We start from the raw sequence: 115,343 nt of genomic DNA, 5'->3' as shown, positions 1-115,343 counted from the left end.
TTTATAATTTCTGCGGTTTTATATTTTTTTTATAATTTTACGGTTTTATTCCTTTTTCTTCCTATATATATGAGGATTAATCCGATCAGAACACTGCCACTAACAACCACCAGATAACGCACCAGATGATTTCCTGCATCCAGTCCCAGACTCTCCATAATCTTTTTATACCAGAAATATACCAGCATGTGTAAAAGAAAAATCTCAGTCGAGAGTTCACGCATAATCTTTGCCATTGCTCCCCGCTTATCGCTTACCGGACAAAAAGCGGCTGCCAGAAAAAGATTTGCCGTGACAAGAGGTGTCATTAGATACATATCATGGGATGATTCGCCAATTTTCTGAGTGACGATCCACTCTTCTAACATCATGAGTGCCAGAAAAACTATCGTATGCCATCCATAATCATTTTTTCTGATCCGGTCTGCCTTTACCCGGAACAAATATCCCATCGTCACAAACGGGAATCCAAAAAACAGGCCATTTCTTGCGGTGGCAAATACAGAAAGATACCATCTGATCTCATTTGCAGCCAGAGAAAGATCATCAAAAGCATGATGATAAGTGTTATGGCAGACTCCAGCCAGATATAATAGTACGGCAGCCACTACAATTCTTTTTACACTCCACTGAAAGTGCGTTGCAAGAAGATACAATAACAGTACCGCCACAACCGTTGCAAGAAGATACCATAGCTGTATATAAGAACCGATCAGAAAAAATCTTCTCGCCAGTTCTGACAAATTTCCGGCAGCACTTCTTTTTTTCTCCCAGAACCGGTCAATGATCGGAATCAGATATAACAGACTCCACCATACATACATCTTTATAATATGGAAAAGATATTTTTTTACCCTGCCTTTGTCCGCTATTTTTTCTCCCATAAAATATCCGGTACATACAAAAAAGAACGGCACTGCCATCCGGCAGATTACCTGCTGAAATTCGTGTGAAAATACCGGAGCAGCCTCTTCAAATGGTGGAATGTGAATGGCAACAACTAGAAATGCTGCTGCAAATTTCAGAAAATCAAGTGCCCTGTATTCATTTTTTTCCGATAGATATATCGTAGACATCTTAGATCCTTTCTTTCGTCCTGCCCTGTTCTTTTTTTCTCTTATCACCCGTTCTATATCTGAAAACAGCAATCCCGATCACCGACAGGATTCCAAGACCGCTCAAAACAGCACCCGTTTTTAAATACGGTGTACAGTAATAAAATTCGATCTGATGTATTCCCTCCGGCACATCAATTGCCATATACATCGTATCTGCCTTTAAAACATCTGCTTCCTTGCCATCAATATACGCCCGCCATCCACTGCTGTATGGGACCGTCAGACAAAACAATTCTTCCTGATCTGTCTCAAGAGTACCGGATATCCGGTTGGTATCCATGACGACCCCTTTTAAAACATTCTGTTTCAGTTTTTTTGCCAGACTATCAACCTGCTGCATCGGCTGACATACGATCTGCATCTCATCAAACCGGTAAGTCCCCTTTTCATGAAATGTCAGTGTAATTTCATCTGCTTTTTCATCACGATAGCCGGTATTGATCAGATAATCATCCACACCACTGTAAAAATTATTCTTTCTGGTAAGGAATGTAATCATCTTTGTAATCTTTCCACAGGTCACATCAATGTGCAGACGGCTCTTCGACTGTGTTAAGGTTTTTCCTTCCTCCGAAAACCCAAGTCCCTTTAATATAAAGTATGTTTCGCTCTCCGGCATCCCCTCAAAGGAAAGTGTGACCGACGCTTTCTTTTCTGTCGCTGTAAATCCCTGGTCTGTCAGTTCCACGTTATGCATATCCGTAATCTCATAAGAAATCTCTTTATCTGTAAATTCCATTCCGGTTTCCTTCTGAGCTAATGCAGCCGGAACCTTATCATCCTCCACAATGATTCCCTGTAAAAGTGCCTGCTGTTTTTTTGTTACATCCAGCTTTTCATAGATACTCCGTGGAATTACTGTACTGCCTGCGAATCCGACCGGCAGTACGGAATCATTCTCATAGGCATCGCATTTCACTTCATACTGTCCCCCCGCGCCAAGTGTTCCACGGTTGATACAGACGTTGTAACCATATGGACGCAGACCTTTGTTTCCGGATGGCACTACATAATAACGTACCCCGGACAGCACTTCTAACATTGTACGGGCATCAAAACCGGAATAACAGAAATCTCTTGTCTGGTTGATATACATTTCCCGCTGGAACTGGTTAATATCCGGGTTTGCGAGACTGAAATAATAAGATGTACCGTTAATACCAAGCTGCATTGCTGTATTTTTCCACTCCTCGGACTGCAGGGACTCGTAGCGGTATGTTGTATCTTTCGCATGATTTTTTACAAGACTGCCCGCCGCATCTTTTGTCAGCATGGAAAGTGCCTCCCCCTGTGTGGCAAATTCCTCCACATAACCGCCCGCCTGTGGCGCATATTCTGCCCATCCCTGATAGATCAGTTCCAGCATCACCACCACTAACAATGCCGCCTTAAAAACAAATTTTTCTTTCGTCTTTTTCCCGGTTCCGACAATGAGGACTAACAGCACGGAAAATAATAATAATGCCACTAATACATACTGTTTCTGATGCTTTCCAAGCACCTCCAAGCACAGGCAGATATAGGTGATCCCCGCCCAGAAAAGTGCTATTTTTTTCTTAAAATGCATCTCCATCATCTGTGGATACATTTTTACCGCAATAAAAGACACGAGCATAGAATATGCCCACATGTAACGGTTTACCACATAACTTCCACCATTCAACATTTTTCCCGCAAATGGGAACAACAGTAACAGCGTCATAAGTACAAATCCGGCACGCAGTCCCCTGTTTTTTCTTCGCCCAAGAAGAAGCAGCAGCACTGCCAAAAGGACGATTCCCGTATATCCCAGTTCACTCCAGTAGGTCGAACCTCCGATCAGGAATCCATAAAATAATTTCCGATAATAAGATAACGGATAAAGCAATGAAAACGTATGCTGTGCTCCTGCCCTTCCTGTAGATAATGTCATGGCAACAACCGGAAGCAGAATAATAGAAACAGATGACAGCGTTACAAACGAGTATGCCGCAAAACGCCATACCCAGTACCATACCGTCTTAAAAACCGGTTTTCCAAACAGCATCAGGTAACGAAGCAGTGCATAAATGACAACAAAGACACAGATCATGTATGTAAAATAAAAGCTGCTGACTGTTGCCACCGCAAGCATACCCATATATAACCATGGTTTCTGTTTTTTATAAATTTTATCCACACCAATCAGGATCAACGGCAGATAAATCATCGGATTTAAAAAATACGGATGCCGCACCGCAATGATAACCCAGAAGCAGAAATCATATACCATTGCCCCAAGCAGCGTAGAATAAGGTTTCTGTCCGTGATACCTGCAATATGCAGAAAATGCCAGTCCGGCAAAATAAATCCTTACCAGAACCATCGCATTGTAAAAAAGTTCCATATACTTTTCATCCGGCACAAACACCGATAAAAGATTGAGTGGATCACCGATCACATAATAATGAAGCGTCGTCAGCACATCTGAGCCAAGTCCGATATGCATGTCCCACAGCGGAACCGAAAGCCTGTGTTCTGTAATAAGCGTATCTATGATCGATAACAGCCAGGAACGGTAATAAAGCAGCGCATTGAAATGCTGCTGCAAACCGTCTGGAACCCATATAAAACTCTTTTTATTTATGATAAATACGGAGAATACCGCCCCCGCAATGATTGTAAAACATATGGTATATGCCAGAGCAAACCAGACTTTTTTACTGACGTTACCATTTTTATTCCGTAGGAATCCCATTTTTTAATTTCTCCCATAGAAAAAGACCAAAGCACATTGTCTCTGGTCTTTCTCCTGATCATATCTTTTCTTTTACCAGTTGAACTTCTCTGCGAAATAAGCATCCAGATCCTCGATCTTAATACGCTCCTGCTCCATGGTATCACGGTCACGAACCGTTACGGCACCGTCATTTTCAGACTCGAAATCGTAGGTTACACAGAACGGAGTACCGATCTCATCCAGTCTTCTGTAACGCTTTCCGATATTTCCTCTGTCATCAAATTCACAGTTATATTTGTGTGAAAGCTGCGCGAATACTTTCTCAGCACCTTCATTTAACTTCTTGGATAATGGAAGTACACCGATCTTAACAGGTGCTAAAGCCGGATGGAAATGAAGAACCGTTCTCATATCCGGTTTTTCCTCTGTTCCGATATTTTCCTCGTCATAAGCAGCACATAAAAATGCTAAAACAACACGGTCTGCTCCAAGTGAAGGCTCAATAACATATGGAAGATATCTCTCATTCTTCTCATCATCAAAGTAAGTAAGATCCTGACCGGAAGTCTCCTGATGACGTCCAAGATCATAATCGGTTCTGTCAGCAATACCCCAGAGTTCGCCCCATCCGAATGGGAATAAGAACTCGATATCCGTTGTTCCCTTGCTGTAGAATGCAAGCTCAGCCGGATCATGGTCACGCAGACGCATCTCATCCTCTTTGATTCCAAGGGAGATCAGCCAGTCACGGCAGAAACCTCTCCAGTACTGGAACCACTCTAAATCAGTACCCGGCTCACAGAAGAACTCAAGCTCCATCTGCTCAAACTCTCTGGTACGGAATGTAAAGTTACCCGGTGTAATCTCATTACGGAAAGATTTTCCGACCTGTCCGATACCAAACGGAATCTTTTTACGGGATGTTCTCTGTACATTCTTAAAGTTTACGAAAATACCCTGTGCTGTCTCAGGTCTTAAGTATACGGTATTCTTTGCATCCTCAGTAACACCCTGGAATGTCTTAAACATCAGGTTAAACTGACGGATATCTGTGAAGTTGTGTTTGCCGCAGGTTGGACATGGAACCTGATTTTCCTCGATGAAATCACGCATCTCTTCCTGTGTCCATCCGTCTACGGAGCTCTTTAACTCGATTTTTTTCTCCTCTGCAAAATCCTCGATGATCTTATCTGCACGGAAACGCTCATGACATTCTTTACAATCCATCAGAGGATCTGAAAATCCGCCAAGATGTCCGGATGCAACCCAGGTCTGCGGGTTCATTAAAATGGCACAGTCCACACCTACATTGTATGGATTCTCCTGAATAAATTTCTGCCACCATGCTCTTTTTACGTTGTTCTTTAATTCAACGCCAAGATTACCATAATCCCATGTATTTGCAAGACCACCGTAAATCTCAGATCCCGAATATACGAAACCCCTTGATTTTGCCAGTGCTACGATTTTGTCCATTGATTTTTCCATAAATAATTCCTCACCTTTCTATAAAATGGCAGTGGACTGCCTCTTTTGTATGTTTACTTATAAATAATGTATGTGTAGACATCTGTTTCAAATGCCCCATCATCTTTTACATAGGCTGTGTCATCATTGACATCCGTGTCAGATATCTCTGTTGAACCGCCAACATTCTCTGTTCCGCCAGAAGCATTTTCATCTGAAACATTATCACTGTTTAAACTGTAACCATCCCGTATGGAAACACTGTCTGCCCCGGTCAGCTTTACATTTTCTGTGGAAACATAACAGATCGTTCCATCTACTTTGACATCTCTGTTTGCCTTGATGATGACTGCTTTTAAATCATCCCCGGAATAAATTTCTTCCTTCGTCGCTGTTCCGGTCACCTTTCCATCTTCTACACTGACAAAATCTGTGTTGAAATCATATCCTGCTGCCAGTGCCTTAACAACCTTGCCCTCATAGAGTTCAATGCCATTAAATCCTGTATAATCTTCCGGTGTTTTATATTTCATCTTAAGCGTTGCCGTACTCTCTTTCACAGAAAGTCCTTCCAGTTTTACCGTATTCTTTCCATGTTCTTCCGTATAAGCAGAAACAGCATCTGTCACATAATCCTTTAGTTCTGTCTCATCATAATAATCTTTATCCAGTGTCTCAACATCTACTGTGAGTACGGTTCCGTTTTTCTGTACATATACCGTATCCGTATCTGCATTCAGAGATTTTCCACATCCAGCCAGCATCGAAATGCCAATCAGTACGCCAATACCTGCCATACATGCTTTTCTCATTTTTACAAGTCTCCATTCGTCTTACATATCCAATGTTTTACATTATACTATTTCCGATTCCCGATTTCAACCAGTAAATAGTCCCTCTAACATTTTAAGAGACTGAAATGTGTGATCCAGATAAACTGCACGATAACTTTTCATAATTGCAAGCAGCTGCCTTAACACACTGTCACTGACAGAAAAAGTATATAATTTTTCCACCCTTGCTGAAATGATATACTGCATCGTATAAAGAGTTGATTCATCCAGGAAAAACCTGCCGCTTTCCTCCGTGGACGCTTCTTTTTTTTCACAGGGATCACAGACACAGCCACCCCGTTTTGTTACAAACCAGTTCAGTTCTTCTTTTTTTCCACATTTCAGACAGGCAAATACATTCGGTGCTTCACCGTTTACCGACATTGCCTTTAACTCAAAAATAAAACGGACCAGTCTCTTATCATATGCACTGCTTGTCAATGCCCGAAGTGACTGATAAAGCAGCTTTAACATCTCGCGTTCATCATTGTTTTCCTGACAGTAATAATCGGCAAATTCCAGAAAATAACATCCATAATATGTAGCTTCAAGTTCTTCCTGAACTTCCCTGAAATAGTTCTGAATGGAAGCCCTCACCACCGTATAGGAGCTTCGCCCCTCAAACATTTCAAATTCACCAAAGGAAAAGGGGGTTGCCGCAGCAACAAGTGCACTGTTTGGTCTTCTTGCACCTTTTGCAAATGCGGTGATCTTGCCCCTTTCCTTCGTCAGCAGTGTGATTCTTCTGTCATAATCGCCAATCGGCATTACCTTTAAGACCATCCCGGTCACTACGATATTCTGTCCCATCCGGTCTATTTTCCCATCCTCTCCCTGTGGTATCAAAGCTGCCTTTATGCGACTCTTTGTATTTTAAATAATCGGTTACTCTTCCTGTTGTCATAAAATTGCTCCAGGCTTCATCCATAATCTCATCCTCCCATCATCCATCACTTGATAATGTTAGGATTTCCTCAGACAGCTTCCCTTATACCAGCAAAAAAATGGTAAGTCAGATCTCGTCCTTATTATAGCCAAAGTTCTTCATCATGGAATCGCTGTCACGCCAATCTTTTTTGACCTTTACCCAGAGTTTTAAATTGACCTGCTCCTCTAACAGACGTTCAATCTCATAGCGCGCGTTTGAACCGATCTTTTTTAACATGGCTCCGCCTTTTCCGATCACAATACCCTTATGGGAATCTCTCTCACAGACAATCGTTGCCTCAATGTCCATGATATTTTGTCCTTTCCGCTGTTTCATGCGGTCAATGCAGACTGCGATTCCATGCGGTATCTCATCATCTAATGCATGAAGTGCTTTTTCACGGATGATCTCCGCAACGATCGCACGCTCCGGCTGGTCTGTGATCGTATCTTCATCATAAAACTGCGGTCCATACGGCAGATATTTAAAGATCATATCCAATACGGTATCAAGATTCTGTGCACGCAGTGCGGATGCCGGAACGATCTCGGCAAAATCGTATACCTTGCGGTAAGTATCGATAAATTCCAATATCTTATCCCGGCTCACCGTATCTACCTTATTAATAACAAGGATCACCGGTGTTTTTGTCTTCTTTAACTGCTCGATGATATGCTGCTCGCCTGCTCCGATAAAGTTTGAAGGTTCCACTAACCAGAGGATCACATCTACTTCATTTAATGTGTGCTCCGCGGTGTTTACCATATATTCGCCCAGCTTATTTTTTGCCTTGTGGATTCCCGGTGTATCCAAAAATACGATCTGTCCACGCTCCATATCCGTATAGACTGTCTGGATACGGTTTCTGGTTGTCTGCGGTTTATTTGATGTGATTGCGATCTTCTGTCCGATCAGATGGTTCATCAACGTTGATTTTCCAACATTTGGTCTGCCGATAATTGTGACAAATCCTGATTTAAAATTTTCTTTCATTTGTACTCCATTCCAAAATCATTCATATAAATTTTTCAACTGCATAAACATATCACTCTGACTCTTTAAGTTTTCTTCATTTCCGATGACACAGATATTTTTCTCATCCAATACGGATGCGATCAGATCCTTTAAGGCACGGATATCATCTTCTGTTGCACCGATCACCTGATCACGCTCTTTCTGGATATCCGCAAAATCCAGTCCCTGTAAATATGCGGTCATGGAACGCGCTCCCTTCGCACTCGGATTCATCGGCGTATCCATATCGCTGATCGTACCGATAATGTATTTTGTCATCTCACGCTCGTCCGCCTTAAAATCAGCCAGATACTGTGGAATGCCATCATAGATCTCATCTGTTTTCTTTAAGTTCGGATCACGGTAAGATACAAAATAAGTATCTCCATTTCGCATATAGCTGTTCATGCATCCATAGGCACCGCCTTTGACACGGACGTTGATCCAGAGATAATCATATCCCATAATGACTTTCAAAATACGCAGTGCCCCGTGATACGAAAATCCGTGACGCGCATAATTGCCGGCTCTTGCCACATACTGTACCTGCGATGCATCCATAAATCCCTCATTTTTCTTTTCCAGATGAACCTTTGGCAGCATCCGCTCTTTTACAGTCTCTTTTGACACATACAGATTCTTTAACAGAAAGGCAATCTGTTCTTCCACCGCCTGATAATCAGCCTCTTCACAGACAACACTGACTAACATACGTTCCGGCACAAATATCATCTGTACCAGCCGCATAAGCCTTGCGATCAGTTCGTCCTTTTTCTCATCGAAATGTTCATCTAAATCGGAAACCAGCTCATAGAACGAAATACCTGCTGTTGCTTCCTGATAATATGCCGCTCTTGAAAAATAAGACAATGCACGCATGGATGCCACCGAGTGACCGGAACCGTCAAATGCTGCCTCGATCCTGGAACGCAGCTGGGCTATGATCTCACGCAGACGCTTTTCATCGGAAATCTTTGTTGTCATTAAGATCTCGCGTAAAAGATCCATTGCCTGAGGCAGTTCTGATGCCAGTGTTTTCACACGCAGTTCAAACATAAACTGCATGTCATCCTGCTTTTTCACATGCGGATATACACCGGTACTTGCGGATATCCCTCCGGTATGAATGTTGATCTCATTTGCCAGCTCTGAAAATCCATACCGCTCTGTGTCCATATATCCAAGAATGTATTTCAGTATTCCAACATATGGAAGATCCTTTATCTCCATATCACGGATATCAAAAAGGATGCGCAGATAATCGATGCCATTTGAAAACATCTCATGATGCACGATCGTCGTGTCACCACATTTCTTTATCTTATTATAAAGTGGTGCTGCTTCGCGCTTCATGTCTTCGCGTTTTAACATCGGGATCTTTTCTAAATCTTCTTTTGGTGATGATTCTTCCTGATACTGTTTTAAATGCTTTGTATCCTCGATGAGCTGTTTTATCTCATCTTTATTCAGGCTTTCCTTATATGCAGCAAGTTTCTCTGCCAGTGCCTCATCACGTTTTGCATTTAATCCTCGTTCCGGTTCGATCACAACGACCGATGCATGTGGATTATGAATCAGATACTTGTCGATCAGTGCCTCAAAATATCCTGTTTCAACCTGCTCCCGTAGAAAACGGTAGGTATCTAATGCTTCCACATGCATAAACGGCTGCCTGTCATCATAAAGCCAGCTGTCTAAACACTGGATACCGTATAAAAGTCCCTTCGGGAACTGCCCAAAATCAGCCTCGCGATAACGGAACTCCGATGCACTGATTCCTGCAAGCAGCGCTTTCCTATCCACTCCGTCTTTTACCTGATGTTTTAAAACGTTCTGTATCGTCTCAAGGAATTTTTCTTTATCTGTGCTGTTTGCATTTTTGGCAATAATGGAAAATACCGGCTGCATGGTACTGCTGTCATAACCACCAACGATATCTTTTCCGATCCCCGCATCGATCAGTGCCTGTTTTAACGGTGCCCCCGGTGCACCAAGCAATGCATAATCCAGAACATCAAATGCCAGATAAAGTTTCTTATCTAAAATATCTCCTACGACCAGATTATAGGAAAGATACGTGTTATCTTCCTCTGGTTCTGCAGAAGAAATCGGGTATTTCTTTGTGATCTCCACCGGTTTTTCGAATGTTTTCTGTGCCTTTACGGCCGAATCAAGTTCAATCTCTTCATAATGGCTTAAATATTCCTCATCCATCCAGCGAAGTTTTTCTGCCACATCCATATTTCCATACAGATAAATATATGAATTGCACGGATGATAATATCTTCTGTGAAAATCAAGGTAATCCTCATATGTCAGATCCGGGATGTGTTCCGGATCTCCACCGGACTCATTGCTGTATGTGGTATCCGGGAACAGGGAATTTAAAATTTCCCGCTGCAGCACATCATCTGCAGACGAAAAAGCTCCCTTCATCTCATTATATACAACACCATTGATGTTGACCGGTGCATCTTCGCTCTCAAGCTCATAATGCCAGCCTTCCTGTTTGAAAATCTCCTGATGTTTATAGATATTTGGATGAAATACGGCATCCATGTAAACACTCATCAGGTTCTGAAAATCTATGTCATTGCAGCTTGCCACAGGATAGATCGTTTTCTCAGGATACGTGATCGCATTTAAAAATGTATTCAAAGATCCCTTGACCAGCTCCACAAAAGGATCTTTGACCGGGTATTTATCAGACCCACACAATACTGTGTGTTCTATGATATGTGGTACACCTGTAGAATCCTCTGCCGGCGTACGGAACCCGATATAAAATACCTTGTTATCATCATCATTTGAAATTACCGCAACTCTTGCACCGCTTTTTTTATGGCGTAAAATAAACCCTTCGGATTTCAAATCACGCAAAGGGCACTGTTCTAAAATCTCGTATGCTTCCAAATCAGTCAGTTTCATCATCATCCTCCAAAATATGATCTTATGTCTATTAGTATACCATATTTTACACAACTTAAAAAGGGAATGTATTATTTACACTCCCTTTTTTGGTACTTATGGAATAATCCGCTATTATGCGATACGGCTTACATTGGCAGCCTGAGGTCCCTTTTCTCCCTCAGTAACCTCGAACTCTACACGCTCGCCGTCTTTTAACTCCTTAAATCCATCCATGTTCAGTGCGGAAAAATGTACGAATACATCATTCCCCTGCTCGTCCGAAATAAATCCGTAACCCTTTTTGGCATTAAACCACTTTACAGTTCCCTGCTGCATAACTCTTTCAAGACCTCCTAATACATGCAAAACTTTTGTTTCTTCCACATCGGAATATTCCGTGTGTACTGTGCTGTCCAAACGATGAAATTTATAACAACACCATGAGTCGAATTTAGCATATATTACTTATTTTGTCAATCTTATTTTATAATTATTGTGAAATATGCACATTTTGCAGTTACTGTTTTATCTGCACATCCATCTGCGGATATGGAATGGAAATATTATGATCATCAAGTGCATATTTGATATTCTCAGTCAGGCGCCACTTTGCAGTCCAGTAGTCCTCTGTTTTTACCCAGATACGCACACCCATATTTACTGACGAATCTCCAAGTTCATCCACAAATACAAGAATCTCTTCTTCCGGCAGTCTTGCCTCCTCCGCTTCTGCAACAGAATACAACACTTCTTTTGCAGTTCTGATATCCGCTTCATATGCAATACCTACTACCAGATCCACACGGCGTTTTTCCATGGTGGAAACATTTGTGATGCTGCTGTTAGAGAGTGTACCATTTGGTACCATGACCACTTTGTTATCAATGGTGAGCAGTTTTGTATAGAAAATGGAGATCTCTGTTACCGTACCCTCTTTCCCGCCGGAATGTTCTATAATGTAATCTCCGACACGGAAAGGTTTTAACAGTAAGATCAGCACACCACCCGCAAAATTTGAAAGGCTGCCCTGCAGTGCCAGACCGACTGCCACGCCAGCAGAACCAAGCACTGCCACTGCCGAGGTGGTTGCAATTCCAAACAGTCCCATGATAATAAAGATCAGTACCAGATATAGTGCGTATTTGATCAATGGCAGTACAAACTGTCTGACACCGGTATCGACATCTCTGCGTTCCATGGATTTGCGGAACATTTTTAAGATCAGACCAATGATCTTGCTTCCAACAATATAAATGATAATCGCAACTACGACCTGAAACGCAAAGTTCAAAAGATCCGGTATCAGTCCCTGCAGCCATGTGCCTACGATTCCCGGGTTCTTCGCAACCTCCTGTAAGTTTTCCTGCGCCTGGTTTAACATTTCGACGGTCTCGGTTGCATTAGCGATTCCTTCTACATTTTCTGCCAGCATATATGGCTCCCTTCGTTTTTATTCGAATTTGAATTTAAAAAAAACTCATCTTTAGGCTATGAATGTTGTGAACCTGGCACAGTTTCACAACTTCCTCAGTTCTTTATAAGTTTTCAAAATTCCATTTCTCATTTTGTCCTGCTCTAAGGAATTTCCTTATTCTAAGGAATGAATGAACAGACCGCTGCGGAGTTTTGGTTCAAACCAGGTAGATTTTGGCGGCATGAGTTTTCCGGCATCTGCGACGGAGAAGAGCTCTGTGATCGAGGTCGGATACATGGCAAATGCAACGGAACAGTCTTCCTCACAGCGTCTGACCAGTTCGTCCATGCCGCGGATTCCTCCTACAAAGTCGATTCTTCCATCTGTTTTCGGATCTCCGATGCCGAGTACCGGATGAAGCAGAAGGTCTTGTAACATTGATACATCCAAACTTTTTACCGGATCATCTGCCACTGCGGCAAGATCGTCCTCCCGGAACTTACAAAGGAACCAGTGTCCTTCCATATACATGGTAAAGCTGCCTTTTTCCTGTGGTCTTTTTTCTTCCTGATCTGTGATCTCTGTCACGTCAAAACGTTTTTTTATTTCCTTGTAAAAGCTCTGAAAAGAATATCCGTTTAAATCTTTCACTACACGGTTATAATCCATGATCATAAGCTGGTCATCCGGGAATAATACAGACAGGAAATAATTAAATTCTTCCGTTCCATCGTAACCCGGATGTTCTTCTCTTCGTTTTAAACCAACCTTTACAGCCGAGGCTGCACGGTGATGACCATCTGCGATATAGATATCTGCCATGTTTTCAAATGCCTGTGAGATTGCTGCAATTTTATCATCGTCACTGATCACAAACACACGGTGTCTGATTCCATCCTCCGATGTAAAGTCATACTCTGCCTCTCCTGCTTTGACTTTCTCCACGATCTCATTGATCACCGGATTCGAGCGGTATGCTAAAAAGATAGGTCCGGTCTGCGCATTACAGGCATCCACATGCTGAATACGGTCTGCTTCCTTTTCTGCTCTGGTGTTCTCATGCTTTTTGATGACGCCATTTAAATAATCATCGATCGATGCACACGCCGTAATCCCTGTCTGTGTGCGTCCATTCATCGTAAGTTCATAAATATAGTAACATTTTTTCTGATCGCGGATAAAAGAACCATCCTCTACCATCCCCCACAACAGATCATGTGCTCTCTGATACACCTTTTCATCATACATATCCACAGAAAGCGGATAGCCTGTCTCCGCACGATCAATCTTTAAAAAAGATTCCGGATTTTTCTCCACTTCCACAGTTGCTTCTTTTCTGTTATAAACATCATAAGGGAGGGCAGCGATCTTAGCTGCCTTCCCTTTTTCTGGTCTGATGCTCATAAACGGTCTGATATCTGCCATTTTTGCTGCACCTCATCTTATTCTTCTGAATTAAGTTACCATTTTCCTTAAAGTTCTTTCCTATGCCGATCTAGGAAACAATAGAATGTACCTTTCTTAAACACTCTATTGTCACAAATCACCGTCAGATTTCTAGCAGATCTTGCGAACTTTTAAGACACCCTCTGTATTCTTTAATTTTTCAAGTACATCCTCCGGAACAGAAGTGTCTAAATCCAAAAGTGCATATGCATAATCGCCTTTTGATTTGTTTGCCATTCCGTCAATATTGATTCCTGCATCACCAAGGATCGTTGTATATAAACTTAACATACCTTTGACATTGCGGTGTAAGATTCCGATACGTCCTGCAGTTGTGCATGCTCCCATGCTGCAGTCCGGGAAATTTACAGAATGGACAATATTACCATTTTCTAAGTAATCACGGATCTCACGCACTGCCATAATCGCACAGTTATCTTCTGACTCTGCTGTGGAAGCTCCAAGGTGAGGTGTTACGATACAGCCCTTTGCACCAACAGTCGTTGTGTTCGGGAAATCAGATACATATTTGTGTACTTTTCCTGCTGCAAGTGCATCCACCATTGCTTCTTCATCCACAAGCAGATCTCTTGCAAAATTTAATACGATCGCAGTTGGTTTCATCATAGCAATTGCGTCTGCACTGATCATTTTTTTCGTAGAATCCAGAAGCGGCACATGGATCGTGATGTAGTCACACTCACGGTAGATATCTTCTACGTTGCTGATGTGCTTAACACTTCTTGATAAGTTCCATGCTGCTGCAACAGAGATATACGGATCATATCCATATACTTCCATTCCCATATGGATTGCTGCATTGGCAACTAACACACCGATCGCACCAAGACCGATGACACCTAATTTCTTTCCGGAAATTTCGGTTCCTGCAAAGTTCTTTTTCTGCTTCTCAGCTGTCTTTGCGATATTTTCATCGTTCTGGTTCTCTAAACACCATTCGATACCGCCTACGATATCACGGGATGCGTAAAGCATACCTGCAAATACAAGCTCTTTTACACCATTGGCATTTGCACCAGGTGTATTGAATACGACGATACCCTTTTCTGCACATTTATCAAGTGGAATATTGTTAACTCCGGCTCCTGCTCTTGCAACTGCCTCTAAAGTATCCGGCAGTTCCAAATCATGCATTGCAGCACTTCTGACTAAAGCAGCCTGTGCATCTTTTAACTCATCTACTTTTTCATACTGATCCGAAAACAGATCCAGACCGACTGCTGCGATCGGATTTAAGCAGTTATACTTAAACATTATGCATTCTCCTCCTCAAACTTCTTCATGAACTCTACTAATTTTTCAACGCCCTCTTTTGGCATCGCATTGTAGATAGATGCTCTCATACCGCCAACAGTACGATGTCCTTTTAAATTTACAAATCCGGCTTCGGTTGCTTCTTTTACGAATTTGGCATCCAGATCGGCATCTCCGGTTACGAATGGAACGTTCATCAGGGAACGGTCCTCCGGTACAACAGTTCCTTTGAATAATTTGCTCTGATCTAAGAAATCGTAAAGGATCTTTGCTTTTTCTTCATTGCGCTCTTTCATGACAGAAAGTCCGCCCATCTTCTTTAACCATTTGAATACTTTTCCGCAGATATAAATGCCGTAGCATGGCGGTGTATTGTAAAGAGAATCTGCATCTGCATGTGTTTTGTATTTTAACATGGTAGGTGTTCCCGGTAAGGTATCCTCTGTGATCAGATCCTCACGGATAATTACGATAACAACACCGGCAGGTCCGACATTCTTCTGAACACCGCCATAGATCACACCATATTTGGTAACATCTACAGGCTCTGATAAGAAGCAGGAAGATACATCCGCTACTAATGTATGTCCTTTTGTATTCGGGAGTTTTTTGTATTTGGTTCCATAAATTGTGTTGTTCTCACAGATATATACATAATCAAGATCATCCGGAATATCAAGATCGGAGCAGTCCGGTATGTAAGAAAATGTCTTATCCTCGGAAGATGCAAGTTTGATTGCCTCACCGTAAATGGATGCTTCCTGATATGCTTTCTTTGCCCACTGACCTGTTACGATATAACCTGCTTTTTTATTTTTCATCAGGTTCATCGGGATCATGGCAAACTGCTGGGATGCTCCACCCTGTAAAAACAGGACTTTGTAATTATCCGGAATATTCATCAGGTCTCTTAAATCCTGCTCTGCCTCTTTGATGATATTGTCATATACTTTGGAACGGTGGCTCATCTCCATAACGGACATTCCGCTTCCTTTGTAATCCAACATTTCATCTGCTGCCTCTTTTAATACTTCCTCCGGTAATACAGCCGGTCCTGCAGAAAAATTATACACTCTGCTCATCTTAAACTTCCTCCTCTGATTTATGATTGTTGTTTTTTTGCTAAGTCTTCACCGGTAAATGAAGAACTGATTGCCTCTCCCGGTGCAACCATCGGCCACACCTTGTCATCACAGTTGATGATACAATCAATTAAAACCGGTACCTCTGATTCAAGTGCTTCCTTAAAAGCCTCTTTGAACTCTTCCTGGCTGGTCACGCGATATCCTTTCGCCCCCATTGCCTCTGCTAATTTTACAAAATCCACACCGTCGTCAAGAACAGTTGCGGAATAACGTTTTTCATAGAACAGATCCTGCCACTGGCGTACCATTCCAAGGACATGATTGTTGACGATTACTTCGATCAGCGGCAGTTTTTCGCGCGCCGCGGTTGCGATTTCATTCATGTTCATTCTGAAACAGCCGTCACCTGCAATGTTTATCACCTGTTTATCCGGATTGCCGATCTGTGCACCGATCGCAGCTCCAAGTCCATAACCCATCGTTCCGAGTCCGCCGGATGATAAAAAGGTACGCGGGTTTTTGTATTTGTAATACTGTGCTGCCCACATCTGATGCTGTCCGACTTCTGTCACGATAACTGCATCTCCCTTTGTCGCACGGTAGATCTCCTCCATCAGATATGGACCACTGAGTCCCTCTTTCGGATAAGTGAGCGGATATTTTTCTTTCAGATCCATGATCTCTCCGATCCATTCCGGATGACTCTGTGCATCTAATTTTTCATTGACACGGATCAGAATCTCTTTTAAATCCCCGATCACACTGGCATCCACCTGGATATTTTTATTGATTTCTGCCGCATCCACATCAAACTGTAAAATTTTTGCCTGTGATGCAAATTTCTTAGCATTTCCAAGAACACGGTCTGAGAAACGGACACCAACTGCGATCAGAAGATCACACTCACTGACACCAAGGTTGGATGTCTTTGTTCCATGCATGCCGAGCATTCCGGTATAAAGATCATCTGTTCCGTCAAATGCTCCTTTTCCCATCAATGTATCACAGACCGGAGCATTTACTTTCCCTGCAAACTCTTTTAATTCTTCCGATGCACCGGAGATCACTGCACCGCCGCCGACAAAGATATACGGTTTCTTTGCCGCCTTTATCATGGAAACCGCTGTATCAACATCTTTTTCGCAGATTGTATCTGTGACCCTTGCGATCGGTTTCGGCTCCACCGAAGTGTATTCCGTCTTTGCCGCTGTGATATCTTTTGGGATATCCACTAAAACCGGTCCCGGACGTCCTGTCTGTGCGATCTTAAATGCACGCCGGATCGTATCTGCAAGTTTTGTAACATCCTTTACAATAAAGTTATGCTTTGTAATCGGCATTGTGATTCCCGCAATGTCGATCTCCTGAAAACTGTCTTTTCCAAGAAGCGGTACGGTAACGTTGCAGGTAATTGCAACGACCGGAACCGAGTCCATATAAGCGGTTGCGATTCCAGTTACAAGGTTCGTTGCACCCGGGCCTGACGTTGCAAAGCACACACCGACTTTTCCAGTACTTCGCGCATATCCGTCCGCTGCATGGGATGCTCCCTGCTCATGTGATGTCAGCACATGCCGGATTTCTCCCTGATGTTTATATAATTCATCATATACATTTAAAATGGCACCGCCCGGATAACCAAAAACTGTATCAACACCCTGTTCTTTCAGGCATTCGATCACGATCTGGGCACCTGTTAACTGCATATTATTCCTCCATTCCACTGCCATTCTCATCTGTTTTTAATTTCTACATCATCAGATGCTTCTTTTACAACATATGACTTTTCGAATGACAACTTTTGTATTTCTTTTTTATTTCTGTTCTTCCGGCAATGCTAAAATAGCACCTCTGTTGCCGGAAGTTACTAACGATGCGTAGCGTTTCAGATAACCTGTCGTTACCTTTGGCTCTCTCGGCTGCCATTTTGCTTTTCTTGCTGCCATTTCTTCGTCTGAAACTGCAATCTCTAATTTCATCTCCGGAATATTGATACGGATGATATCGCCCTCTTCCACAAGTGCGATCGGTCCGCCGACTGCTGCCTCCGGTGACACATGTCCGATGGAAGCTCCACGGCTTGCGCCGGAAAAACGTCCGTCTGTGATCAATGCTACGGATGAGCCAAGTCCCATACCTGCGATCGCTGAAGTTGGATTTAACATTTCACGCATACCAGGTCCGCCTTTTGGTCCCTCGTAACGGATCACAACCACGTCACCGGCAACGATCTTACCGCCTTTGATCGCAGCAATCGCATCTTCCTCACAGTCAAATACTCTCGCCGGTCCCTCATGCACCATCATCTCATCACAGACTGCGGAACGTTTTACAACGCTTCCGTCCGGTGCAAGATTTCCTTTTAATACAGCAAGACCACCTGTTTTACTATATGGATTATCGACTGGTCTGATGACTTCCGGATTCTTATTTACCGCATTGGCAATATTTTCGCCCACTGTCTTTCCTGTCACAGTCATGCAGTCTGTATTCAGTAAACCAATGTCTGCAAGTTCTTTCATAACGGCATAGACACCGCCTGCCTCGTTTAAGTCTTCCATATAAGTAGGACCTGCCGGAGCAAGATGGCAGAGGTTCGGTGTTTTTTCACTGATCGGGTTTGCAAATGCGATATCAAAATCGAATCCGATCTCATGTGCGATCGCCGGAAGATGCAACATACTGTTCGTAGAACAGCCTAATGCCATATCTACCGTCAATGCATTTAAAATGGCATCTTTTGTCATGATATCCCTTGGACGGATATTCTTGCGGTACATATCCATAACTGCCATACCTGCATGTTTTGCAAGTTTGATTCTCTCAGAGTAGACAGCCGGGATCGTTCCGTTTCCACGAAGTCCCATGCCGAGTGCCTCTGTCAGACAGTTCATGGAATTTGCTGTGTACATACCGGAGCAGGAGCCACAGGTCGGACATACTTTTTCTTCGTATTCTCTTACATCATCCTCCGTCATGGTTCCTGCTGCATAGGAGCCTACTGCCTCGAACATAGAAGATAAACTTCTCTTTTTGCCCTGAACGTGTCCGGCAAGCATCGGTCCGCCGGATACAAATACGGTCGGAACATTGATACGCGCTGCCGCCATCAGAAGTCCCGGAACGTTTTTATCACAGTTTGGCACCATGACAAGTGCATCAAACTGATGTGCAAGTGCCATGCACTCGGTGGAATCCGCGATCAGATCTCTGGTTACAAGGGAATACTTCATTCCGATATGCCCCATCGCGATTCCGTCACAGACTGCGATCGCCGGAAATACAACCGGTACTCCGCCCGCTTCTGCAACGCCTAATTTTACTGCATTTACGATTTTATCAAGATTCATATGGCCCGGTACAATCTCATTGTAGGAGCTTACGATACCGACCATCGGTTTGTTCATTTCTTCTTCCGTGAAGCCTAATGCATTAAAAAGACTTCTGTGAGGTGCCTGCTGCATCCCTTTTTTTACATTATCGCTTTTCATGTAATCCTCCTTGTTTTGCGGAGCAAAATGCGAACCCTCTGGTGAGCAGAGGATTTTACTCCTTGTTTTGCTCCCTATATTAAATACGTTCGCAGATCAGATCACCCATCTGTGCGGTACCGACCTGTGTGACATTTTTCTTTTTATCTTCTTCCTGCGGCATGATATCAATCGTGCGATAACCGTCTTTTAATACCTGTTTTACGGCTGCCTCGATGGCCTCTGCCTCTTTATCAAGGTCAAAGGTATAGCGGAGCATCATTGCTGCACTTAAGATTGTTGCGATCGGGTTTGCGATACCTTTTCCTGCAATATCCGGTGCAGAACCGCCGCTCGGCTCATAGAGTCCGAACTTCGTGTCGTTTAAGCTGGCGCTTGACAACATTCCGATGGAACCTGTCACCATGCTCGCCTCGTCGGATAAGATATCTCCGAACATGTTTTCTGTTAAAATGACATCAAACTGTTTCGGATCTTTGACTAACTGCATCGCACAGTTGTCAACTAACATATGCTCATAGGTGACTTCCGGATAGTCCTTTGCTACTTCCTCGACCACTTTTCGCCAGAGTCTTGAGGAATCCAGCACATTTGCCTTGTCCACGCTCGTCACTTTTTTGCGGCGTTTCATGGCAATGTCAAATCCTCTCTTTGTGATCCTGCGGATCTCTGTCTCGCTGTAAGTCAGTGTATCTGTTGCAGTCAGCACACCGTCAACTTCCTCGGTCCCTCGTGCACCGAAATATAATCCTCCAGTCAGTTCACGCATGATCATCATATCAAATCCGTCCCCGATGATGTCGTCGCGGAGTGGACATGCCTCTTTTAATTCTTCATATAAGTAAGCCGGTCTTAAATTTGCAAATAAATTCAGAGACTTTCTTAATTTTAATAATCCTGCCTCCGGTCTCAATTCCGGTGCCAGTTTATACCACGGAGAGGTTGCTGTATTACCGCCGATGGAACCCATAAGCACTGCATCGGACGCTTTTGCTGCTGCGATCGCCTCATCGGTTAACGGCACGCCTGTTGCATCAATCGAACAGCCGCCCATCAAAATCGCTTCATATAGAAAACTGTGACCATACTTTGTTCCGATCTTGTCTAATACTTTTTTTGCCTCTGCCACGATCTCCGGTCCGATTCCGTCACCGGAAATCACGCCAATCTTACATTCCATGCTCTGATCCCTCTTTCTTTTCCTCTGTCAGATATGTGTAACTGATTTTTCGCCTGTCAGAAAGTATCCTGCCTTTCTGCACCATAGAATGCATACTCTGCGAACATCCTGCTTTATTATGAATAAAAAGAAAATCAGCGGCTGCTGTGCGCCCACACTTTATCACATTACTAACAGACAGTATGTATAATGTCTATAATAATGTAATTTGTGAAACATTGCAACCTCTGATTCTATTTTTCTTTTTTATAATATTTATAACCTGGTATTATGAAAGTGCTTTCTTTTCATTACCTGGTTGTATACCATGGTATAGCTTAAGCGCTCATTACGGATAACAGACTGCGGAAGATTCCATCTTTCTGGATCAGTTCATCATAATTGCCGCGTTCGATGATGGCGCCTTTGGAAAATACCAGAATTTCATCATATTGTTTTAAGCTGTCTGCTTTTAACTGGTGTACGATATTTAAGATGGTCGTGTCTGACTGCAGGACGGTCTGTTCGATTTTTGCTGCCATGAGGCTGTCAAGACTGGATGTCGCTTCGTCTAAGATCATGACAGGAGTATTGCGGAGGAATGCCCTGGCTATGGCAATGCGCTGTTTTTCTCCGCCGGAGAGATTGGAACCGGATTCCTGTATGGTAAAATCAAGTCCCTTTTCGTTCAGGTAGTCTCCCATACCGGCACGGATTAATGCCTGTTTGATGTTCTCATCCGAATAGCTTTCATAAAGGGAAACATTGTCCCGCAGTGTGCCATCTAACACGACGACATTCTGATGAATGAGTGCAATGCTGCGGTAGAGTTCTTTCTTCTGGATATCGCTGATGCTCTGGCTGCCAAAACGGATCTCTCCTTCAAAATGGTTATAATAATGCATCAGCACATACATAAAGGTACTCTTTCCACTTCCGCTGTTTCCGACGATCGCATATTTTTTGCCAGGTTCAAAAGTTACGCTTAAATTATGTAAGACCTCTTCGCCCTCCTCGTAGGAAAAACGTAGATTTTCCACTGAGATTGGCAGTGCTGTTTTTAACTTTTCCCCATGGTCTGCATCTTTCGGCAGGTTTAAGATATCCGTCACCCGCTTTAAAACCGGCTGGCTTGTCTTATAGTCTGCAAGCAGTTTTGAGATCCACTGGATCGGTGTCTGGATATAGTTCATAAGCTGTATGGTTGCGATCAGGATACCGACCGTAACGTAACCTTTTAAAACTAAAATCCCGGCAATTCCCATCATGCACACATCGATCAGGAAACCGATCCCGCCGGAGATGCTTCTTGACATGTTCTGCGTATTGCGAACGGAAAAATGCGTCCTTTCCACTTCCCAGTTACATTTTTCATAATCGGTAAGGATCTCCCGCTCCACATGATAGCTCTTGATGACCTCATAGCCGTTCCAGATGTTTTTCAGTTTTCCGTTGTACCAGTCAAGCACATGGATGTATGATTTCTGGCGCGCTGAAATCTGTTTTCCAAACAAAAACGGCACGATTAACGGCACCGCACAGAGCAGAATCGCCGAAAATGCCAGCCACGGTTCCATCTGGTACAACGTGACCGTCGCGATCAGAAATGTGAGGATCTGGATCACAATGTTTGGCAGACACAGAAAATATTTTTCATCGAGCATACCGATATCATTGTTTAAGATCGATGTATACTCCGCGCTCTTGTGCAGACGGTAACTGTCGAGATCCGTGCTCACAATACTTTTACAGATGTCTTGTCTCACATCCACTAAGACTTTCTGTGAAAACTTCATCTCAAAATAGGAGCCGACATAGCCGAATGCTGCATAACAGACAACGATCACCACCCCTGCAATGCTCGTATGTAACATTTTTTGTGCATCCATGGCGGACACTGCGTCGATCATTTTCTGCATATAGAGTGCAAATAAAACTGCGGCTATGGTTTTTAGGACAGCGAAAAATACCCACGCCATAAGGTGTACTTTGTGCTTTTTGAAATATTCATTCATTGTTATTCTCCTTGCAGTCCGTATTTACTTGCAAATATTTTTCGCACATCTCTATAACCTGATTTCCATTAATATTTTTTATTCTATCATAGACCATTTTTGCTATTTGGTATTCATTTTTTTCAATTAATATTGTAAATAATTGAAGAAGCTGCTCCTCATCCAATTTATTAATGTATTTTCTTGCTTGTACTAACTTATAGTTATATGAACATAAAATATTCTCAGACTCTATCGTTCCATTTAATGTGAACCGCGAATTTGAGCATCCACCCAAACACATATCCCCATACTTGCACTCACGACACAGCCCTTTCAAATCATCTCTTTTAAAATTTCTATTCCACAAAAATGAATCCTTAGAAAACCATATATCTCGCAATGATCCATCTCTGATATTTCCCTCTATCATTTTCTCATTTCTAATAGAAGTACATCCAACAATATCTCCATTTTGTAAAATACCAACTGATTTTTTTCCTGCCGAACATCCTGCCCAACAAGTATTCTGTTGCATACAAATTTGTTTTTTGTTGTAATAGCCTATTCCATCTGTCAGATGTATCTCTAATTGTCCTTCTTTCTTTTTATACGCAAAATCAATTATTTGTTCAATCATCCCTGGTTCAACAAATAATGTTTGTTGTTTAAGGAAATTACCCATTGGAAGTGTGATCTGTAGCTGCCAGAAATCAACCCCTATCTCCGAAAAGATATCATACATTTCGTCTAATTCTTCAATATTTTCATTGTTGATAGTAGTGGCTACCATTGTCTGTACACCATGATATTTTAATTTTTTTAACGCCAATAAATCTTTTTCAAAAGATCCCTCTTTTCTTATTTTATCATGAGTCTCTTTTACACCATCAATACTTATTGCACAAATTGCAATTCCAGCCTGTTTTATTTTTTCTACTAAATCATCCTCCACAAACCACCCATTAGAAATTATGTTTGTGTAAATTCCAGCTTTACTTAATTTTTCCGCAATCGCATACCAATCTTTTTTTGTAGTTGGTTCTCCTCCTGTAAGTGTAACAAATTTTACTCCCATATTGATCAACTCATCACAAACATGTAAACATTCCTTCGTCGTCATTTCATCCAAATACGGTTGCGCACATGAAGAACCACAATGTTGACATCTCATATTACAACCATGGGTCATTTCCCAAACAGCATATTCTAATTGATATTCTATTCTACTATTTTCCATTTCACATTCTCCTTATTTTTTTATATAAAAAATGTCTGAGCATAGAACCTTTTCTTCTACGCTCAGGCATTTTTACACACTATTTCTGTACAAATATTTACATATTTTTTTGTTGTTCATTCTGCGCAGATCTGCATACACCATAATCAACAGCATAACCTGACGCTGCTGCCTTGCTCTGCAATTGATTAAATTCTGATACAGAAACATATTCATCAAGTCCTAATCTTTCCATTACCTTTTCTAAATCTCTCATGGCATTCCTTCCTTTCATATTTTATATATCAACACTTAATAAGTGCTAATAACTTTTTTACTGTAAATCACCTGTTGCAAAAAGACCATGTCAAAACCGGAAAAAAATTTTTTCTGGTTTTGACATGGTCTTTTTATAATATCTATAACATAATATATTTAAAATCTCAGATATGAGGTACATACATATGAAAAAAATATTACATTCCTTTCTCTTAATATTATGTCTCTTCACAATAAATACCAATCATTCTTTTTCTTTGATTGTTAATTCCTACACGCTTATCGCTGACAAGAGCTACCCTATCATCGATACCTATAGCTTGGATTATTCTATCTTCTCCCCAAACATTGTTTCATAAAGATCAGAAAACACCTTTTTATCTAATTCACCACTTGCTGCGGCGCTTACAAAATATGCCTGCTTATACTTTTTACGGCAATATTCTGCCTTTTCTTCTCCCTCCATTCCACTTTCAATCATCTCATTCATATTCCATGCCATTTCCCCTAAAACAAATGTCATTATCGGTGCATTTGCATATTTTCTCACTTTTGGCAAAATATATTCACATAATTCCATGGAATACCGATAGTTTCCAACTGCCCCATAATACTTTGAAAGATTTGCAGCAATACTAAGTTCTTCGATCTCCCATTCTGCCATATATCCTTCCCGCAGGCTGCGCAGCAGCATTTCACAGATTTTTATACTTTTAGGATACTCATCTATTCTGCCATATGCCACAGCCAGCCGCTTTAAAAGTGTAATCTCCTGTTCCCGGAAAGGATATATCACATCACTGTCAAGAAATTTTTTATACTGTGGTACAACTTCTTCTGCAAGCTCTTCTAATGCTTCCACAAGCTGTTCTGCTGTAATGCGCTGCATATAATAATCCAAAAAAGTACTTTCCCGGCGGATATATCTTTGTGTAGATGCGTCTTTTCCAACAAGTTTTTTCATCTGCTCCATATAAAAGTCTGCTTTTTCAAAATCATGCTTTGCCATAGCATCCTCAAAATATTCTCTTTCCTGTATCAGTTCCATATCCCTGCTGACACACACTGCATAATTTTTTTCTGTGATCTGGTACATTTTCTCCATAAGTTGCCGATATGTATCACTTTTCACTTTATGTTTTCCGTTTTCAATTCTGGAAAGTGTTTCTACAGAACAGACACCCTCACTTAATTCTTCCTGTGTCATTTTCTTTGCAATTCTTGAAAGCCGTATCATATCACCAACATTATAATTTCCCATATGGCACCTCTTTCTACACTCTGTCACCCGTCGTTTTTATTTTTTGCACCAGTTCCACATTGTCCATGACAAGTGCCGTATAATAAGCCATCGTAAGTTCCACCTGACATTGTTTTTGATATTTCTGCTGCATGTCCTTGTTTCTCTGCATCAGCTCTTTTAACAGTCCTGCCTTCTTAAAATGCAATTCTGCCAGTCCACGCATCGTTCTGCTTTCTTTTACAAGTGTTAACGCCTGTTCAATGTATTCCAGTTCCTTTTGTGCATCTCCTTTTTCTTCCTGTATGCTGGCAAGTTCTTTCAGAATGGACATTTCAGCCTGTTCCTTGATTTTTTTCGAATCATACTTTCTTGTAAAAAGCAGCATTCTTTTCAATTCTGCCTCTTTCCATGAAATATCTTCCGAAAACTGAATCAGCCCCAAAAAAAGTTTTATCTCCATTTCACTGTATAAATCAGAAGTATTTTTCCTCTTTCCAAAAAAAGGTTTTGTCAAAAGTATCGCCTCATTTAATACAGCCTTGATTTCTTCTTTTGATGCACCACGTTTCTGTAACAGTTCTGCCTTTCCCCAGAGATAATATTGTTCATGAATCACCTGTTTTTTTGGCATTACACTTTGATATTTCTGTAACAGTTTATCTGCAGCATCCATATTTCTTTCTGCTATGCTACGGTCGATCTCTTTTCGCAGCCGGAACAGATTATAATCTTCCTCATTCAAAAGCAGCTCAAATTCTAACACCTGCTTTCCAATTCTTGACAGCAATGTCCCGCTGACTAACGAGTCAACCTCACGAAATCCCTCTTCTATCCGAAACATCGTTGCAGGCGAACAGATTCCCTCACAGACCTGTGCCATGGACAATCCATACTTTTCACGATAATACGACAACACAATTCCTATCGTATTTAATTTCATCTTCTGTCCCCTCCAGAACCTTTTCTGTCAAACAATAAAATGCACGCTCCACAAACATTCTATTATCACGAAAAAAGCCTGTTATGTCTGACAAATCCATAACAGGCTTTCTGGTACCACACTTATTTCTCCATTGCTTCTTCCGGTTTCTCCACTGCGGAAATCGCAGCTTTCTGCATCGGGATACGGCAGTTCTTGTTATTACCGAATTCAACGATCACGGTATCATCTGCGATATCGATCACAGTACCGTAAAATCCGCTTGTTGTCAGTACAGTATCACCGACTGCAAGCTCTGACAGCATTGCATTTTTCTTCTTTGCTTCTTTCTGCTGCGGACGGATCATGAAAAAGTACATGAAACCAAATAAAACTACTAACCAGATAATCATACCGCCCCAGCCTGCTGCTGTGGATGCGGATGAAGTGGATGCTAAAATTGACATCTTCTCAATTCCTCCTAATTTTAATAGACATTACAATACATAATACACAAAATAGGCTTTTTAGACAAGCACTTTGCCAAATTTTATGATTAATTTATTTTTAGCCATTCTGTTTTTCTTTTTCGCGGTTGATCTGTCCCATTCCGTACAGTTTTTCTTCCTTATAAGAATGAAATCTGCCCTCGTCGATGGCATCACGGATTTCTTCCATCATCGTATTGTAAAAATACAGGTTGTGAAGCACGCAGAGTCTCATGCCAAGCATCTCTTTTGCCTTTAACAGATGCCGCACATATGCCCTGCTGTAACGGCGGCAGGTCGGACAGCCGCAGCCCTCCTCGATCGGGCGCATATCTTTTTCATATTTCTGGTTAAAAAGATTGATCTTGCCCTGATTGGTGTACACATGACCGTGACGTCCGTTTCTGGTCGGATATACACAGTCAAAGAAATCAACGCCGCGCTCTACGCCTTCTAAGATATTTGCCGGAGTACCGACGCCCATCAGATAGGTTGGTTTGTGAAGCGGCAGATAAGGCACCGTCTCATCCAAAATATGATACATCTCCTCATGTGTTTCACCGACTGCAAGTCCGCCGACTGCATATCCGTCTAAATCCAGCTCAGCGATACGTTTTGCATGATCGATACGGATATCCGGAAAAATAGCTCCCTGATTGATTCCAAATAACATCTGGTGGCGGTTGACCGTATTCTCCTCGGAGTTTAGCTGCTGCATTTTTGTTTTACAGCGCTCTAACCATCTGGTTGTACGCGCCACGGAAGCCTCCACATAACTTCTGTCTGCAAGTGCGGGAGCACATTCATCAAACGCCATTGCGATCGTAGAACCAAGGTTCGATTGGATCTGCATGCTCTCTTCTGGTCCCATGAAAATTTTTGCACCGTCAATGTGGGAATGGAAATAAACTCCCTCCTCCTTGATCTTGCGCAGCCCGGCAAGGGAAAATACCTGAAATCCGCCGGAGTCCGTAAGAATCGGACGGTTCCAGGACATGAATTTGTGAAGTCCGCCAACTTCGCGGATCAGCTTGTCTCCGGTGCGGACGTGCAGGTGGTAGGTGTTTGACAGTTCTACCTGACATTTGATCTGCTCTAAGTCCTCGGTGGATACAGCTCCTTTGATGGCAGCAACAGTGCCGACATTCATGAATACCGGGGTTTGTATATCACCGTGGACGGTGTGAAGGATGCCGCGTTTGGCACGGTCTTCCTGTTTTAGTAGTTCGTACATTGTTTATAATCTCCTTTTTCCTTGTTGTTTTTATGTATAAAATGGGGGCGAATTTACTTTTTTGTGGAGTTTCGCTTTGGTTATTTTTACTTGTATGAAAATATCGTCTTGCAGCAGATATTTTCCATATTCTTTGAGCATTATCTGTTTTTACCAGATAACATATCCAGCAGCTCAAAATAATTCTCAAATGTTTTGCGGCAGCAGGATGGGTTATCTATCACGATTCCATCCACCTTTAAACCTAAGAGGGCAAATGACATTGCAACACGGTGATCTTCATAAGTGGATATGATTCCCGGTGCCGGAGTACCTGGCTTAATCGTTATGGCATCCGGTTCTTCGGTACATATGATCCCGCGCTTTGTCAGTTCCTCTGACATGGCATGAAGGCGGTCACATTCCTGTCCGCGGATATGTCCGATGTGAGTTATATGTACATCGGAGTTACAAAACGGTGCGATCGCAGCAAGGGTAAGTGCCTGATCTGAAAAGTCATTCATATCTATGTCGATTCCTTTTAATTGTCCTTCCTCTGGTCCGGTCACTTCGATTCCATCCGTTTTTTCTGTGACAGTACAGCCCATCTGTGTGAGCACATCTAAAAACTTCATATCTCCCTGGCTGTTATCCGGATGCACATGTTTTACAAGTGCCCTGCCGCCTGTGATCGCGGCTGCTGCATAAAAATAACATGCGGCTGAGACATCCGGTTCGATCTGGTAATGCTTTTTCTGATATATGGCTTTCGGTTCTACACAATAATTTTTTCCGTCATATTTTACTTCCACACCCGCGTCCGCTAACATTTTTCTTGTGATGCGGATATAGGAACCATCTGTTTTCTCACTTGTGATGTGGATGTCTAATCCCTGCTGTACCATCGGAGAGATCAGTAGAAGCGCACTTAAAAACTGGGTACTCTTGCTGATATCAAGATCTAAGCGTAACGGTTTTTGTTCTGCCTGTAACTGATCATTATAAGCATCCTGCTTTGTATCTGCCTGTGACTGGTCTGTATCATGATTCTGCAATACAATATCCTCATTCTCTGCAGTCACATGATCTCTGTCTGCTTTTTGATTTCTCCTGCCACAGATCTGTACCGGCAGATGACCTTCTTTTTCCAGATAAGTGATCTTTGCTCCAACTCCCATAAGCAGAGAAAACAACTCCTCCATCGGTCTCTTTTTCATCTGCTCCGATGCCTCGATCGTATATTCCCCATCTGAAAACCCAAGCATTGCCGTCAGGAAACGTGCGGCTGTCCCGGCACTTCCGACATTGATCACTGCCTGTTTCTTTGAAATATCCCCGCCACAGCCCAAAACAGTAACCTTTTTTTTCTGCTCATTGATATCTACCGTAAATCCCAGTGACACCAGACTCTCCAGAAAGTGTCTCGAATCATCGGAAAATAAAACACCGTCTAACTTCACTTCACCATCCGATAAAGCCGCCATCAAAAGTGCACGGTTCGTCATACTCTTCGATCCCGGCACCTCCACCATCCAGTCGACCGGTTTATCCAGTTTTTTTACCCTGTATTGTTTATCCATATATTTCATCCCTGTAATCTGATTTCCTGTCAATAAACGCTTTTCCCATTTTAACATATTCCTGTTGTCACGAAAAGAGAAATCTTTTATAATGATAAATACCAATAAACATTTTCAGGAGGAATATTTCATGGCTGGTTCATCATTTGGCACGATTTTTAGGATTACAACATGGGGCGAATCCCACGGGAAGGGACTCGGCGTTGTGGTAGATGGATGTCCGGCTGGTCTGCCTCTTGATGAAAATGACATCCAGAAGTTTTTAAACCGCAGGAAACCTGGACAGTCAAAATTCACTACCCCCCGGAAGGAAGATGACGCTGTCGAGATCTTATCCGGTGTATTTGAAGGAAAAACGACCGGAACACCGATTTCCCTTGTCGTATATAATCAGAATCAGAAATCAAAAGATTACAGTGAGATCGCCTCCTATTACCGTCCGGGGCATGCAGATTATACATTTGACCAGAAATACGGTTTTCGTGATTACCGGGGCGGTGGACGTTCCTCCGGCCGTGAAACGATCGGACGCGTTGCAGCCGGTGCGATCGCCGTTAAAATATTAAACCAGCTTGGCATCACATTTTTGACCTACACACGTTCCATCGGACCAATCTGTATCGCAGCGCAGAATTTTGATGCCACACAGATCAATGAAAATCCGCTTTATATGCCAGATGCCGATGCCGCAGAAAATGCAGAAAATTATTTAAATGCCTGCATTGCGGAGCAGAATTCTTCCGGCGGTGTTGTGGAATGTATCATTCAGGGTGTTCCTGCCGGAATCGGTGATCCTGTGTTTGAAAAGTTAAATGCAAATCTTGCAAAAGCGATCATGTCGATCGGTGCGGTAAAGGGATTTGAAATCGGTGACGGTTTTGATGTTGCAAAGGCAACCGGAAAAAATAACAACGATGCTTTCCGCATCGGTGCGGATGGGAAAACAGTCAAAACGACCAACCATGCCGGAGGTATTTTAGGTGGAATGAGTGACGGAAGTGATATTATACTACGCGCTGCGATCAAACCTACCCCTTCTATCGCTGCTACCCAGCAGACTGTCAATAAAAACGGTGAAGAAATTGATGTGAGCATTAAAGGACGCCACGATCCGATCATCGTCCCGCGCGCCGTAGTCGTTGTGGAGTCCATGGCTGCCATAACATTAGTGGATGCTCTTTTTACAAATATGAGTGCAAAAATGAATAACCTTGAACAGTTTTATAAAAATCTGTAGAAGAATTTTAGCGGCACAGACTGTTACATACAATCTTAGGGCTATCAGGAATTATATTTTAAATTATTCTGACCATCCAAAAAACTGCCGGTTCACACCTATATGTTTCAGAAATTTCAGACACATATCAGTGTGAACCGGCAGTTTTTGCAGCTGTAATAAAGTACAGCCAATTATTTTTATGTAAGTAAACTAAGTATCATCTGGGCAGTCTCTGTCAGTCCCGTCCCGTTATCCATACTTCTCTTTTGCATATATCGGTGAGCTTCTTCTTCTGTCAGGTTATTGCGCTCCATCAAAAGTGCTTTTGCTTCATTGATCAGATTTATTTCCTCCTCCGACCGTTCCTTTGGCTTCTGCCTTGCTTTCTTCCGCCTGCGTGTGACCTTGTATTCCATCATTTCAACGGTCTGGAGCAACTCATTGATTTTAAGCGGCGTCGACAAGCAGACTAGATTTTCCACATCACGCTCACCACAGTTTCCCGGTGAAGCCACGAGCAGCATTTCAAACTGAGCGGGGAGATAATCATGTAATTCCGTATACATCATGTCCACAAAACGATAACCGCACACCATGATCCCGCCTTCTAACTCATTTGCATTCTGCAAAGCCTGGGCACCTGTTGTACAGATGGCATCCACGTGATGTCCGTTCTGCATCAGGATCTTTTTGATATTACGCGCGGTATCCTGTTTTGGGAATGCAACGATAATATTTGTCAAATCTTTTCCCCTTCATTCCTATCTCAGATTTTATACAGATAATTATTGATTTCCCAATCGGATACCTGTGCACGGTAATCTGCCCATTCCGATTTTTTGGCTTCAATATATTTTTCCGTCGCGTGTCTGCCCAACACATTCTGTAAATATTCGTCCTTTTCAAATTCTGCAAGTGCCTCTCCAAGGTCAGCCGGAAGTTCTTCGATTCCCAGTTTATTTTTCTGGGATAAACGCATCTCAAAAACGTTTTCCGTCACTGCTGCCGGTGGCTCAATCTGATTCCGGATACCATCAAGTCCTGCCTGTAAGCACACCGCAAGTGTCAAATACGGATTGGCTGCGGAATCCGGGCATCTGAGCTCCACCCTCGTGCCTTCTCCTCTGGTAACCGGAATACGGATCAGCGGGCTGCGGTTTGTCACAGACCATGCAATATAGATTGGTGCCTCATATCCCGGAACCAGACGCTTATAGGAATTGACAAGCGGATTGGTAATCGCCGCCATTCCTTTCATGTGCTTCATCAGTCCACCGATAAACCAATATGCTTCTTTGCTTAATCCCAATTCACCGTCCGGGTCATCAAAAATATTTTTTCCATTCTTGGAAAGAGACATATTCACATGCATGCCGGAACCGTTAATGCCAAATTTCGGCTTTGGCATAAAACTTGCAAACATGCCATGACGTTTTGCAATCGTTTTGACTGCCAGTTTAAATGTCATAATATTATCTGCGGTCTTAACCACCTCATCATAACGGAAATCAATCTCATGCTGCGCCGGTGCCACCTCATGATGGGAAGCCTCGATCTCATATCCCATATCCTCTAATGTCAATACCATATCACGTCTTGCATTCTCACCAAGATCGATCGGTCCAAGATCAAAATATCCTGCACGCTCTGTGCTTATCGTTGTCGGCTGTCCATCCTCATCCTGATTGAAAAGGAAAAACTCACATTCCGGTCCAACATCAAAACGATATCCCATCTGCGTTGCATCTTCCACTGCTTTCTTTAATATATAACGCGGATCTCCCTCAAAAGGTTTTCTATCCGATGTATAAACATCACAGATGATCCTTGCAACCTTTCCCTGCTGCGGACGCCATGGGAATATTACAAAAGTGTCAAGATCCGGATACAGATACATATCTGACTCCTCGATCCGGACAAATCCCTCAATGGATGAACCGTCAAACATGCATTCATTATTCAATGCTTTCTCTAACTGGCTGGATGTGATCGCAACATTTTTTAAAGTTCCAAACATATCCGTAAACTGCAGACGGATAAATTCCACATCCTCTTCCTCTACCATATTAAATATATCCTGTTTCGTATATCTGCTCATCTAAAAAATCACTCCTATTCTAATTGACATTTTTTCTGATTATAATACCTTTTACAGATCAGACTTTTCTAAAAACTTCTCTGACAAAACCAGCAGTTTTCATGCTCTTATATAATGCAGCACTTTCTCATAAGCCATCGGTCCGCCGAATAAATCAAGTGCACTGCCGATAGTCACATTCAATCTGTCTTTCCCTAATTCTTTTAATTCCCAAAGATCTTCAAAACTGCCGACACCGCCTGCATAAGTAACCGGAATTTTCCCCCACTCGCCAAGCAGACGAACCAGTTCTTTTTCAATCCCTTTTGCCTTTCCTTCCACATCCACAGCATGAATCAGAAATTCATCACAATAAGAAGAAAGTTCATCCAGTAATGTGATACTTACTTTTTCATCGGTAAACTTCTGCCAGCGGTCTGTCACTATATAATAGAAATCATCTTTTTTTCTGCAGCTTAGATCAAGTACAAGATGTTCCCTGCCCACTGCATCTTTTAACCGCGCTAAATTTTCATAATTGATCTTTCCATCCCGGAACACATAAGAAGTGACGATCACATGACTTGCCCCGGCATCTAAAAATTCTTTTGCATTCTCTGCCGTTATGCCACCGCCAATCTGAAGTCCACCCGGATAAGCACCAAGTGCAAGTTCTGCCTGCGCTCTTGTTTCCTTATAATAGGTACTGCTTGCCGGATTCAATAAGATGATATGTCCGCCTTTTATTCCTTCTTTCTGATACAGTTTTGCAAAATACACTGCATCCTGCTCTGCCACATAGTTTTCTGTTGCCTGATCTCCGGCATCCTTTAAACTTCCACCAATGATCTGTTTTACTTTCCCATTGTGAATGTCGATACAGGGACGAAACTCCATAATTTTCCCCCTTTTCTCCCAACCTCTGTTTTTATGACAACTGACCGCACCCTTTATGATCCAGCCTACAGTCATATATTTAGGTAAAAAATGGGCGACGTATGCCTATCGTCTGACCCCGTCGCCTAAAGTCATCTTAACACACCTTGCAGCATTTGTGAATCATAATTTCTATAAGGTTTTTTTGCACATTTTATTATTATTTCTAATAAATATCCATTTTTTATAAATTCAGGCTTATATCTCATTGACAGAGTATTTTTTTTTTGCTATGATACAGAAACTAATATATCTTTTTCATACAATTCAATAAGAAGAAAGTGAGGAAAATAAAATGGGAACAATTATTGGTGAAGGTATTACTTTTGATGACGTATTATTAGTTCCACAGTATTCAGAAGTTACACCAAACATGATTGATCTGACAACGCATCTTACCAAAAAGGTCGTCTTAAATATTCCTATGATGAGTGCTGCCATGGATACCGTTACAGAACACAGAATGGCCATTGCAATGGCAAGACAGGGCGGTATCGGTATCATCCATAAAAACATGTCAATCCAGGCACAGGCAGACGAGGTAGATAAAGTAAAACGTTCTGAGAACGGCGTTATCACAGATCCATTTTACCTTTCCCCGGATCATACATTACAGGATGCCGAAAATCTGATGCGCAAATTCCGTATCTCCGGTGTGCCGATCTGCGAGGGTGGCAAATTAGTCGGTATCATCACAAACCGTGATTTAAAATTCGAGACAGATTTTACCAAAAAGATCAGTGAAAGCATGACTTCTGAAAATCTGATCACTGCTCCGGAAGGCATTACTTTAGAGGAAGCAAAAAAGATCCTTGCCAAAGCAAGAAAAGAAAAACTTCCGATCGTAGACAAAGATTTCCATTTAAAAGGACTCATCACGATCAAGGATATTGAAAAACAGATCAAATATCCGCTCTCTGCCAAAGATGAATTAGGCCGTCTGCTCTGTGGTGCCGGTGTCGGCATTACTGCAAATATGATGGAGCGTGTGGATGCTTTAGTAAAAGCCCATGTTGATGTGATCGTTGTGGATTCTGCACACGGACATTCCAAAAATATCTTAGAGGCAGTAAAAAAGATCAAAGCTACCTATCCGGATCTGCAGGTCATCGCAGGAAACGTTGCTACCGGTGATGCAACACGCGATCTGATCAAAGCAGGCGCTGACGCTGTCAAAGTTGGTATCGGACCTGGTTCTATCTGTACCACCCGTATCGTTGCAGGTATCGGTGTTCCTCAGGTTTCCGCTATTATGGACTGCTACAATGCAGCCAAAGAATTTGGTGTTCCGATCATTGCTGACGGCGGTATCAAATATTCCGGAGATATGACAAAAGCTCTCGCCGCAGGTGCTAACGTATGTATGATGGGTAGTATGTTCGCAGGATGTGACGAAGCTCCTGGTACATTCGAACTGTATCAGGGAAGAAAATACAAAGTATACCGTGGCATGGGATCACTTGCAGCCATGGAAAATGGCAGCAAAGACCGTTACTTCCAGGAAGGTGCAAAAAAACTCGTTCCGGAAGGCGTGGAAGGACGTGTTGCTTATAAAGGATCTGTAGAAGACACTGTATTCCAGTTAGTCGGTGGTATCCGTTCCGGTATGGGTTACTGTGGCTGCCCAACCATCGAAGACTTAAAAGAAAAGAGTAAATTTGTTAAAATTTCCGCAGCTGCTCTCCGTGAAAGCCATCCGCATGACATTCACATCACGAAAGAAGCTCCGAATTACAGTATTGACGAATAATCCTCTTTCCGATATAATATATGGTAACTTTCAATCATTCCGGCGCTATTTATGCTATAGTGCCGGAAAATTTTATATTTTGATGAGGTGAAATTTCGTGGACGCAAGTGCCATATCACAGATTATTTTTCTAATTATTTTATTGATTCTCTCTGCTTTTTTTTCATCCGCAGAGACAGCTCTTACGACCGTAAATAAAATCCGGATGCGTACACTCGCAGATGACGGAAACAGACGCGCCGAACGGGTACTTCGTATTACAGACGACTCCCACAAGATGCTCAGTGCGATCTTAATCGGCAACAACATCGTCAATCTCTCTGCCTCTTCACTGGCAACCACGCTTGCAATCAAGCTCTGGGGCAGCGTCGGCGCAGGTATTGCAACCGGTATCCTTACATTTCTGATCCTTGTATTTGGTGAGATTTCCCCAAAAACTTTTGCAACACTTTACGCAGATCAGATTTCAATCGCTTATTCCGGTATCATTGATTTTCTTATGAAAATACTGACTCCGGTCATTTTCCTTGTAAACTGGTTTTCCATGGGCTTTTTATTTCTGCTGCATGTAGATCCAAAGGCAAACAACAATCAGATGACAGAGGAAGAACTCCGTACCATCGTGGATGTCAGCAAAGAAAACGGTGTCATCGAATCCGAAGAGCATGAAATGATCAATAACCTGTTTGATTTTGGTGATGCACAGGCAAAAGAGGTCATGGTTCCAAGACCTGATATGACTTTTGCAAATGTAAATAATACTTACGACGAACTGATCGATATTTTTCAGGAAGACAAATTTACCAGACTTCCTGTCTATGAGGATACGACCGATAACGTCATCGGTATCCTGAACATGAAAGATCTTCTCCTCTGCAAGGACAAGGAGCATTTTTCCGTGCGGGATATCATGCGTGAACCTTATTTTACTTTTGAGCATAAAAATACCGCAGAATTATTTATGGAAATGCGTAAATCCTCCATCTCCCTTGCCATCGTCCTTGACGAGTACGGTGCAACTGCCGGTCTTATCACGCTTGAGGACCTCTTAGAGGAGATTGTGGGTGAGATCCGTGATGAATACGACACCGATGAGGAAGATCCGATCCTGCCGCTTAACGACCGTGAATTTATCGTTTCCGGTTCCACAAACCTGCAGGATCTCTGCGATGAGCTAGATCTTAATTTCAGTTCCGAAGATTACGATACGATCGGTGGATATCTGCTCGGTCTCTTAGATCATCTGCCGGAAAAAAATGAGATCATCATCACAGATGACAATGTGCTTCTCCGCGTCGAACAGATGGATAAAAACCGGATCGAGAAAGTCTACATAAAAAAACCGGATTTTCCACCGGATGAGACGGAAAAACAATAATTTCTTACCATAAAAAAGCGGTCTTTTCTTATCAGATTTAACTGATTTGAAAGACCGGTTTTTTCATTCATAGGAAATTATGTTCTATAATCTTATTCAATATCGCACAGATCACTTCCTGCCTCAGAACGGAACCGGAATGTATCTTCTACTCCATGATAAGAAATAGAAAAACTTCCCTCCATATCCAGATATGACTGTGCAGCCGCAATCGCATCTAAAAATTCTGCAATATTTTCCAAAAAACCTTCTGCACATTCCGGCGAGCTGCACTCTTCTTCCTCTACCTTTTCATCAATATACAGACGAAGCGTAAAATCATCCATATCGCTCTCATTGTCCACTTCCGCTTTCTGTAAATAGGAATTGGTGCAATTCTTAAACAGATTTCTTACATAGGATGCCGTAGAAGAAATTCGTGACTGCGAAATATCCTCCGCCTCTAAATATATCTTGTAACTGATTTTTAAACTATTGTCTGCCATTTTTTCTTTCTCCCGTTTTTTATTTATACTTATATCACATTTTGTAAAATGGATCGGTATATCCTTTGCTATTTCTTTGTGGTGACTGCTTTTACCTTAGACCAGCCCGAATAGATCTTTTTTGATTTTCCATTCACTTTTACAGTCTTATAGGTGCGGATGCGTATGTAATATTTCTTTTTTGATTTTAATTTTGTGACATCCAGTTTTACCTTTTTGGTATTATTGACGTTCTTTGTCACAACCGATTTTTTGAATTTCGCATCCACTGCATACTGGATCTGGTAACCGCTTGTCTGTTTTGCCTGCTTCTTCCACGACACGGTAAATGCCTTTTTCTTTGCTTTCACCCCGGAAATCACAGTGCCTTTAGGAACGATCTGGAATGTCTTTTGATATTTTCCACTATACTTGCCTTTCATCACAATGGTGACGGTATAAATACCGGCATTTTTTCGTCCAGACGGTTTCTTTACCTTATAATCCGTTCCTTCTTTTAATTTCTTGCCAGCAGTATTTGTCACTTTTATAGTCGGCATATGTGCCTTTCCATCATAAGCATATGTGGTTTTTGAAAGCTGGATTTTCTTTACGTCCAAATAAGTGCCCACCGTTTTCGTCTTTCCACAGACACTGCACTTACGTTTTATTTTTCCACTTTCTTTGTACTCGTTCCATTGATGCCCGGTTGCGGGGATCACATTCTGTGCCGTCAGCACTTTTCCACAATCACTACAGTGATTTCCCTCTGTCAGTCCGGTTGTCTCACAAGCTGCCTCCACTGCAGCATCCGTAACCGGTACATGTCCTGCAGCCGGGATGACAGTCTGTTCTGTCAGTACTTTTTCACAGACACTGCAATGACTTCCTTCTGTCAGTCCGGTTGTCTCACAAGCTGCCGCTACCGCGTCATCTGTAACCGGTGTATGTCCTGTGGCTGGGATGACAGTCTGCTCAACCAGTACTTTTCCGCAGACACTGCAATGGCTTCCTTCCGTAATACCGGCGGTTTCACAAGCAGCTGCCACCTCAGGATCTATCTCAACTGTATGTCCTGTGGCTGGGATTTCTTCCATATAACTATTTCCGCAGATCGTACAGGTATACTCTCTTGTTCCGGCTTTTTCACAGGCTGCATCTGCAAGTATACTTGCATTGTAATTATGCAGACATTTTGTGACCACAGCACTGTTGTGTTTGCCATCTTCCATGGCAGCTGCTTTTATCACCGGATATTCGGAGCTGTTCCATAAAAAATCCGATTGATATAACATCCGCGTACCAGATGTCACCGGATTACTTTTATCCGTGGTATAATAGATTTCTGCCTCCTTATTATAACAGGACATTCCTATCTTTGATCCACTTGCATTTTCGTTCACAGATATCCATGGGCTGCCAACACTATCCATTTCTGTTGCAGGCAGATATCCTTCCCAATAGCTTTCCTCCGCATGATGTTTTTTAGAATAACTGCTGGATGTGTCATAATAATCATCATTCCGCAGAAAATAGGTATATCCAACGTTATCGCTTCCGTTATCATTCCAGGTACAGTCGACATTATACCAGTTATTTTCCAACTTTATCTTATTCCACTCATGATCAAAACTAGTCACTGCCACGGTATCAATACCGGTTCCATTGCACATCATCTCAAATGTCTGGGCATATCCTGCACATACCGTCTTATTCGTACATAAAACACTGTATACGGACTGTGAATATTCTGTATTTTCTGTTGCAAAATCGCTATTTACAAGATCATGATTATATTCAACCTTTTGAATGATCAGATCATGTATGGTTTGTACTTTTTCGTCCTCTGTGCTGCATTCATCAATCTGTTTCTGCCATGTGTCAATCTGCGCTTTTACTTTTTCAGTTTCCTCCATCCGGTCTGCACCCTTGCCAAACGCAGGATAAATACCAAATATCATAGAAACTTTTTTGTCTGAGTATGTAATTGTATAAATCGTCGCATTTAAAAAATAATATTGTGGTTTTGAATACCGAAACATCCGCAATACCTTTTTTTGCTTTTCCTTTTCAAGAGTGCTTCCCGATATCGCCTTCATCCGGTACGTTCCCGTATTCGTTGTCACTGCATCCGTTTCTGTCGTCAGATATTTTTCACATATGGCATCCAGATCATCCCAGTATTTTTTTTCCTCATCCGATAACTGTTCATAAAAATAATCACTTCCATACTTTTCCCAGTCATCGGCAGATATACCTGTCATCCGAAACAATGACTGTTCCGCAGCGTCATCTTCCTCTACAGACTCATAATCCTCATCATCTGCTTCTTCTGTTTTTTCTTCAAACGAAAAACGACCGACCGGTAATTCTGTATCTGTCAGAATTTCATCCGCATAAATGCTGTTACCATCCCCGGAAAACAAAAATGTCAGACTGCAAAAAACCACCGCCAATATTCCTGTTTTAAATTTTGTTCTTTTCATATGCATCCCTATTCTTACTCGTATCAAATATTGTTTTCATACCGTCCCAGTTTATCATGCAGCATTTTACCCAGACTAAAAACCGCTTCTTTCTCACTGGCACTCCACGTTCATTATACCTTCCTCTCCGTCATCAAACAAGTCTTATCCCTTGTATCTTTTGTATTTTTCCACAATCTTTTCTGTCAGGATTCTTCGATCAACTCCGAAAGAGGTGCAAATGTGTATCCCATCTCTTCCCATTTTGTCAGCAGCTCATCTAAAATCTCTCCATTCGTCTTTGAAGTGCTGTGCAATAAAACGATTGCTCCCGGATGGATTCTCGTCAGCAATTTATCAAATGCCTCTTCCTTCGTCGGCTGATCATCAACATTCCAGTCCACATAGGCAAGGCTCCAGAAAAATGTATGGTATCCAAGTTCTTTTGCCATCTCAAGGTTTTTTGTACTGTATTTTCCCTGTGGCGGGCGGTAATATTTTATCATTTCTTTGCCTGTGACTGTCTGGTACAATGACGCGACATCATCCATCTCTTTCTGAAACGAGGTCATGTCTGATATTGATGACATATCTGGATGATGATAAGTATGATTGCCGACAGCATGCCCTTCTGCCTCCATACGTTTTACAATATCCGGTGCACTCTCAAGAAAATGTCCCACAACAAAAAATGTCGCTTTTGCATTATGCTTTTTTAAAGCATCCAAAATCGGCTCTGTATTTCCATTTTCATAGCCGCAGTCAAATGTCAGATAAATAACATTTTTACTTTTATCTCCCACATACCACGCGTTGTATTTTTTTAATTCATCTGCCGTCACATTGCCGGTCGGCTGGGTTCCCTCCGCTCCAAAGCCCAGTCCCCAGTTATCTGCCTGATTCTGGACAGACACTGTCTCCACTGTTTTTTTCATCTGCTGTTTCTGCAGCGAACCTGCGCCCCAGCCTAAAAAGAACATAAAAACAAACAGTGCCGTCACTTTTAAAATTTTCTTTTTGTTATGGTTCATGTTTTTCCCTTCCATCCCGATTATTGATATTGCATAACATCTACGCATCGCTATCATGCATGAATGCTATACTTTACAATATTTCTTTTTGTATTCTATGTGGGAAGGCGCATGTACCATGCCCGGAAATATTGATCCCTGTATAAAAAACAAAGAGCCTGACATTTCTGTCAGACCCTCCGGGTAAATCCATCTTAAAAATAAATGGTTGGATAACGCTTTTTCTCCGGTTTCCATTATTGTAACCTGATATTTTTTTTCCTGTTCAGGCTGATTAATCCATATATCGAATTGTTCCTGATATTCCTGCAAATTTTCTGCTACATAATCAGGACATAAATATCCACCGTTTTTACACCTTTTTTAACATTGTATACAACGATAAATAAGAATTTCCTTTGTAATAAGCTAATCCATTATTCCAAACTATAATCCTGTTACTTTTATACATATTATCAATTGCCTTATTCAATTCACCTTTTGCATATCCACAACCTATTACATTCTGATACATAGCCGGATAATCAATAGAATTTTTTAAATTTGAATAACTTGCATATATTTGCCCATTATATCCGCAATCTCTTAAAAATTCAATTAATAAATCTCCATGTTTTATTTTCTTACCATGTACCACAGCATTTTTTTCAATTACATTATCATATTTTCCACTTACATATGTATCTATTATACCAACGCTATCATCACATAAACAAAAAAGTACTGTATACTGACATTTTTATTTTTGTCACATACAGTACTTTTCTTATCTGTATTCTTTTAAAAATTCTCTGCTCAGACTGCAATGCAAATCTTTTCTTTGCCCTTACTCATAGCGCAATGCATCGATGACTTCCATCTTTGAAGCCTTGTTCGCCGGATAATATCCGAAAAATACACCGGTCAGCATAGAGAAGAACAGTGAAAGCATGATCGCCGTTACAGAAGGATGCACCGTCATAATAATATAATTTGCATACTGAGAGTACATATTCTGAATGACAAATCCTGCCACTTTTCCAAGCAGTGCCCCGATTCCTATACCAATCAGTATACCGATGATACCTCCGATCAGACAAAGCATGATCGCCTCTATGACAAACTGCATACGGATGGTACGTCTTTTGGCACCAAGCGCCATACGGACACCGATCTCTCTTGTACGCTCCGTGATGGACACCAGCATGATATTCATAACGCCGACACCACCCACGATCAGTGAAATCGCTGCAATACCGGAAACCGCGATCGTGATCACGTTGAGTACCGTATTGATCATGCCAAGATCAGATGCCATATTGTATGCACTGACGTGGAAATTTTTGTTGTTTGCATACATCTCATCAAAATAAGATAAAACATCCGTTGTTGCCTGATTGACATCTGCAAGAGGATCGATCATAAGATTAAAATAATCATAACCAGTCCTGTCAGTCCCCTGCAGTTTAAAACAGGTCTGAAGAGGGATCATCAATTCTGTTACACGGTCTTTTTCCGGTATGGACGTGTCCACTTTTCCAAATAATGCTTGGTTATATACATAAACGCCAACTACAACAAAATCAAAAATTCCGCCATCCGATGTTGCAACAGAAAGTGTTTCACCGATCGGATCTTTACCTGCAAAGTATCTCTCTGCCATCGTATCTGCAATCAGGCATACTCTCTTTTTCCCCTGATTATCTGCCTTTGTCAGATTTCTTCCGGCATGCATTTCCAGTTTCATATACTCTAAATATTCCGGTGTGATACCATCAATATTGACATTTGCATAATTCTTGGAATCAGCATCATCTTTAATGGTTCCTGAACCAAGATAGTTCTGTGCTGCAACACCTGTTACCTCATCCGGATATTTTTCAATCAATCCATCGATCATATCCTGTGTAACATAATCACTGTCTGTCATCTCCGGCTGTTCCCAGGTAGCCCAGTCCTCATCATTTTCCGGATAACGTGCTTCCACATACGCCTGTACCATATTTCCGCCAAGGGAATTCATGGTTGCCGTCAGTGTACTCTGGATAGAACCACCGATCGTTGTGATAATGATCACTGAGCTGATACCGATGATGATTCCGAGCATTGTTAACAGGGAACGCATCTTATTGCTGGAAATACTCGTGACCGCCTCTTTGATATTTTCCCAAAACATTAATGCTCACCTCCATTATCTGCCACGATCTGTCCATCTAACAGAGTAACGATACGCTCTGTCTCCTGCGCAAGTTCCTGGGAGTGTGTGATCAGAACAATTGTTTTTCCCTGCTCCTCATGAAGCTTATGGAATAAGTCCATGACCATATGACCTGTCTTCGAATCGAGTGCTCCGGTCGGCTCATCTGCAAGAATGATCGCCGGATCATTGATCATGGCACGGGCGATCGCAACACGCTGTTTCTGACCACCGGAAAGTTCGTTTGGTCTGTGATCCGCACGGTCTTCCATTCCTACCATTTTGAGCATTTCCATGGCATGTTCTTTTCCGTTTTTGGAATGTTCCTCTCCATATAGTAATGGAACCATAACATTTTTTAATGCATTGGCTCTCGGAAGGAGATTAAAGTTCTGAAATACAAAACCAATCCTGCGGTTTCTGATCGCACTCCGTACTTCATCCGACATTCCATTGACATCCTGTCCCTCCAGATAATAATCTCCCTGTGTCTGGCGGTCGAGGACTCCTATAATATTCATAAGTGTACTCTTACCGGAACCGGATTCACCGACAATGGAAACAAATTCCCCTTTATTTACGGTAAGGTTGATTCCATGTAAAATTTCAAGTTCATTTGGTTTTCCCAAATAATATGTCTTAACGATATTTTCCATTCGGATTACTGGTTCACTCACTACTCATTTCCCTCCACGCTGGTGCTCATACCTTCTGCATCTGAGGTTTCATCTGTAGATGCGCCTGTTCCCATATCCTGCTCGGAATACATCTGTTCCGGTGTAAACTGCTGTCCTTCTGTCACCGTTCCGGAGTAATCATAAATTAATTTATCTCCTTCTGCCAGATCTCCACCGGTTACTTCCGTATAGTAATCTACTTCTTCACCAACTGTGATATTCTTCTTCACCGCTGTAGCAGAACCGTCTGCATTTGCCTCTGCAACAAGTACGTATGTATTTCCGTCATCATCCGTCTTGACAAGATCATAAGGAATCGCTAATACTTCACCTTTTTCCTTGATCATGACTTTTGCTTTTACTTCCATACCGACAAGTAATTCTTTGTTATCTAAAGATATCTCTACGGAATATCCTCCGGATGTTGTCTGTCCGTCAGATCCCGTGGACTGTCCTTTGACACGTACCACTCTGGTCACAGTTCCATTAATGGTCTCATCTCCCATGGCATCCGCTGTTACAGTTGCTTTCATTCCCTCTTCAATCTTTAAAATATCAGCTTCTTCCACAGTTGCCACCATTTTTAAAGAACTGGTATCTTCGATCGTTACAAGTGGTGTTTTTGAATCTGCATTAACATCTCCGACAGAAACATTGACTGCTGTCACAACTCCACCGCAAGGTGCTGTAATATTGCAATCTTCTAACTGTTCTTTTAAATCTGTCAGTTTATCTTTGGAAGATGAATCCGATCCTTTATACTTGTCAAGTTCTACCGCACGCTGTGCATCCTCGATCGTACGGTTCGTGGTCTCTAATACTTTCTGGTAATCTTCCTCAGCAGTAGTAACTGCTTTCTGTGCAGCTAACAAAGACTGAAATTCTGCATCCGATTTATCTTCACTCTTATCCCACATAATACTCTGTGCGTTATAAGCATCCTTTGCATCATCAATTGCTTTCTGTGCAGCTGCAAGCTGTGTCTGCTGATCTTCTTTTGCACGACTGACTGTTTCTGCTGTCTGCTGTGAATTAATACTGTCTGTCGCATTTGTATCAGACATATTTTTTTCGAGATCCGCAATCTGATCCTGAATCGTAGAGGAATCTAATGTACATAATACATCTCCCTCTTTTACAATATCTCCGACCTGAACATTAACTGCTGTGATTTCTGCTAACGCTTTTGAAGTTGCATTATTCTTCGTGATACCCGATACAGTACCTTTTAATGAAATCGTATCAGATAAATCTCTCTTCTGTACCGGCTCCACCTCTACTGTATTGACTGCTGTTGCTACCTGGCTTGTCATTTTCTTTACTGAACTTCCAATGATCGCAGCTACAACGACCAGAACCACAAGCACAATAATAACTACTTTTTTCTTTCCCTTTTTCGGTTTTGTCTTGTCACCCATTTTTATTTCTCCCTTTTCTTAAATCGATTTACGGTGATTGTATCATTATCCTTTCGCCAAAAAAAGGCACTTAAGCAAATATTAAGAAATCTTAAGTTTTCCATCCGTAAATCTTTCATTTTTGTATTACTGTAATAATACAGTAATCTCATTTGAGTGTCAAGACATTTTATTATTTTGGTATATTTTTATATACCAGAAATCTGGTATTTATTGAAATTTTCCATTTTCCCTCATCTTATCCCGAAAGTAAATCATCATTTCCCTCGTCAGACTAAGACCCTCCGGATCGTCCGGGACATCCTGGAAATCAACCCATTCTGCACATGCAAGTTCTTCCTCATCCAGTCTTATCGCATCTCCCGCATCATCCAGTTCACAAAAATAGCCAAGAAGCAGATTACTGTCAAATCCCCACGGCTGACTTTTGTAATAGCGTATATTTTTTACGGAAAGACCTACTTCTTCCTTCACTTCTCTTGCTACTGTCTCCTCGGCAGTTTCACCAATTTCCGTAAATCCTGCGATCAGTGCATACCGTTTATATTCACGGTTTGCATATTTTGTCATGAGGATCTTTCTGCCGTTTGTCACACCGACGATCACAGCCGGCGCAATTTTCGGGAAAACCATATTGTTACATTCCGGGCAGGAAAGCATTCTGAGCTTTTCGCTATGTACCAGTCTGTGTCCACACCTTCCACAATAGACATTATCGCGGTACCAGACATACAGATGCCATGCGGTCGCTGCAGCAAGTACCTGCTCTTTTGGCTGCATGGTACGCGTTTCAAACATTTTATAATATGCAAATCCCGGCACTTCTATCCCCTCTCCCGGATCTGTCAGAAAATAATCATCCTCCCCGATGGAAAAAAGATAAACACATGCCGGAATTTTCTTTTTCATTTCACAGCAGATTTCCGAAAGTTCTCCATATGTCAGATAACACATTTCTTCTCCATTTTTTACAAAAATACGGTTTTCTTTAAAAATCATAAGAAAACTTTTATCCTGCGGTACTTTTTTTTGATATTCATTACTAAGATGCATTGGGAAAATATCCTGAATCATGTCTGTTCTCCTTTATTTATATTTATTTTAATATCTGTACAAACCTGCATTGCTGCACTATCCATGCAGCCTGTTTCTCAAGACTGGCGGACAAAAAACGGATGATATTTCGCGTTGGAAATACCATCCGGTCTGTCATATTATTTATCCTTTTTTAATATGTTTATGTGTAAACAGATGCTCCTGACAATATTCGTAATTGCCATCACACTTTGAGCAGAAACGGAACTCTAAATTCGGATCATCAAGCTCTGTCCTGCCGCAGATGGCACACTTATGCTTGGTAATACCGGAACCCGGTCTTGGCTCTCTCATCTGGGACTTGAACTGCTGTCTCCTGTGTATTTCATGCGGCGAATACCGTTTGAAATTACGTGTTGAGAAGAAGAAAATGATAAAGTTGAGCAGTGACATAAAAATAGCCACACGCCCTGCCCAGCCACTGACAACAAACTCATAAAGTGTCAGTACCGCATATACAATTGCCATCCATTTCATCTTGATCGGGATAATAAAGTAAAGCATCACCTGCATATCCGGATACATCACTGCGAATGCAAGGAAAATGGACATATTGATATAATTTGTGGAAAATCCCGATGCAATCGAATAAGATATCTGCGCTGCTAACGCCGGCATCTGTGAAATTACAGAAGCATTCATTGAATAATAAATACCGTACAGGACAAATGCACCGATCACAGTAAATATCATACCGCCGAAAATGTAAACATTAAACCGGAAAGTTCCCCAGGTACGTTCAAGTGCCATACCAAGCTGATAATAAAATAATGCCATGATCAATAAGAAGATCAGGTTTGACTCTGTTGGCATAAATACCCATGTTACCAGTCTCCAGATCTGTCCATGTAAAATATGATATGGACTGAGTGTCAGATAGCTTAAAATACCTGGTGATACAGTTCCAAACACATAACCGACCGTATATGCCCCGATCAGCCAGATGATAAGGTTTGGAACTGCATAACGGCCAATTTTTCGTTCTAATTTATTTAACCAGTTCATCGGATAAACCCTAACCTTTCTTTGAAAACACTGCTTTTTTCAGTATATCCGTATGCCTGTGCTTTGTCAATCCGGGCGGATTTTATTCATAAAAAGTTTATATTTTTCCCTGATTTGCACATTGTGTTTTGTAATATCATGTCGTATAATGTACTTTGCTTGGCGTTTGCCGGCATTCTTTTTAATAAGAAGAAACAGCTGATTTTTATATATTTTATCCGGAATTTTTCCCGGAATTACTGACTGGAGGAAATTATGGAAAATAATACGCTTCACAAACTCGGAATTGATATCGGTTCTACTACCGTAAAGGTTGCCGTACTCGATGAGCATGACAACCTGCTTTTTTCCGATTATGAAAGACACTTTGCCAATATCAGAGAAACTCTTTCTGCCCTGATCCAGAAAGCATTTGACCAGCTTGGTGACAGGAAGGTTGCTCCAATGATCACCGGTTCGGGTGGACTTACACTTGCAAAACATTTAGATGTTCCTTTCGTACAGGAAGTTATCTCTGTATCTACTGCCTTACAGCACTATGCTCCGCAGACAGATGTTGCGATCGAGCTTGGTGGTGAGGATGCAAAGATCATCTATTTTGAAGGCGGTAATGTAGAACAGCGTATGAACGGTATCTGTGCCGGCGGTACAGGTTCTTTTATTGACCAGATGGCTTCCCTGATCCAGACAGATGCCTCCGGTTTGAATGAATATGCGAAAAATTACAAGGCGATCTATCCAATTGCAGCCCGCTGCGGTGTTTTTGCCAAAACAGACATCCAGCCTCTGATCAATGAAGGTGCCACAAGAGAAGATCTTTCTGCCTCTATTTTCCAGGCAGTCGTCAACCAGACGATCAGTGGTCTTGCCTGCGGTAAACCGATCCGTGGCCACGTTGCATTCCTTGGTGGTCCGCTCCACTTTTTATCTGAGTTAAAAGCTGCATTTATCCGCACTTTAAACTTAGATGATGAGCATGCGATCACCCCGGACAATTCACACCTTTATGCGGCGATCGGTTCTGCCTTAAACTGTAAACCGGAACAGAACACCACACTTTCTTCCATGCTTGGGAAATTAAACTCTGATATACATATGGAATTCGAAGTGGCACGTCTTGATCCGTTATTCAGGGACCAGGCAGAATATGATACCTTCCGTGCCCGCCATGACGGACACAATGTTAAAACAGGTGACCTTTCCACCTATGAGGGTAACTGTTATCTCGGTATCGACGCCGGTTCCACCACAACTAAAATTGCTCTCGTCGGTGAGGACGGCTCTTTACTGTATTCATTTTACAGCAACAACAACGGAAGTCCTCTTTCCACTGCGATCCGTTCCATTAAAGAGATCTACGAAAAACTCCCGGCAAATGCACATATCGTACACTCCTGTTCTACCGGCTACGGCGAAGCTCTCTTAAAAGCTGCGCTGATGTTAGACGACGGTGAAGTAGAAACAGTAGCCCATTACTATGCAGCAGCATTTTTTGATCCTGAGGTAGACTGTATCTTAGACATCGGTGGTCAGGATATGAAATGTATCAAGATCAAAAATCAGACCGTAGACAGTGTACAGTTAAATGAGGCATGTTCTTCCGGCTGTGGTTCTTTCATCGAGACATTTGCAAAATCCCTGAACTATTCCGTACAGGATTTCGCAAAAGAAGCTCTGTTTGCCAAAAATCCGATTGATCTTGGAACCCGCTGTACCGTATTTATGAATTCAAAAGTAAAACAGGCACAGAAAGAAGGTGCTTCCGTAGCAGATATCTCTGCCGGACTTGCTTACTCAGTCATTAAAAATGCATTATTCAAGGTTATCAAACTCTCCGACGCAAGTGAGCTCGGAAAAAACATCGTCGTACAGGGCGGTACCTTTTATAATGATGCAGTACTCCGCAGTTTTGAAAAGATTTCCGGCTGCGAATGCGTCCGCCCGGATATCGCAGGTATCATGGGTGCTTTCGGTGCTGCTCTCATCGCAAGAGAGCGCCATGAAGCGGACTATCAGACAACAATGCTCTCCATCGACGAGATCAATGCACTGACTTTCGATACCAAACTTGCAAGATGTCAGGGCTGTACCAACCACTGTCTGCTGACGATCAACCGTTTCTCCGGAAACCGTCAGTATATCACCGGAAACCGCTGTGAGCGTGGTGTCGGAGGCGTAAAAAACAAAGAAAATATTCCGAACTTATTTGAATACAAGAATAAACGCTTATTCGACTATCCTTCCCTGAAACCGGAAGAAGCCCCTCGCGGTACGGTAGGTATTCCGAGAGTTTTAAATATGTATGAGAATTTCCCATTCTGGGCTACATTTTTCAAAAAACTTGGTTTTTCTGTTGTGCTGTCCCCACAGTCAACAAGAAAAATTTATGAACTCGGCATCGACTCGATTCCAAGTGAATCTGAGTGTTATCCGGCAAAACTTGCACATGGACATGTGACCTGGCTGATCCATCAGAATGTAGACTTTATTTTCTACCCATGTGTACCTTATGAGCGCAATGAATTTCCGGATTCCAACAACCATTATAACTGCCCGATCGTAACTTCCTACGCAGAGAATATCAAAAACAACGTAGAAGATATCACTTCCGGCAAGGTACGTTTTTATAATCCATTCATGGCATTTACCAGCGAAGAAACTTTATCTTCCCAGCTTGTAAAAACCTTTGGTGCACCGGAATTTGCAATCCCGGAATCTGAGATCCGTGACGCTGTTTCTGAAGGATACAAAGAACTTGCTGTTGTTCGCATGGAAATGCAGAAAAAGGGTGAAGAAGTCTTAGATTATATGGAAAAGACCGGAAAACGCGGTATCGTGTTAGCCGGCCGTCCATACCATGTTGACCCTGAGATCAATCATGGTATACCGGAACTGATCAATTCCTACGGCATTGCAGTGCTGACGGAAGATTCCGTTTCCCATCTGCATCAGGTAGAGCGCCCACTGATCGTTATGGATCAGTGGATGTATCATTCCCGTCTGTATGCAGCCGCAAACTTTGTAAAAACCAGGGATGATCTTGATCTGATCCAGTTGAACTCTTTCGGCTGTGGCTTAGATGCCGTTACCACCGATGCAGTCAATGATATTCTTACAAAATCGGGGAAGATCTACACCTGCTTAAAGATCGATGAAGTTAATAACTTAGGTGCTGCGAGAATCCGTATCCGTTCTCTGCTCTCTGCCATTCGTGTCCGTGAGAAGAAACAGACCAAACGGACGATCGTTCTTTCCAACTATAACAGAGTTGTATTTACGGAAGAGATGCGCAAAAATTATACGATCCTCTGTCCGCAGATGTCACCGATCCATTTTGAACTTTTAGAGCCTGCATTCTGTGCAGCCGGTTATAACCTTGTCGTACCGGATGTTCCAAGCCGTACCTGCGTGGATGTCGGATTAAAATATGTAAACAATGATGCCTGTTATCCGTCGCTGATCGTTGTAGGACAGCTTATGAGTGCCGTCATGTCCGGCAATTATGATATGAATAAAACTGCCATCCTGATCTCACAGACCGGTGGTGGCTGCCGCGCCAGCAATTATATCGGTTTCATCCGCCGGGCACTTGAAAAAGCAGGATATCCGAATGTACCGGTTATCTCTATCAACTTAAGCGGTCTTGAGAGCAATCCTGGATTTAAGCTGACCCCTTCACTGATCCAGCATGGACTGTATGCGTTAGAGTTTGGCGATATTTTCCTTCGCTGCCTGTACCGCACACGCCCTTACGAAGCAGTAAAAGGCTCTGCAGATGCTCTGCACGAAAAATGGAAAAAAGAAGTTATTTCCTTTGTCACACAGGATAAACTGTTATCCCACCGCAAGTTTAAGCAGATGTGCCGTCAGATCATCCGTGATTTTGACAACCTTGACCGCTTAGACATCAAAAAACCCCGTGTCGGAGTTGTCGGTGAGATCCTTGTAAAATTCCATCCTGCCGCAAATAACGATCTGGTCGGACTGTTAGAGTCCGAAGGTGCAGAAGCTGTCGTACCGGATCTGACTGATTTCCTGCTTTACTGTTTCTATAACACCGGATTTAAAACTGACAACCTTGGCTTCAGCAAAAAATCCAAGAGAATCGGACGTCTTGGCATCAACTTCTTTGAATGGCTCAGAAGTGCCGCCAGAGACGAATTTGAAAAAAGTAAACACTTTGATCCACCTGCCCACATCGATGATCTTGCAAAATATGCAAGAGATATCGTATCGGAAGGTAATCAGACCGGCGAAGGCTGGTTCTTAACCGGTGAGATGATGGAACTGATCCACAGCGGTACGCCAAACATCGTCTGCACACAGCCATTTGCCTGCCTGCCGAACCATGTCGTTGGAAAAGGTGTTATCAAAGAACTCCGTCACCGCTTCCCGGAATCAAATATCGTCGCCATCGACTACGATCCGGGTGCAAGTGAAGTAAACCAGTTGAACCGCATCAAACTGATGCTTTCCACTGCAAATAAAAACCTTGCAAAACAGTCTTTGTAAGCTAAAATAACCTTTCAACTGTTGTTTCTGACAGCCGCCCTTCTGGTGCGGCTGTTTTTCTTTCTAAATGACACGAACATTATTTCCACACAGCATAATATATCCGGTTCTGCTCCACCGGTTGTGAAAAATCTGCCTCATATCCATTGTCATCCTGCCAGCCGGCAAAATCTCTTGTTTCCTCTACCGGGACTGCCGGTGCGGTGATCGTATCTCCTTCCATAATACAATACTGCTTATAACAGGTATCACTATCTGCATCCTTGTAAAACTGTACATAATATTTCTGCACAGCTACAGACTGCAGCCTGTCTGCCAATACAGTCCGACTGCATGTAACCGTTCCTTTTTTTCCATTTGGGTGTATAAACTCTCTATCTGCTTCAATGGAAAATAGTCCTTTTTCCTTATCAGCTCCCATGATTCGCATTACAATACCCGTCTGGGCATCCATTCCCTTTACGAGCTGTTCCGTTACATCTGCTGTAAATTCTCTGTTATCTGCTACATCATACGTCTGTTTTATCTTTGCATTACAAAGCGTACCCTCTATAGCTGCAGGCAGCTGGTTTTCCAATTCTGCCGCATAATTCATACGGCCAGTTACTGTTAATATTATCAGAATCGTTATTGCTCCAATTGTGATCCCAATTATCATCATTATCATATTTTTCACTTTTCCCACCCTTCATCTGAGTCATGATCTATTTACCGGTATACTTACTGCTGCATATCGGACTCTGTTTTCATGATCTGCAGCCATCACATTTAATTCATACACACCGGACTCCTGAAAATCCAGTTCATTTTCCAGTATTGTTCCATCCGGTGAAATAACTTTTAGCAGGCAGACCTGCAGCTCATTTCCAGCATAATCCCATGCCTTTACAATATCTGTCAATTCATATTGTCCAGTTTCCAGATATCCTGTCTCGACTGTCACAAAATAAGGCGGTGATTTCTGTGATTCCTCACAAAATGTTTCAAAATCTGCCGGACTTTCTGTCTGCATCTCCGTATGATCAGATACGATCTTCAAAATCCCCCTGTTACCGTTTTCATCCATCACATCTTGAAAAATAAGACACAATAATCCAACCAGAATTACTGCCTGAAAAATTGTTTTTCCATACACTTTGATCACTTCATACATATCCATCTCCTCTAACTGCCACAGGTACAAATCAAAAACTGCCGCACAAATTCGTAAATAACTCCACCATGCCCCATATTTTCATACCAGAATCCAATAAGAAAAAATGTCCCGGCAATTGCCAGAAATCCGCTTCCAAATTCCTCTATGATGTCTTCCATAGTCTTTTCCTTTCCTTCTTTCAGAAAGATGATACATAATTTAAAACTTCATAAAACATCCGTATCACTGCACTTCCTGCCAATATTCCCAAAAAAGCTCCACCAAATTTTTCCACGATTATCATCATACTAAAATCCATCACCTCGCGATCGCATATGTAATATTTTCTTCAGAAATTCCCAGTATCGGTATGCGGTAATGATATGTTAACGCAACCTGTGATGCATTCATATTCTGCCATGCATCATAGATACATTCTGAAATTGTTAGTTCGTATCCGTCCTGCGCCGCCTTTTTTTTACAGGCATCAATAACAACCGGGTTAAAATTGCTGTTCTCCAGTTCTGCAACCACCTGCGACTTATACTCTTTTGCAGCCGCAATCTGCCCGCCCGCTCCGATCAGACCTGTGCACACAAAAATATTTATCATCAATATAAATAAAATACCAAATGCCCCAATTACCTGCTTCATTTCATCACACCTCCCATACTTCCAAGCATTTGAAACATCATTGTCATTCCGATTGTCAGATCGATCAGCAATTTTACAGTTGCCGCTATAACCGGATATGAAAATATCATTTTCTGACCAAATGCAATTTTCCCATTTCGGATTTCTTCTGCCCTGTTCTGCATCTCATTTACATGTAAGATCAGATGATTTATCTGCGTCACTGCATCCCCGGTTCCCATTTCCGCAACAGCATGTAACATTTTCATGCAATTTTGGGCTTCCGGTACGTCAAATTCTCTACAAAAATCTGTATATGCACTTAGTTTTTCCGGTGTTTTTTCTAACCGTTCTTCCAGACATTCAATCTCATATTTTAATACCTGTGGTGCGCTGTTTTTTGATTTTTCAATAGAAATCTGTACATTATTATTCTGCAGCAGCAACGCAAGTTCCATAAACCATCCTGGAAGTGCCAGATAAACAGCCTCCGTCACATCTCTTTTTGCAATCTTAAAACCCACTTTGTGCTGCATAGCCAAAAAAAGTGTAACTGGAAATAACAGTCCGGCAAGCAATATTTTTCCATGCAAAAAAGCTGTAAACATGACACCTGCTACCGGCAATGTCCATAATACGCTTTTTCTTTTTTCCTTTTTTTCATCATAATGATACACAAGCTCGCAGCTTGAGCTGATATCATTTCTCTGCTCCTTTTCCTCTGCTGCCAGCCAGTCATTTGTCAGATTCCTTGAGCTTTTTACAAATACCCATAATAAGAAAAGAAGAAATACAAGTGACGAAACCTGAATGATTTTTACATCAAATATATTAAAACATGTTTTCACCGCAAAAAGATCTTTCATGGAATCTAATACATATAATGCTGTCGCACAGAGAATGACCGATACGATCACAGAAATAATGTTGTCCGTATGGCTTTTTTTCTTTTCTGCCTGAAGCTGATATCCTCTGCGTTTCCACAATTCAATATCCTCTAAAAGAATCAGTGCAGATTCGTTCATTTCTCCCCCATGTTCCTCTGCATTGATAAGAAGTTCGTGGACCATTTTTATCTTTGGACACTGATACTGACTCTCAAGCGGTTCTAATGCCTCTTTAAAAATGTTTTCACCTATGGCAAATTCTCCAAATTCCAGTTTCAGAATCACCTGCTCGATACAGGAACGCATCTTCCCTTCTTCAAATATTTCTCTGGTTTCCTTTAGTGCACTCAATATTTTTCCACTTTTCTGAAATGCATATAACATCTGCTCCATATATTCCGCAGCATCCGCAAACCGCTTCTGCTCATACATTTTACGGTACATATCAAGCACCAGTATCGGAAGCATTGCTAAAACAGCTGCCAACGCAGCCACAACACCGCCCGTCTTAAGTTGAAAAACGACTCCGACGCCAAATACTCCCGCCAATGCCATAAAAATCATCATCGTATGCTCTTTCCACGAAAAATGATATCCATACATATCTACCTTTTTCTGTAGATTTTTCGGATTCCAAAAAGTAAACATCCCCATCATACGTCCTCCTCTCTCTTTATCTTCCCTCTCTAAGATACCTGTCAAAGTGTCTGCATACAAAAGGTTCGTCCACACCCGCTTCATTAAATCTTTTCTGAATATCTAACGGTATTTTTCCGGATACCAGCGCTCCATCTTCAACGATCATATAAATCTTATTTTCCGCATTTTCTCTCGAAAAAAAACAAAGCTGGTCAATATAACGCCTTACCTTTCCATCTGAAGATTCGGTTTTGCGGATCAGAACTGCTACATTCACATAACGGTAGATGCGGTTCTCCATGCGCTGTGCATCATTAACATTATTCATCATGTTCAATATCCTGTCCGGCAATTTTCTTACATCATCCAGATGTATCGTCGTAAATCCATGAACACCGGTACTCCACTGTTCTAACAGTGAAGTTACTTCCACAGAACGCGCCTCGGAAAGCATCAGCCAGCTTGGGTTCTGACGCAGGGAAGCCTTGATCGCATCTGTATAATCAAATCCCTTTCCAACACGAAGCTCCACCGCATCTGCCCCTGGATTGATATTCGTATAATGAATTTCTAATGAATCTTCTATGGTAATAACACGTTCTTCCTTTCTGATAAACTGCATAAAAAATTTTGCACTTTCTGTCTTACCTACACCCGGTTCTCCACCAAAAACAAAATTCATCCCCGCATGCACACAATTCAGCAGTAAATGTAATACCTTCTGTTCACAATATTTTTGATCGAGCAGTTCTTTTAAAGTGTTTCTTACAAAACACGGGGATTTACGGATACAGATGCTGATCCCTGATATCGCGGCGGACTCATGGATAATACTGATTCTAAGTTCTTTGGTATCCGCTTCTAATATTTTATTTGCATTATTAAACTGTTTATTGATACAGTTTGAGATACTGTGTGTAAACGTACTGATAAATGCTTCCGGTATCTCCTCATCTGCACAATATCTTCCCTGTTCCAAATCTGTGATCCATAATTTTTTCCCGTTATAATCCACATCCGTCACTTCCGGTCTGCTCAAATACTTCCAGAATATTCCGAACTGTTCCGGTGTAGGTTCAACAATAACTTTTTCACTCATTGTTCTCTCCATTTTTCAGAGGACTTTCCCGCATAAAAGAAAAGTCCTCTTTTTCTTTCATTGCACCAGTAACTTCTCCCCTATAAAATTTTTATGGGCGAAGCGCATTCATATTATTAAAAAAGCCTGTGAGTGTATTCTTAAATTCTGTCGCAACATACCCATCCGACGAAAGTGCTGCCACAATGATCGCCCCCAATGCCAGTAATACGATTACTGCAAGAATTGCATTTCCGTAGTGTTTCATTACCTGTTCCATAATAGAATCCTCCATTTTCAATTTTTTCGATCTGTTTTCTGAGAAGAAACAGATTTGATCCCATTTCTTCAAAAAAAATTTTATTACGTTCTGTTTCTGATTTCTGTTTCCACAGCCTGATAAAGTTATCCATTTTTCCCTGCTGTGACACCCATTCCAGTTCTCCGTTTTGCGGAATATATCCTATCTGCTCCGGTGCAATGCGATATGTATGTACCATGTCATTTTTCATCTGCCTTGCATAAAACGCATACCCTTCTATCAGATAAAGAACTTTCTTTTGCTTTCTCACAAAATTACGTATCATATCCTCCCATTCACTCGGATATGACTGCATACCAGCTACTATAATATCCGCTTTTTTTAAACTGTTCTGTGTCTTTTTGTCTCTTCCATATCCACAATCCGCCAAAAGAATCTTTTCTTTTCCGCCGGAAAAGATACACTGCCAGCCATTTTCCCGCTGTACTAAAACGTTACATGCCGGCCTGCTCTTTGCCAAAAGGCATGCCATTACAGCCATGATTTCTGTTGTATGGAATGACTTGTCCATTCCCCAGAATGCTATTTTTACTGACATACTGCCTCCATTTTCTGATTCGAAAAAAAGTGCAGAATATCCTTCCAACAGCCTCCGTTACGAAATATTGCTCTGTGAAATAAACTGATAACTTTTGATTGTAAAAAGATGGAAATATCTGTCTGATTTCCAATGATACGGCTGGTCATACCGCCGCAAAAATGTCTGACGCTTCGTTCATCCTGTTTCAAAACCGCTCCAATCTCCTCAATGAATAGAACGATCTCAGATGCTTCACGCAAACCCGATAAAAAGATAGTGATATCATACTTCATTTTATTATATTTGTAAATACCTGATTTCAATTTTTTCTTTTCTTTTAACAATATATCATTTATAATTGTGCATGGGTAATACCCATGGAAATCGGATAATATCCGATTGATGCTATCTTTCAATATTTACAATATGATCTGGAGGAGTTCATGAAAGAGTTTGTAATTGTTACCGATACAACCACTGATTTACCAAGAGACTACGTTGAAAAACATCACTTATACATGATGTCCCTTCCTTACACACTAGAGGGTACATCCTACACCTGGGAAAAACCAATGCCTGTCAAAGATTTTTATGATAAAATGCGTGCCGGCTCCCTGCCGACCACCTCACAGGCAAATCCCGAAGAAGCTGCCCTGCTGTATGAATCCATCCTGAAAGATAATGATGTGGATATTCTCCATATTGCATTTTCTTCCGGTCTCAGTGGAAGTTTCAATAGCTGCCGTATCGCGTCAGCAGATGTCTGTGAAAAATATCCGGATCACCGGATCGTTGTTGTTGATTCGCTTGCCGCAACCTTAGGTCAGGGTCTGCTTGTCTATAAAGCAGTCCAGTTAAAAGAAGCAGGAAAAAGTTTAGATGAGGTTGCTGCCTGGGTAGAAGAAAATAAATATCATCTCGTACATAATTTTACCGTCGATGATCTTTTCCATCTGCATCGCGGCGGACGGCTTTCTAAAACAGCCGCGATCGTCGGTACGATGATCAATTTAAAACCAGTACTTCATGTCGATGATGAAGGACACCTTGTCATGTTGAGCAAAGTACGCGGACGTAAAAAATCACTGATCGGACTTGTCGACTGCATGGAAAAACAACTCGGTGACTGGAAAGATAAAAATGATATCATCTTCATCAGCCATGGAGACTGCCCGGAAGACGCACAGTTTGTCGCTGATCTGATCAAAGAACGTTTCGGATATGAGAATTTTATGATCGACTATATCGGTGCTACGATCGGTGCACATTCCGGTCCTGGCACGGTTGCACTTTTTTATCTGGGAGATCACCGTTAATCACACTGATCATGTATATAAACTTTACAAACATATGTTTCGGACAAAAAAGGAACTGTAAAAAAACTCCCCTAACAAAAAAATCTCCCAGACAGTGAGGTCAATGGCATTAAGTTAAGAGAATCCCACATCACATGAAATGTGGTGTGGGATTTTTTATGAGAAAAAGTATTGACAACACTAAGATTCTGGTCAGGAATCCTTTTCCCTTCACGCTCTTTCTCCTCCGTTTTCATAAACTTATTCTGTTTAAAATAAATCATAATATTTCATGGTTTCTGCATTCCGATACTCATGTTTTTCATAATATCCGATTAATTTTCCTTCATCTCTAAGCGCCACCATATATACATCTTTATTCTGCTTCTCATTATGAAAAGTATATACAATATTATGGCTTTCATCCGCTGCAAACCAGTCGATCACCTGCTGTATCTTTTCTCCGGATTCCGGATTGTGACAACACAACAGACTTTTTCCTATCAGCTTATCTCCACCATGTTTTGAATAATTCTGTACTGCTGCCGGATTCATATATATGATCTCATGACTGAGATTACATATAACAACCGAAGCCCTGTCCTGATCCACAATGCTTTTAAAATAACTGATATCTATTTTGTCATAATTTTTTGTTTTATCGCTCATTTTATTTCAACACCTTCCTTATCTGTTTGTCTGATGCAACCGGATAAATTTCATGCATATGATCTGCAATCTGCCTCCACGAATCTCCCGGATCATCCTTGTAGCATGATGTCACATAATCGTATCCATATATATGTTCAATCGAAGAATACACAGCAACATCCCATCCATACTCCACACCTTTCTTATTTACCCGCTTTCTGAAATCACAATTGCAAAGATAAGTCTGCATCATAAGATTTGTGATGGCGCCATCAAATCCCTTTTCTCCATCCTTACCAAAGCCAGCCTGTTTTTTCAGTATATTAGAATATATTTCTGCATCTTTCTTATCCTCAATAAAATTATCCATTATCTTCTTATACTTGTTTGGTGCTTTGCCATCCTCATATAGTGCATCAAAATCATATCCATCACGACGATAATTTGCAAATACAGGCAGCCATTTTTTTGATATAAAACCAGCTTTTCTGTCAAAAAACTTGCCATAAACTATGTCATGTTTTCTTGCAATGACTGCTCTCCACATCCATGGATCTTTTTCGGATACATCACTCCACCAATATTCTGGCACAGTTATTTCTTCCAGAGAAAAACCTGGAATATCATTTTTGAATAAAGGAAGAAAACCGACCTCATTGATATATTCCATTGCTTCATCTACCGTATGTATACACTCCGGATCATCCCAGTCTACACCGTACATGATCCATTCACCTGATTCATTTCCCATCTTATCTCCATTCTTGTACTGTCCTGTATTTCTCTTTCACAACTTTACAAACCAATTCAAAAATCAGCTACAGGTAAAATTCCTTACGTCTTAAAGATGTATATGGCTTTTTATTGCGGATTCTCTGTGATTCTCTTATGTCAATATCAGTATAAATGATCTGCTCAGTATCATCCGCTTTTTCAATAACTGTTCCTTCCGGTGAGACAACTATGGATTTCCTGTTCAAACATCTCCATTGGTTCCTGTCCGGTATTTACCGTCGGAATCAGGATCAGATCAGATATTTGAATAACCTTTACCACTCCTGAAATCCGCATAGTTTCGCCGACTCATGCACTGGTTTTAATATATTACGCAGTCAACGGTTCATCATACGCTTCCCACCTTGGAAGTTTGTTCCCCCCTATAACCGATCATTCGATCCGCTTTCTCTTTGGATTTCTTCTACCGGATAAAATGAGTCCACACATGTTCTTCCGTTTTTGGAAGTCCAAACTGTTCTTTTCCAAGTGCAATGCTCTTCATAAGAAATGCCATATTTCTTGCAAGCACACGCATCGTCTGTTTCCCCTCTTCATCTGCTTCTGCTTCTCCCTGACCTCTTCCATGGATGGAATTCCAGTACTGACTTGATGCGATCGGCATATTTGTTATCGTAAAATATTTATTTAATTCATCAAACGTAGCGGAACATCCACCACGTCTGGCACATACGACACTTGCTCCCACCTTCATAGTTTTATCAAAAGATGTACTGTAAAAAAGTCTGTCTAAAACTGCAATTAAAGTTGCATTTGCTGATGCATAATAAACAGGACTTGCGATTACAAGACCATCCGCCTCTTCAAATTTAGGTGCCAGCTCATTTACCACATCATCAAAAACACATTTTCCAAGTTCCGCACAACGGTTGCAGGCAATACAGCCTCTTACAGCTTTGTTGCCAACCTGTACGATTTCCGCATTTATGCCCTCTTCCTCAAAAACCTTTTTCATTTTACCAAGTGCTATCGATGTATTTCCATTTGTTCTCGGACTTCCGTTAATCATTAATACTTTCACTTCAAATCTTCCCTTCTTTTCGGATTTTCTGCCGGACAATTTCTAAAATAACTTTATCACTTACCTATTATATATGTCAAATTCCCTTAAAATGAAATCAGCAGTTACAATCAGCAGAATTCTCCATCAACTTTTCTTGATTTGTGAAATTGTTAATGTTATCATAAATGAAAACAATGATAACAGGAGATATATTATTATGGAGAATAAAGCATTAGAGATGCACAGACAGTGGAACGGTAAATTAGAGACCGTTGCCAAATCAAAAGTAAAAAGCCGCGAAGATCTTGCGATTGCTTATACACCAGGTGTTGCAGAACCTTGTAAAGTCATTGCCAAAGACCCTGAGGCAGCCTATACATACACCATGAAAGCAAACACCGTTGCTGTTGTTTCCGACGGAAGCGCAGTACTAGGACTTGGAAATATCGGTGCATACGCAGCAATGCCTGTTATGGAGGGTAAATGTGTATTATTCAAGGAGTTCGGCAATGTCAACGCCGTTCCGATCTGCTTAGACACACAGGATACCGAAGAGATCATCGCTACCGTGAAAAACATTGCACCGGCATTCGGCGGTATCAACTTAGAGGATATCTCCGCACCGCGCTGTTTTGAGATTGAAGAACGTTTAAAAAAGATGCTTGACATCCCGGTATTCCATGATGATCAGCACGGTACTGCCATTGTGGTACTTGCAGGAATCATCAATGCCTTAAAAGTAACCGGCAAGAAAAAAGAGGACTGCCGCGTCGTTGTAAACGGTGCTGGATCTGCTGGCGTTGCCATCACAAAATTACTTTTAACATACGGTTTTAAAAATGTGATCATGTGTGACCGTGAGGGCATCATCGGAAAAGATTATCCAAACTTAAACTGGATGCAGCAGAAAATGACCGAAGTAACAAACCTTGCAAATGAGCATGGAACACTTGCCGATGCATTAAAAGGTGCTGATATTTTTGTTGGTGTTTCCGCACCAAACATTGTAACACCGGAGATGGTATCTTCCATGAATCACGATTCCATCCTGTTTGCAATGGCAAACCCGGTACCGGAGATCATGCCGGACATTGCAAAAGCAGCCGGTGCACGCGTGGTCGGAACCGGTAGAAGTGACTTCCCGAATCAGGTCAACAACGTTGTCGCATTCCCTGGTATCTTCAAAGGCGCCTTAGAGGGACGTGCCACACAGATCACGGAAGAAATGAAACTTGCCGCCGCAGAAGCGATCGCAGGTCTTGTTTCCGAGGATCAGTTATGTGACGAATTTATCATGCCGGAGGCTTTTGACCCGCGTGTCGCAGAAGTTGTAAGCGAAGCTGTCAAATCCCATATCAAATGATGATCTGGGGCGACAAACGGTATCATTCTTTAGATTATGAATTAAAACAGACTTTCGGGGAAAAGGTCTACCGCCTTTCCTTAAACGGCGGTATGACCTGTCCAAACCGCGACGGTACTCTGGGGAATCACGGCTGCATTTTCTGCAGCGCTGGCGGTTCCGGGGATTTTGCTGCCGCGCCTGACTTGTCTGTTCATGCGCAGATTCTTTCCGCCAAAAAACGGATTCAGGCAAAAACAGACTGTAAAAAGTTCATCGCTTATTTTCAGGCATATACCAATACCTATGCACCTGTAGAATACTTAAGACAGATTTTTACGGAAGCCATTGAAGAGCCGGATGTCGCAGCATTATCCATTGCAACCCGCTGTGACTGTCTGGCTCCGGATATCTTAGATCTGCTTGATAAGTTAAACCACAGGAAACCGGTCTGGATAGAACTTGGTCTTCAGACCATCCACGATACAACACTGCAGGCAATCCGAAGCGGTTTTACCCTCTCCCAGTTTGAACAGGCAGTATCTGATCTGCATAAAAGAAACATTCCGGTCATTACTCATCTGATCCTTGGACTTCCGGGTGAGACAAAAGAGGATATGCTCTGTTCCGTCCGTTATGTTGGCAGTCTTCCGATCACCGGAATAAAACTCCAGCTTCTTCATATATTGAAAGGAACCGATCTTGGGACTGCCTATATGGCACATCCATTTCCACTTTTTACACTGGAAGAATACTGTGACCTGATCGCAGACTGCATTGCATTGCTGCCGCCGGAAATTGTGATCCACCGGCTCACAGGAGATGGTCCGCGCAGTCTTTTGATCGCACCTTTATGGAGTACAGATAAAAAGAGAGTTTTAAACACGATACAGAAATGTCTGCGTGAGCGTGATCTCTGGCAGGGGAAAAATATCTGATTATAAAGAAAGAGGGCATCTAATATTATGGCAGAACCATTCACGATCTATAAACTGACAATTTTAAATATGCTGGATAAAGTGGATTTTCCATTGACAAACACACAGATATCTAATTTCTTTTTAGAGCAGGATTATACGGATTATTTTCGTGTCCAACAGGTATTAAGTGACCTTGAGGATGCCAGCCTGATACATGCAGAATCCACTCACAGCAATACGCAGTATACCATTACTGCTGCCGGAAAAGAAACGCTTGGTTTTTTCAAAGATAAGATCACACCGGCAATCGAACGTGATACCACCACATTCTTAGAAAAAAATAAATTAGAGCTGCGCAGCGTCAACTCCATACTTGCGGACTATTACAAAACACCAAATCAGGATTATGCTGCACGCTGCCAGTTTCGTGTACACGATACCAATCTGATCGACCTGACACTTACCGTAAAAACCCGGGAACAGGCGCAGGCGATCTGTGATAACTGGAAAAAACAAAATGAAGACGTCTATGCATATCTCATGGATCTTCTGCTGAAATAAATGGAGGCTTTATGGCAAAACAATATTTTAAACCCGGCAACATGCTCTATCCGCTGCCTGCCGTTATGGTAAGCTGCCAGTATCCTGCCGGAAAAGAAGATGTACTCTGTACCAATCCAGATCTTGCCGGAAAACCAAATATCATCACCGTAGCATGGGCAGGAACCATATGTACCAATCCACCGATGTTGTCGATCTCTGTACGCCCGGAGCGCTACTCTTACCATATGATCGAAACTTCCGGCGAGTTTGTTGTAAATCTGACAACGGAGCAGTTAGTCCGCGCAACTGATTTTTGCGGTGTCCGCTCCGGAAAAGACATTGATAAATTCAAAGAAATGCATTTGACACCGCTCCCTTCGAAGGAGATTTCTGCACCGGGCATCGCAGAAAGTCCTGTCAATATCGAATGTAAGGTTCGGGAGATAAAACCGCTCGGAAGCCACACCATGTTTCTTGCTGATGTGGTGAATGTCACCGTAGATGATGCATTTTTTGATGAGAAAAATACATTTCACCTCAATGACACCGGACTTGTTACCTACTCCCATGGTGCCTACTTTTTACTCGGCAAAAAACTTGGCACTTTTGGATACAGTGTCGCAAAAAAGAAAGCAAAGAAACGGAAATAACCTCCGTTTCTTTGCTTTTTTTATTCTGTCAAGATACTGATACATCTATTGCATTTTATTTTCTCTTACATATATCTGCTGTTTAACAGATCATTTTTTGCAAGCTCAATGGCTTTTTCCACCGTTCCCTGCTCAAATGGATTCATCAGATGTGCGTAGCGCAGTGTCTCTAAATAGCTCATGCTGCCACCACATTTACAGAGATTTAAATAATCTTTCCATGCATCCTCATGATCTTTTCTGTCCTTGGTTTTAAACTCCATCGCTCCCATTGTCGTCAAAGTATAGTTGATATAATAGAATGGATAGAGATAAATATGCAGTTTATGATACCAGTAACCGCCACGGTCAAAGAAATCATCTGCCTCATATTTTCTCCAAGGCATATAAGTTTCTTCCAACTTCTTCCATGCAAGCGTGCGCTCCTTCGGTGTCATATCCGGGTTGCTGTAACAGATATGCTGGAATTCATCTACGGCTACGCCAAACGGTACAAATGTCAGGGCATCCTGCAAGTGTGCAAAACGATATTTATCTGCCTGCTCTCCAAAGAATTTTTCTGCATATGGATAAGCAAATTGTTCCATTGCCATGGAATGAATCTCTGCAATATCCGTTGACTCACTGTAATATGCAGTGATCGGCTGACTGCGCATTGCCATATATCCTGCAAACGCATGACCTAACTCATGTGACAGTACCTGCATGTCAAAGATCGTCTGGTTAAAACAGGAAAATACAAATGGTGCCTTGTAGCGGTCAAGAGATGTCATATATCCGGTAGATGCCTTGCCTGGCTTATTTTTCAGATCCATCAGTTCATGATCAATCATAAAATCAATGAACTCTCCGGTCTCCGGACTTAATTCATGGTACATTTTTCTCGCCTGATCCACCATGAAATCATCATCCCCTGCCGGAACTGCATTGCCATCCGGGAATACACGTTTTTCATCGTAAAACATCAAGGTATCCACACCAAGACGTTTTTTCTGTGCCTCATATAATTTTTCACAGAAAGGAACTAACACGGTACGCACCTGCTTGCGGAAAGCAGCCACTTCCTCCATGCCGTAATCAGTACGTCCCTGCTGCATATAGCCAACCGGGATAAAATTCTCATAACCAAGATTTTTTCCCATCTGTGTACGGATTTTGATCAGTTCATCCCAGATTTCTTCGAGACGTTTTTCATTGCCATGATAAAAATCGGAGTATGCCTTCACAGCCGCCTTGCGGACTTCGCGGTCCTCGTGTTCAAAGTACTTCTGTACACCATATAGATTCAGTGTTTTTCCATCAAATGGGATTGCTGCAGTTGCCATCATTTTTTCATATTCTTTGCAAAGTCTTGACTCCTGCTGCATCAGTGGAATATTTTCCTCACAGAAAGTCTTTTTCTGCAGATCCATCTGTGCAAAATACTGCTTTCCGTACTCCTTTTCAATATCCCCGCGGAACTTTGATTCCATCAGTGCATCATTCATCGCCAGAAGCTTTGGCATAACTGTCGGCACCATATCATTGATATACGCATCTTCTTTTTCATAAAATTCGTCTGTCGTATCTAAGGTATGACGGATAGATGCGATCGTGCAGTCCGTCGAAAAATTTTTCGACATCTCCTCCATCTGCTCCATATATCCTTTTAATTCTTCATAGGATGCTGCATTTTTGATTTTTTGTGTGATCTCCTCTGCAAATGCACCTACTTTTTCAAAATCTGGTCTTTTATATTCCAGTGTGCTGAATTTAAAATCTTCCATGTTTTATTTTGTCCTTTCTTCCTGCATTTCTATATGTTATTGGTCTTTGACCATAACAGACTTTTATTCTGCGCTCTCATTTTTGTCTTTCGCAATGTTTTCTGTCATCTGCTCTTTCACTTCACTTTCAGTTTTCTTCTCATTCTTATGACGGATTTTTTCCCACCATCCAATGATTTTTTCTACCGGCTGTTCCTGTTCTGATTTCTGCCGTGCTGCTTCACGTTCTGCCTTGCGTGCTTCCCGTTTCTTACGCCTTTCTTCTTCCTTTTCTTTGCGCGCTTTTTCTCTCTGTTCCTTCTTCTCGTTTTTCCGCTGCAGTTTTTCAAACGCTTTTTCTTTCAGACGCACTTCCTTTAAAGCCGCCTTCTCCATTTCTTTTATGTAACTGTTTGCCTTTTTGCGGTTGCGCTTATCCACGCGGTATGGATCGTAAGCAAAATAAGATATAGCCCCAAGCATCAGAACAACCACACCAGCGATCACAAAGATTGGAACTAACATATCATATTCCTTAAATTTCAGTTCGTAGCACACAAACACCGTCAGCATCACAGGGTAAAGTAACAGATATAAAATCTTGATCAGTACCTCAAAAAACGCTGCCTGTTTTCTGCCATTTGAAAGAAGCGTACCCTCAATTGCCGTATAAAATGCCATAAAAATACACAGTTCCGAACCAAACCCATGTAAAACACCACACACTGCCACTAAGATCAGCGACAGAAAAAACAGTGCAAACGCCGCTCCCTGATACCATGCATTGCGCCGTTCCTCCATACCCTGAAGCTTATCCTCGCTGATACCGTGCATCCGGTAAACTTCCGTTCTGATATGGCGTTCAAATTCTTCATTTAACTTCTGTTCTTCTTTTGTATTTTTCAGATTTGCTTCCACGGAGTCGATCATCCGATTGATATATTCCTGCTGCTGTCTAATCCGCTTACTGCGAAGCTGCTCTAATTCATTCTGCCTCTTTGCTTCTTCTTCGAGTTTTAAAACTTTTCCGATCCGTGGATTTTTGACTTCCATCTGCGTATAATCCGGTTCCGTTTCCATCTTCACATCTTCGCTCTCTATGATAACCGGATCTTCTACCTGTTCCATAACATTCTCTACATTTACCTTTTCCTTTTCTGTGGCACTCTGTTCTTTTGCTTTTTTCTTTTCCACGGCACTCTGTTCTTTTTCAGTTTCAGTTTTCACGGAACTTTGTTCCTGAAATTCCTCTTCTGCCATACTGCTCTTCTCCTCTGTTTTATTTGATTTCCCAGTATAATTTATTTCAATATTATACAAAAATAAAACCAAAGAAGCAATATACACACTTTCCCTATTGTCTAATAGGATCTGTCTTTCAGGATTGATTTCAGATCCATCGTGTAATCAAAATATCCTTCCTCCACATACTGGACTTTATCGACCTCTTCCCCGTTTTCCATATGCCGGATCGTCTGTTCGACCAAAGGGGCTGTCAGCGGATTGCACTCAAAATCAGCCATGATCTTCTCATCCTGCATCACCGTAAGCGCATCTTTTACTGCATCAAATGAGATCACGATCACATCACCATCTGTTCCCATTTTCTTTCCTGCCGCCTCAAGCGCATCGATCACGCCAAACGTCATATTGTCGTTTTCACTGATCACAACATCGATATCATCGTACTTCTCTAAAAAATCTTCCATGACTTCCTGACCTTTTGCCTGTGTAAAATCGCCCGACTGTTTTTCAAGCATCACCCAGTCTGAGTGTTTTTTTAATATTTTTTCAAAACCGTCCGACCGCCCGATCTGTGCGGAGGAACCTGGCGTCCCCTGCAGTGTGACTAAATGGATCGTCTCATCTTCTCTTCCCTGTTCTTTTAAATAATTTTCAAGCCATTCCCCCGCCTTTATTCCCTCTTCACAAAAATTACTTCCTACCCAGCAGCTGTAAAGGCTTTCATCGCCGACTTCCACGGTACGGTCAGAGAGAATGACAGGGATTCCTGCCTCCTTTGCCTCCTCAAGCACCGCTTCCCATCCCGTTTCCACAACCGGATCTAAAATAATATAGTCCACATCCTGTAGGATAAAGTTGCGGATCGCCTTGACCTGATTTTCCTGTTTCTGCTGTCCATCCTCAAAAATCAGATAATAACCGTTTTCTTCCGTAAAAATATTTTTAAATGACTGCGTATTCGTTGTTCTCCAGTCTGACTCTGAACCGACCTGTGCATAGCCTACCACAATACACCCATCATGACCTGCCATCTCCTCCGTGTCCAGTCCATTCGTGCGCTGCCCTCTTTTTTCTCCACATCCTGCCAGCAAAAATATTGCCCCAAGTACCGTGATTCCTGCTGATACCCACCTTTTGTTTAACATATCTCCTCCGAACCCATAACCTTTGCTTTTCATTATATACCAAAAAGCCGCCGCACATAAATAGAGAATTTTCTCTGTGCGACAGCTTTTTCTTATTCACTTTATTATTTACTGCTCTCTTTCATCTTTGCAAAAATACTCTGTAACACAATAAAGAAACAAAGTAATGCTGCAACTGCGATGCTCGACCAGGAACTTAAGAGCTTACCATTGGTCTTTACCAGAGTTGAGATTGTACCGTTGATCAGTACACCGAAGAAGGAACCAATCACATTTCCAACTCCTCCGGTCAGGAGCGTTCCACCGATAACGGATGATGCAATGGCATCCATCTCTAATCCAAGTGCCTGCTGCACGTTGCCGGACATGGTATTCAAGCAATAGCAGATACCGCCGATCGAACAGAGGAAAGAAGATAACACATAAGCTTTTAATTTTGTCTTTTTCACATCAAGTCCCATCATGGTCGCTGACTGCTCACTGCCGCCAACTGCATAAAGACTTCTTCCGAATTTGGTGTAGCGGAGCATCAGAAATACCACGACTAACACTACCAGTGCCACAACCACGGAAATACGGATAAACGGTACCTGTACCACGCCTTTACCATTGACATAAGATCCAAACGGAAGTTTGATCTTGGCATTTGCAAGTTTTACAAAAAATTCATTGCTGCTGATCGATACCTGATCCGTACAGATCACAGCCGTCATACCTCTTGCGAAGAACATTCCCGCCATCGTCACAATAAATGGCTGGATATTTAAATATCCGACACAGAAACCCTGTACAATTCCAAATACAACGCCGATCAAAAGGACCAGAATACAAAGAACCACTGCGTTCATGTTCCATCTCTCCATTCCGACCGCAAGAAACATACAGTCCATAGCTACAAGAGAACCAACCGAGATGTCGATTCCGCCTGTCAGCATAACACATGTCATTCCACAGGTAATGCATAAGAGTCCCGCATTATTGATCAGTACATTTAAAAATGTCTGCAGGTGTGTAAATCCCTTATTTGCATAAATCGCACATCCGACTGCATACATGACGAAGAATAAAACGATTGTGATGATCAAAAGTACCGTGTTTCCATTCATTTTCTTTTTCTTCATTATGCGACACCTCCTTTTGCCAGCTGTCTTTTTGCAGACATCTTTTTCATATAATCCTTAAACGGAGGCGCCTGGATCGCAACGATGATGATAACAATGACCGCCTTGTATACCGGTGCCTGTTCGGTGGAAACACCCAGCGCATACAGTGTTGTCGTGATCGCCTGGATCGTATATGCACCGATAATAGAACCGGTAAGACGGAACTTTCCGCCGCCAAGACTGTTACCGCCAAGTGCAACTGCAAGAATTGCATCCAGCTCAAAGTTTAATCCGATATTGTTAGAATCTGCAGAACTGATACGGGAAGATGCCACAATTCCGGCAATTCCGGCGCAAAGTCCACAGACAATGTAGCACAGGAAAATAATTCTTTCTGATTTGATACCTGCAATACGGGAAGCCTTTTTGTTGATACCAACACTCTGTACATATAACCCCAGCGCCGTCTTTTTTAGTATCAGGGAAGTGATTATGATACATACGGCTGCCACAACAATCGGTGTCGGGATAAATCCAAGATATCCACCAAAAATTTTAAAGGAATCCTCTCTTACATACACAATCATATTATTACATAATAACAGACCGATCGCTCTTGCTGCCGAGAATAAAATAAGCGTTGCGACCATCGGCTGTACATTCAGATACGATACTAACAATCCGTTAAATGCACCGCAGACACATCCGATCAGGATACCGCCAAGCACTCCGATGATAAGCGGTCTCGCCAGTTCATTCGTGGAGGAAACTCCATAGCCTGCAAGCAGCATACAGCAGAACGACGCTGCCAGTGACATGACCGAACCAACGGAAATATCAGTACCTGCAGAACAGGATACAACCAGAGTCATTCCGATCGCAAGGATCGCGATCTCACTTCCACGGTTTAAGATATCGATAATACGTCCATACAATACTCCGTTTCGAATGGAGATCGTAAAGAAATTAAATGCAAAATTTCCCGATGCAACATCGTAAATGATATTTACCGCCATTACCAATAACATACAAAAGATAGGCAGAAACAGCGGTTTGCTGATCAGTTTCTTTATATTATTCATTTGTGCCACCTCCTGCGATCGCCTGCATTACATGTTCCTGTGTCAGATTATCCGTGATCTCACCAACTTTTTCCCCATCTCTTAATACGACAAGTTTCGAACAGGTTCGAAGCATCTCTTCGATCTCAGAAGAAATAAAGATCAGGCTCTTTCCCTCCTCCGCTAACTGGATCACAAGTTTCTGGATCTCTGTCTTTGTTCCGACATCGATACCACGCGTCGGTTCATCTAAAATTAAAAATTCCGGATCGGTCGCAAGCCAGCGCGCTAAGATCACCTTCTGCTGGTTACCACCGGAGAGCTGTTTAATCAGTGTCTCCCTGTTTGCGGTCTTGATCTGAAGAAGTTCTATGTATTTGTCCGCGATCTCGATCTGCTTACTCATCGGCAGCAGTTTGAATATTCCACGTTTTGCCTGCAGTGCAAGAATAATATTTTCCCTTACCGACAGGTCACCTATGATACCTTCTGCCTTTCTGTCATCCGGCAATAGTCCCATTCCAAGGTTCATGGCATCGATCGGAGCATTGATCTTTACTTCTTTTCCCGCCACTTTCAGCTCTCCGGTCTGATTTTTGTCCGCGCCGTAAATAACACGTGCTAACTCACTTCTACCAGAACCTAAAAGTCCGGTCAATCCGACTACCTCTCCCTTATGGATCTGTAAGTCAAACGGTTTGATTTTTCCTTTATGGCTCAATCCCTTTGCATCGATAAACAGCGGTTCCTTTGAAAAGTCTTTCGCCTGCTCTGTTTTTACGGCCGCAAGATCATCAAAATCTTTTCCCATCATTGCCGCAACCAGACGCACCCTCGGCAGTTCTTCGATTGGATATTCCCCGACTAATTTACCGTTTCTGAGTACTGTGATACGGTCACAGACCGCATAGACCTGCTCTAAAAAATGGGTTACAAACACGATTGCAACTCCCTTTTCTTTCAGCTGACGCATCAGGGTAAATAATTTTTCTACTTCATGGTCATCCAACGATGACGTCGGCTCATCTAAGATAAGTACTTTACATTCCATATCCACCGCTCTCGCGATTGCGATCATCTGCTGCAGGGCAAGTGAATATTCTTCCAGATTCTGCGTTACATCAATTTTTATATCCAGACTGTCCATGATCTTTTCCGATTTTGCGACCATGGTCTTCCAGTCGATCGTTCCAAGTTTTGTTTTCGGTTCCCTTCCAATAAATAAATTCTCTGCAACACTAAGATTCGGGCAAAGATTTACCTCCTGATACACAGTGGAAATGCCCTTTTTCTGTGCATCCAGCGTCGAATGATTGACAACCGGACCATCGATGCCCTCCACATGTATTTCTCCTGCCTCAAATGCATTGATTCCTGTCAGACATTTGATCAGCGTAGATTTTCCGGCACCATTTTCCCCCATCAGTGCCATGATCTCACCTTTGCGTAATGTAAGATCCACATGATCCAATGCTTTTACTCCCGGAAATGTCATGGTTATTCCGCGCATGGTCAATACAACATTACTCTCCATCTTCCTTCACCCTTTCTTTAAAATGGGAGAGACCAGATGGTCTCCCCCGCATTTTATGCCATCAGGTTTGATTAGTACTGGGCATCTACGATTTCTTTTGTGACAACGGTCAGATCCTGATCTTCTCCATTTACATTGATCGTAGAAAGGACATCCTCATTTACGAACCAGTGTTCTGTCATGTATACTTCTTTCTCCGGAGTCTCACCAGCCTGAAGCTGTTTGATAACTTCCTCTACGAACGGAGCTGCAAGCGGGTTACACTCAAAGTCTGCATTGATGTCACCGGACATTACATACTCAAGTCCTGCGGTACATGCATCAAAGGAAACAAGGATCACATCACCATCTACACCGTAGGAGATACCAGCTGCCTTCATTGCATCCATTGCACCGAATGCTTCGTTATCGTTCTGGCATACAACAACATTAAATTTACCTTCATAACTCTTGATGTAGGACTCCATGACTTCCTGTCCGCCTGCCTGTGTGAAATCACCTGTCTGGGAATCTAAGATATTCCATCCATTTGCATCTGCAATCTCTTTAAATCCGTCGGTACGTCCGATCGTTGCGGAAGCTCCGGTAGATCCCTCGATCACAAGTACATTGACATCACTGATGCCCTTTGCATCTGTATATGCTTTTAACCACTCTCCTGCTGCAAGACCTTCTGTCTTGAAGTTAGAACCTACCCATGAAACATATTTATCTGAGTCATCGATCGTACGGTCAATGACGATAACCGGAATTCCTGCTTCCTCGCACTCTGTCAGTACAGTGTCCCATCCGGTTGATACGATCGGATCGATGATGATATAATCAACATCCTGCTCGATAAATCCTCTGACTGCCTCTAACTGTACTGCAGAATCATTATCACAGTCTACAAACTGAAGATCGTATCCATTGTCTGCGGAAAAAACACTTAAACAGGAATCTGTGGAAGCGGTACGCCAGTCAGATTCGTGTCCAACCTGTGCAAAACCAATTGTAACCGTATCACCGCTTGCTGCGGAGCTCTCTGTTCCGGCTGCCTCTGCGCTGTCATCTGTCTGATCTGCAGCAGCTGCATCATCTGTTTTTGCTGCGGCATCATTGGATGCACCCGCATTACCTGTTGACGTGTTTGCGCTGTTTCCGCATCCTGCTAACATTGTTGCCCCTAATGCCATACACATTACCATACTCACCAATTTTCTTTTCATTTCAAAAACCTCCCATAGTTTTTTTAGATTTGGTTTCGTTGCTAACCATGGTCTAATTATAACTGTGAGAGGTTTTTATGAATACCGAATTAAATTTGAATTAAGTATAATTTTTTACTAAATTGTGAACAGCTTTCATATATTTCGGTAAAAAAGTGTATTTTTTTTGGAAAAATGTGTATTTTTTATGAACTGCTTTCTGTTCTTACCGGAATTCTTACCCAGACTTCCGTTTCTTCCCCGTAGGTACTCTGCACTTTCAGTCCATATTCCGTGCCATAATGCAACTGGATGCGTTGATTGACATTAAACAGTCCAAATCCGTCATTTTCTTTTTTCGTATTGCCATCCTCTTTTAACATCGCGCATACTTCTGCAAGTCTCTGTTTATCCATCCCGATCCCGTTATCTTTTACCTTAAAGATCAAGACATCCGCACAACGCTCCGCCGAGACCGTGATATGTCCCTTTCCACGCTTGTTTTTTATGCCATGGTAAAGTGCATTTTCCACTAACGGCTGAAGTGTCAGTTTGATGACCTCATAACCGTAATATTCCTCCGGGATCGCAATCTCATAATCTAAAATGTCCCGGTAGCGGAACTGCTGGATCTCTAAATAGCTGCGGATATGCTCTGTCTCTTCTTTCACGGAGACAAACTCCCTTCCCTTACTCAAAGAAGTCCTGAAAAATGTGGACAGGGAGGACACCATCATTACGACCTCGTCTGTCTTTTTTGACTCGGCAAGCCAGATGATATTATCGAGCGTGTTATATAAGAAATGAGGATTGATCTGCTCCTGCAGCACCCGAAGCTCTGCTGCCCTTAAATTCAACTCCTCCGTATGGATATCTTCCACAAGGTTGCCGATTTTTTCCACCATCTGGTTAAAACTCTTATTTAGCACCTCAATCTCTTCCGGTCCGGTTTTCACCGCCCGGATTCTGAAATCGCCACCCCCGGCAGCCACTGCGGCATCGCACAGCTCCCCGATTGGTTCTGTGATGCCCGTCACGATTTTTCTGCTGACTGCAAATGCACCCACTAAGATCACCAGTAAAATACCGCTCGTGATCGCAATCGCCTGCTCCACATCATTACGGATCCCACCCCGCAGATCCTCCATGTTCATGCTCTCGTAATAAATATAATACTGGATCTGTTCCTGGATCAGCTCCGTCAGCACCCTGATATTTAAGTCCAAACTCTCCATATTTGTCTCATAAGATCCACTGACTAACGCATCTTCCTCAATCTCCTGCACCCTTTTTTCAAGGGTGTCAAGACTCTTTAAAATTCGCGAGAGACGCTGTTTCGCATATGCGGAATCGGCATCCTCTGCCAATTTCCCAAACACCTCTCTCGCCTCTTTGATCATCTTTTGCGGCTTTTGTGTATCGACTAACTCCTCCGCACGTTCCGAATTAACCACGATAATGTACATCACATAGTCGATATCTTCCTTGAATCCGATGTTATATGCATTTGCCTTTGTGATCTTCTCCACAATATGGTCATATTTTGACGATACATTGTTGATCATAAAAAGCAAATATGTGATCATAACCGTTAGTGGGATCACACAGATAAGAAGCAACAGATACAACCTGTTTTTTAATGAAAATTTTTTTCTTACGTTCATAATTTTTCCTGTTCCTGCTCTGGTCTGTCACTCCTGTTTCTGTATTCCCGCGGCGTACACCCCTGTGTCTTTTTAAACAGGTTACTGAAATAATGTGCATCCCGGAAACCGACTTCAAATGCAATCTCCGTGGTCTTAGTCCCGGTCGTCCGCAATAACTGTTTTGCCTTATCCATGCGCACCTTTGTCAGATACTCAACAAACGTCACTCCCGTCTCCTGTCCGAATACAGTGCTGAAATGGCTCGAACTTAAATTTACCTCCGAAGCGACCATATTTAAGGAGATATCCTCATGATTATAGTTATCTTCTATGTAGGATTTTGCATGTTGGATCAGATTGTCATATCTGCGTTCCATGCCCTGCTCCCGCAGTTCGATCACTGCCCCGAACAGATTTTTGATGTACTCCCTCGCCTGTCCTGCAGTGCCAAGAAAAATTTCCATCTTCTGCGCATCTTTGTACTGTTCCAACAGATTTTCACTGGTATATCCGCTTTTTTCCAACACGGAGACCGCGCTCACATACAGATCCATCAGCACATACTGACGCAGCAGAACCGACTGTAAGCTACCGTTTGAGATTTTCCGGAAATAATCATCCACAAACCCGGATACTTCCTCTTTTCTTCCTGTATACAAAAACTGTTCCACCTGTCTGCGGTCGATCCCGGACACATTGAGTTCCCCAAGATCTAATGTCTCTTTTGTTTCCATCTCATTTTCTATCTTCTTTACCTGTTCCGTGATCTTATTTTTCTCTAAGGAATACCGCTTTGCAAAAAGAAGATTCGCTTCCTCGTAACATTTTTTGATCTCGCTGAACCGTGTGACCGGTATCCCGTATACCGCGGCATAATCGATCTTATTTTCCCCGCAGAGATATATTTCAAGTTCCTGTTCAATGGCATTTTTCAGCTGTTCAAGCGTCACACCATTTTCCTCTTTCAGTACCAGATGATATTCCCCACAGCTTAGTTTTGCGCGGATCACACTCGAACCGTATGCAAAAAACTGTTCCATATGATCTTCAAATGCTTCATCTTTTTCATAAAACGTCTCCGTCCCATCCTCGAAAAAGAGCTGTAACATAAAAACATTGTAGCGCTCCGCTGCCAGTTCGATTTCCTGTTCTCTGGCCTCTTTTAACACCTCCGAAAAGGAGTGCTCACCGGATACGATATGTCGGAACAGTCTTCTTTTTGTAAGTGTTTTCTGTTCTTTTTCGTTTTTTGTCTCTTCCTGTCTGCCTCTCCTGCTGTAAATTTTTTCTGCGATCCGCCTGATTGCTTCTAAAAGCTGTGCACTGGTCACCGGTTTCAGCAGATAGTCTTCCACACCGATCGAGATAGCTTCTTTTGCATAATCAAACTCACCATATCCGCTCAGAATCAGGATACTCGTATCCGGAAGTTCCTGTTTTACGATCCGGCTAAGTTCCAGTCCATCCATAAAAGGCATCCTGATGTCCGTGATCAGGATGTCCGGTTTTAGTTTCTGAATCATCGGATACGCGAGTTCTCCATCACTCGCCTCACCAACAAATTCAAATCCTTCCTCCTGCCATGCAATATTATTTCGTATCCCCTCCCGCATTACAATCTCATCTTCTGCCAGAAAAATTTTCAACATCGTTTCTGTTTCCCCCATCATATCTTCTTCCCGGACTCCCCATCCGCCGGAAAATCTATATGATGAAAATAGCACATTCCATAAAATGTTTCAATAAACAACTTTTGAAAAAGACCGGAGCCGCATGATTTCATATAGTGTCCCAAATCATGTCACTCCGGTCTTTTATTATATTATTTCCATCAACAATTTTTATTTTTCCCTATTGTACCGACAGGTAAGAATATCCCATAAGACTCTCATCTACCGCATGTGCAACCTCACGTCCCTCACGGATTGCCCATACAACAAGAGACTGTCCTCTGTGCACATCACCTGCTGCAAATACATTTTTCACACTTGTTGCATATGCGCCCTCTGCGGTTGAAATGTTCGTTCTTGCATTTAACTCAACACCAAATGCATCAGCGACATATTTCTCTGTTCCAAGGAATCCTGCTGCTATAAGAACCAGATCTGCATCCAGTTTTGCCTCAGAACCCGGAACTTCTGCCATCATCATACGTCCGGTCTTTTCATCCTTTTTACTTTCTAACTTCACGGTAATAATACCATTTAAATTACCGTTTTTATCTTTTAAAAATTCTTTGACTGTTGTCTGGTAAATACGCGGATCATGCCCGAATACAGCAATTGCTTCTTCCTGACCGTAGTCTGTCTTGCAGACTCTCGGCCACTCCGGCCATGGATTGTTCTCTGCCCTCATATCCGGTGCTTTCGGCATCATTTCAAGCTGAGCCACGCTCGCACAGCCATGGCGGATGGATGTTCCGACACAGTCGTTTCCGGTATCACCTCCACCGATGATGACCACTTTTTTACCTTTTGCAGAAATATAATTGTTATCTTTCAGGTCAGAATCTAAAAGGCTCTTTGTGGTTGCCTTTAAGAAATCCACTGCAAAATAAATTCCTTTTGCATCACGTCCCGGTGCTTTGATATCACGCGGATTTTTTGCACCGCAGGCTAAGATCACGCGGTCATAATCCTTTAACAGCTTGGCAGCTTTTACGTCTTTGCCCACGTTGACTCCTGTGATAAATTCCACACCTTCTTCTTTCATGATATCCACTTTACGGTCGATCACCCATTTTTCCAGTTTCATATTCGGGATACCATACATTAAAAGTCCGCCGATGCGGTCATCTCTCTCGAATACAGTTACCTGATGACCACGTTTGTTTAACTGGTCTGCTGCCGCAAGTCCTGCAGGACCGGAACCAATGATCGCAACTTTCTTTCCGGTGCGCACTCTCGGCGGTTTTGCTGCTGCATATCCTTTTGCGTAAGCATTTTCGATAATTCCGTGCTCATTTGCCTTGCAGGTAACAGGATCTTCCCAGTGACCACAGGTGCAGGCTGCTTCACAGAGAGCCGGGCAGACACGTGATGTAAATTCCGGGAAGTTATTGGTTTTCTTTAAACGGTTATATGCCTGCTCCCAGTTGCCCGTGTAGACAAGATCGTTCCATTCAGGCACCAGATTGTGCAGTGGACATCCACTTGTCATTCCCATGATCGTCATACCTGACTGGCAGAACGGCACACCGCAATTCATACATCTTGCACCCTGAATCTGCTGTTTTTCCATGGAAAGCGGTATATGAAATTCTTTAAAGTTTTTGATGCGCTCTTTTGGCTCGATCGCTTTGGCATCTTCTCTCTCATAATCTATAAATCCAGTTGGTTTTCCCATTATTGATATCCTCCATCATGATGCCATGCGGCATGCCGCCGCACGAACATCTTTCTCATTTAACCTCTTGTGTTTGCATAGAATGCTTCGATCTGCGCCTGTTCTGAGGATAAACCTTTCTCCTCCATCTGAACGATTGCCATCAGCATCCGGTTATAATCGTATGGAATGACCTTTTTGAATTTCGGCAGATATTCGCTGAAATTATCAAGGATCTCTTTTCCTTTTTCGGAATTGGTCAATGCCACATGCTCTTTGATCATGTCTTTTAATTCCATAACGTCATATTTATTGGATATTTCTTCGGAAAATACCATTTCTTTATTCATTCTTGTATACAGATCGTTGTCTTCGTCGAGTACATATGCGATACCGCCGCTCATACCTGCTGCAAAGTTCTTTCCAGTCTTACCAAGGACTACAACACGTCCGCCGGTCATATACTCACATCCATGATCGCCGACTCCCTCAACAACTGCGGATGCACCGGAGTTACGGACACAGAAACGCTCGCCTGCAACACCACTGATAAATGCTTTTCCACTGGTTGCTCCGTAAAGAGCTACGTTACCGATGATGATATTCTCATCTTTTTTGTATTTTACGCCTGCCGGTGCATAGACAACCAGTTTTCCGCCGGAAAGACCCTTTCCAAAGTAATCATTGGAATCCCCGACTAACTCTAAGGTCAGCCCTTTCGGGATAAATGCACCAAAACTCTGTCCGCCTGCGCCACTGCATTTTACAATAAATGTATCTTCCGGAAGTCCCTCACCACCATATTTCTTTGTGATCTCAGAACCAAAGATCGTACCGAAGGAACGGTCGGTGTTTGTCACTTCCACATCAATACTTCTGCGCTGCTGTTTTTCAAGTGCTGGTCCTAACTGTTTTAAGAGCACCGTGATATCTTTTGATTTTTCCAGTTCGAAATCATAAACCTGTTTCGGATCAAAGATAACTTTCTTTTTCTGGTCTGCAAATGGGTTGTTTAAGATCTTGGAAAGATCAATTTCTTTCTCCCTGCCGCTTAAGTCCTCACGAACCTTTAACAGATCACTTCTGCCGACCATCTCATCAATCGTCTTACAGCCGAGTTTTGCCATGTATTCTCTTAGCTCTGCTGCAATGAAACGCATAAAATTCTCAACATATTCCGGTTTTCCTGCAAAACGTTTGCGCAGTTCCGGGTTCTGTGTTGCAATACCTGCCGGACAGGTATCTAAATTACAAACACGCATCATGACACAGCCTAACGTTACAAGCGGAGCTGTTGCAAAACCATATTCTTCCGCACCGAGCAGTGCTGCGATTGCAACGTCACGGCCACTCATTAACTTACCATCTGTCTCAATGCGGACTTTATTTCTAAGTCCGTTCATGATCAGAGTCTGGTGTGTCTCGGAAAGTCCAAGCTCCCAAGGAAGACCTGCATTGTGGATAGAGCTTGCCGGAGCTGCACCGGTACCACCGTCATAACCAGAGATCAGTACAACCTGTGCACCTGCTTTTGCAACACCGGCTGCGACGGTACCCACACCTGCCTCAGATACCAGTTTTACTGTGATTCTCGCATCACGGTTCGAGTTCTTTAAGTCAAAGATCAACTGTTCAAGATCCTCGATGGAGTAGATATCGTGATGTGGCGGCGGGGAAATAAGAGCCACACCCGGTGTGGAAAGTCTTGTTTTTGCGATCCACGGATAAACTTTTTTGCCCGGAAGATGTCCGCCTTCACCAGGTTTTGCACCCTGTGCCATCTTGATCTGGATTTCCTGTGCACTGACTAAGTACTGGCTGGTAACACCAAAACGTCCGGATGCGACCTGTTTGATCGCAGAACAACGGTTCACACTGCTGTTTTTACTTGCGATACGTTCTGCATCCTCACCACCTTCACCGGAGTTGGATTTACCGTGCAGACGGTTCATTGCGATCGCAAGTGTCTCATGCGCTTCCTGTGAAATAGAACCATAGGACATAGCACCTGTTTTAAATCTCTGAACAATAGATTCCACACTCTCGACTTCTTCAAGCGGCACGCCTTTTTTCGGATAATTGAAATCCATCAGTCCACGCAGTGTGATCTCTCTTTCTTCCTTATTTACTAAATCTGTATACTGTTTAAATAACTCATAATCGCCACGTCTGGTTGCTTCCTGTAACAGATGGATCGTTGCCGGGTTATAAAGGTGTGGATCTGCCCCGCTTCTCATCTTATGACGTCCGCGGCTCTCTAAGGTCAGATCGGATTCAAGTCCGAGCGGATCATAGGCTGCGGAGTGAAGCTCATTGACATCGTTTTCGATATCTTTTAATGTGATACCGCCAATACGGCTGACTGTGTTGGTAAAATATTTGTCAATGACATTTTTATCGATACCGATCGCCTCGAAGATCTTAGAACCTTCGTAAGACTGGATCGTGGAAATACCCATCTTGGATGCGATCTTTACGATGCCGTTTAAGATTGCATTGTTATAATCCTGTACTGCTGCATAGTAATCTTTGTCAAGCATATGCTCGTCTACAAGCTGTTTTACTGTATCCTGTACCAGATATGGGTTGATTGCGCAGGCACCATAGCCAAGCAGTGTTGCAAAATGATGTACCTCTCTCGGTTCACCGGACTCTAAGATCATCGCAACGGATGTTCTCTTTTTCGTTCTTACCAGATGCTGCTGTAAGGCAGATACGGCGAGCAGTGATGGGATCGGTACATGGTTCTCATCAATTCCACGGTCGGAAAGGATCAGGATATTTGCACCATCTCTGTATGCACGGTCTGCCTCCACAAACAGACGGTCGATCGCTTTTTCAAGGCTTGTGTTTTTATAATAAATGATTGGAATCACTTCTACCTTAAATCCCGGCACCTTCATAGCTTTGATCTTCATCAGGTCTGTATTTGTCAGGATCGGGTTATTAACCTTTAATACCTGACAGTTCTCTGCCTTTTCCTCTAAGAGGTTACCGTCCTCACCGATATAAACTGTTGTGGATGTTACAACTTTCTCACGGATCGAATCGATTGGCGGGTTCGTTACCTGGGCGAACAGCTGTTTGAAATAATTGAATAACGGCTGATGATCACTTGCAAGTGCAGCAAGTGGTGTATCAATACCCATGGCAGATGTACCCTCGCCGCCGTTCTTTGCCATCGGAAGGATTGCTTCACGCAGGGACTCGAAAGTATAACCGAATGCTTTTTGCATTCTCTGGCGTTCTTCCTTGGTATATTCCGGCACACGCTCGTTCGGAATTTTCAAATCTTCCAGTTTTAAGAGGTTGCGGTCAAGCCATTCACCATATGGCTGCTTGTTTGCATAAGTCTCTTTCAACTCATCATCATCGATCACACGGCCTGCAACGGTATCAACTAAAAGCATTTTACCAGGACGTAAGCGCTCTTTTACAAGAATCTTTGTCGGATCGATATCAAGTACGCCGACCTCAGAGGAAAGGATCAGATAATCATCATCGGTAATGTAGTAACGGGATGGACGCAGTCCGTTGCGGTCAAGTACCGCTCCCATCATATCACCATCGGAAAATAGAATAGATGCAGGTCCGTCCCATGGCTCCATCATCGTTGCGTAATACTGATAAAAATCTTTTTTCTTCTGTGACATGATACGGTTGTTTGCCCATGGTTCCGGGATCATGATCATGACTGCAAGTGGAAGATCCATACCGCTCATAACCAGAAACTCCAAGGTATTATCAAGCATTGCGGAATCAGAACCCTCGGAATTGATAACCGGCAGTACCTTCTGAAGTTCTCCCTTTAAGTGTTCGGATTCCATTGTCTCCTCACGTGCAAGCATCTTGTCCGCATTACCCTTGATGGTATTGATCTCACCGTTATGTACGATGAAACGGTTTGGATGTGCTCTCTCCCAGCTCGGATTCGTGTTCGTGGAGAAACGGGAATGAACCGTTGCAATCGCTGATTCGTAATCTTTATCCTGTAAGTCAGCAAAAAATAAACGAAGCTGCTCTACCAAAAACATTCCTTTGTATACGATGGTTCTGCTGGACAAAGAAACCACATACGTATCATCGTTAGACTGTTCGAAAACACGTCTTGCAACATAAAGTTTACGGTCAAAGTCAAGTCCCTTTGCCACCTCTGCCGGACGTTTGACAAAGCCCTGCATGATATATGGCATACAGTCAACTGCTTTCTGTCCGAGTTTGGTCGGATCGGTCGGAACTTCTCTCCATCCTAAGAACTCCATTCCTTCCTTGTTGACAATGACTTCAAACATTTTCTTCGCCTGATTGCGTTTTAATTCATCCTGTGGGAAGAAAAACATGCCGACACCGTAATCTCTCTCATCTCCAAGCTCGATGCCAAGTGGTTTTGTCACTTTCGAGAAAAACTTATGTGATACCTGAAGCAGAATACCAACACCGTCACCTGTCTTGCCCTCTGCATCTTTACCTGCCCTGTGTTTCAAGTTTTCTACGATCTTTAATGCATTCTCTACCGTTGCATGTGTCTTGATACCTTTGATATTGACAACAGCACCGATACCGCAGTTATCATGCTCAAATCTCGGATCATACATTCCGGTTTCCTTCTTGTAGCTGCCTGTTACAGAAAAACGGTCTAATTTCTGCTCTTTCATCTTCAACTTCCTTTCTCCATCTGCTCGTCTGTCTTTGTCAGAAAAACAGTTGTCTTTTGCTGGATTTGTTATGTATTAATATACAACTTTCGAATCCGTTTGTCTACTATTTTTTTCGTTATATTGTCTGATAATATGTCAATTACGCATTATTATATATAGTTATCTGTCTTTTTATTTTATTTTTGTTTCAAGTCATATTTATACAAACAATTGCATAAAAAGAAGATGCAAAAAAATTTCATTAATTTTTCTGTATCTTCGCATTTTTACCAGTTTTATTAAATTGTGTCTAAATTGTATCTGTGTATTTTTTCTGTTTTTGGTAAATCCTACGCTCTTATGTATCGTATCCGCGATTGCCTGCACAATTCCATCTCCCGGATTCGGGATCAGCCGCATGTTCAGTGACATCGCAGCCCCCACTCCGGTCAGAACGATCGCAAGCAGCAGAAACAGGAATCTGCCCACATAACTTCCGGCAAAATGATCCGGATAAACGTCAGACGGATATCCAGTTTCTGAGCATGCATCATGTTTCCTGTTTCATTTCTCCTGTTTTGTTTTTATTTTTCTGGGCGTTTCCCTCCAGTGTTTTTTCCTCACAACCGTACAGGGCACCATTATCAATGTCAAGTGACAGAAGAAGCATAGAATCTTTCAGGTAGTGTGTCATTTTTTCCTGCAAAAGTGGGACAACGTCTTCCCTGTGTGTACATTCGTTCCAGTCCGGATGTTCGTCCTTGTCAACTGCAAATTCAACACCATAGGTGTCATCGATCACAATTCCCTTTTCATCATCCACATAAAAGGCTGCGAAATCATATTGGGCAGTCCCTTGCATTTCATAGGTTGTGCTTATCAAAAGATAGTCCAGACCATCCTTTTTCGAAAGACATATCGTTCCATTTCCTGCATGCGACAGGTGAAAGTTTCTGCTGATAAATCTCGGATAACTTTCATATTCTCTATCTTTTGTTCCGCGATAGACTTTCACATAACATCCATATGAACTGTTACTTACAACATCATCTACTGTTGCATCCGGCTCATCGCCATATCCGACTACTGAAACCAGATCTGCGATTCCATCGTGTGTGATGTCTGCAGTCGTTTCAAATACAGGCACCTCATAGGCATCCTTCCCCGGATAATCTGAATTATAATAGTTTCCCTCTTCCCCTAACTGACCGATATCGCTGTATGTGGAATAGACATATTCCTGATTCTCCACGACATATTTTTCTGTCTGTGCATCAGGAGCATTTTCTGTTTTCTTCGCGTCTTCTGCTTCTTTCTCATTTTCTTCCAATACTGACGTGTTTGAAGCAGCAGAATTTTCTATTGTTTTTTTACTGCATCCAGCAAAACACTCACTTGCAAATACAACAGTAATCATCGCCATGACTAATTTATTTTTCATTTTCCCCACCTCATAACATACTCTTTTTCGTTTGTATCTTCATCTGTTTCTTCCGCCTGTATCCGGAAATTCTCCCTCTGATAAAAGCGAATTGCACGGACATTCTTTTCGTATACACATAAACGCAATTCGGTTTTTCTGCTTTTTACATAATCCAGCAGACATTTTCCAATTCCCCTCGATTGTGCAGATTCTTTCACAAACAATCCCTCGATATAGCAATCATTTATTCCGATAAAACCATCTATCTGACCATTTTTTTCCTCTTCATATACATATACTTCTGCTTCCGGCAGAATCTGTTTTACCATTTCATACTTGCTGGTCCAATATGCCTTCTCTATAAAACTATGTGCCTTAATGTTTGTCTCAAGCCATATCTGCATAACATCAGATATATCCTTTTCTTCCATTTTTCTTATCATAGCTTACTCCCTATTTACTTTTGTCTTTACGCACTGCACAGATATCTTTTTATCCGCTCTCACAAAAAGTTAATTTTCAGAATCATTTACATATGAAACATTGATCTGTATCAGTTGTTCAACCTCTTCTTCATCATATGTTTTTCTAGCAAAAAATGGGACTCATTGGCTGCTCATTTAGCGTCCGTGTCCCATTTTTTTCTCTTACTATTTATTTTCCTGTTTATGCCACTCATTCAAAACCGCCTCCACCTGTGCGATCAACTGCTCCTTATCGGGAATATAGGAAACATAGCGCGAAGCAAAAATATTATTAGACAGACCGCCTAGTGCATATTCTGCTGCTATACTGTCCTTGTCCGTACAAAGAATAATGCCAATCGGTGGATTATCATGTTCGTCATTTATTTCTGCGGCATAATAATTCAGATACATATTGAGCTGTCCAGCAGCTTCTGGTGTCAGTTTGGTAGTTTTCAATTCCTTTTTCTGCGAGAGCAAGCACTGTTTTTTTGTTTGTTTTTCCCTCTGATAATAACAGCCTTTCATAGAGAGACGTGGAAATCTGCCGCTTTAATTCCCGTATCGACCACCCGGAGTTGATAGCTTCCTTTTCCATATTAGTAAATATCCGCGCACTTTTTCTTCAGTCTCTCTCATCAAATCCCACATTCTTCTTCCACCTCCAGAATCCAACGATTACAACACCAGCCACAACAAGCATCACTATCGTAAAGCCAATCCCTTTCGCATCCGCCGCATAGCCAAAGGACAGCCATCCCGTCTCTGCACGCACAACTGCCACGGTATTCGCTGCGATATGTCCTAATACCGGTACATAGAAAAATCCTGTCTTTTCATACAAAAACGCCAGCAGACATCCTAACACTGCCGCATATAAAAACTGTACCAGATTCACATGCACCAGTCCAAAGATCAGTGCAGAACAAATGACTGCAGGATACACACCAATCATAAGTTTTAATCTCTGATAAACCACTCCACGGAACAATAATTCTTCTGCAATCGGGATCAGAAGACAAGAACCAAGGAACTCGTAAACTGCTGTTCCCGCAAAAAATGCCTGATTTGCAGTCTGGAATCCTTCAGATGCCTGGATGAGCGGTGTCATTGCAATAATATTGTTGACTGCAATTCCAAGTGCAGTTACAGATACAACCGTCACTGCAATATTTATAAACTGTTCCCTGCCCATATTAAACTTTCTTTTTCCATAAACGGTATCACGTACGTTCTGGTCTGCCATATAAAATTTTAATATAACCGGGATCGTAACCGCCGCACATACAAGCTGACGCAGCATATACGTCTCATTCGCAGTACCAAGAAGCATCTCCAGTGCAAAATAGCAGAGACTCGATACTACATAATAAAGTCCGATCGGATAAATGATCTGCCAGATCTGGTAACCTTTTGTCTGTTTCATCGTTTGGTTCCCTTCGTGTCACGTCCTGCAGTACGCAGGCGGTTTAATGCTACCTCTTTGCCTTTTACCTCAACATTGACCGAATCTTCTGCATTCAGCAGATAAATGGCAGTAAGTGCATCCCCTGCACCTAATTTCATGCCACGCACTCCGACCGCTCCCTTTTTCTTTTCCGGGATACTTGAAATATCAATTCTGAGGAAAAAGTCTTTTTCAGACTGCATCACAAGTGTTTCTTCCAGTGTAAGCGCCTGTACAAAGATCAGCTCATCACCTTCGTTTAACTTTGTCGCGGCTGTGGTACGTTTTGCTACATCAAATTCACTTCCATCCACAACTTTTAACATTGCAGATTTTGTTCCAAAAAGAACCTGTGACCGGCTGATTGCAGCAAGATTTGTGATATAGACAAAATTTTCCTCGCTGCTGTTATAATTACTTAAGTTATCGATCGGCGTTCCCTTGTCACGGAATTTACCATAAGGAAGATCTAATACCTTTAACAGATGCATCTGTCCCTTATTTGTAAAAATGCAGATTTTATCCGTATTTTTGCAGGTTAAGATATAGCGGTTTTCCGTATTCGCTGCCTCTTTATTTCTCTCATAAGTTGCAACATCCACAGTTTTTGCATATCCAAAACGATCCATCAGGAATACAACATCCATTTCCTCGATCTTCTTCTCTTCAACAACCGCTTCCTCCAGGTTATCGATCACCGTTTTTCTTGGTTTTTCATACTCTTTCTTAAAATTCTCTAACTCTTTGATGATAACTTTTGCCATAGCTGCACGGCTGCCTAAAATATCCTCATATTTTGCAATATTTTTCAGCGTCTCGTCATGGTCTTTTAAAAGTGCTTCCAGTTCAAGTCCGATCAATTTCTGCAGGCGCATCTCAAGGATCGCTGTAGTCTGTCTTTCTGTAAAACGGAGTTTTGCCGCCTCACGCTTCGACTGTTCGGATTTGAAATTGATGTTATCCGTGATGCCATCCGTCAGACATGCTCTTGCATCCTTTACATTTTTACTTCCACGCAGGATCTCAATGATCAGATCAATGACATCGATTGCCTTGATAAGACCTTCCTGAATCTCCTTTTTATCACGTTCTTTTGCAAGAAGTGTCTGATACTTGCGTGTTGCAAGTTCATACTGGAAATTCACATGGTGACGGATGATCGGAACGATTCCCATGGTTTCCGGTTTGCCATCCGCTACTGCTAACATATTGACGCCAAATGTATCTTCCAGTTTCGTTTTCTTATAGAGAAGATTCTTTAAATTCTCGATATCCGCACCTTTTTTTAATTCCAGAACAATACGGATTCCTTCTTTCGAAGACTGGTTTGTAATATCAACGATATCAGAGGTTTTCTTTGTCTCAACCAGATTATAGATATCATTTAAAAACTTTCCGATATTCGCACCGATCATGGTATATGGAATCTCGGTGATGACAAGACGGTCTTTTCCGCCTTTTCCCTTTTCCACTTCTACCTTGCCACGGATCTTGATCTTGCCCATACCAGTTGAATAAACAGCCATCAGCTCGTCCTTATTTGCAACGATACCGCCTGTTGGGAAATCCGGTCCCGGTATATACTGCATCATCTGCTCTGTGTTGATATCCGGATCTTTCATATATGCGATCACACCGTCAATGACCTCGCCAAAATTATGTGGCGGAATGCTTGTCGTCATACCGACAGCGATTCCCTCTGCTCCATTCAAAAGCAGATTTGGCACTTTTACAGGAAGTACTTCCGGCTCTTTTTCTGTCTCATCAAAGTTCGGGACAAAATTCACTACATCTTTGTCTAAATCTGCCAGATATGCTTCCTGTGTGATCTTCTGTAAACGTGCCTCGGTATAACGCATTGCAGCGGCACCATCACCTTCGATAGAACCAAAATTACCATGCCCGTCCACAAGCGGCAGACCTTTTTTAAAATCCTGTGCCATTACAACAAGTGCATCATAAATAGAGCTGTCACCGTGCGGATGATATTTACCCATCGTATCACCAACAATACGCGCACATTTACGGTACGGCTTGTCGTAACGGATGCCCAGTTCATACATATCGTAAAGTGTTCTTCTCTGCACCGGCTTCAAGCCGTCCCTCACATCCGGCAGCGCACGCGCAATGATAACACTCATGGCATAATCAATATAAGATTTCTGCATCAGTTCCGAGTATTCTGTGCGGATAATCTGTTCTTCCTGATTCATATCATACTCCATTCTGTCATAATAAGTTTTCGGCTGCTATCCACATTTATCAAATGAACGGCAGTCATTCACCTTGTCAGATATCAAGTGCTGCGTCCTGCGCGTGTTCGTAAATAAACATCTTGCGCGGCGGCACATCATTTCCCATCAAAAGTTCCGTGATATCAGATGCCATACGTCCATCTTCGATCTCGATACGTTTTAAGATCCTCGTTTCCGGATTTAATGTCGTCTCCCAGAGCTGTTCTGCATCCATCTCACCAAGACCTTTATAGCGCTGAAGCGTAAAATTACTCTTATGATTTCTGCGGTAACGCTCTAAGGCAGCATCATCATAGAGGTATTCCTCCTCACCTTTTGCAGGGATTGCTTTGTATAACGGCGGCATCGCCACATAAACATGTCCCTCATAGATCAGTTCCGGCATAAAACGGTAAAACAGTGTCAGAAGCAGCGTAGAAATATGCGCTCCATCCACATCGGCATCCGCCATAATGATGATCTTATCGTAACGCAGCTTTGTGATATCAAAATCATTGCCGTAGCCTTCGGAAAAACCACAGCCAAACGCATTGATCATCGTTTTGATCTCCGCATTTGCAAGCACCTTGTCAATACTTGCCTTCTCTACATTTAAAATCTTACCACGGATCGGTAAGATTGCCTGGAAATTACGGTCACGCGCTGTCTTTGCAGATCCTCCTGCAGAATCTCCCTCGACAATAAAGATCTCACAGATCGACGCATCCCTGCTCTCACAGTTGGCAAGTTTTCCGTTGGAGTCAAAAGAAAACTTCTGTTTTGTCAGAAGATTTGTCTTTGCACGCTCCTCCGTCTTACGGATCTTCGCAGCTTTCTCCGCGCAGGAGATCACAGTCTTTAATACCTCTAAATTCTTATCAAAATAAAGCTGTATCTCATCACCGGTCACTTTTGCCGTGACACGCGACGCATCCTGATTATCCAGTTTTGTCTTGGTCTGTCCTTCAAAACGTGGGTCCGGATGTTTGATGGAAACGATCGCCGTCATACCGTTACGGACATCTGCTCCGGTAAAATTAGAATCCTTTTCTTTTAAAATCCCAAGTTCCCTCGCATAGGAATTGATGACAGTGGTAAATACCGTTTTAAATCCGGTAATATGCGTACCACCTTCTGCATTAAAAATATTGTTACAGAATCCCAGAATATTCTCATGGAACTCATTTGTATACTGAAATGCAGCCTCAACTGTGATTCCATCCTGCTCACCTTTAAAATAGACCACATCGTGAAGTACCTCATTGTTTTTATTCAGATCTTTGACAAAACCAATGATTCCTTCCTCCTCATGATATACGATATGCTCCACTTCCGGCCCGCGTTTATCCTCATAAATGATCGTCAGTGCCGGATTTAAGTATGCTGTTTCATGCATACGGCTCTTTACTTCATCTTCTTTAAATCTTGTCTTTTCAAAAATCTCCGGATCTGGGAGAAAGTTGACTTTTGTGCCTGTTTTTTTCGTTTTTCCAATGGTCGGAAGTAACCCGTTTTCCAATTCGACCACCGGAATACCACGCTCATAACCATCATGATGGATATAGCCATCTCTGCTGATCCAGACATCCATATGTGTCGATAATGCATTTACAACCGAAGAACCGACTCCATGCAGACCACCGCTGGTCTTATAAGCGGAATCATCAAACTTTCCTCCTGCATGCAGTGTCGTATAAACTATACGGGCAGCCGAAACTCCCTTTGCATGCATGCCGACCGGAACACCTCGTCCATTATCCTCCACGGTACAGGAACCATCCGCTTCTAACGTTACATAAATCGTATCGCAGGCTCCCGCAAGATGTTCATCCACCGCATTGTCCACGATCTCGTAGATCAGGTGATTTAAACCTTTCCGTGAAACACTGCCGATATACATTCCCGGTCTTTTTCTTACCGCCTCAAGCCCTTCAAGAACAGAAATACTGCTCTCGTCATAGCCGCCTGTCTTTGCCATTTCTTTCTTCCCTTTCCTGCTAAATCTATTCCTTATTTACCAGATAACCTTTGTATCTGCGTCAAATTTCTATCTCTGATCCGTATCCTGACGTTTCGCATACTGCATATGTGAAATAACCATCAGTGCAAGTTTGAATGTCATCGCATCATCAAATTTACGGATATCAAGTCCAATGATCTTTTCTAACCGCTCCAGACGATACACTAAAGTATTTCTGTGTACATAAAGCTGTCTGGCTGTCTCTGATATATTAAGGTTGTTTTCAAAGAATTTCTGTATCGTTGTTGTTGTCTCTTCATTAAAGATATCCGGTATCTCATCACCGAACACCTCATGAATAAACATTTCACACAGACTCATTGGAAGCTGGTAGATCAGACGTCCGATGCCAAGATAACGATATGCGATCGTCTCCTTTTCCGCATAGAAAATCTTCCCGACCTCAAGCGCCATCTTTGCCTCCTGATAGGATTTTGCAATATCCGGCAGATTATTCACCTGATTACCGTAACCGACTCTTACACGCACCATCGCCTCCGTGTGCATATTATCCACGATCATATCGGCTAACTTCTGTAATTCATCTTCACTTTTGATGTCACGTACATCTTTGATCAGCACAATACTCTGCTCGTCCACTTCTGTCACATAATCGCGCATTTTGGTTGCAAAGAGATTTTTTACAAGTTCCACTGCTGTGGAATCTTTTTTATCTTCCAGATCGATCACATAAACCACACGTTCCGCCTGCTCAATATGAAGTTTCTGTGCCTTATTATACATATCTACGACTAACATATTGCCAAGCAGGATATTCTGCATGAAATTGTTCCGGTCAAACTGTTCCATATATGCCGCCGCAAGATTCCTGATCTGGCAGACTGCTAAACGCCCTACCATATAAGCATCCTCTGCCTGCGACTTTGTCAGCAGAATATATTCCACCTCGTCATCCACGATAACTTTAAAAAAGTGATATCCTGAGAGCATCTGGCTCTCTGCCATGGAATCTGCAAAAGACGTGATCGCATCTTCTAAATCCTCCTCCGGCTCAAAGGTTGCCGCAACCGGTTTTCCTTTATCTGTATAAAGTGCAAGATCAATTCTCGATATATCTTTTATCTCATCAAGTGCTGTCTGTATTTTATGGTTTGAAATCATAATCTGTTTCCTTTCCGATATCTCCCCTTCGTCTGGTTTACATTCATCATCTGCTTTACAATTTCAGCCTCACTGACGAACAAAAACTGGGTACATCACTGTACCCAGTTTTATTTTAAATGATGTTCTGTTTAATTTTACCGAATTAGTTGGTAATTGTCAATTCTGTTTCTTTGTCGAAAACATGAATCTTCTCAGGATCAATAGCAAGTTTGATGTGATCTCCCATACGTGCTGTTGTTCTTGAATCAACTTTTGCAGTCATGCTTGTGCCTGCTGCTTTGAAGTATAATAATACCTCAGAACCTAATAACTCGTATCCTGTTACATCAGCCTCGAATGCACAGTCTTTGTGTGCTTCGATCTCGATCTCGGAATCACCGATATCCTCTGGTCTGATACCCATAACAACAGTCTTTCCGTTGCATCCTGCATCTGCAAGTTTCTTTGCTTTTGCTGGTGGTAATACGATTGTTGTGTTATCAAATGTAAGAGATACTTTGTCTCCCTCTACTTTACATTTTGTATCGATGAAGTTCATCTGCGGAGAACCAATGAATCCAGCAACGAATAAGTTATTCGGCTCATTGTATAATTTCTGCGGAGAATCAACCTGCATGATAACACCATCTTTTAATACAACGATTCTGGTACCAAGTGTCATAGCCTCGGTCTGATCATGTGTTACATAGATGATAGTTGCTTTTAATCTGTTATGTAAGGAAGCGATCTCAGAACGCATCTGTACACGAAGTTTTGCATCCAGGTTGGATAACGGCTCATCCATAAGGAATACCTTAGGATTACGAACGATAGCACGTCCCATAGCAACACGCTGTCTCTGTCCACCGGATAAAGCCTTTGGCTTACGGTCTAATAATTTCTCAAGGTCAAGGATCTTAGCTGCTTCCTCAACTTTTCTCTTGATCTCATCCTTCGGAACTTTTCTTAATTTTAATCCGAATGCCATATTATCAAAAACTGTCATATGAGGATACAGAGCGTAGTTCTGGAATACCATTGCGATATCTCTGTCTTTTGGCTCAACATCGTTCATGAGCTTTCCGTCGATATAGAACTCACCAGAGGAGATTTCCTCAAGTCCGGCGATCATACGAAGTGTAGTAGATTTACCACATCCGGATGGTCCTACGAAAATGATGAATTCCTGATCTTCTACTTCAAGGTTGAAATCCTTAACAGCTTCAAAACCGTTAGGATAAACTTTGCAAATGTTTTTTAATGATAAACTTGCCATTGGTCTAAATACCTCCTGATATTTGTGTTTCGTTATTTGATAAATATACTATACAAAAAAGATGCAAAAAGCGCCATATGTCTCCTACACAAAGAATTTTTGTTTTTCTTGTAGGATGTCACAGTGCTCTGTGCATCTTTTTCCTTTTTTCGTCAAACTGACGGCTTTTTTATCAAAAACTGTACAGATTGACGGATACAGATGTTCTTCTTTTTTATAAAAAGTTTATTTTATGATCAGGCATAATCATTTTTTACGGATTCTGTGAAGCTGCGGCCTTAATACAAGTTCCGGAATTACGATTCCCTCCCGCTGCTTTAGCACATATTCCACTGCCTCTGCCACTTCTTCCGGGGTGAGATAAGATGCTTTTTCTTCTCCAACTGTAAAATCCGCATTCCGGTACAGATTTGTTTCAGTCATATCCGGGTATATCGCAGTCACTTTAACCCCATATTTTCTTGCCTCTTCAAATAAACTTGCAGAAAATGCTGCAAGTCCTGCCTTAGTTGCAGCATAAGCACATCCATGCGGACTTGGCTGTTTTGCCGTAACAGACGATATATTGATGATATAACCGTTATTTTTCTTCAGTGTCCGTAAAAGCTGCTGTGTAAGGATCAATGGTACTTCTAAGTTCACGCGGACCATTTCCTGTATCTTCTTTGGATTCAGTTCTTCATGAAGTCCATAGTAAGCTGCCCCTGCATTATTGACAAGGATTTTTACTGTGTGTTCCGATGTGATCTGTTTTACGATGGCACACAGTTTGTCCGTGTCAGTCAGATCACAGATGATTTGATGGAATACACCCACATTTTGTTCTGTTTCCACTTTTGAATCAAACCTGCGCCCGATACCAAATACATCATATCCCAGCGCACATAATTTTTCACTGACAGCGCATCCGATACCGGATGAAGCGCCTGTTACAATAGCTGTCTGTATCATACTATTCCTTTCTCACGACTCCCACCGGAAAATCTTATCTTCCGGCACATATTGCAGAAGTTTACCGGTCAGATAGTGTTCCATCTGTTCTGTCAGCTCTTTTCCATAATGATACACACCGCTATCATTCTGAAATGGAAACTGTACCACCGCAGAATAAGGTTCGCTTTTTCTCATTTTTTTCAAATAATCCTGTGATACACGGAAAGAACCGACACTGACATCAAAGATCTGATCCATCGGTACTTCTTTTGCAACAAGTTTTATCATTTCATCATACTCCTGCTGCCAGTCTGGACAGTATATCATCGGATCAAAACACAGACGCACCGGAAAGCCTTTCTGAACCGCCCCTGTTACACAGGAAATACGCTGTTTTAACGATGGCGTATTATGCTCATACTGTTCTGTAACACGCTGTGGTGACAATGTAAACGCATAAATAATATTTTCATCCGGAATAAGGCTTTCAAAAGATTTTTCATTCGCTGATTTCGTGCGGATTTCAATTTTAAGCGGATTCGGTGATCTTTTGTTTTCTTCCAGTACAAAATGTTCCCATTCCCTGACGTAACCGGTCACGGAATCGAACGCTAAAAGATCCGTATCATAGGACACACACAGATATACCGGATGCTCTGACAGCATCTGATGTAGTTCTTTAAAAATATCTTCTATATTAACAAAAATTACAATATTAGCCGAAGGGTACATTCCTTTTAAGTAGCAGTATTCACAATCGTAAATACAGTTCATCATGCAGGAAGTATAATAAAACCAGGTATTCCCAAAATTCTGGCACACCGGGGCGCCCTGATAGATCAGACTGCCTGTCTTTTTCGCCAGGATCAGGTTCTGCGCATGGTGCTGTTCCTCATAATCCTGTCTGCGTCTGCAGAATATATCTTTATAATGTCTGATATATACAACTTCTGCATTTTCAAACCGTGCGAGGATCTTCTTTACCCGCGGATGATCTGCTATTTCTTCTTCCACATAAATATGAGAAAAAAACGGATTATAATAATTTTCGTCCAAGCTCTTCAAAACAGCGTTTCCCCTCTCTTTTATCCCTGCAGGGCAATTTCCCGCTCTGATACATTTCGCTGATAACCCCCTGATAATCAATCCCCGCAAGTGAAGCATATTTTAACTGCTGTTCCACCGAAGCACGCATCACTGCCGAGCAGTGCATATCGGTGCTTAACCGCTGCGCAAATTCTGATACTTCGCTGGCTTTTTTTTCATACTGTGATCTTTTCATTTCGCCAATCTTTACCAGTTCATCCAGATAATGACTGATTTTTGCAACTACACCTTCAACACTTTGTCTTAGCACTTCTGCTGACATATTCTGTACATTTCCATCATCTGTCACAATTTTCAGGAATGACATCTGATGCGGTCCAAAAAAATATGCCCCGGACTGATACACGGCTGATGCTTCCATATCATACAAAAAACTGTCTGATACGCTGTTTTTTGCAGATGTTTCATATTTTTTTATGAATTTCATCCTGTCTTTGACGCAGTAGGCCACTGCTCCTGTTATAATCTCTGCTTCTGTAAAAGGATGTCTGTACAAAATATCCGGATAAAACGTTCGTCCCGTCACATGTTCTGTAATCTTTTTACACAGATATATCTTTTTTTTAGATTGATATCCACTATCATCGGGTACATATACTCCATGTTCTCCACAGGATATCCACGCACAGGTTCCGATATTTACCAGAAAATCCTCCGGTTGTGGAGTTCTCTTTGTGCAGATTCGCATCACCGCAGCCGCTGCCGCATTCATTCCACATCCTGTTACTGTGAGCAGAATATTTTCTTCCTCATCAAAAAAGACAGGGAAACAAGTTTCATCTGTCTTTTTTTTCAGTCCATATTCACGAATCAATGGTTCTGCCTCATGGTACAAGGCACAAAATATATATATCATCTTTTACGCTCTTCCGGTACTGCCGATACCACCACGATTTTCATTGCCTAATGTATCCGTCTCTTCAAAATGAATAACCGGCTGGTGTTTCTGGATACGGAACTGGCAGATGCGGTCATTGACATTGATCTCTGTATCACGCATTGCAAGTGCCGGCATCATCCACACATCATCATCTCCGCAATAACTTTCATCCACGACACCCATATGGTTCGTCTGAATGATTCCAAAATTCTTATAGGTAGAACTTCTCGGTACGATGACCGCCTCATATCCTGCCGGAAGCTGCATGGATACTCCAAGTTTTATCAGCTTAAATTCGCCTTTTTTTAATACAACATGCTCTGCTGACCGAAGATCGATCCAGTCACTTTTTCCGTCAATATAAGTAAGTTTTTCTATCTCATCTGAATGATATTTAATCCTGATTGTCTGCTGTTCCATTTTTACTCCTGTCTATTCTGCCCACTCTAAACTGCTGTGTTCTTCCCTGCGGTCACGCAGCATCAGCTCGCGCACTGCATCTTTTGCCGTTTTATCGTCAAACAGAACATGATTGATCTCCTCAATGATCGGCATATCTACTTCGTATTTTCTTGCAAGCGCAATGGCTGCTTTCGCAGAGTAAACACCCTCAACAACCATCTTTACTTCATCCATCGCCTGCTTCATCGTGTAACCCTGTCCCATCAGCATACCGGCTTTACGGTTTCTTGAATGTTTACTCTCACAGGTTACAATCAGATCACCGATGCCGGTAAGTCCGTTTAACGTCTCAGCATTTGCCCCCATCTTAATTGCAAGTCTGCTGATTTCAAAAATACCGCGTGTGATCAAAGCTGCCTTGGTATTGTCTCCATATCCAAGTCCATCTGCCATTCCTGCTGCAAGCGCGATCACATTTTTCAAAGATCCGCCAAGCTCCATTCCAAGGACATCCGGGCTTGTGTATACACGGAATACTTCGTTCATAAAGATATCCTGCACACCCTCAGCCACAGATTTTTTTCTTGCACCGGCAACCACCGTGGTAGGAAGTCCGATTCCGACCTCCTCAGCATGGCTTGGTCCACACATTACTGCTACATCTGCGGCAGGAATCTCCTGCTCTACAATATCAGAAAGTGTCATAAGCGTGTCTTCCTCAATCCCTTTTGCCACACAGACGATCACCTGTCCCTTTTTCACGAAAGGAGTCATAGATTTCGCTGTGCTTCTTGTAAAAACAGAAGGTACTGCAAGGATCAGATAATCTTTTCCTTCGATCGCTTCTTTTAAATCTGTTGTAAACGTAATATCTTCCGGCAATTTTACTCCCGGAAGTTTATCCACATGCTCATGTTTTTCACGGAGCATCTGTATCTCCTGCTCCACGATTGACCAGACTGTCACATCATTGCCATTTGTATGTAATACCAGAGAAAGTGCTGTACCCCAGCTTCCTGCACCAATAACCGCTGTCTTTGACATGCCGATTCCTCCTAATTTTTTTTCATTCCAAATTTGTTTTCTGTTCCAGTAAGCAGACGCTTAATATTGGCTTTGTGTCTCCATAATGCCATCGCTGTAAAACATGCGCTGACTATGTAAAACTCCGGCAGATATACAGCATCCACATGCAGATATCCCATATGTCCAAAAATAAGCACCTGGATCAGATAACTTGTAACCACAAGAATCGAACCTAACGATACATATCTTGTAATTGCGATCGATCCGATAAAAAGGATCAGACAGATTGGTGCTGCAAGCGGGCATACGGCAAGTATCATACCGGATGTGCACGCGATTCCCTTTCCGCCCTTAAACTTCAGATAAAACGGAAAGTTATGTCCTAAAACTGCTCCAAATCCTGCATAAAGTTCTAATATTTTGACCGCATCCGGATATTTTCCAATAAAAATGAACCGGATCAAGAGCACAGCAAAAATAGCTTTGAACAGATCTCCCAGAAACGTGATAAGACCCGCTTTCCAGCCTAACACACGAAGCGTATTCGTCGTTCCGGCATTGCCGCTTCCCTGTGTCCGAATATCAACGCCATGCTTTTCTCCATAAATATATCCTGTCTGGAATAATCCAAAACAATACCCCACTGCCACTGCTATGATTCTTGCCCCAAGCATTACTGTTCTTCCTTCCTCTCACGAATGATAAATTTTAACGCTGTTCCACGGAATCCAAATGTATCACGGATACGGTTTTCTAAATAACGTGTATAGGAAAAATGCATCAGTTCTTTGTCATTGACAAAAATAACGAACGTAGGCGGTTTTACTGCAACCTGTGTGGTATAGTAGATCTTTAAACGTTTTCCCTTGTCTGAAGGCGGCTGCTGCATTGCCACTGCCTCTGCAACAATTTCATTTAATACACCGGTTGCCACACGCATGCTGTTATTCTCGATGACAAGATCGATCATATCAAACAGTTTATTTAAACGCTGTCCTGATTTTGCAGAGATAAATAAGATCTCCGCATATGGCATAAAACTTAAGATCTGACGGATCTTCTCTGTGTGGCGGTAGATCGTCTTATCGTCTTTTTCAATGGCATCCCATTTATTGACTGCAATGATAATGCCTTTTCCTCTCTCATGGGCAATACCTGCGATCTTTGCATCCTGCTCTGTCACACCCTCAGTCGCATCGATCACAATGATGCATACATCAGCACGTTCCACTGCAGTCACTGCACGGATGATACTGTATCGCTCTATTTCTTCTTTAATCTTATTCTTGCGTCTGAGTCCTGCCGTGTCAATAAACACATATTCTTTTCCATTGTAACGGATATCCGTATCGATCGCATCACGTGTCGTTCCTGCGATATCGGATACGATCACACGATCCTCCTGTGCAAGTTTATTGATCAGGGATGACTTTCCTACATTCGGTTTTCCGATGATTGCAACTTTCGGTCTCTCATCCTCAGCCTCGTCCTTATTATATTCCGGGAAATTTTTAACCACCTCATCAAGCATATCTCCAAGACCTAACATGGAGGATGCTGAGATTGGATATGGATCCCCGATACCCAGATTATAAAACTCATACACATCCGGCATGAATTTTTCAAAGCTGTCCACTTTATTGACAACTAAAACGACCGGCTTTCCCGAACGGCGCAGCATATCTGCCACCTTGGCATCTGAATCCTGAAGTCCCTGTCTTACATCTGTCAGGAAGATGATCACATCCGCAGTTGCGATTGCGATCTCTGCCTGCTCACGCATCTGGGATAAAATAATATCTTTACTGTCCGGCTCAATACCACCGGTATCGATCATGGTAAAATGATAATCCAGCCAGGTCACATCTGCATAAATCCTGTCTCTGGTCACGCCCGGCGTATCTTTTACGATGGAAATCCGCTCGCCTGCAAGCACGTTAAACAACGTTGATTTTCCAACATTCGGGCGACCTACGATTGCCACTACAGGTTTACTCATAATTTTCTGTACTCCTTTTATCTTCAAATCTCATACACTCATGAGCGGTTAAAACCATGCTCTGAACATTATTTTGATTTTACAATATCCTGTGGTTCTTGTAAAGATATTTTCCTCATCGGACTTTTCAGCATGACCCATTCACTTATTCTGCCACACCTGTATTTTTCTGAATCTCCTCAAGCTCATTATAATTGTACAGATGCCAGGTATCATTTATCACACCCATCTTTTTTAACACTCTTATCGTATTCACACACTTTGGGCCAACCTGAATATAACAGCTGCCGGATGCATCACCAACCATAACATTATTATTTCTCATATTCCTGTAATCCATATAATTATAATAATAATCCCATGTCTGGTAACCATTCCCTTTTCCATAATAGGAAAGTGAAAGCGAATTGGTATAGATGCTTTCCTGTTCATCTTTATAAACCGCAGGAAGCTGATAAGCATCAAAATTGCCCTCTTTTACATCCTGTTCAATGGCTTCTTTGAGAATGTTGCTCTCGTCCCTTGAAAACGTATATACATCAGACTCACCCCTGCCATTATAAACAGTCAGATAACCGGAATAATAATCATTTTCCTTATATCCATCGCCCAGAACCTGTTTCATCAGATTATCCTGATCTGCCTCTAAAGCAGCCAGCTTATATGCAACGGTTTTTTTATCTTTTAATGCCGTATCGGTAACAGAAACCGGATATCTCCGTTCAAACATAGAGCCATCCTTCATATAATAACGGAATGTTGTATAATAATAATTTTTTTCTTTTTTATATACAGATAAATATTCATCCTTACTGTCAACGCACTGTTGTTGTAACTTCAATATCTCTGGTATCTGTTCTTTTGAAATATAGATCGGATAATCCATATTCACAAATGCCGCCTCAATCTCAGATGCATCCGGAATACGGCGCTCAATGCCAAATACATCGATACGGAAACAGCCTAACAGGATCAGGACTGCTGCTGCAAAGCCAACCCATTCCATAATTCTTTTTTTGCACAATACCCGAAAACTTTTCTGCAGAACCATTTCCGCTGCCAGAAAACAGATACTGCCAAAAACAAGCATAAGAATGAAAAGACAGATAAACTCATTCATTTTAATATACTCTAATAACAATGCCGATACTGCAAGTGCGATCAGTCCGCCGCCACATATACCGGACAACCAGCGGAATACCGGTTTTAGAATGGAAATGCTGACCACATCTCCCGCCGTCTCAACCTTATGTCTTTTATATAAAACATATGCAAGAACCGTAATCACAACTGCAGCCACCGCATAAGCCGCTACAATTTTCCCACCACTGATCGTAACACCGACTGCCTGTACATAATCTTTATCATACTCTATGCCCATCGACAGATTATGGAACAGATAGTCAAGCGGAGATAAAATACTCGACGGATTATATGACCATGTATCTGATACCCCATAACAGATCAGACTTGAAATATTCTGTATCATCTTTGTACCGCCGATCCACAGATAATTGACCGCAAGGTAATAAAATGGCATGGCAAAAATATTTCCGGTGAGCATGGCAACAAATACTGCAAGCGAATATGCAAAAAATGATACTCCTGCGATATCTATAAACCAGTAAAATACATACTGTATACAGTTAATCTGATTCGCCAGACATACTAACACGCCTGCAATAAATGCGATCAGCTCCGGGACAAACAGAAACACAAATCCTGACACATAATTTGTGATATAAAGTTCCCGTCTGTCCACCGGCAATGAATGTATCATATTTGCATTGCGTGGATTATATAAATAGGAAAATACTGCAAGTGCAGCCACCGCTGCCGCAACAAAAACAGGTATCACCGATCCCGCATCTGACAGCATGGAACCAACAACATAGTACTGTTTATGTTCAAACGGCATATTTCCAATATAATTATTTTCAACATTCGCATAAATCAATCCGATGCTGACCGGCACCACCATGATCAGATAGCAAAGATATACCACCCAGATCGGCCAGTAATGTGTAAGATTCTTTCGAAATATCGTCATATTAAAAGAGGATGTCTTTGACTTCATAATCAGCACCTCCCATCTCGTAAATAAAGATTTCTTCCAATGTCAGTGGAAGCACATCCACGATCAGCGGATTTGTTTCGGCCAGTGCTCTTTTGGCATCTTCCGGATTTCCCTTTACGATCAATGTATATACACGTCCTGTATTAGACATATGAAGGACTTCAAATTCTTCCGGTAGTTTCGGCACACCGCTCTGACATGCGACCTGGATCTTTGACACATTTCCCTGCAGATCACTTAAGGAACGTTCGATCATGATTTTTCCCTGATGCATGATACCAACATGGTCACAGACATCCTCCAGCTCTCTTAAATTGTGGGATGATACCAGTACTGTCATCTGATTTTCTGCAACTTCTGACATGATAATGCTCCAGATCTGTCTGCGCATGACCGGATCAAGTCCGTCCACAGGTTCATCTAAGATCATAAACTCCGGTTTTGCACAGATCGCAAGCCAGAAAGCAACCTGTTTCTGCATTCCTTTCGACAGTCGTCTGATACTTCTTTTTACGTCGATATTCGGGAAAAACTCCTGCATACGGTAAAAAAGTTTTTCATCAAATGCAGGATAAATTCCCTGATAAAAACGTTTCATTTCCATCGTGTCTGCCTGCATAAAATAAAATATTTCATCCGGAATATAGGAAAATTTTGCTTTTACTTTTTTATTTTCATATACAGGTTCTCCTGCAATTAAAACTTCACCCGCATCCGGTTTATATACCCCTGTAATATGGCGGATCAATGTTGATTTACCCGCTCCGTTTGGTCCGACCAGTCCGTATATCGCACCTTTTTCCACATGCATATCCACACCTTTCAATGCACGAAATCCCTCAAAGGACTTTTCCAAATGACTTACCTGTATCATTGGTCCACCTTCCCTTCTGCCAGATTATCCATACGTTCGACCAATTCCTTTTCCTTTACAGACAAAAAGAATAGTTCTTCCACAATCTCATCAAATTCCGTCAATAACTCTTTCGCTCTCGCATCATATACTTCTTTTCGTTCTGCAACAAAAGTTCCTTTTCCAGTGACCGTATAGATATAACCTTCACTTTCCAGATCCCGATAGGCTTTCTGTATCGTGTTCGGGTTAATGGCAAGCTTTGCCGCAAGTTCCCGGACTGATGGCAGTTTTTCATCTGCAGAAAGAGAATTTGATATTACAAGTTTTCTGAGTCCATCCTTGATCTGTTCATAGATCGGTTTGGAATCACGATAATTTAACTGTATCAATCAGATACCCCCTGTCCGTACTAACCGTACTATTTTCTATCATACGGTCACTATAACACGGGGCATCTGCTGATACAATAAAGATAATCCTATGATATTATGAAGATTTTATGAAGATTTTATGAAGCCTGCAGCCTGTTATCCTAAAGAAATACAACCTTTTGTCATCTGCGCCTGACTAACCCAGATATGCACGCAGTAACTCAAATGTGTTTTTCACACCATCCTTATGGCTTCTCTCATATCCGTGGGATGCGTATACACCCGCACCGATCAGACCATGGCGCACATCATAGCCTGCTGTCAGTGCCACATCTGCATCTGAGCCATAGTATGGGTAAACATCCACCGCAAAATCAATATCGTTGTCTTTCGCTGCTTTGATCAGTCCTGTAACAACATCATAATTGTAAGGTCCCCTGCTGTCTTTTGCACAGATAGATACCTGTGTTTCCCTGCAGGAGAGTCCATCTCCCACACAGCCCATATCCACGGAGATCACTTCTGTCACACCCTCCGGGATAGATGCTGCACCGCCATGTCCGACTTCCTCATAGACTGTGATATGCTGGTATATCATGCGCTCTGTCGTGATATTTTCTTCTTTTAAATATTTTGCATATCCAAGTAAAATACCGACGCTTAATTTGTCATCCAGAAAACGGCTCTTAATATAACCTGTCTTTGTGACCGTAGTGCGCGAATCAAAGCATACAAAATCACCTGCCATGATACCTAATTTCTCTGTTTCTTCTTTAGACGCTGTTTTCTCGTCAAGCACGATCTCCATCTCATCCCAGCTTCGTTTGGTATCACTGTAATCCCCGTTCACATGGACAGAAGCGTTAGAAAGCTGGCAGGTTCCCTCAAAAATACCGGCAAATCTGCTTGCCACACGACAGTTTTCTGCCTCCGCATTGTTGGCATTCATGCCACCGATCGGAGATACCTTTAGTCTTCCGTTTGACTTGATCTCTGTTACGATCGCACCGAGTGTATCAATATGTGCCTCTAACATCACTGCATTGTCTTTCTCTTTACCTCCTAATGCGACAAGGACGCCGCCTTTTACGGTAAGTTCCGGCTCATATCCTAACGCACGGTATTCGTCTAAGACAAAATCTGCCACCTCTTTGGTGTAGCCTGACGGACTGTCGATCGCAAGGATCTTTTTTGTTTCTTCCACGATATAATCAACGTAATTTTTCTTTTCCATTTTTAATCTCCATTTCTGCGCTGTCCTCCAGCGCATCTTAAGTTTGTGCGCCAGCACAAATCTTACGTGTGAAAAATATATTTTTCACACTAATCTCCATTCTTTTCTTTCAGATAAATAAATCCTCCAAGATTTCCCCTTTTTCCATGGCTGGCACGGTGGGAAAATAACAGATCCGGATTACAGCAGGTACAGATATTTGTAACTGCAATCTTTTCCTTTAAAACACCTGCCTCTGTCAGGACGATCTCATTCGCCTTCCAAAGATCAAGCTGATACTTGCCATTTTTCTTATCCAGAAGTATTTCATCCGTATGACCAGGGAATGCTTCCTTAAAAGCATCTGCAACATCCTCACTGACCTCATAGCAATCCTGACATATGGACGGACCGATGGCACAGACTAAATCTTCTGCCTCAGTGCCAAATTCACGCTTCATTGCTGTGATCGTGGCTGCCCCCATTCTTCCAACAGTTCCCTTCCAGCCGGAATGGCTCATTCCGATTGCCCGGTGCACCGTATCCACAAAATATAACGGCACACAGTCCGCATAAAAAGTTGAGAGCACAAGTCCCGGCTCATCTGTGATCAGACCATCGATATCCTTATAATCTCTCTCTTTTACAATACCTTTTCCGGCATCCTCTGCCGTCACTCTTTTTATATTTGTCGTGTGTGTCTGGTCTGTAAAAACAAACTTTGAAATATCTGTTTTCATCGCACCGGCAAGTCTTTTAAAATTTTCCCGTACAGCCGCTTCCTCGTCTCCGCGCGTAAAACTTAAATTCAGGGATTCATAAATTCCTTTACTTACACCACCACATCTTGTGGTAAAACAGTGCTCTACGATTCCGGTCTGCTCAAGCAGAGGATATTTAAGGAGCGGTAGTCCTGCCCCCGCTCCACTTTCACACCATACTTCTTCTAATACAACGTCATTATTTTTCTTTTTAAAATTCACACTGTCATCCTTCCCATTCTAAAGATATCCCTGATACTCAAATGCATTCTTTATGAGTTCCACCTCATCACCAGATACAGCTGCAACATCAAAGCGGCACGGCGTATCCATTCCACAGCCATGTGTCAGCAGATAATAGGATGCGACCTTGCTGATCGTGCGCTGTTTTTTTGGTGTTACTGCCTCTGCCGGACGTCCACACCTGCTGTTCCTACGATATTTCACTTCAATAAACACAAGGTATCCCTGATCTTTTGCAATGATGTCGATTTCTCCCATGCGACAGCGAAAATTATACTGCAGGATCTCATATCCTTTTGTTTGTAAATATTCTCCCGCTGTTTTCTCATATGCAGCCCCCACTGCACGTTTATTTACTTTCTCCGTAGTTTATCCCCCATTGTTCCGCTATTTTATTTTACATTTTCCATCCTGTAAAAACAAGACCTGATCACAGTAATCCTGCCCTGCTTAATTTTGCTTTCATTTTATCCATATCATCTACAAACACCAGAATTTCTGCCACAACATCATAAAGTTCCGGCGGTATCGTATCACCGATCTGAAGTTTTGAGAGAGTTTCTGCCAATTTATTATCCTGATAAAACGGCACATCATTTTCTTTCGCTTTTTCAATGATACGCTCTGCAACTTCTCCTTTTCCCGCTGCTAATATCTTCGGTGCCGCATCACCCGGCTCATATGCTACCGCCACTGCAGTTTTCTGTTTTTTCCCCTGTTCTTTATTTTTTCCATCAAACCACATAACTAACTGCCTCCTGCGCTGCTTATGCACGTACATCAAACGAATATCTGTGAACCGTCCCCATCTGTGGCATATCTTTCTGCAGAAAATCTTCTACAAATTCAACCTTTTTTTCTTCTTTTGACATCGTAATGCTGCAATGATACCCTTTCTGTGCCAGTCTCTTTTCTAACACCGGAAGATGCTTTTCGATCAGATCATAGGACGCATCATCTGCAATATAAAAATTTGTCTTTACATTTTTGTCCTTCATGCGGATAGAAACATCCGTGGAACCTAAATTATCAAGATCTAAATGCAAAAAAGCGGTCAGTTCTGCTTCCGGATCATTCAGATTCTTTTTATTGGTGTACACATAAAGATCCCCGGATGCATTCTGTCCCGACAATTTTAGTGGAAGCTGTACATAAGTATACACCTGATTGATCTGGTTCATAAATTCCACATTGCTGCGGATGTCTGCTGCCGTCTGTACAAAAGAGTTCTGTGTGACTCCTGCAGCTTTCATTACATTTTCCATCTGTTTCATCTGGTGATCTAAACGTTCATAAAGTTCACTGACCTTAGATGTTTCTTTTAACTGTTCCGGTTCAAGCAGCCACTGTTTTTGGGCACGGTTCTTTAAGATCGCAGCAAATTCCTTACTTCCGAACAGTTTGGTCATTCCTGCAAATCCATACTCCCGGTTCTGTCCTAACGCATCCCGGAGTGTATTTAAAAAATCTTCTGCCGTCATGGACTGTTTTAAATTTACTTCCGGTTCTGTCACTGTCTGCGCTAATTCTAATGTCTTCTTCCCCGCATCCTCTCCTGACATTGTATCCACAAACACATCTTCCTCTGCATTCATCTCAAAAAGATCTGTATTGCCGGTCAGCGTCGGGATATTCTGCAGTAAACGTTTTAAATGATCCAGACCATTCTGATCTAAGATCTGCTCTAACGTGTCCGTCTGCATCTGCGTATTTTTTAATGATGCATTTTCTGCTCCTGACTCTGCAGTTCCCATTGAAATCAGATCTTTTGCAGTCTGCTGCATCTGCGCTTCTCCAGCTGCTGTTTGATTCTGAATCTGATCTGCAGCTGTCTCTGTATTTATGTTGCCACCGGCATTTACTGTTGCGCCTGCTTGTATATTTCCATCTGCATTTATGGCTGTGCCTGTCTGTAGATTGCCATCTGCATTTATAGCTGTGCCTGCCTGTAGATTGCCGTCTGCATTTATGGCTGTGCCTGCCTGTATGTTTTCTCCGGCATTTATGGCTGCTCCTGTCTGATCCTGCTGTAATCCATCCGCAGCCTGTGTGAAACTTTCTCCCTCTCCGTTTAAAATATCTAATACTTTCCCATATAATTCAAAGGACTGCTGCTCTCCTAAATCCGCATCTCCTAAAAGACGTCCGAGCTGATTCATTGCAAGATCCATTTCATCTACGATCGCATGCTGGTCAGCCATATAATTTTCAAACTGTGATGCCATCTCTGTACTGACCGGAAGTCCAATCTTTGTCATCAGAACCGCTGTATTTACATTGACATTTGGATTGCTTCCTATAACTCTTCCCATATCAAGAATACTCTGTTTACTGATCGACATCTGTTCTTTCATCATGGAATCCACCATCGTGATATTCCGCTCTGTCGCCGGAACTCCTGCGGCAGTCAGAGCATTTAACAGGATCGGATTATTGATATTGCCTGCCTGAACATAAGGACGAAGTGCGATCGTTGTCCCATCATTGGAACGGACCTGAAAAAACATAGACTCACCCGGTTGAATGGATACTTTTCCATCGAGTCTTGCTGTTATAGTCTGTCCGTTTCCGAGTGCCAGAATAACTTTGCCATTTTTGACACTGTTAACCGTTCCTTCAAACGTGCTGCCCGGCTCTAGTTCCTGCATGGATGACACAAGTTTCTGTGTTCCCTGCGCACTCATAAGTTCCTCTGTTCCGTTTTTGACATTCTGACTGTACTGCCCCAACATATCTCTGATCTGCATAACAAACCTCATTCCCATGTGCGAAAAATATATTTTCACACTACACCCGATTTCAAACGTTTACTCTATAAAATTATGGATAAAACTCCTGCGGTGGATCGGGGATGCGCCGTATTTCTTTAATGCCGCAATATGCTCCGCCGAACCATATCCTTTGTTTGACGCAAAACCATACTCCGGAAGGATCTGGTCATATTCAACCATCAGTCTGTCCCTCGTCACCTTTGCGATAATACTCGCTGCACCGATGGAAATACTCTTTGCATCTCCTTTTATGATCGGTACCTGCGGAATTGTAACTTCCGGTATCGTCACCGCATCATTTAATAATATATCGGGTGAAGGATTTAATTTACTTATAGCTTCACGCATTGCTTCATAAGTTGCCTGTAAAATATTAATCTCATCGATCCTTTGCGGCGACACCATACCGATCCCTGTTGCGACCGCCTTCTCCATGATCTCATCATAAAGTTCCTCACGTTTTGCCGCTGTAAGTTTTTTAGAATCATTGATATATAGTATATCGCAGTCTTTGGGCAGGATCACCGCACCGGCAACGACCGGACCGGCAAGAGGTCCTCTTCCTACCTCATCTATTCCGCAGATATATGCATACTCACTGTATTTTCGCTCATATTCCTGCAGATTCCAGATTCTTTTTCGCTCTTCCTCTAATTTTTGCAGGCGCTTTTTTGCCTGCTCCACAAGTTTTTTAACGCCGCTTCTCTCATCCGGCTCATAAGAAGCAATAAAAGAAGGCAGCATTGCTTCCGTTGCCGCCTTTAATTCATCTTTGATCTGTCCTATTTTTCGTTCTTCCATCTCTGACACTTCCATTTCTGCTGTCTGTATTTTGTACAATAGCTCACATATTTTACGGGTATCCCTGTGTCAGGAACCATGTTTTAGAAAACCGATTTCTGAAAACCGATTTCTGAAAACGGATAAATACGAAGCCATGCACGTCCTATGATCCTGTTTTTCGCGATCAGTCCGACTTCTTCCATACGGCTGTCCATGCTGTTATTCCGGTTATCCCCAAGCACAAAATATTCATCCGCTCCGAGATCTATCCCATCTTTTGCCAGTCCCGGATCACGCATCACTTCTTTTCCGTAAGACTCCATCAGCTTTTCGCCATTGATGTAAATAAATCCATCCTCATCGATCTGTACGTTTTCCCCCGGAAGTCCAATGATCCGCTTGATAAAATATCTGCCGTCTTCCTGTGGAAAAACAATAATATCAAACCTGTCCGGATCATGAAAACGATAGGACAGCTTATCTACGATAAGATTATCCCCATCGGAAAGCGTCGGCTGCATGGAAACACCATTTACAACTGTACGCTGTCCCACAAAGTGAATGATCAGAAACGTGATTCCTGCCACAAGTGCAAAATACAGGATCAGTTCTAACACTGCCCTGATATCCGTCTGTCTCACCCGGCACTGTCCTCCTGCATTTTCGGACGTTCCAGTGTGATCTGTCCTAATTTTCCACTCCGGAATTCATCGATCAGAAGCGCAGCTGCTTTACTGTAGTCTAATTCGTTGCCTTTTGAGATGCACTTTCTGTTTTCTGCGATCTGTCCTAAAATTACCGGTGGTTCTGCATCCTCCTCCACACCATAACGTTCATGAAGTACGGACGGATAATCACTTAACAGTATTTTTATCAGTTCTAACGACAGCTCATCAATATTTAATATTTCATCTTTGATCGCACCGATGAGTGCTAAATAAAGTCCTACTCTCTGATCTTCGAATTTAGGCCAGAGAATCCCCGGTGTATCTAACAGTTCCACGTTTTTGTTGAGTCTGATCCACTGTTTTCCCTTTGTAACACCCGGTTTATTTCCAGTCTTTGCACACGCCTTTCCGGCATAAGAATTGATAAATGTCGATTTACCGACATTAGGAATACCGACAACCATCGCACGTACCGGACGGTTTTTGATTCCTCTTTTCCGGTCACGCTCAATTTTCTCCCTGCAGGCTTCCATCACAACATTTGTAACATCCTTCATCCCTGCCTTGCTTCTTGCATCTAAGCAGACCACAAAATAACCTTTTTCACGGAAAAAATCCGACCACTCGCGGTTTCTTCTCGTATCTGACAGATCTGATTTGTTCATCAGGATCAGTCTTGCCTTATTTTTTCCAAGTTCATCTATATCCGGGTTACGGCTTGCGAGCGGTATTCTTGCATCCACCAGCTCAATAACCAGATCGATCAGTTTTATATCTTCCTGCATCTGACGTTTTGCTTTTGTCATATGCCCTGGATACCATTGAAATTGCATATTTTCCTCCATTTCTCTGCATAAAATCTTATATTCTTATTTTTATAGAAATCCAAGTTCCGAGAACGGCGCGATCCGAAACCAGGCTTTTCCTATGATATAGTCTTTTTTTATATTTCCAATATTTGCATAACGGCTGTCCTCACTGTTATTACGGTTATCTCCCAGAACAAAATATTCATCCGGTCCAAGTGTGATCTCATCCGCAGCAAGTCCTGCATCTTCAATAGATGCAACATCCGTTTCCTCATCAAATGCTTTTCCGTTGACGTATACCGTTCCATTTTTAACCTGTACGGTATCTCCCGGAACACCTATGACACGCTTTACATAGTAATGGGATTTTTCATTTCCATTTGGAAGAAATACGATTATATCATTTGTTTTCGGATCTGTCACTTTATAAACAAAACGGTTTACTAAAATCTGGTCTCCGCCATTTAATGTCTTAGACATTGACTGTCCTACAACACTTGTCCGGAGTCCGATAAAATAAACAAAGGTAAATGCAATAAGTAATGTGAGTGCTATTTCTACTGTCCATGACAAAACTTCTTTTACTACTGTAAAATTGATCTTTTTCTTTCGTTTTCCAAAGTTTAAACCACTTTTTCTTCGTCTTACCACGTCTGTTTTCCTTTCCAAAAAATGTACTTCTATACTTTATCACAAAATGCCACACTTCGTAAACCTTATCCGTGGATAAAATCCCGTTACAGAACAAAGAGTCGCTTGCGACTCTTTCGCGCTCGAGCGATGCTGTTTACAGCTAACTTCTTCTCCGCGAGATGCGCATCCCGCCCGGAGAGCTTTCTGATTCTTAGGACGTAATTTCCTATGAATTAAAAAGCTGCCCCGCTGTGTTTCCACCTGCAGGGCAGTCTTTTTATATTTTACTTGAATTTTTCTCTCTGTTCTTCTAAAAACTCCGGTGTATCAAAATAGTCGATCTTCATCGCATGTTTTACTTCGGCAAGCGTTTTTTCTGCCTCAGCTTTTGCAGTCTCACTGCCTTTCTTTAAGATATCATACACATCATCGATACGGTTTTCGTATTCTTTTCTGCGTGCACGGATCGGAGAAAGCTCTTCCTGCATGACATTATTTAAGAACTTCTTCACTTTGACATCGCCAAGACCACCGCGTGTATAATGATCTTTTAACTCCTGTAAACAGGAATATTCCGGAAGATATTCTGCAAAATGTCCATCATTGCAGAACGCATCCAGATAAGTAAATACTGTATTGCCCTCAAGATTACCCGGATCTTCAATGCGGATATGATTCGGATCAGTATACATGGACATGATCTTTTTCTTTACGTCAGTTTCCGGCTCGGAGAGATAAATACAGTTGCCGAGTGATTTACTCATCTTTGCCTTTCCATCAATACCCGGAAGTCTTAAACATGCCTTGTTTTCCGGCAGTAAGATCTGCGGATCTGTCAGTGTCTCACCGTATACGGCATTAAATTTGTGTACGATCTCCTTTGTCTGCTCAAGCATCGGCATCTGATCTTCGCCAACCGGAACTGTCGTTGCATGGAATGCAGTGATATCAGCAGCCTGACTGATCGGATAACAGAAAAATCCAACCGGAATGCTTGTCTCAAAGTTACGCATCTGAATCTCTGATTTTACGGTCGGATTGCGCTGCAGTCTCGATACCGTAACAAGGTTCATATAATAAAATGTCAGCTCTGTCAGCTCTGTCACATAAGACTGGATAAAGATATTCGACTTCGCCGGATCAATTCCTACAGAAAGATAATCGAGTGCTACTTCCATGATATTGCTGCGCACTTTTGCAGGATTATCTGCATTATCTGTAAGTGCCTGTGCATCTGCGATCATAATAAAGATCTTGTCATATTCTCCGGAATTCTGAAGTTCAACTCTTCGCTTTAAAGAGCCTACATAATGTCCCACATGTAATTTGCCCGTCGGGCGGTCACCTGTTAAAATAATTTTCTGTGCCATAATTTTTCCCCTGTCAAACATATTTCTATATCCATTATACACGTTTTGTTTCCGTGATTCAATTTTTTCTTTTACATATAGGCAATCTCTTCTTTTATTCCCCTAAAACCTGACGAATCCGAAAGTGAGCATCTTTCGGATTCACCGGTTTTAACAGAAATCCATCGGCACCTAACTGTTCTGCGAGTTCCTGATCTTCTTTCATATCACTCATGGTAAGTACGATCACAGGTATATTTTTAAAGATTTCGGATCTTTGTCTTTTCCTCAGCACCTCAAATCCATCTATTCCCGGCATCACAATATCCAAAAGAACGACATCGATCTTTCCTTCGCTGTTCTCTACCAGATCAAGACATTCCTGCCCGCATGATGCTTCTGCCACATCATAGATATCTTTTAAATTTTCTTTTAAAATTACTCTCTGAAGTTTTGAATCATCCGCAATCAATACTGTATATTTCACAATGTCACCCTATACATCTTTTCTACTGTATTTTCTTTTATTCTGCCATAGAATGCGCTGTGATTCAACTGTCCTTTTTTCCCACTAAAACCAGTATTTTTATATGGAATAATCAAAAGACTGTCCGACTGCTTTTTCTTCTTTCGTCAGGACAGAATCTGCCCTGCTCTCATAAATGACATTATCTATCTTTTTGAGCAATTCTTCCCAGGAGGAAGCGGAAACCGTCACTTTGTCCGCATCTGATGACTTTTCCTTTGAATTCGTCTTATCGGCAGAATCCATTTTCTTATTTTTATCTGCCCTGTCTGCTTTTCTCTCTTCCGCGCGTTTTTCCTGTGTTTTTTTCTGCGCTTTCTTTTTTTCTTCTGCTGCAGCTTCCTTTTTATCAGCGATACGCTCTTTCTGTGCCGCAAGAGATTTATCGACAACTGCAAAAAATGATGCATTTCCGTTGTCATCAAAGGTCATCCCAAAAGAACTGACGGAATCTGCTTTCGATCCTAAACTGTCTTTCATCTGGCTTAACTGGGATGTTGCATTGCTTAAAATCCCCTCATATTTTGCGCGATACTCCTCATCCTCTGCCATCTTCTCAATCTTGTCTGAATCGATCAGGACAATAAGTTCTTTCGAGCTCTGGTACATCCCCTTTTTACTCTCGGCTTCCTCCTTCTGCTCCGGTGAAACAAGGATAAAATCCATATTGGAATATTTTGCTTTTAACTGTTCATAATATTTTTTTGCTTTATCACTCAGAACCGGATCTCCGATCGTTCTTCCACTTACCTTGCTTTTCTTTGTCGTCTTATCCGTCTCTTTTGTGCCATCGGTCTTTTTGTTATTATCCGCTTTCCTGTTGTATTCTGTGCGGTAAGAATAGTCCGCTGCATAAGAATTTAATGCACTGTTGTTACTGATCTCACTCATAATAATCCCCTTTCTTCCGTGAAAAATCTGACTTTTGCCTTCTAATTCCATTTATGGGCTTTTCTCGTTTCTATTATGGTTATCGGCTCATTTACAGATAAATTTATACGAATACTGACTTGACTTTTTGCTAAGAGCAGATACACTTTATATCAGCCAAAACATTATTTATTATAGAAGGAAGTGTTTTAAATGATACAGAATCGGATCATCAAAAATCATATGGATATTCCCTGGCATCAGTTCACAGGAAATGATAAAGAACTGCCGATCACCCAGGCAGGTCTTACCGAAAAAGCATCCGTGATCGGGCGTACCGGTCTGATGATGCTCTCCTGTGGTACAGGTGCATGGCGGGTACGCAGTTCTATGAATACGCTTGCCTCTCTGCTCGGCATCACCTGTACCGCAGACATTGGTTTAATGTCGATCGAATATACCTGTTTTGACGGAAACGATTGTTTTTCACAGTCTCTCTGCCTGACAAACACCGGTGTCAACACTTCAAAATTAAACAGGTTAGAACGTTTCGTCAATGACTTTGCAGGTGAATGCTGCACAATGTCAGGGGAGCAGATTCATGCTTATTTAGACCAGATCGAACAGATCCATGGTCTTTATTCGCCCTTTGCACTCGGATGTGCTGCTGCTTTTGCATGCAGTGCGTTTACATTTTTGTTAGGCGGCGGACCTGTTGAAATGCTCTGTGCTTTCTTCGGCGCAGGCATCGGAAATTATCTCCGGTGCAAACTCACAAAGCATCATTTTACACTCTTTTTGTGCATCGCCGTTTCTGTCTCAGGTGCCTGTCTGGTTTATACCGGACTTTTAAAAATCGCAGAGCTTCTGTGGGGGATTTCCATTCAGCATGAAGCAGGCTATATCTGTGCAATGCTTTTTATCATCCCAGGCTTTCCATTTATCACAAGCGGTATCGACCTTGCAAAACTGGATATGCGTTCCGGTTTGGAACGTCTTGCTTATGCGCTGATCATTATTGCCGTCGCCACAATGTTTGCATGGATGGTAGCACTTTTACTGCATTTACAGCCGGTAGATTTTCTTCCATTAAATCTCAGTCTGGCTGAAAAAATCGTATTCCGTCTGCTCGCAAGTTTCTGTGGCGTATTTGGATTTTCCGTCATGTTCAACAGTCCGGCAAAGCTTGCCGCTTCTGCTGCGATCATTGGTGCTATTGCAAACACTTTCCGTCTGGAACTTGTAGATCTCCTGGGAACACCTTCTGCTGCTGCAGCATTTTTAGGTGCACTGACTGCCGGACTTCTTGCATCGCTCTTAAAAAATCATGTCGGTTATCCAAGAATCGCGATCACTGTTCCATCCATTGTCATTATGGTGCCTGGATTGTATCTGTACCGCGCGATCTATAATCTTGGCATTATGTCACTGGATGTGTCAGCTTCCTGGTTTGCCTCTGCGATCCTTATCATCGTATGCCTGCCGCTTGGACTGATCTTTGCAAGAATACTGACAGATAAAATGTTCCGGTACTGCAACTGATTATTTCTCAAAATACTTCCAACTGAATTTTGTTGAGACAAATGCTGGTTTGTGGGTGACATGAGTTTCCTCGTGTAGGGTGGTTCCGGGGGTTTTCGATTGGCAAATTGCATCAAGCCGGGACTCGTTTTGTTCCGTTGTCCGAAAATAAGAAAGTCTAAGTATGCCTGATTCAGGTTGAGGCGGAGTGACGTGTACGTCCTAAATGTGCCGTCCGGGCACATTAGGACTTGTGCTGCCGTCCATGGCAGCACAACACTGTATTGTGAACAGGCATACAAAGACTTTCTAATTTTCTCCCAAAGTCACAAAACGAGTCCTGGCTTGATGCGATTTGCCAGCCGCAAGGTTGTGAACCACCCTTCGCTGGGGAACTCATTTTACACCCTTGGAAGTGCGTAAATTTTTAGTGTTTTGTGTCTGAATCTGATAAAGAAATATTTCCAAATAACTATATTCAATAGTTTATTATTTGTTTGATAACGTTGGCAAAAACCTCAATATATTCCACTATGCTCATGTTTATTGCCATACACATTT

Annotated in this window: 99 protein-coding genes and 1 pseudogene; 10 read left to right on the top strand and 90 right to left on the bottom strand. The window is 42.1% G+C overall.

All coding sequences use genetic code 11. The features are described from left to right. Window positions 1–29: 29 nt before the first annotated feature. The 24 genes from DXA60_RS03810 to DXA60_RS03705 form a co-directional block, all read right to left on the bottom strand. Window positions 30–1,076 carry an acyltransferase family protein gene (locus tag DXA60_RS03810; protein WP_241070712.1) on the bottom strand — a complete coding sequence of 349 codons (1,047 nt, stop codon included), beginning with the start codon at window positions 1,074–1,076 and terminating at the stop codon, window positions 30–32. 1 nt (window position 1,077) lies between these two features. Continuing rightward, the gene (locus DXA60_RS03805; protein ID WP_117919661.1) at window positions 1,078–3,834 is read right to left on the bottom strand and encodes a YfhO family protein; all 2,757 of its coding nucleotides are present in this window, start codon (window positions 3,832–3,834) and stop codon (window positions 1,078–1,080) included. A 72-nt stretch (window positions 3,835–3,906) separates the two neighbouring features. Then, on the bottom strand, window positions 3,907–5,304 hold the full coding sequence (locus DXA60_RS03800; protein WP_117919659.1) for a glycine--tRNA ligase: 1,398 nt from the start codon (window positions 5,302–5,304) through the stop codon (window positions 3,907–3,909). Window positions 5,305–5,357: 53 nt separating this feature from the next. Further along, window positions 5,358–6,095 (bottom strand): hypothetical protein, encoded by a 738-nt coding sequence (locus DXA60_RS03795; RefSeq protein ID WP_117919657.1) that lies wholly within the window; start codon window positions 6,093–6,095, stop codon window positions 5,358–5,360. Between the two features lie 66 nt (window positions 6,096–6,161). Continuing rightward, window positions 6,162–6,926 (bottom strand): DNA repair protein RecO, encoded by a 765-nt coding sequence (gene recO, locus DXA60_RS03790; RefSeq protein ID WP_117919655.1) that lies wholly within the window; start codon window positions 6,924–6,926, stop codon window positions 6,162–6,164. Continuing rightward, window positions 6,865–7,044: a hypothetical protein gene (locus DXA60_RS18585; RefSeq protein ID WP_147345377.1), complete on the bottom strand. Its 180-nt coding sequence runs from the start codon at window positions 7,042–7,044 to the stop codon at window positions 6,865–6,867. The genes recO and DXA60_RS18585 overlap by 62 nt, the downstream gene beginning before the upstream one ends. An 84-nt stretch (window positions 7,045–7,128) precedes the next feature. Then, entirely contained in the window at window positions 7,129–8,037 is a 909-nt protein-coding gene (gene era / locus DXA60_RS03785) for a GTPase Era (protein WP_006856999.1), read from the bottom strand. 18 nt (window positions 8,038–8,055) lie between these two features. Further along, the gene (locus tag DXA60_RS03780) at window positions 8,056–10,986 is read right to left on the bottom strand and encodes an insulinase family protein (RefSeq protein ID WP_117919653.1); all 2,931 of its coding nucleotides are present in this window, start codon (window positions 10,984–10,986) and stop codon (window positions 8,056–8,058) included. A 114-nt stretch (window positions 10,987–11,100) separates the two neighbouring features. Next, window positions 11,101–11,304 (bottom strand): cold-shock protein, encoded by a 204-nt coding sequence (locus DXA60_RS03775; RefSeq protein WP_006856998.1) that lies wholly within the window; start codon window positions 11,302–11,304, stop codon window positions 11,101–11,103. Between the two features lie 181 nt (window positions 11,305–11,485). Further along, on the bottom strand, window positions 11,486–12,400 hold the full coding sequence (locus DXA60_RS03770; RefSeq protein ID WP_117919651.1) for a mechanosensitive ion channel family protein: 915 nt from the start codon (window positions 12,398–12,400) through the stop codon (window positions 11,486–11,488). 156 nt (window positions 12,401–12,556) lie between these two features. Beyond that, the gene (locus tag DXA60_RS03765) at window positions 12,557–13,807 is read right to left on the bottom strand and encodes a DUF1015 domain-containing protein (protein WP_117919649.1); all 1,251 of its coding nucleotides are present in this window, start codon (window positions 13,805–13,807) and stop codon (window positions 12,557–12,559) included. Between the two features lie 132 nt (window positions 13,808–13,939). Beyond that, window positions 13,940–15,103 carry a phosphoglycerate dehydrogenase gene (locus DXA60_RS03760; RefSeq protein ID WP_117919647.1) on the bottom strand — a complete coding sequence of 388 codons (1,164 nt, stop codon included), beginning with the start codon at window positions 15,101–15,103 and terminating at the stop codon, window positions 13,940–13,942. Next, window positions 15,103–16,185: a 3-phosphoserine/phosphohydroxythreonine transaminase gene (serC, locus tag DXA60_RS03755; protein WP_015520188.1), complete on the bottom strand. Its 1,083-nt coding sequence runs from the start codon at window positions 16,183–16,185 to the stop codon at window positions 15,103–15,105. The genes DXA60_RS03760 and serC overlap by 1 nt, the downstream gene beginning before the upstream one ends. A 20-nt stretch (window positions 16,186–16,205) precedes the next feature. After that, window positions 16,206–17,894: a biosynthetic-type acetolactate synthase large subunit gene (gene ilvB, locus DXA60_RS03750; protein WP_186899116.1), complete on the bottom strand. Its 1,689-nt coding sequence runs from the start codon at window positions 17,892–17,894 to the stop codon at window positions 16,206–16,208. Window positions 17,895–18,002: 108 nt separating this feature from the next. After that, window positions 18,003–19,679, bottom strand: coding sequence for a dihydroxy-acid dehydratase (gene ilvD / locus DXA60_RS03745; RefSeq protein WP_015520186.1), 1,677 nt, complete (start codon window positions 19,677–19,679; stop codon window positions 18,003–18,005). Between the two features lie 79 nt (window positions 19,680–19,758). Beyond that, window positions 19,759–20,859: a 3-isopropylmalate dehydrogenase gene (gene leuB, locus DXA60_RS03740; protein WP_117919643.1), complete on the bottom strand. Its 1,101-nt coding sequence runs from the start codon at window positions 20,857–20,859 to the stop codon at window positions 19,759–19,761. A 317-nt stretch (window positions 20,860–21,176) separates the two neighbouring features. Next, complete coding sequence (locus DXA60_RS03735) at window positions 21,177–22,853, bottom strand: ABC transporter ATP-binding protein (protein WP_117919641.1); 1,677 nt, start codon at window positions 22,851–22,853, stop codon at window positions 21,177–21,179. Then, the gene (locus tag DXA60_RS03730) at window positions 22,846–24,072 is read right to left on the bottom strand and encodes a radical SAM/SPASM domain-containing protein (RefSeq protein ID WP_117919639.1); all 1,227 of its coding nucleotides are present in this window, start codon (window positions 24,070–24,072) and stop codon (window positions 22,846–22,848) included. The genes DXA60_RS03735 and DXA60_RS03730 overlap by 8 nt, the downstream gene beginning before the upstream one ends. A gap of 97 nt (window positions 24,073–24,169) precedes the next feature. After that, the gene (locus tag DXA60_RS18650) at window positions 24,170–24,328 is read right to left on the bottom strand and encodes a hypothetical protein (RefSeq protein WP_015520182.1); all 159 of its coding nucleotides are present in this window, start codon (window positions 24,326–24,328) and stop codon (window positions 24,170–24,172) included. Between the two features lie 327 nt (window positions 24,329–24,655). Then, window positions 24,656–25,591, bottom strand: a complete 936-nt coding sequence (locus DXA60_RS03725) for a helix-turn-helix domain-containing protein (RefSeq protein ID WP_015520180.1) — start codon at window positions 25,589–25,591, stop codon at window positions 24,656–24,658. 13 nt (window positions 25,592–25,604) lie between these two features. Next, on the bottom strand, window positions 25,605–26,513 hold the full coding sequence (locus DXA60_RS03720; protein WP_117919637.1) for a hypothetical protein: 909 nt from the start codon (window positions 26,511–26,513) through the stop codon (window positions 25,605–25,607). Between the two features lie 122 nt (window positions 26,514–26,635). Beyond that, on the bottom strand, window positions 26,636–26,959 hold the full coding sequence (gene yajC / locus DXA60_RS03715) for a preprotein translocase subunit YajC (RefSeq protein WP_015520178.1): 324 nt from the start codon (window positions 26,957–26,959) through the stop codon (window positions 26,636–26,638). Window positions 26,960–27,059: 100 nt separating this feature from the next. Beyond that, complete coding sequence (gene tgt / locus DXA60_RS03710) at window positions 27,060–28,214, bottom strand: tRNA guanosine(34) transglycosylase Tgt (protein WP_117919635.1); 1,155 nt, start codon at window positions 28,212–28,214, stop codon at window positions 27,060–27,062. 140 nt (window positions 28,215–28,354) lie between these two features. After that, window positions 28,355–29,773 (bottom strand): 3-phosphoshikimate 1-carboxyvinyltransferase, encoded by a 1,419-nt coding sequence (locus DXA60_RS03705; protein ID WP_117919702.1) that lies wholly within the window; start codon window positions 29,771–29,773, stop codon window positions 28,355–28,357. Window positions 29,774–29,903: 130 nt separating this feature from the next. On the opposite strand from DXA60_RS03705, the gene aroC reads away from it, so the two are divergent. Next, window positions 29,904–31,010, top strand: a complete 1,107-nt coding sequence (gene aroC, locus DXA60_RS03700; RefSeq protein WP_117919633.1) for a chorismate synthase — start codon at window positions 29,904–29,906, stop codon at window positions 31,008–31,010. Between the two features lie 179 nt (window positions 31,011–31,189). Here aroC and DXA60_RS03695 read toward each other — a convergent pair whose 3' ends face one another. From DXA60_RS03695 to hisA, 3 genes are all read right to left on the bottom strand, one after another. Continuing rightward, window positions 31,190–31,735 carry an ANTAR domain-containing response regulator gene (locus DXA60_RS03695; protein WP_117919631.1) on the bottom strand — a complete coding sequence of 182 codons (546 nt, stop codon included), beginning with the start codon at window positions 31,733–31,735 and terminating at the stop codon, window positions 31,190–31,192. A 23-nt stretch (window positions 31,736–31,758) separates the two neighbouring features. Further along, window positions 31,759–33,090 carry a type I glutamate--ammonia ligase gene (gene glnA, locus DXA60_RS03690; protein ID WP_117919628.1) on the bottom strand — a complete coding sequence of 444 codons (1,332 nt, stop codon included), beginning with the start codon at window positions 33,088–33,090 and terminating at the stop codon, window positions 31,759–31,761. 99 nt (window positions 33,091–33,189) lie between these two features. Continuing rightward, entirely contained in the window at window positions 33,190–33,966 is a 777-nt protein-coding gene (gene hisA, locus DXA60_RS03685) for a phosphoribosylformimino-5-aminoimidazole carboxamide ribotide isomerase (protein WP_117919626.1), read from the bottom strand. A 334-nt stretch (window positions 33,967–34,300) separates the two neighbouring features. Here hisA and guaB point away from each other — a divergent pair, with 334 nt between their 5' ends. Continuing rightward, window positions 34,301–35,755 carry an IMP dehydrogenase gene (guaB, locus tag DXA60_RS03680; RefSeq protein ID WP_117919624.1) on the top strand — a complete coding sequence of 485 codons (1,455 nt, stop codon included), beginning with the start codon at window positions 34,301–34,303 and terminating at the stop codon, window positions 35,753–35,755. A 97-nt stretch (window positions 35,756–35,852) separates the two neighbouring features. Continuing rightward, window positions 35,853–37,133 carry an HlyC/CorC family transporter gene (locus DXA60_RS03675; RefSeq protein WP_117919622.1) on the top strand — a complete coding sequence of 427 codons (1,281 nt, stop codon included), beginning with the start codon at window positions 35,853–35,855 and terminating at the stop codon, window positions 37,131–37,133. 92 nt (window positions 37,134–37,225) lie between these two features. On the opposite strand, the gene DXA60_RS03670 is transcribed toward DXA60_RS03675, so the two are convergent. The 9 genes from DXA60_RS03670 to DXA60_RS03625 form a co-directional block, all read right to left on the bottom strand. Next, window positions 37,226–37,618 (bottom strand): hypothetical protein, encoded by a 393-nt coding sequence (locus DXA60_RS03670; RefSeq protein WP_117919620.1) that lies wholly within the window; start codon window positions 37,616–37,618, stop codon window positions 37,226–37,228. Window positions 37,619–37,686: 68 nt separating this feature from the next. Beyond that, a complete protein-coding gene (locus tag DXA60_RS03665; RefSeq protein WP_158570860.1) occupies window positions 37,687–40,083 on the bottom strand; it encodes an FN3 associated domain-containing protein in 2,397 nt (798 codons plus the stop codon). 185 nt (window positions 40,084–40,268) lie between these two features. Then, window positions 40,269–41,093: a polysaccharide deacetylase family protein gene (locus tag DXA60_RS03660; RefSeq protein ID WP_055193032.1), complete on the bottom strand. Its 825-nt coding sequence runs from the start codon at window positions 41,091–41,093 to the stop codon at window positions 40,269–40,271. 352 nt (window positions 41,094–41,445) lie between these two features. Further along, window positions 41,446–41,730 (bottom strand): hypothetical protein, encoded by a 285-nt coding sequence (locus DXA60_RS03650; RefSeq protein ID WP_117919614.1) that lies wholly within the window; start codon window positions 41,728–41,730, stop codon window positions 41,446–41,448. 189 nt (window positions 41,731–41,919) lie between these two features. Further along, window positions 41,920–43,248 (bottom strand): ABC transporter permease, encoded by a 1,329-nt coding sequence (locus tag DXA60_RS03645; RefSeq protein WP_117919612.1) that lies wholly within the window; start codon window positions 43,246–43,248, stop codon window positions 41,920–41,922. Continuing rightward, complete coding sequence (locus DXA60_RS03640; protein WP_006857048.1) at window positions 43,248–43,925, bottom strand: ABC transporter ATP-binding protein; 678 nt, start codon at window positions 43,923–43,925, stop codon at window positions 43,248–43,250. The genes DXA60_RS03645 and DXA60_RS03640 overlap by 1 nt, the downstream gene beginning before the upstream one ends. A 20-nt stretch (window positions 43,926–43,945) precedes the next feature. Next, window positions 43,946–45,364 (bottom strand): efflux RND transporter periplasmic adaptor subunit, encoded by a 1,419-nt coding sequence (locus tag DXA60_RS03635; protein ID WP_015560046.1) that lies wholly within the window; start codon window positions 45,362–45,364, stop codon window positions 43,946–43,948. Between the two features lie 210 nt (window positions 45,365–45,574). Further along, window positions 45,575–46,438: an NAD(+) diphosphatase gene (gene nudC / locus DXA60_RS03630; RefSeq protein WP_117919610.1), complete on the bottom strand. Its 864-nt coding sequence runs from the start codon at window positions 46,436–46,438 to the stop codon at window positions 45,575–45,577. Between the two features lie 144 nt (window positions 46,439–46,582). Then, entirely contained in the window at window positions 46,583–47,464 is an 882-nt protein-coding gene (locus tag DXA60_RS03625) for a rhomboid family intramembrane serine protease (protein ID WP_117919608.1), read from the bottom strand. Window positions 47,465–47,719: 255 nt separating this feature from the next. Here DXA60_RS03625 and DXA60_RS03620 point away from each other — a divergent pair, with 255 nt between their 5' ends. Then, entirely contained in the window at window positions 47,720–51,976 is a 4,257-nt protein-coding gene (locus DXA60_RS03620; protein WP_117919606.1) for a 2-hydroxyacyl-CoA dehydratase, read from the top strand. A gap of 79 nt (window positions 51,977–52,055) precedes the next feature. Here DXA60_RS03620 and DXA60_RS03615 read toward each other — a convergent pair whose 3' ends face one another. The 8 genes from DXA60_RS03615 to DXA60_RS18580 form a co-directional block, all read right to left on the bottom strand. Then, window positions 52,056–52,643 carry a hypothetical protein gene (locus tag DXA60_RS03615; protein WP_117919700.1) on the bottom strand — a complete coding sequence of 196 codons (588 nt, stop codon included), beginning with the start codon at window positions 52,641–52,643 and terminating at the stop codon, window positions 52,056–52,058. 30 nt (window positions 52,644–52,673) lie between these two features. Then, window positions 52,674–53,129: a hypothetical protein gene (locus DXA60_RS03610; protein ID WP_117919604.1), complete on the bottom strand. Its 456-nt coding sequence runs from the start codon at window positions 53,127–53,129 to the stop codon at window positions 52,674–52,676. A gap of 11 nt (window positions 53,130–53,140) precedes the next feature. Next, on the bottom strand, window positions 53,141–53,290 hold the full coding sequence (locus tag DXA60_RS18820) for a hypothetical protein (RefSeq protein ID WP_186899108.1): 150 nt from the start codon (window positions 53,288–53,290) through the stop codon (window positions 53,141–53,143). 139 nt (window positions 53,291–53,429) lie between these two features. Then, entirely contained in the window at window positions 53,430–53,765 is a 336-nt protein-coding gene (locus tag DXA60_RS03605) for a hypothetical protein (RefSeq protein ID WP_117919602.1), read from the bottom strand. Next, on the bottom strand, window positions 53,762–55,372 hold the full coding sequence (locus tag DXA60_RS19095) for a hypothetical protein (RefSeq protein ID WP_241070713.1): 1,611 nt from the start codon (window positions 55,370–55,372) through the stop codon (window positions 53,762–53,764). The genes DXA60_RS03605 and DXA60_RS19095 overlap by 4 nt, the downstream gene beginning before the upstream one ends. Then, on the bottom strand, window positions 55,305–56,369 hold the full coding sequence (locus DXA60_RS03595) for an ATPase, T2SS/T4P/T4SS family (RefSeq protein WP_117919600.1): 1,065 nt from the start codon (window positions 56,367–56,369) through the stop codon (window positions 55,305–55,307). The genes DXA60_RS19095 and DXA60_RS03595 overlap by 68 nt, the downstream gene beginning before the upstream one ends. Window positions 56,370–56,509: 140 nt before the next feature. Continuing rightward, a complete protein-coding gene (locus tag DXA60_RS03590) occupies window positions 56,510–57,208 on the bottom strand; it encodes a hypothetical protein (protein WP_243006743.1) in 699 nt (232 codons plus the stop codon). After that, on the bottom strand, window positions 57,199–57,399 hold the full coding sequence (locus DXA60_RS18580; protein WP_147345376.1) for a hypothetical protein: 201 nt from the start codon (window positions 57,397–57,399) through the stop codon (window positions 57,199–57,201). Before DXA60_RS18580 ends, DXA60_RS03590 begins: the two co-directional genes overlap by 10 nt. A gap of 234 nt (window positions 57,400–57,633) precedes the next feature. On the opposite strand from DXA60_RS18580, the gene DXA60_RS03580 reads away from it, so the two are divergent. Continuing rightward, window positions 57,634–58,506, top strand: a complete 873-nt coding sequence (locus tag DXA60_RS03580) for a DegV family protein (RefSeq protein ID WP_117919596.1) — start codon at window positions 57,634–57,636, stop codon at window positions 58,504–58,506. A gap of 249 nt (window positions 58,507–58,755) precedes the next feature. Here the strand turns inward: DXA60_RS03580 and DXA60_RS03570 are convergent, their stop codons facing one another. The 4 genes from DXA60_RS03570 to DXA60_RS03555 all read right to left on the bottom strand — a co-directional run bounded on the left by DXA60_RS03570 (window position 58,756) and on the right by DXA60_RS03555 (window position 60,940). Continuing rightward, complete coding sequence (locus DXA60_RS03570; RefSeq protein ID WP_117919593.1) at window positions 58,756–59,154, bottom strand: PAS domain-containing protein; 399 nt, start codon at window positions 59,152–59,154, stop codon at window positions 58,756–58,758. A 1-nt stretch (window position 59,155) separates the two neighbouring features. Continuing rightward, window positions 59,156–59,887, bottom strand: a complete 732-nt coding sequence (locus DXA60_RS03565) for an AlkZ-related protein (RefSeq protein WP_117919592.1) — start codon at window positions 59,885–59,887, stop codon at window positions 59,156–59,158. A 182-nt stretch (window positions 59,888–60,069) separates the two neighbouring features. Further along, window positions 60,070–60,207: a hypothetical protein gene (locus tag DXA60_RS19090; protein ID WP_243006742.1), complete on the bottom strand. Its 138-nt coding sequence runs from the start codon at window positions 60,205–60,207 to the stop codon at window positions 60,070–60,072. 127 nt (window positions 60,208–60,334) lie between these two features. Then, on the bottom strand, window positions 60,335–60,940 hold the full coding sequence (locus tag DXA60_RS03555) for a flavodoxin family protein (protein ID WP_117919697.1): 606 nt from the start codon (window positions 60,938–60,940) through the stop codon (window positions 60,335–60,337). 211 nt (window positions 60,941–61,151) lie between these two features. On the opposite strand from DXA60_RS03555, the gene DXA60_RS03550 reads away from it, so the two are divergent. Genes DXA60_RS03550 through DXA60_RS03535 form a run of 4 tightly spaced genes read left to right on the top strand, consistent with a single transcriptional unit; the run spans window position 61,152 to window position 64,389 of the window. Beyond that, window positions 61,152–62,297, top strand: a complete 1,146-nt coding sequence (locus tag DXA60_RS03550; protein WP_117919591.1) for an NAD(P)-dependent malic enzyme — start codon at window positions 61,152–61,154, stop codon at window positions 62,295–62,297. Continuing rightward, window positions 62,294–63,214, top strand: coding sequence for a TIGR01212 family radical SAM protein (locus tag DXA60_RS03545; protein WP_117919590.1), 921 nt, complete (start codon window positions 62,294–62,296; stop codon window positions 63,212–63,214). Before DXA60_RS03550 ends, DXA60_RS03545 begins: the two co-directional genes overlap by 4 nt. A 27-nt stretch (window positions 63,215–63,241) precedes the next feature. After that, on the top strand, window positions 63,242–63,757 hold the full coding sequence (locus tag DXA60_RS03540; RefSeq protein WP_117919588.1) for a DUF4364 family protein: 516 nt from the start codon (window positions 63,242–63,244) through the stop codon (window positions 63,755–63,757). Window positions 63,758–63,768: 11 nt separating this feature from the next. Continuing rightward, the gene (locus DXA60_RS03535) at window positions 63,769–64,389 is read left to right on the top strand and encodes a flavin reductase family protein (protein WP_117919586.1); all 621 of its coding nucleotides are present in this window, start codon (window positions 63,769–63,771) and stop codon (window positions 64,387–64,389) included. A 65-nt stretch (window positions 64,390–64,454) separates the two neighbouring features. Here DXA60_RS03535 and DXA60_RS03530 read toward each other — a convergent pair whose 3' ends face one another. The 42 genes and pseudogenes from DXA60_RS03530 to DXA60_RS03320 form a co-directional block, all read right to left on the bottom strand. Next, window positions 64,455–66,155: a M3 family oligoendopeptidase gene (locus tag DXA60_RS03530; RefSeq protein WP_117919584.1), complete on the bottom strand. Its 1,701-nt coding sequence runs from the start codon at window positions 66,153–66,155 to the stop codon at window positions 64,455–64,457. 63 nt (window positions 66,156–66,218) lie between these two features. Next, the gene (locus DXA60_RS03525) at window positions 66,219–67,394 is read right to left on the bottom strand and encodes a hypothetical protein (protein WP_243006740.1); all 1,176 of its coding nucleotides are present in this window, start codon (window positions 67,392–67,394) and stop codon (window positions 66,219–66,221) included. A gap of 101 nt (window positions 67,395–67,495) precedes the next feature. After that, entirely contained in the window at window positions 67,496–68,557 is a 1,062-nt protein-coding gene (locus DXA60_RS03520) for an ABC transporter substrate-binding protein (RefSeq protein ID WP_117919580.1), read from the bottom strand. Window positions 68,558–68,628: 71 nt separating this feature from the next. Beyond that, window positions 68,629–69,645, bottom strand: coding sequence for an ABC transporter permease subunit (locus DXA60_RS03515; protein ID WP_006856929.1), 1,017 nt, complete (start codon window positions 69,643–69,645; stop codon window positions 68,629–68,631). Beyond that, entirely contained in the window at window positions 69,645–70,709 is a 1,065-nt protein-coding gene (locus DXA60_RS03510) for an ABC transporter permease (RefSeq protein WP_117919578.1), read from the bottom strand. The genes DXA60_RS03515 and DXA60_RS03510 overlap by 1 nt, the downstream gene beginning before the upstream one ends. Then, window positions 70,702–72,222, bottom strand: coding sequence for a sugar ABC transporter ATP-binding protein (locus DXA60_RS03505; protein WP_015559982.1), 1,521 nt, complete (start codon window positions 72,220–72,222; stop codon window positions 70,702–70,704). The genes DXA60_RS03510 and DXA60_RS03505 overlap by 8 nt, the downstream gene beginning before the upstream one ends. A 71-nt stretch (window positions 72,223–72,293) precedes the next feature. Further along, entirely contained in the window at window positions 72,294–73,430 is a 1,137-nt protein-coding gene (locus DXA60_RS03500) for an ABC transporter substrate-binding protein (protein ID WP_015559981.1), read from the bottom strand. A gap of 185 nt (window positions 73,431–73,615) precedes the next feature. Further along, window positions 73,616–75,073, bottom strand: a complete 1,458-nt coding sequence (locus DXA60_RS03495; RefSeq protein ID WP_117919576.1) for a sensor histidine kinase — start codon at window positions 75,071–75,073, stop codon at window positions 73,616–73,618. After that, window positions 75,070–76,704, bottom strand: a complete 1,635-nt coding sequence (locus DXA60_RS03490) for a response regulator transcription factor (RefSeq protein WP_442969709.1) — start codon at window positions 76,702–76,704, stop codon at window positions 75,070–75,072. The genes DXA60_RS03495 and DXA60_RS03490 overlap by 4 nt, the downstream gene beginning before the upstream one ends. Before the next feature lie 202 nt (window positions 76,705–76,906). Next, the gene (locus tag DXA60_RS03485) at window positions 76,907–78,400 is read right to left on the bottom strand and encodes a glutamate synthase subunit beta (protein WP_117919572.1); all 1,494 of its coding nucleotides are present in this window, start codon (window positions 78,398–78,400) and stop codon (window positions 76,907–76,909) included. Window positions 78,401–78,459: 59 nt separating this feature from the next. Continuing rightward, window positions 78,460–83,034, bottom strand: a complete 4,575-nt coding sequence (gene gltB, locus DXA60_RS03480) for a glutamate synthase large subunit (protein ID WP_117919570.1) — start codon at window positions 83,032–83,034, stop codon at window positions 78,460–78,462. 201 nt (window positions 83,035–83,235) lie between these two features. Continuing rightward, window positions 83,236–83,505, bottom strand: coding sequence for a hypothetical protein (locus DXA60_RS03475; RefSeq protein ID WP_117919568.1), 270 nt, complete (start codon window positions 83,503–83,505; stop codon window positions 83,236–83,238). 61 nt (window positions 83,506–83,566) lie between these two features. Further along, window positions 83,567–84,457, bottom strand: coding sequence for a hypothetical protein (locus DXA60_RS03470; RefSeq protein ID WP_117919566.1), 891 nt, complete (start codon window positions 84,455–84,457; stop codon window positions 83,567–83,569). Beyond that, on the bottom strand, window positions 84,454–84,882 hold the full coding sequence (locus DXA60_RS03465) for an N-acetyltransferase (RefSeq protein WP_117919564.1): 429 nt from the start codon (window positions 84,880–84,882) through the stop codon (window positions 84,454–84,456). Before DXA60_RS03465 ends, DXA60_RS03470 begins: the two co-directional genes overlap by 4 nt. A gap of 207 nt (window positions 84,883–85,089) precedes the next feature. Continuing rightward, window positions 85,090–85,362 carry a PDDEXK nuclease domain-containing protein gene (locus tag DXA60_RS03460; RefSeq protein ID WP_330418369.1) on the bottom strand — a complete coding sequence of 91 codons (273 nt, stop codon included), beginning with the start codon at window positions 85,360–85,362 and terminating at the stop codon, window positions 85,090–85,092. Between the two features lie 166 nt (window positions 85,363–85,528). Then, a complete protein-coding gene (locus DXA60_RS03455; protein ID WP_117919562.1) occupies window positions 85,529–86,329 on the bottom strand; it encodes a CPBP family intramembrane glutamic endopeptidase in 801 nt (266 codons plus the stop codon). Further along, the gene (locus DXA60_RS03450; protein ID WP_117919560.1) at window positions 86,326–88,575 is read right to left on the bottom strand and encodes a DNA gyrase/topoisomerase IV subunit A; all 2,250 of its coding nucleotides are present in this window, start codon (window positions 88,573–88,575) and stop codon (window positions 86,326–86,328) included. Before DXA60_RS03450 ends, DXA60_RS03455 begins: the two co-directional genes overlap by 4 nt. A 64-nt stretch (window positions 88,576–88,639) precedes the next feature. Further along, window positions 88,640–90,562, bottom strand: a complete 1,923-nt coding sequence (locus tag DXA60_RS03445; protein WP_117919558.1) for a DNA gyrase/topoisomerase IV subunit B — start codon at window positions 90,560–90,562, stop codon at window positions 88,640–88,642. Window positions 90,563–90,631: 69 nt separating this feature from the next. After that, window positions 90,632–91,726, bottom strand: a complete 1,095-nt coding sequence (locus DXA60_RS03440) for a PucR family transcriptional regulator (RefSeq protein WP_117919556.1) — start codon at window positions 91,724–91,726, stop codon at window positions 90,632–90,634. A 145-nt stretch (window positions 91,727–91,871) separates the two neighbouring features. Then, complete coding sequence (locus tag DXA60_RS03435; RefSeq protein ID WP_117919554.1) at window positions 91,872–92,984, bottom strand: ABC transporter ATP-binding protein; 1,113 nt, start codon at window positions 92,982–92,984, stop codon at window positions 91,872–91,874. A gap of 246 nt (window positions 92,985–93,230) precedes the next feature. Then, window positions 93,231–93,935, bottom strand: a complete 705-nt coding sequence (locus DXA60_RS03430) for an SDR family oxidoreductase (protein ID WP_117919552.1) — start codon at window positions 93,933–93,935, stop codon at window positions 93,231–93,233. A gap of 12 nt (window positions 93,936–93,947) precedes the next feature. Continuing rightward, complete coding sequence (locus tag DXA60_RS03425; protein ID WP_199536181.1) at window positions 93,948–94,982, bottom strand: SPL family radical SAM protein; 1,035 nt, start codon at window positions 94,980–94,982, stop codon at window positions 93,948–93,950. Then, complete coding sequence (locus DXA60_RS03420; RefSeq protein ID WP_117919548.1) at window positions 94,954–95,880, bottom strand: hypothetical protein; 927 nt, start codon at window positions 95,878–95,880, stop codon at window positions 94,954–94,956. The genes DXA60_RS03425 and DXA60_RS03420 overlap by 29 nt, the downstream gene beginning before the upstream one ends. Window positions 95,881–95,883: 3 nt before the next feature. Beyond that, window positions 95,884–96,324 (bottom strand): dUTP diphosphatase, encoded by a 441-nt coding sequence (locus DXA60_RS03415; RefSeq protein ID WP_117919546.1) that lies wholly within the window; start codon window positions 96,322–96,324, stop codon window positions 95,884–95,886. Between the two features lie 12 nt (window positions 96,325–96,336). Then, entirely contained in the window at window positions 96,337–97,350 is a 1,014-nt protein-coding gene (locus DXA60_RS03410; RefSeq protein WP_117919544.1) for an NAD(P)H-dependent glycerol-3-phosphate dehydrogenase, read from the bottom strand. 11 nt (window positions 97,351–97,361) lie between these two features. Further along, entirely contained in the window at window positions 97,362–98,006 is a 645-nt protein-coding gene (plsY, locus tag DXA60_RS03405) for a glycerol-3-phosphate 1-O-acyltransferase PlsY (protein ID WP_117919542.1), read from the bottom strand. Continuing rightward, window positions 98,006–99,331: a ribosome biogenesis GTPase Der gene (gene der, locus DXA60_RS03400; protein WP_117919540.1), complete on the bottom strand. Its 1,326-nt coding sequence runs from the start codon at window positions 99,329–99,331 to the stop codon at window positions 98,006–98,008. Before der ends, plsY begins: the two co-directional genes overlap by 1 nt. A gap of 145 nt (window positions 99,332–99,476) precedes the next feature. Next, a complete protein-coding gene (locus DXA60_RS03395; protein ID WP_117919539.1) occupies window positions 99,477–101,408 on the bottom strand; it encodes an ABC transporter permease in 1,932 nt (643 codons plus the stop codon). Further along, window positions 101,383–102,282: an ABC transporter ATP-binding protein gene (locus DXA60_RS03390; protein WP_117919537.1), complete on the bottom strand. Its 900-nt coding sequence runs from the start codon at window positions 102,280–102,282 to the stop codon at window positions 101,383–101,385. The genes DXA60_RS03395 and DXA60_RS03390 overlap by 26 nt, the downstream gene beginning before the upstream one ends. Continuing rightward, on the bottom strand, window positions 102,279–102,653 hold the full coding sequence (locus DXA60_RS03385) for a GntR family transcriptional regulator (protein WP_006859078.1): 375 nt from the start codon (window positions 102,651–102,653) through the stop codon (window positions 102,279–102,281). The genes DXA60_RS03390 and DXA60_RS03385 overlap by 4 nt, the downstream gene beginning before the upstream one ends. Window positions 102,654–102,831: 178 nt before the next feature. Beyond that, window positions 102,832–103,869 carry a M42 family metallopeptidase gene (locus tag DXA60_RS03380; RefSeq protein WP_117919535.1) on the bottom strand — a complete coding sequence of 346 codons (1,038 nt, stop codon included), beginning with the start codon at window positions 103,867–103,869 and terminating at the stop codon, window positions 102,832–102,834. An 89-nt stretch (window positions 103,870–103,958) separates the two neighbouring features. Next, window positions 103,959–104,831, bottom strand: a complete 873-nt coding sequence (gene pgeF, locus DXA60_RS03375) for a peptidoglycan editing factor PgeF (protein WP_117919533.1) — start codon at window positions 104,829–104,831, stop codon at window positions 103,959–103,961. A gap of 18 nt (window positions 104,832–104,849) precedes the next feature. Continuing rightward, window positions 104,850–105,206: pseudogene (locus tag DXA60_RS03370) on the bottom strand (YraN family protein); the annotation flags it as partial. Between the two features lie 76 nt (window positions 105,207–105,282). Beyond that, window positions 105,283–105,597, bottom strand: a complete 315-nt coding sequence (locus DXA60_RS03365; protein WP_117919529.1) for an EscU/YscU/HrcU family type III secretion system export apparatus switch protein — start codon at window positions 105,595–105,597, stop codon at window positions 105,283–105,285. A 22-nt stretch (window positions 105,598–105,619) separates the two neighbouring features. Continuing rightward, the gene (fliK, locus tag DXA60_RS03360; protein WP_117919527.1) at window positions 105,620–107,599 is read right to left on the bottom strand and encodes a flagellar hook-length control protein FliK; all 1,980 of its coding nucleotides are present in this window, start codon (window positions 107,597–107,599) and stop codon (window positions 105,620–105,622) included. 60 nt (window positions 107,600–107,659) lie between these two features. Further along, window positions 107,660–108,424, bottom strand: a complete 765-nt coding sequence (locus DXA60_RS03355; RefSeq protein WP_117919695.1) for a ribonuclease HII — start codon at window positions 108,422–108,424, stop codon at window positions 107,660–107,662. 83 nt (window positions 108,425–108,507) lie between these two features. Beyond that, on the bottom strand, window positions 108,508–109,047 hold the full coding sequence (gene lepB / locus DXA60_RS03350) for a signal peptidase I (protein WP_117919525.1): 540 nt from the start codon (window positions 109,045–109,047) through the stop codon (window positions 108,508–108,510). After that, entirely contained in the window at window positions 109,044–109,907 is an 864-nt protein-coding gene (ylqF, locus tag DXA60_RS03345) for a ribosome biogenesis GTPase YlqF (protein WP_117919523.1), read from the bottom strand. The genes lepB (DXA60_RS03350) and ylqF overlap by 4 nt, the downstream gene beginning before the upstream one ends. Window positions 109,908–109,949: 42 nt before the next feature. Next, window positions 109,950–110,534: a signal peptidase I gene (gene lepB, locus DXA60_RS03340; protein WP_117919521.1), complete on the bottom strand. Its 585-nt coding sequence runs from the start codon at window positions 110,532–110,534 to the stop codon at window positions 109,950–109,952. A gap of 266 nt (window positions 110,535–110,800) precedes the next feature. After that, the gene (gene trpS, locus DXA60_RS03330) at window positions 110,801–111,886 is read right to left on the bottom strand and encodes a tryptophan--tRNA ligase (protein ID WP_117919517.1); all 1,086 of its coding nucleotides are present in this window, start codon (window positions 111,884–111,886) and stop codon (window positions 110,801–110,803) included. Window positions 111,887–111,980: 94 nt separating this feature from the next. Next, complete coding sequence (locus tag DXA60_RS03325) at window positions 111,981–112,352, bottom strand: response regulator (RefSeq protein ID WP_158570859.1); 372 nt, start codon at window positions 112,350–112,352, stop codon at window positions 111,981–111,983. A 99-nt stretch (window positions 112,353–112,451) separates the two neighbouring features. Then, on the bottom strand, window positions 112,452–113,282 hold the full coding sequence (locus DXA60_RS03320; RefSeq protein WP_117919693.1) for a DUF6033 family protein: 831 nt from the start codon (window positions 113,280–113,282) through the stop codon (window positions 112,452–112,454). A 192-nt stretch (window positions 113,283–113,474) separates the two neighbouring features. On the opposite strand from DXA60_RS03320, the gene DXA60_RS03315 reads away from it, so the two are divergent. Then, the gene (locus DXA60_RS03315; protein WP_117919513.1) at window positions 113,475–114,803 is read left to right on the top strand and encodes a threonine/serine ThrE exporter family protein; all 1,329 of its coding nucleotides are present in this window, start codon (window positions 113,475–113,477) and stop codon (window positions 114,801–114,803) included. Window positions 114,804–115,343: the final 540 nt, after the last annotated feature.

It is taken from the genome of Roseburia sp. OF03-24 (genome assembly GCF_003463035.1).
Classification (GTDB): domain Bacteria; phylum Bacillota; class Clostridia; order Lachnospirales; family Lachnospiraceae; genus Roseburia; species Roseburia rectibacter.
Note: the sequence above shows the minus strand (reverse complement) of the source record. Positions and strands in the feature narration are given on the sequence as shown.

Bases quoted from the DNA above. Each gene is read 5' to 3' on its own strand.
- DXA60_RS03810 (WP_241070712.1), bottom strand. From the start codon at position 1,076: ATGTCTACGATATATCTATCGGAAAAAAATGAATACAGGGCACTTGAT.
- DXA60_RS03805 (WP_117919661.1), bottom strand. From the start codon at position 3,834: ATGGGATTCCTACGGAATAAAAATGGTAACGTCAGTAAAAAAGTCTGG.
- DXA60_RS03800 (WP_117919659.1), bottom strand. From the start codon at position 5,304: ATGGAAAAATCAATGGACAAAATCGTAGCACTGGCAAAATCAAGGGGT.
- DXA60_RS03795 (WP_117919657.1), bottom strand. From the start codon at position 6,095: ATGAGAAAAGCATGTATGGCAGGTATTGGCGTACTGATTGGCATTTCG.
- recO (WP_117919655.1), bottom strand. From the start codon at position 6,926: ATGGGACAGAATATCGTAGTGACCGGGATGGTCTTAAAGGTAATGCCG.
- DXA60_RS18585 (WP_147345377.1), bottom strand. From the start codon at position 7,044: ATGGATGAAGCCTGGAGCAATTTTATGACAACAGGAAGAGTAACCGAT.
- era (WP_006856999.1), bottom strand. From the start codon at position 8,037: ATGAAAGAAAATTTTAAATCAGGATTTGTCACAATTATCGGCAGACCA.
- DXA60_RS03780 (WP_117919653.1), bottom strand. From the start codon at position 10,986: ATGAAACTGACTGATTTGGAAGCATACGAGATTTTAGAACAGTGCCCT.
- DXA60_RS03775 (WP_006856998.1), bottom strand. From the start codon at position 11,304: ATGCAGCAGGGAACTGTAAAGTGGTTTAATGCCAAAAAGGGTTACGGA.
- DXA60_RS03770 (WP_117919651.1), bottom strand. From the start codon at position 12,400: ATGCTGGCAGAAAATGTAGAAGGAATCGCTAATGCAACCGAGACCGTC.
- DXA60_RS03765 (WP_117919649.1), bottom strand. From the start codon at position 13,807: ATGGCAGATATCAGACCGTTTATGAGCATCAGACCAGAAAAAGGGAAG.
- DXA60_RS03760 (WP_117919647.1), bottom strand. From the start codon at position 15,103: ATGTTTAAGTATAACTGCTTAAATCCGATCGCAGCAGTCGGTCTGGAT.
- serC (WP_015520188.1), bottom strand. From the start codon at position 16,185: ATGAGCAGAGTGTATAATTTTTCTGCAGGACCGGCTGTATTACCGGAG.
- ilvB (WP_186899116.1), bottom strand. From the start codon at position 17,894: ATGCAGTTAACAGGTGCCCAGATCGTGATCGAATGCCTGAAAGAACAG.
- ilvD (WP_015520186.1), bottom strand. From the start codon at position 19,679: ATGAAAAGCGATAATGTAAAAAAAGGGATGCAGCAGGCACCTCACAGA.
- leuB (WP_117919643.1), bottom strand. From the start codon at position 20,859: ATGGAATGTAAGATTGGCGTGATTTCCGGTGACGGAATCGGACCGGAG.
- DXA60_RS03735 (WP_117919641.1), bottom strand. From the start codon at position 22,853: ATGAATGAATATTTCAAAAAGCACAAAGTACACCTTATGGCGTGGGTA.
- DXA60_RS03730 (WP_117919639.1), bottom strand. From the start codon at position 24,072: ATGGAAAATAGTAGAATAGAATATCAATTAGAATATGCTGTTTGGGAA.
- DXA60_RS18650 (WP_015520182.1), bottom strand. From the start codon at position 24,328: ATGAGAGATTTAGAAAAGGTAATGGAAAGATTAGGACTTGATGAATAT.
- DXA60_RS03725 (WP_015520180.1), bottom strand. From the start codon at position 25,591: ATGGGAAATTATAATGTTGGTGATATGATACGGCTTTCAAGAATTGCA.
- DXA60_RS03720 (WP_117919637.1), bottom strand. From the start codon at position 26,513: ATGAAATTAAATACGATAGGAATTGTGTTGTCGTATTATCGTGAAAAG.
- yajC (WP_015520178.1), bottom strand. From the start codon at position 26,959: ATGTCAATTTTAGCATCCACTTCATCCGCATCCACAGCAGCAGGCTGG.
- tgt (WP_117919635.1), bottom strand. From the start codon at position 28,214: ATGTACGAACTACTAAAACAGGAAGACCGTGCCAAACGCGGCATCCTT.
- DXA60_RS03705 (WP_117919702.1), bottom strand. From the start codon at position 29,773: ATGGATAAACAATACAGGGTAAAAAAACTGGATAAACCGGTCGACTGG.
- aroC (WP_117919633.1), top strand. From the start codon at position 29,904: ATGGCTGGTTCATCATTTGGCACGATTTTTAGGATTACAACATGGGGC.
- glnA (WP_117919628.1), bottom strand. From the start codon at position 33,090: ATGAGCAGATATACGAAACAGGATATATTTAATATGGTAGAGGAAGAG.
- hisA (WP_117919626.1), bottom strand. From the start codon at position 33,966: ATGGAGTTTCGTCCCTGTATCGACATTCACAATGGGAAAGTAAAACAG.
- guaB (WP_117919624.1), top strand. From the start codon at position 34,301: ATGGGAACAATTATTGGTGAAGGTATTACTTTTGATGACGTATTATTA.
- DXA60_RS03670 (WP_117919620.1), bottom strand. From the start codon at position 37,618: ATGGCAGACAATAGTTTAAAAATCAGTTACAAGATATATTTAGAGGCG.
- DXA60_RS03665 (WP_158570860.1), bottom strand. From the start codon at position 40,083: ATGAAAAGAACAAAATTTAAAACAGGAATATTGGCGGTGGTTTTTTGC.
- DXA60_RS03660 (WP_055193032.1), bottom strand. From the start codon at position 41,093: ATGAACCATAACAAAAAGAAAATTTTAAAAGTGACGGCACTGTTTGTT.
- DXA60_RS03645 (WP_117919612.1), bottom strand. From the start codon at position 43,248: ATGTTTTGGGAAAATATCAAAGAGGCGGTCACGAGTATTTCCAGCAAT.
- DXA60_RS03640 (WP_006857048.1), bottom strand. From the start codon at position 43,925: ATGGAAAATATCGTTAAGACATATTATTTGGGAAAACCAAATGAACTT.
- DXA60_RS03635 (WP_015560046.1), bottom strand. From the start codon at position 45,364: ATGGGTGACAAGACAAAACCGAAAAAGGGAAAGAAAAAAGTAGTTATT.
- nudC (WP_117919610.1), bottom strand. From the start codon at position 46,438: ATGATTCAGGATATTTTCCCAATGCATCTTAGTAATGAATATCAAAAA.
- DXA60_RS03625 (WP_117919608.1), bottom strand. From the start codon at position 47,464: ATGAACTGGTTAAATAAATTAGAACGAAAAATTGGCCGTTATGCAGTT.
- DXA60_RS03620 (WP_117919606.1), top strand. From the start codon at position 47,720: ATGGAAAATAATACGCTTCACAAACTCGGAATTGATATCGGTTCTACT.
- DXA60_RS03615 (WP_117919700.1), bottom strand. From the start codon at position 52,643: ATGATAATGATGATAATTGGGATCACAATTGGAGCAATAACGATTCTG.
- DXA60_RS03610 (WP_117919604.1), bottom strand. From the start codon at position 53,129: ATGTATGAAGTGATCAAAGTGTATGGAAAAACAATTTTTCAGGCAGTA.
- DXA60_RS18820 (WP_186899108.1), bottom strand. From the start codon at position 53,290: ATGGAAGACATCATAGAGGAATTTGGAAGCGGATTTCTGGCAATTGCC.
- DXA60_RS03605 (WP_117919602.1), bottom strand. From the start codon at position 53,765: ATGAAGCAGGTAATTGGGGCATTTGGTATTTTATTTATATTGATGATA.
- DXA60_RS19095 (WP_241070713.1), bottom strand. From the start codon at position 55,372: ATGAAGCGGGTGTGGACGAACCTTTTGTATGCAGACACTTTGACAGGT.
- DXA60_RS03595 (WP_117919600.1), bottom strand. From the start codon at position 56,369: ATGAGTGAAAAAGTTATTGTTGAACCTACACCGGAACAGTTCGGAATA.
- DXA60_RS03590 (WP_243006743.1), bottom strand. From the start codon at position 57,208: ATGTCAGTAAAAATAGCATTCTGGGGAATGGACAAGTCATTCCATACA.
- DXA60_RS03580 (WP_117919596.1), top strand. From the start codon at position 57,634: ATGAAAGAGTTTGTAATTGTTACCGATACAACCACTGATTTACCAAGA.
- DXA60_RS03570 (WP_117919593.1), bottom strand. From the start codon at position 59,154: ATGAGCGATAAAACAAAAAATTATGACAAAATAGATATCAGTTATTTT.
- DXA60_RS03565 (WP_117919592.1), bottom strand. From the start codon at position 59,887: ATGGGAAATGAATCAGGTGAATGGATCATGTACGGTGTAGACTGGGAT.
- DXA60_RS19090 (WP_243006742.1), bottom strand. From the start codon at position 60,207: ATGCGGATTTCAGGAGTGGTAAAGGTTATTCAAATATCTGATCTGATC.
- DXA60_RS03555 (WP_117919697.1), bottom strand. From the start codon at position 60,940: ATGATTAACGGAAGTCCGAGAACAAATGGAAATACATCGATAGCACTT.
- DXA60_RS03550 (WP_117919591.1), top strand. From the start codon at position 61,152: ATGGAGAATAAAGCATTAGAGATGCACAGACAGTGGAACGGTAAATTA.
- DXA60_RS03545 (WP_117919590.1), top strand. From the start codon at position 62,294: ATGATGATCTGGGGCGACAAACGGTATCATTCTTTAGATTATGAATTA.
- DXA60_RS03540 (WP_117919588.1), top strand. From the start codon at position 63,242: ATGGCAGAACCATTCACGATCTATAAACTGACAATTTTAAATATGCTG.
- DXA60_RS03535 (WP_117919586.1), top strand. From the start codon at position 63,769: ATGGCAAAACAATATTTTAAACCCGGCAACATGCTCTATCCGCTGCCT.
- DXA60_RS03530 (WP_117919584.1), bottom strand. From the start codon at position 66,155: ATGGAAGATTTTAAATTCAGCACACTGGAATATAAAAGACCAGATTTT.
- DXA60_RS03525 (WP_243006740.1), bottom strand. From the start codon at position 67,394: ATGGCAGAAGAGGAATTTCAGGAACAAAGTTCCGTGAAAACTGAAACT.
- DXA60_RS03520 (WP_117919580.1), bottom strand. From the start codon at position 68,557: ATGAAAAGCAAAGGTTATGGGTTCGGAGGAGATATGTTAAACAAAAGG.
- DXA60_RS03515 (WP_006856929.1), bottom strand. From the start codon at position 69,645: ATGAAGAAAAAGAAAATGAATGGAAACACGGTACTTTTGATCATCACA.
- DXA60_RS03510 (WP_117919578.1), bottom strand. From the start codon at position 70,709: ATGAATAATATAAAGAAACTGATCAGCAAACCGCTGTTTCTGCCTATC.
- DXA60_RS03505 (WP_015559982.1), bottom strand. From the start codon at position 72,222: ATGGAGAGTAATGTTGTATTGACCATGCGCGGAATAACCATGACATTT.
- DXA60_RS03500 (WP_015559981.1), bottom strand. From the start codon at position 73,430: ATGAAAAGAAAATTGGTGAGTATGGTAATGTGTATGGCATTAGGGGCA.
- DXA60_RS03495 (WP_117919576.1), bottom strand. From the start codon at position 75,073: ATGAACGTAAGAAAAAAATTTTCATTAAAAAACAGGTTGTATCTGTTG.
- DXA60_RS03490 (WP_442969709.1), bottom strand. From the start codon at position 76,704: ATGTTGAAAATTTTTCTGGCAGAAGATGAGATTGTAATGCGGGAGGGG.
- DXA60_RS03485 (WP_117919572.1), bottom strand. From the start codon at position 78,400: ATGGGAAAACCAACTGGATTTATAGATTATGAGAGAGAAGATGCCAAA.
- gltB (WP_117919570.1), bottom strand. From the start codon at position 83,034: ATGAAAGAGCAGAAATTAGACCGTTTTTCTGTAACAGGCAGCTACAAG.
- DXA60_RS03470 (WP_117919566.1), bottom strand. From the start codon at position 84,457: ATGAAAAATAAATTAGTCATGGCGATGATTACTGTTGTATTTGCAAGT.
- DXA60_RS03465 (WP_117919564.1), bottom strand. From the start codon at position 84,882: ATGATAAGAAAAATGGAAGAAAAGGATATATCTGATGTTATGCAGATA.
- DXA60_RS03455 (WP_117919562.1), bottom strand. From the start codon at position 86,329: ATGAAACAGACAAAAGGTTACCAGATCTGGCAGATCATTTATCCGATC.
- DXA60_RS03450 (WP_117919560.1), bottom strand. From the start codon at position 88,575: ATGGAGTATGATATGAATCAGGAAGAACAGATTATCCGCACAGAATAC.
- DXA60_RS03445 (WP_117919558.1), bottom strand. From the start codon at position 90,562: ATGGCAAAGACAGGCGGCTATGACGAGAGCAGTATTTCTGTTCTTGAA.
- DXA60_RS03440 (WP_117919556.1), bottom strand. From the start codon at position 91,726: ATGATTTCAAACCATAAAATACAGACAGCACTTGATGAGATAAAAGAT.
- DXA60_RS03435 (WP_117919554.1), bottom strand. From the start codon at position 92,984: ATGGCAAGTTTATCATTAAAAAACATTTGCAAAGTTTATCCTAACGGT.
- DXA60_RS03430 (WP_117919552.1), bottom strand. From the start codon at position 93,935: ATGATACAGACAGCTATTGTAACAGGCGCTTCATCCGGTATCGGATGC.
- DXA60_RS03420 (WP_117919548.1), bottom strand. From the start codon at position 95,880: ATGATATATATATTTTGTGCCTTGTACCATGAGGCAGAACCATTGATT.
- DXA60_RS03415 (WP_117919546.1), bottom strand. From the start codon at position 96,324: ATGGAACAGCAGACAATCAGGATTAAATATCATTCAGATGAGATAGAA.
- DXA60_RS03410 (WP_117919544.1), bottom strand. From the start codon at position 97,350: ATGTCAAAGACAGCGGTTATTGGTGCAGGAAGCTGGGGTACAGCACTT.
- plsY (WP_117919542.1), bottom strand. From the start codon at position 98,006: ATGCTTGGGGCAAGAATCATAGCAGTGGCAGTGGGGTATTGTTTTGGA.
- der (WP_117919540.1), bottom strand. From the start codon at position 99,331: ATGAGTAAACCTGTAGTGGCAATCGTAGGTCGCCCGAATGTTGGAAAA.
- DXA60_RS03395 (WP_117919539.1), bottom strand. From the start codon at position 101,408: ATGAAGTCAAAGACATCCTCTTTTAATATGACGATATTTCGAAAGAAT.
- DXA60_RS03390 (WP_117919537.1), bottom strand. From the start codon at position 102,282: ATGATACAGGTAAGTCATTTGGAAAAGTCCTTTGAGGGATTTCGTGCA.
- DXA60_RS03380 (WP_117919535.1), bottom strand. From the start codon at position 103,869: ATGGAAAAGAAAAATTACGTTGATTATATCGTGGAAGAAACAAAAAAG.
- DXA60_RS03365 (WP_117919529.1), bottom strand. From the start codon at position 105,597: ATGTGGTTTGATGGAAAAAATAAAGAACAGGGGAAAAAACAGAAAACT.
- fliK (WP_117919527.1), bottom strand. From the start codon at position 107,599: ATGCAGATCAGAGATATGTTGGGGCAGTACAGTCAGAATGTCAAAAAC.
- DXA60_RS03355 (WP_117919695.1), bottom strand. From the start codon at position 108,424: ATGGAAGAACGAAAAATAGGACAGATCAAAGATGAATTAAAGGCGGCA.
- ylqF (WP_117919523.1), bottom strand. From the start codon at position 109,907: ATGCAATTTCAATGGTATCCAGGGCATATGACAAAAGCAAAACGTCAG.
- trpS (WP_117919517.1), bottom strand. From the start codon at position 111,886: ATGGCACAGAAAATTATTTTAACAGGTGACCGCCCGACGGGCAAATTA.
- DXA60_RS03320 (WP_117919693.1), bottom strand. From the start codon at position 113,282: ATGAGTGAGATCAGTAACAACAGTGCATTAAATTCTTATGCAGCGGAC.
- DXA60_RS03315 (WP_117919513.1), top strand. From the start codon at position 113,475: ATGATACAGAATCGGATCATCAAAAATCATATGGATATTCCCTGGCAT.